General features: G+C 40.2%; 97 protein-coding genes (1 of these 97 running past the window's edge). 61 read left to right on the top strand and 36 right to left on the bottom strand.

The window, feature by feature from the left end:
- Nucleotides 1-144, top strand: partial view of an AraC family transcriptional regulator gene (locus tag ABJF11_RS12440; RefSeq protein WP_348120191.1) — the 3' end only. The gene continues 1,056 nt to the left of window position 1, outside the view; the window shows 144 of its 1,200 coding nt (coding positions 1,057-1,200); its start codon lies beyond the left edge, outside the window; its stop codon occupies nucleotides 142-144.
- Nucleotides 145-147: 3 nt separating this feature from the next.
- Here the strand turns inward: ABJF11_RS12440 and ABJF11_RS12435 are convergent, their stop codons facing one another.
- Nucleotides 148-2,601 (bottom strand): caspase family protein, encoded by a 2,454-nt coding sequence (locus ABJF11_RS12435; protein ID WP_348120190.1) that lies wholly within the window; start codon nucleotides 2,599-2,601, stop codon nucleotides 148-150.
- Nucleotides 2,602-2,780: 179 nt separating this feature from the next.
- Between ABJF11_RS12435 and ABJF11_RS12430 the strand changes: the two genes are divergently transcribed.
- The 3 genes from ABJF11_RS12430 (at nucleotide 2,781) to ABJF11_RS12420 (ending at nucleotide 8,019) form a co-directional block, all read left to right on the top strand.
- A complete protein-coding gene (locus tag ABJF11_RS12430) occupies nucleotides 2,781-5,147 on the top strand; it encodes an ABC transporter permease (protein ID WP_348120189.1) in 2,367 nt (788 codons plus the stop codon).
- Between the two features lie 193 nt (nucleotides 5,148-5,340).
- Nucleotides 5,341-6,465: a PAS domain S-box protein gene (locus tag ABJF11_RS12425; protein WP_348120188.1), complete on the top strand. Its 1,125-nt coding sequence runs from the start codon at nucleotides 5,341-5,343 to the stop codon at nucleotides 6,463-6,465.
- Between the two features lie 30 nt (nucleotides 6,466-6,495).
- The gene (locus ABJF11_RS12420) at nucleotides 6,496-8,019 is read left to right on the top strand and encodes a HAMP domain-containing sensor histidine kinase (protein ID WP_348120187.1); all 1,524 of its coding nucleotides are present in this window, start codon (nucleotides 6,496-6,498) and stop codon (nucleotides 8,017-8,019) included.
- On the opposite strand, the gene ABJF11_RS12415 is transcribed toward ABJF11_RS12420, so the two are convergent.
- Nucleotides 8,016-8,594, bottom strand: a complete 579-nt coding sequence (locus ABJF11_RS12415) for a hypothetical protein (protein ID WP_348120186.1) — start codon at nucleotides 8,592-8,594, stop codon at nucleotides 8,016-8,018. The two genes, ABJF11_RS12420 and ABJF11_RS12415, sit on opposite strands and share 4 nt — an antisense overlap.
- A 201-nt stretch (nucleotides 8,595-8,795) precedes the next feature.
- Between ABJF11_RS12415 and ABJF11_RS12410 the strand changes: the two genes are divergently transcribed.
- The 4 genes from ABJF11_RS12410 (at nucleotide 8,796) to ABJF11_RS12395 (ending at nucleotide 14,579) form a co-directional block, all read left to right on the top strand.
- Nucleotides 8,796-10,718 carry an OmpA family protein gene (locus tag ABJF11_RS12410; protein WP_348120185.1) on the top strand — a complete coding sequence of 641 codons (1,923 nt, stop codon included), beginning with the start codon at nucleotides 8,796-8,798 and terminating at the stop codon, nucleotides 10,716-10,718.
- A 119-nt stretch (nucleotides 10,719-10,837) separates the two neighbouring features.
- The gene (locus tag ABJF11_RS12405; protein ID WP_348120184.1) at nucleotides 10,838-13,885 is read left to right on the top strand and encodes a two-component regulator propeller domain-containing protein; all 3,048 of its coding nucleotides are present in this window, start codon (nucleotides 10,838-10,840) and stop codon (nucleotides 13,883-13,885) included.
- Nucleotides 13,886-14,120: 235 nt separating this feature from the next.
- Nucleotides 14,121-14,336 carry a cold-shock protein gene (locus tag ABJF11_RS12400; protein ID WP_348120183.1) on the top strand — a complete coding sequence of 72 codons (216 nt, stop codon included), beginning with the start codon at nucleotides 14,121-14,123 and terminating at the stop codon, nucleotides 14,334-14,336.
- Between the two features lie 51 nt (nucleotides 14,337-14,387).
- Complete coding sequence (locus tag ABJF11_RS12395) at nucleotides 14,388-14,579, top strand: cold shock domain-containing protein (RefSeq protein ID WP_084370440.1); 192 nt, start codon at nucleotides 14,388-14,390, stop codon at nucleotides 14,577-14,579.
- Between the two features lie 182 nt (nucleotides 14,580-14,761).
- Here ABJF11_RS12395 and ABJF11_RS12390 read toward each other — a convergent pair whose 3' ends face one another.
- From ABJF11_RS12390 to ABJF11_RS12380, 3 genes are all read right to left on the bottom strand, one after another.
- Complete coding sequence (locus ABJF11_RS12390) at nucleotides 14,762-15,157, bottom strand: response regulator (protein ID WP_348120181.1); 396 nt, start codon at nucleotides 15,155-15,157, stop codon at nucleotides 14,762-14,764.
- Nucleotides 15,154-16,842: a CHASE domain-containing protein gene (locus ABJF11_RS12385; RefSeq protein WP_348120180.1), complete on the bottom strand. Its 1,689-nt coding sequence runs from the start codon at nucleotides 16,840-16,842 to the stop codon at nucleotides 15,154-15,156. The genes ABJF11_RS12390 and ABJF11_RS12385 overlap by 4 nt, the downstream gene beginning before the upstream one ends.
- Before the next feature lie 367 nt (nucleotides 16,843-17,209).
- Nucleotides 17,210-17,701 (bottom strand): DUF1648 domain-containing protein, encoded by a 492-nt coding sequence (locus tag ABJF11_RS12380; RefSeq protein ID WP_348120179.1) that lies wholly within the window; start codon nucleotides 17,699-17,701, stop codon nucleotides 17,210-17,212.
- A gap of 492 nt (nucleotides 17,702-18,193) precedes the next feature.
- On the opposite strand from ABJF11_RS12380, the gene ABJF11_RS12375 reads away from it, so the two are divergent.
- The gene (locus ABJF11_RS12375) at nucleotides 18,194-18,892 is read left to right on the top strand and encodes a hypothetical protein (RefSeq protein WP_348120178.1); all 699 of its coding nucleotides are present in this window, start codon (nucleotides 18,194-18,196) and stop codon (nucleotides 18,890-18,892) included.
- 216 nt (nucleotides 18,893-19,108) lie between these two features.
- Here ABJF11_RS12375 and ABJF11_RS12370 read toward each other — a convergent pair whose 3' ends face one another.
- The 4 genes from ABJF11_RS12370 to ABJF11_RS12355 all read right to left on the bottom strand — a co-directional run bounded on the left by ABJF11_RS12370 (nucleotide 19,109) and on the right by ABJF11_RS12355 (nucleotide 23,051).
- Nucleotides 19,109-19,516, bottom strand: a complete 408-nt coding sequence (locus ABJF11_RS12370) for a GNAT family N-acetyltransferase (protein ID WP_348120177.1) — start codon at nucleotides 19,514-19,516, stop codon at nucleotides 19,109-19,111.
- Between the two features lie 169 nt (nucleotides 19,517-19,685).
- The gene (locus ABJF11_RS12365; protein ID WP_348120176.1) at nucleotides 19,686-20,975 is read right to left on the bottom strand and encodes a hypothetical protein; all 1,290 of its coding nucleotides are present in this window, start codon (nucleotides 20,973-20,975) and stop codon (nucleotides 19,686-19,688) included.
- A 157-nt stretch (nucleotides 20,976-21,132) separates the two neighbouring features.
- Nucleotides 21,133-22,221 (bottom strand): helix-turn-helix transcriptional regulator, encoded by a 1,089-nt coding sequence (locus tag ABJF11_RS12360; protein ID WP_348120175.1) that lies wholly within the window; start codon nucleotides 22,219-22,221, stop codon nucleotides 21,133-21,135.
- 275 nt (nucleotides 22,222-22,496) lie between these two features.
- Nucleotides 22,497-23,051, bottom strand: a complete 555-nt coding sequence (locus ABJF11_RS12355) for a hypothetical protein (protein WP_348120174.1) — start codon at nucleotides 23,049-23,051, stop codon at nucleotides 22,497-22,499.
- A gap of 285 nt (nucleotides 23,052-23,336) precedes the next feature.
- On the opposite strand from ABJF11_RS12355, the gene ABJF11_RS12350 reads away from it, so the two are divergent.
- The 6 genes from ABJF11_RS12350 (at nucleotide 23,337) to ABJF11_RS12325 (ending at nucleotide 29,310) form a co-directional block, all read left to right on the top strand.
- Nucleotides 23,337-23,702 carry a helix-turn-helix transcriptional regulator gene (locus ABJF11_RS12350; protein ID WP_348120173.1) on the top strand — a complete coding sequence of 122 codons (366 nt, stop codon included), beginning with the start codon at nucleotides 23,337-23,339 and terminating at the stop codon, nucleotides 23,700-23,702.
- Complete coding sequence (locus ABJF11_RS12345) at nucleotides 23,696-25,000, top strand: type II toxin-antitoxin system HipA family toxin (RefSeq protein WP_348120172.1); 1,305 nt, start codon at nucleotides 23,696-23,698, stop codon at nucleotides 24,998-25,000. The genes ABJF11_RS12350 and ABJF11_RS12345 overlap by 7 nt, the downstream gene beginning before the upstream one ends.
- A gap of 72 nt (nucleotides 25,001-25,072) precedes the next feature.
- Nucleotides 25,073-25,789 carry a hypothetical protein gene (locus tag ABJF11_RS12340; RefSeq protein ID WP_348120171.1) on the top strand — a complete coding sequence of 239 codons (717 nt, stop codon included), beginning with the start codon at nucleotides 25,073-25,075 and terminating at the stop codon, nucleotides 25,787-25,789.
- 112 nt (nucleotides 25,790-25,901) lie between these two features.
- On the top strand, nucleotides 25,902-26,129 hold the full coding sequence (locus tag ABJF11_RS12335) for an RNA-binding S4 domain-containing protein (RefSeq protein WP_348120170.1): 228 nt from the start codon (nucleotides 25,902-25,904) through the stop codon (nucleotides 26,127-26,129).
- Nucleotide 26,130: 1 nt separating this feature from the next.
- Nucleotides 26,131-26,445, top strand: a complete 315-nt coding sequence (locus ABJF11_RS12330; protein WP_348120169.1) for a DUF3817 domain-containing protein — start codon at nucleotides 26,131-26,133, stop codon at nucleotides 26,443-26,445.
- Between the two features lie 180 nt (nucleotides 26,446-26,625).
- The gene (locus tag ABJF11_RS12325) at nucleotides 26,626-29,310 is read left to right on the top strand and encodes a Plug domain-containing protein (protein ID WP_348120168.1); all 2,685 of its coding nucleotides are present in this window, start codon (nucleotides 26,626-26,628) and stop codon (nucleotides 29,308-29,310) included.
- Between the two features lie 55 nt (nucleotides 29,311-29,365).
- On the opposite strand, the gene ABJF11_RS12320 is transcribed toward ABJF11_RS12325, so the two are convergent.
- The 5 genes from ABJF11_RS12320 to ABJF11_RS12300 all read right to left on the bottom strand — a co-directional run bounded on the left by ABJF11_RS12320 (nucleotide 29,366) and on the right by ABJF11_RS12300 (nucleotide 34,231).
- Nucleotides 29,366-29,965: a gluconate 2-dehydrogenase subunit 3 family protein gene (locus tag ABJF11_RS12320; protein WP_348120167.1), complete on the bottom strand. Its 600-nt coding sequence runs from the start codon at nucleotides 29,963-29,965 to the stop codon at nucleotides 29,366-29,368.
- An 8-nt stretch (nucleotides 29,966-29,973) separates the two neighbouring features.
- The gene (locus ABJF11_RS12315) at nucleotides 29,974-31,677 is read right to left on the bottom strand and encodes a GMC family oxidoreductase (RefSeq protein WP_348120166.1); all 1,704 of its coding nucleotides are present in this window, start codon (nucleotides 31,675-31,677) and stop codon (nucleotides 29,974-29,976) included.
- A 46-nt stretch (nucleotides 31,678-31,723) separates the two neighbouring features.
- The gene (locus tag ABJF11_RS12310) at nucleotides 31,724-32,665 is read right to left on the bottom strand and encodes a sugar phosphate isomerase/epimerase family protein (protein ID WP_348120165.1); all 942 of its coding nucleotides are present in this window, start codon (nucleotides 32,663-32,665) and stop codon (nucleotides 31,724-31,726) included.
- Between the two features lie 21 nt (nucleotides 32,666-32,686).
- Complete coding sequence (locus ABJF11_RS12305; RefSeq protein WP_348120164.1) at nucleotides 32,687-33,040, bottom strand: c-type cytochrome; 354 nt, start codon at nucleotides 33,038-33,040, stop codon at nucleotides 32,687-32,689.
- A gap of 165 nt (nucleotides 33,041-33,205) precedes the next feature.
- Nucleotides 33,206-34,231 carry an AraC family transcriptional regulator gene (locus ABJF11_RS12300; RefSeq protein WP_348120163.1) on the bottom strand — a complete coding sequence of 342 codons (1,026 nt, stop codon included), beginning with the start codon at nucleotides 34,229-34,231 and terminating at the stop codon, nucleotides 33,206-33,208.
- A gap of 117 nt (nucleotides 34,232-34,348) precedes the next feature.
- On the opposite strand from ABJF11_RS12300, the gene ABJF11_RS12295 reads away from it, so the two are divergent.
- The 6 genes from ABJF11_RS12295 to ABJF11_RS12270 all read left to right on the top strand — a co-directional run bounded on the left by ABJF11_RS12295 (nucleotide 34,349) and on the right by ABJF11_RS12270 (nucleotide 39,652).
- Complete coding sequence (locus tag ABJF11_RS12295) at nucleotides 34,349-35,581, top strand: nucleoside permease (protein ID WP_348120162.1); 1,233 nt, start codon at nucleotides 34,349-34,351, stop codon at nucleotides 35,579-35,581.
- 8 nt (nucleotides 35,582-35,589) lie between these two features.
- Nucleotides 35,590-36,723 (top strand): Gfo/Idh/MocA family oxidoreductase, encoded by a 1,134-nt coding sequence (locus ABJF11_RS12290; protein WP_348120161.1) that lies wholly within the window; start codon nucleotides 35,590-35,592, stop codon nucleotides 36,721-36,723.
- 1 nt (nucleotide 36,724) lies between these two features.
- Nucleotides 36,725-37,786, top strand: coding sequence for a sugar phosphate isomerase/epimerase (locus tag ABJF11_RS12285; protein ID WP_348120159.1), 1,062 nt, complete (start codon nucleotides 36,725-36,727; stop codon nucleotides 37,784-37,786).
- A 75-nt stretch (nucleotides 37,787-37,861) separates the two neighbouring features.
- Nucleotides 37,862-38,641, top strand: a complete 780-nt coding sequence (locus ABJF11_RS12280) for a tRNA pseudouridine(38-40) synthase TruA (protein ID WP_348120158.1) — start codon at nucleotides 37,862-37,864, stop codon at nucleotides 38,639-38,641.
- A 71-nt stretch (nucleotides 38,642-38,712) separates the two neighbouring features.
- Complete coding sequence (locus ABJF11_RS12275) at nucleotides 38,713-39,390, top strand: hypothetical protein (protein ID WP_348120157.1); 678 nt, start codon at nucleotides 38,713-38,715, stop codon at nucleotides 39,388-39,390.
- 19 nt (nucleotides 39,391-39,409) lie between these two features.
- Nucleotides 39,410-39,652, top strand: a complete 243-nt coding sequence (locus ABJF11_RS12270; protein ID WP_348120156.1) for a hypothetical protein — start codon at nucleotides 39,410-39,412, stop codon at nucleotides 39,650-39,652.
- Between the two features lie 49 nt (nucleotides 39,653-39,701).
- Here ABJF11_RS12270 and ABJF11_RS12265 read toward each other — a convergent pair whose 3' ends face one another.
- Nucleotides 39,702-41,630: an ABC-F family ATP-binding cassette domain-containing protein gene (locus tag ABJF11_RS12265; protein ID WP_348120155.1), complete on the bottom strand. Its 1,929-nt coding sequence runs from the start codon at nucleotides 41,628-41,630 to the stop codon at nucleotides 39,702-39,704.
- Nucleotides 41,631-41,731: 101 nt separating this feature from the next.
- Here ABJF11_RS12265 and ABJF11_RS12260 point away from each other — a divergent pair, with 101 nt between their 5' ends.
- From ABJF11_RS12260 to ABJF11_RS12235, 6 genes are all read left to right on the top strand, one after another.
- A complete protein-coding gene (locus ABJF11_RS12260; protein ID WP_348120154.1) occupies nucleotides 41,732-42,910 on the top strand; it encodes a sorbosone dehydrogenase family protein in 1,179 nt (392 codons plus the stop codon).
- On the top strand, nucleotides 42,910-43,551 hold the full coding sequence (locus ABJF11_RS12255) for an alpha/beta hydrolase (protein WP_348120153.1): 642 nt from the start codon (nucleotides 42,910-42,912) through the stop codon (nucleotides 43,549-43,551). Before ABJF11_RS12260 ends, ABJF11_RS12255 begins: the two co-directional genes overlap by 1 nt.
- A gap of 162 nt (nucleotides 43,552-43,713) precedes the next feature.
- Entirely contained in the window at nucleotides 43,714-45,546 is a 1,833-nt protein-coding gene (locus ABJF11_RS12250; protein WP_348120152.1) for a M1 family metallopeptidase, read from the top strand.
- A gap of 31 nt (nucleotides 45,547-45,577) precedes the next feature.
- Entirely contained in the window at nucleotides 45,578-46,792 is a 1,215-nt protein-coding gene (locus ABJF11_RS12245) for a DEAD/DEAH box helicase (protein WP_348120151.1), read from the top strand.
- Nucleotides 46,793-46,928: 136 nt separating this feature from the next.
- The gene (locus ABJF11_RS12240; RefSeq protein ID WP_348120150.1) at nucleotides 46,929-47,210 is read left to right on the top strand and encodes a hypothetical protein; all 282 of its coding nucleotides are present in this window, start codon (nucleotides 46,929-46,931) and stop codon (nucleotides 47,208-47,210) included.
- A 54-nt stretch (nucleotides 47,211-47,264) separates the two neighbouring features.
- Nucleotides 47,265-48,056, top strand: coding sequence for a helix-turn-helix domain-containing protein (locus ABJF11_RS12235; protein WP_348120149.1), 792 nt, complete (start codon nucleotides 47,265-47,267; stop codon nucleotides 48,054-48,056).
- A gap of 53 nt (nucleotides 48,057-48,109) precedes the next feature.
- Here ABJF11_RS12235 and ABJF11_RS12230 read toward each other — a convergent pair whose 3' ends face one another.
- Together ABJF11_RS12230 and ABJF11_RS12225 are read right to left on the bottom strand one after the other, a co-directional pair.
- Nucleotides 48,110-49,297, bottom strand: a complete 1,188-nt coding sequence (locus tag ABJF11_RS12230; RefSeq protein ID WP_348120148.1) for a porin — start codon at nucleotides 49,295-49,297, stop codon at nucleotides 48,110-48,112.
- Between the two features lie 81 nt (nucleotides 49,298-49,378).
- Entirely contained in the window at nucleotides 49,379-50,488 is a 1,110-nt protein-coding gene (locus tag ABJF11_RS12225) for a Na/Pi symporter (RefSeq protein WP_348120147.1), read from the bottom strand.
- Nucleotides 50,489-50,670: 182 nt separating this feature from the next.
- On the opposite strand from ABJF11_RS12225, the gene ABJF11_RS12220 reads away from it, so the two are divergent.
- Complete coding sequence (locus ABJF11_RS12220; protein ID WP_348120146.1) at nucleotides 50,671-52,380, top strand: Na/Pi cotransporter family protein; 1,710 nt, start codon at nucleotides 50,671-50,673, stop codon at nucleotides 52,378-52,380.
- A 97-nt stretch (nucleotides 52,381-52,477) separates the two neighbouring features.
- On the opposite strand, the gene ABJF11_RS12215 is transcribed toward ABJF11_RS12220, so the two are convergent.
- Nucleotides 52,478-53,002: a hypothetical protein gene (locus ABJF11_RS12215; protein ID WP_348120145.1), complete on the bottom strand. Its 525-nt coding sequence runs from the start codon at nucleotides 53,000-53,002 to the stop codon at nucleotides 52,478-52,480.
- Nucleotides 53,003-53,422: 420 nt separating this feature from the next.
- Between ABJF11_RS12215 and ABJF11_RS12210 the strand changes: the two genes are divergently transcribed.
- The 11 genes from ABJF11_RS12210 (at nucleotide 53,423) to moeB (ending at nucleotide 64,556) form a co-directional block, all read left to right on the top strand.
- A complete protein-coding gene (locus ABJF11_RS12210) occupies nucleotides 53,423-56,122 on the top strand; it encodes an ATP-binding protein (RefSeq protein ID WP_348120144.1) in 2,700 nt (899 codons plus the stop codon).
- Nucleotide 56,123: 1 nt separating this feature from the next.
- Complete coding sequence (locus ABJF11_RS12205; RefSeq protein WP_348120142.1) at nucleotides 56,124-57,260, top strand: response regulator; 1,137 nt, start codon at nucleotides 56,124-56,126, stop codon at nucleotides 57,258-57,260.
- A 131-nt stretch (nucleotides 57,261-57,391) separates the two neighbouring features.
- Nucleotides 57,392-58,192: a hypothetical protein gene (locus tag ABJF11_RS12200; protein ID WP_348120141.1), complete on the top strand. Its 801-nt coding sequence runs from the start codon at nucleotides 57,392-57,394 to the stop codon at nucleotides 58,190-58,192.
- Nucleotides 58,193-58,250: 58 nt separating this feature from the next.
- Entirely contained in the window at nucleotides 58,251-58,931 is a 681-nt protein-coding gene (locus ABJF11_RS12195) for an Ig-like domain-containing protein (RefSeq protein ID WP_348120140.1), read from the top strand.
- Between the two features lie 13 nt (nucleotides 58,932-58,944).
- Nucleotides 58,945-59,820 (top strand): hypothetical protein, encoded by an 876-nt coding sequence (locus tag ABJF11_RS12190; protein WP_348120138.1) that lies wholly within the window; start codon nucleotides 58,945-58,947, stop codon nucleotides 59,818-59,820.
- A gap of 1 nt (nucleotide 59,821) precedes the next feature.
- On the top strand, nucleotides 59,822-60,205 hold the full coding sequence (msrB, locus tag ABJF11_RS12185) for a peptide-methionine (R)-S-oxide reductase MsrB (RefSeq protein WP_348120137.1): 384 nt from the start codon (nucleotides 59,822-59,824) through the stop codon (nucleotides 60,203-60,205).
- Between the two features lie 55 nt (nucleotides 60,206-60,260).
- Entirely contained in the window at nucleotides 60,261-61,454 is a 1,194-nt protein-coding gene (lhgO, locus tag ABJF11_RS12180; RefSeq protein ID WP_348120136.1) for an L-2-hydroxyglutarate oxidase, read from the top strand.
- Between the two features lie 314 nt (nucleotides 61,455-61,768).
- Entirely contained in the window at nucleotides 61,769-62,698 is a 930-nt protein-coding gene (locus ABJF11_RS12175; RefSeq protein WP_348120135.1) for a cysteine synthase family protein, read from the top strand.
- Nucleotides 62,698-63,120 (top strand): M67 family metallopeptidase, encoded by a 423-nt coding sequence (locus tag ABJF11_RS12170; protein WP_348120134.1) that lies wholly within the window; start codon nucleotides 62,698-62,700, stop codon nucleotides 63,118-63,120. Before ABJF11_RS12175 ends, ABJF11_RS12170 begins: the two co-directional genes overlap by 1 nt.
- Before the next feature lie 7 nt (nucleotides 63,121-63,127).
- Nucleotides 63,128-63,406 (top strand): MoaD/ThiS family protein, encoded by a 279-nt coding sequence (locus tag ABJF11_RS12165; protein WP_348120133.1) that lies wholly within the window; start codon nucleotides 63,128-63,130, stop codon nucleotides 63,404-63,406.
- A 10-nt stretch (nucleotides 63,407-63,416) separates the two neighbouring features.
- Nucleotides 63,417-64,556: a molybdopterin-synthase adenylyltransferase MoeB gene (gene moeB, locus ABJF11_RS12160; protein ID WP_348120132.1), complete on the top strand. Its 1,140-nt coding sequence runs from the start codon at nucleotides 63,417-63,419 to the stop codon at nucleotides 64,554-64,556.
- A 50-nt stretch (nucleotides 64,557-64,606) separates the two neighbouring features.
- On the opposite strand, the gene hrpB is transcribed toward moeB, so the two are convergent.
- Nucleotides 64,607-67,093 carry an ATP-dependent helicase HrpB gene (hrpB, locus tag ABJF11_RS12155; protein ID WP_348120131.1) on the bottom strand — a complete coding sequence of 829 codons (2,487 nt, stop codon included), beginning with the start codon at nucleotides 67,091-67,093 and terminating at the stop codon, nucleotides 64,607-64,609.
- Between the two features lie 272 nt (nucleotides 67,094-67,365).
- Between hrpB and ABJF11_RS12150 the strand changes: the two genes are divergently transcribed.
- The 6 genes from ABJF11_RS12150 (at nucleotide 67,366) to ABJF11_RS12125 (ending at nucleotide 72,467) form a co-directional block, all read left to right on the top strand.
- Nucleotides 67,366-68,802: a histidine kinase gene (locus tag ABJF11_RS12150; protein WP_348120130.1), complete on the top strand. Its 1,437-nt coding sequence runs from the start codon at nucleotides 67,366-67,368 to the stop codon at nucleotides 68,800-68,802.
- Nucleotides 68,803-68,804: 2 nt separating this feature from the next.
- Complete coding sequence (locus ABJF11_RS12145) at nucleotides 68,805-69,446, top strand: response regulator transcription factor (RefSeq protein ID WP_348120129.1); 642 nt, start codon at nucleotides 68,805-68,807, stop codon at nucleotides 69,444-69,446.
- A 175-nt stretch (nucleotides 69,447-69,621) separates the two neighbouring features.
- Nucleotides 69,622-70,074, top strand: coding sequence for a DUF1987 domain-containing protein (locus tag ABJF11_RS12140; protein WP_348120128.1), 453 nt, complete (start codon nucleotides 69,622-69,624; stop codon nucleotides 70,072-70,074).
- Between the two features lie 191 nt (nucleotides 70,075-70,265).
- On the top strand, nucleotides 70,266-70,424 hold the full coding sequence (locus tag ABJF11_RS12135; protein ID WP_348120127.1) for a hypothetical protein: 159 nt from the start codon (nucleotides 70,266-70,268) through the stop codon (nucleotides 70,422-70,424).
- A 76-nt stretch (nucleotides 70,425-70,500) separates the two neighbouring features.
- Complete coding sequence (locus tag ABJF11_RS12130) at nucleotides 70,501-71,817, top strand: tetratricopeptide repeat protein (RefSeq protein ID WP_348120126.1); 1,317 nt, start codon at nucleotides 70,501-70,503, stop codon at nucleotides 71,815-71,817.
- Between the two features lie 122 nt (nucleotides 71,818-71,939).
- Nucleotides 71,940-72,467: a hypothetical protein gene (locus ABJF11_RS12125; RefSeq protein ID WP_348120125.1), complete on the top strand. Its 528-nt coding sequence runs from the start codon at nucleotides 71,940-71,942 to the stop codon at nucleotides 72,465-72,467.
- A gap of 27 nt (nucleotides 72,468-72,494) precedes the next feature.
- Here the strand turns inward: ABJF11_RS12125 and ABJF11_RS12120 are convergent, their stop codons facing one another.
- Entirely contained in the window at nucleotides 72,495-73,013 is a 519-nt protein-coding gene (locus ABJF11_RS12120; RefSeq protein ID WP_348120124.1) for a pathogenesis-related family 1 protein, read from the bottom strand.
- Between the two features lie 272 nt (nucleotides 73,014-73,285).
- Between ABJF11_RS12120 and ABJF11_RS12115 the strand changes: the two genes are divergently transcribed.
- Together ABJF11_RS12115 and ABJF11_RS12110 are read left to right on the top strand one after the other, a co-directional pair.
- Nucleotides 73,286-74,557 carry a hypothetical protein gene (locus ABJF11_RS12115; RefSeq protein ID WP_348120123.1) on the top strand — a complete coding sequence of 424 codons (1,272 nt, stop codon included), beginning with the start codon at nucleotides 73,286-73,288 and terminating at the stop codon, nucleotides 74,555-74,557.
- A 105-nt stretch (nucleotides 74,558-74,662) separates the two neighbouring features.
- A complete protein-coding gene (locus tag ABJF11_RS12110; protein WP_348120122.1) occupies nucleotides 74,663-75,259 on the top strand; it encodes a hypothetical protein in 597 nt (198 codons plus the stop codon).
- 25 nt (nucleotides 75,260-75,284) lie between these two features.
- Here ABJF11_RS12110 and ABJF11_RS12105 read toward each other — a convergent pair whose 3' ends face one another.
- On the bottom strand, nucleotides 75,285-76,127 hold the full coding sequence (locus ABJF11_RS12105; RefSeq protein WP_348120121.1) for a universal stress protein: 843 nt from the start codon (nucleotides 76,125-76,127) through the stop codon (nucleotides 75,285-75,287).
- Nucleotides 76,128-76,543: 416 nt separating this feature from the next.
- Here ABJF11_RS12105 and ABJF11_RS12100 point away from each other — a divergent pair, with 416 nt between their 5' ends.
- Nucleotides 76,544-77,890 (top strand): DEAD/DEAH box helicase, encoded by a 1,347-nt coding sequence (locus ABJF11_RS12100; RefSeq protein WP_348120120.1) that lies wholly within the window; start codon nucleotides 76,544-76,546, stop codon nucleotides 77,888-77,890.
- A 135-nt stretch (nucleotides 77,891-78,025) separates the two neighbouring features.
- Here ABJF11_RS12100 and ABJF11_RS12095 read toward each other — a convergent pair whose 3' ends face one another.
- The 4 genes from ABJF11_RS12095 to ABJF11_RS12080 all read right to left on the bottom strand — a co-directional run bounded on the left by ABJF11_RS12095 (nucleotide 78,026) and on the right by ABJF11_RS12080 (nucleotide 87,293).
- Entirely contained in the window at nucleotides 78,026-80,959 is a 2,934-nt protein-coding gene (locus ABJF11_RS12095; RefSeq protein WP_348120119.1) for a CHAT domain-containing protein, read from the bottom strand.
- A gap of 94 nt (nucleotides 80,960-81,053) precedes the next feature.
- Nucleotides 81,054-82,490: a hypothetical protein gene (locus tag ABJF11_RS12090; RefSeq protein ID WP_348120118.1), complete on the bottom strand. Its 1,437-nt coding sequence runs from the start codon at nucleotides 82,488-82,490 to the stop codon at nucleotides 81,054-81,056.
- A gap of 172 nt (nucleotides 82,491-82,662) precedes the next feature.
- On the bottom strand, nucleotides 82,663-83,016 hold the full coding sequence (locus ABJF11_RS12085; protein WP_348120117.1) for a hypothetical protein: 354 nt from the start codon (nucleotides 83,014-83,016) through the stop codon (nucleotides 82,663-82,665).
- 221 nt (nucleotides 83,017-83,237) lie between these two features.
- Nucleotides 83,238-87,293 (bottom strand): reprolysin-like metallopeptidase, encoded by a 4,056-nt coding sequence (locus ABJF11_RS12080; protein ID WP_348120116.1) that lies wholly within the window; start codon nucleotides 87,291-87,293, stop codon nucleotides 83,238-83,240.
- Nucleotides 87,294-88,004: 711 nt separating this feature from the next.
- On the opposite strand from ABJF11_RS12080, the gene ABJF11_RS12075 reads away from it, so the two are divergent.
- Both ABJF11_RS12075 and ABJF11_RS12070 read left to right on the top strand, forming a co-directional pair.
- Nucleotides 88,005-89,306, top strand: coding sequence for a hypothetical protein (locus ABJF11_RS12075; RefSeq protein ID WP_348120115.1), 1,302 nt, complete (start codon nucleotides 88,005-88,007; stop codon nucleotides 89,304-89,306).
- Nucleotides 89,284-89,793, top strand: a complete 510-nt coding sequence (locus tag ABJF11_RS12070) for a nucleoside deaminase (protein ID WP_348120114.1) — start codon at nucleotides 89,284-89,286, stop codon at nucleotides 89,791-89,793. The genes ABJF11_RS12075 and ABJF11_RS12070 overlap by 23 nt, the downstream gene beginning before the upstream one ends.
- Here the strand turns inward: ABJF11_RS12070 and ABJF11_RS12065 are convergent.
- Nucleotides 89,790-90,236 carry a biopolymer transporter ExbD gene (locus tag ABJF11_RS12065; protein ID WP_348120113.1) on the bottom strand — a complete coding sequence of 149 codons (447 nt, stop codon included), beginning with the start codon at nucleotides 90,234-90,236 and terminating at the stop codon, nucleotides 89,790-89,792. The two genes, ABJF11_RS12070 and ABJF11_RS12065, sit on opposite strands and share 4 nt — an antisense overlap.
- Nucleotides 90,233-90,790: a biopolymer transporter ExbD gene (locus tag ABJF11_RS12060; RefSeq protein ID WP_348120112.1), complete on the bottom strand. Its 558-nt coding sequence runs from the start codon at nucleotides 90,788-90,790 to the stop codon at nucleotides 90,233-90,235. Before ABJF11_RS12060 ends, ABJF11_RS12065 begins: the two co-directional genes overlap by 4 nt.
- Before the next feature lie 363 nt (nucleotides 90,791-91,153).
- On the opposite strand from ABJF11_RS12060, the gene ABJF11_RS12055 reads away from it, so the two are divergent.
- A complete protein-coding gene (locus tag ABJF11_RS12055; RefSeq protein WP_348120111.1) occupies nucleotides 91,154-92,038 on the top strand; it encodes a hypothetical protein in 885 nt (294 codons plus the stop codon).
- A gap of 34 nt (nucleotides 92,039-92,072) precedes the next feature.
- Here the strand turns inward: ABJF11_RS12055 and ABJF11_RS12050 are convergent, their stop codons facing one another.
- The 4 genes from ABJF11_RS12050 to ABJF11_RS12035 all read right to left on the bottom strand — a co-directional run bounded on the left by ABJF11_RS12050 (nucleotide 92,073) and on the right by ABJF11_RS12035 (nucleotide 98,322).
- Entirely contained in the window at nucleotides 92,073-92,762 is a 690-nt protein-coding gene (locus ABJF11_RS12050; protein WP_348120110.1) for a LytTR family DNA-binding domain-containing protein, read from the bottom strand.
- Nucleotides 92,759-93,601 (bottom strand): histidine kinase, encoded by an 843-nt coding sequence (locus ABJF11_RS12045; protein WP_348120109.1) that lies wholly within the window; start codon nucleotides 93,599-93,601, stop codon nucleotides 92,759-92,761. Before ABJF11_RS12045 ends, ABJF11_RS12050 begins: the two co-directional genes overlap by 4 nt.
- 233 nt (nucleotides 93,602-93,834) lie before the next feature.
- The gene (locus tag ABJF11_RS12040) at nucleotides 93,835-97,425 is read right to left on the bottom strand and encodes a M1 family aminopeptidase (protein WP_348120108.1); all 3,591 of its coding nucleotides are present in this window, start codon (nucleotides 97,423-97,425) and stop codon (nucleotides 93,835-93,837) included.
- Between the two features lie 12 nt (nucleotides 97,426-97,437).
- On the bottom strand, nucleotides 97,438-98,322 hold the full coding sequence (locus ABJF11_RS12035; RefSeq protein WP_348120106.1) for an ABC transporter ATP-binding protein: 885 nt from the start codon (nucleotides 98,320-98,322) through the stop codon (nucleotides 97,438-97,440).
- A gap of 258 nt (nucleotides 98,323-98,580) precedes the next feature.
- Between ABJF11_RS12035 and ABJF11_RS12030 the strand changes: the two genes are divergently transcribed.
- The 9 genes from ABJF11_RS12030 to ABJF11_RS11990 all read left to right on the top strand — a co-directional run bounded on the left by ABJF11_RS12030 (nucleotide 98,581) and on the right by ABJF11_RS11990 (nucleotide 105,914).
- Nucleotides 98,581-98,919, top strand: coding sequence for a helix-turn-helix transcriptional regulator (locus ABJF11_RS12030; protein WP_348120105.1), 339 nt, complete (start codon nucleotides 98,581-98,583; stop codon nucleotides 98,917-98,919).
- Nucleotide 98,920: 1 nt separating this feature from the next.
- Nucleotides 98,921-101,524, top strand: a complete 2,604-nt coding sequence (locus ABJF11_RS12025) for an ABC transporter permease (RefSeq protein WP_348120104.1) — start codon at nucleotides 98,921-98,923, stop codon at nucleotides 101,522-101,524.
- Nucleotides 101,525-101,724: 200 nt separating this feature from the next.
- Nucleotides 101,725-102,561 (top strand): ABC transporter ATP-binding protein, encoded by an 837-nt coding sequence (locus tag ABJF11_RS12020; protein WP_348120103.1) that lies wholly within the window; start codon nucleotides 101,725-101,727, stop codon nucleotides 102,559-102,561.
- 88 nt (nucleotides 102,562-102,649) lie between these two features.
- Entirely contained in the window at nucleotides 102,650-103,324 is a 675-nt protein-coding gene (locus ABJF11_RS12015; protein WP_348120102.1) for a hypothetical protein, read from the top strand.
- A gap of 1 nt (nucleotide 103,325) precedes the next feature.
- The gene (locus ABJF11_RS12010; RefSeq protein ID WP_348120101.1) at nucleotides 103,326-103,709 is read left to right on the top strand and encodes a GntR family transcriptional regulator; all 384 of its coding nucleotides are present in this window, start codon (nucleotides 103,326-103,328) and stop codon (nucleotides 103,707-103,709) included.
- Nucleotides 103,710-103,745: 36 nt separating this feature from the next.
- Nucleotides 103,746-104,267 (top strand): hypothetical protein, encoded by a 522-nt coding sequence (locus tag ABJF11_RS12005; RefSeq protein WP_348120100.1) that lies wholly within the window; start codon nucleotides 103,746-103,748, stop codon nucleotides 104,265-104,267.
- 255 nt (nucleotides 104,268-104,522) lie between these two features.
- Nucleotides 104,523-104,708 carry a hypothetical protein gene (locus tag ABJF11_RS12000; RefSeq protein WP_348120099.1) on the top strand — a complete coding sequence of 62 codons (186 nt, stop codon included), beginning with the start codon at nucleotides 104,523-104,525 and terminating at the stop codon, nucleotides 104,706-104,708.
- Nucleotides 104,709-104,721: 13 nt separating this feature from the next.
- Nucleotides 104,722-104,946, top strand: a complete 225-nt coding sequence (locus ABJF11_RS11995; RefSeq protein WP_348120098.1) for a hypothetical protein — start codon at nucleotides 104,722-104,724, stop codon at nucleotides 104,944-104,946.
- A gap of 8 nt (nucleotides 104,947-104,954) precedes the next feature.
- Nucleotides 104,955-105,914, top strand: coding sequence for an NAD(P)-dependent alcohol dehydrogenase (locus ABJF11_RS11990; protein WP_348120097.1), 960 nt, complete (start codon nucleotides 104,955-104,957; stop codon nucleotides 105,912-105,914).
- On the opposite strand, the gene ABJF11_RS11985 is transcribed toward ABJF11_RS11990, so the two are convergent.
- From ABJF11_RS11985 to ABJF11_RS11970, 4 genes are all read right to left on the bottom strand, one after another.
- Nucleotides 105,901-108,288 carry a hypothetical protein gene (locus tag ABJF11_RS11985; RefSeq protein ID WP_348120096.1) on the bottom strand — a complete coding sequence of 796 codons (2,388 nt, stop codon included), beginning with the start codon at nucleotides 108,286-108,288 and terminating at the stop codon, nucleotides 105,901-105,903. The two genes, ABJF11_RS11990 and ABJF11_RS11985, sit on opposite strands and share 14 nt — an antisense overlap.
- Before the next feature lie 79 nt (nucleotides 108,289-108,367).
- Nucleotides 108,368-109,201 (bottom strand): hypothetical protein, encoded by an 834-nt coding sequence (locus ABJF11_RS11980; RefSeq protein WP_348120094.1) that lies wholly within the window; start codon nucleotides 109,199-109,201, stop codon nucleotides 108,368-108,370.
- Complete coding sequence (locus ABJF11_RS11975) at nucleotides 109,198-109,743, bottom strand: hypothetical protein (RefSeq protein WP_348120243.1); 546 nt, start codon at nucleotides 109,741-109,743, stop codon at nucleotides 109,198-109,200. Before ABJF11_RS11975 ends, ABJF11_RS11980 begins: the two co-directional genes overlap by 4 nt.
- A gap of 55 nt (nucleotides 109,744-109,798) precedes the next feature.
- Nucleotides 109,799-110,290, bottom strand: a complete 492-nt coding sequence (locus ABJF11_RS11970) for a nucleoid-structuring protein H-NS (RefSeq protein ID WP_348120093.1) — start codon at nucleotides 110,288-110,290, stop codon at nucleotides 109,799-109,801.
- 293 nt (nucleotides 110,291-110,583) lie between these two features.
- Between ABJF11_RS11970 and ABJF11_RS11965 the strand changes: the two genes are divergently transcribed.
- The gene (locus ABJF11_RS11965; protein WP_348120092.1) at nucleotides 110,584-113,790 is read left to right on the top strand and encodes a two-component regulator propeller domain-containing protein; all 3,207 of its coding nucleotides are present in this window, start codon (nucleotides 110,584-110,586) and stop codon (nucleotides 113,788-113,790) included.
- Between the two features lie 27 nt (nucleotides 113,791-113,817).
- Here the strand turns inward: ABJF11_RS11965 and ABJF11_RS11960 are convergent, their stop codons facing one another.
- Nucleotides 113,818-114,867: a HAMP domain-containing sensor histidine kinase gene (locus ABJF11_RS11960; RefSeq protein ID WP_348120091.1), complete on the bottom strand. Its 1,050-nt coding sequence runs from the start codon at nucleotides 114,865-114,867 to the stop codon at nucleotides 113,818-113,820.
- Nucleotides 114,868-115,343: the final 476 nt, after the last annotated feature.

Below are 115,343 nucleotides of genomic sequence, written 5' to 3'. Positions count from 1 at the left end.
TTTCTACGGACAGAATGCCAGGGAGAGCATATCATTCAATTGGCCTATCGAGCCGGATTCAACAATAAGGTATCGTTTAACAAGGCATTCAAAAAATTTACAGGACAGACACCGCTGTCCTATAAATCTGAAAATGCTTTATAGCGATTATCTCTTTAGGAAGATAAAGTCACCACCTTCGTCACCAGCTCCTTTGATATCTCCGAACTGCGGTACCTGGCCATGACTATTATTCATTACGGCTATTTTGAAGGAACTGAAAAGAATTTCTGCAGGCAAAAGACTACGTTCATTATCTTCTAATCTCTTCGTTAGGTACTCTATGAATACACTCTTGTCTGGCACTGTTTTCATAGCACCACTTGTGATAGCTTTTCTACTTGGTAACTTGGCTAGTTCAAGGGAAGCCATATTTTCTATAAACACATCTCTGGTTTTAAAAATACCACCACTAAAACATGCGTCGGCCACCAATAAAGTATGTTTGGTATGAATACCACCGATGTAGTCACGGATCATGGCATTGGACAACCAGGCAGCTTTAGAAGTTCGTTTAGCATCACTTGGCAACCAAAACCCTTGTTTTAGATCTTCATCCCAAACTCCATGACCTGCATAGAAAATGAAAAGGTTGTCGTCCTCATCTATTTTGCTCTGTAGCTCATCAAATGTCTCAATAATTTCAGTTCTTGTAGGGTTTTGAAGAAAGGTAATATTCTCCTCTTCGAAGGTGTAATTTCTAGTCAACACATCCTTCAATTTACGAGCATCGCTGATGGGTCCGTCTAGTTGAGTTATTGACGGGTCTTTATAATTATTTACACCGATAAGCAATGCATGATAGGTTTTGGTGCTAAAGTAGTCAACGATTCTGGAGTCCATCTCTGAGATACCTGCCGGCTTCGAAGGAGCGGAGTTTGCAGGTGCTGAAGCCACAGGCGCAGCTACAGGAGCGACTCTTGTCAGGTTGTTCAGCAACACATCCGCTTTACTAGACGATACAAACAACGCCTGCTTCTGCTTACCAAATTCATAAACATCCTTGCGATCTGTTACGATCTTGTAGTTAAACTTATCCATAGTCACTGCATCATCCAACAGCTGACTATTTCCTACTACCTTAAAGAAAGGAGAATTTTCCTTAAATGCTCGAGCCTTCTCAAAAGGTACATTTACATTGTACGTCATCCCATCAATCGTAATTGGAAACTCTTCTGTATCTGCATTGTATGTGCCTAGCTCTGTGATTCGAGTGTAGTACTCAGTATACGATCCTTCGATTTTATCTCGGTATAGAGATGCCCTTCTTTCGCTATCTCTTTTTTCTCTTTCAGCAAGAATTTTAAGTCTGGCCTTTTCCAATTCCTTGGCTACTTCAGCCTCTCTATTAGCCAGATTTCTGTAATAATCAAAAATGCCTTCCTTATACGTCTCTGCTTGCTCTAGTCTGGACTCATAATCTGCAGTACGTTCGAACTCACCGCGAGGTCTGAATAGCTCAGCTCGGAGATTCATTTCCTTATCTATCTCTGCCTTATATTTTCTATATACATCATCGCTGCTACTGATGGTTGCAATTGCTGATGCTGGGGCTGAAGATCGGGTCTGAGTAGAAGCCGTCATTGCCTGGGGTGCGCCATTGCTCCATACTTCTATATTATTATCGGAAATCTGAAGCATGATGGTTGCTTTGTCCGGGCTCACAGCTACCTTATCAATTTTCAATCCTGTGGATGAAATTAAGGCCACTTCATCATGTGGGTTGGATACGTCTCTGATTTTTACACCTTCGTCACCATGGATCAAAAGTTTGTTGTCTTCGTTAAGTACCCAGGCGCCATAGATTTTATCAAAATCTTCGGGAGTAGGGACCACTTTCCATTTCATCAGATAGCTCTTGCCAGATGCCACTTTCCAGAACCTTATCGTATAACGGTCTGTACTGGTCATCCAACCCGGCTTGGCAGGGTTTACATCCATGGATTCGATGCGTGCGTCGTGGTCTTTGAATTTTTTCTCGATGATGTCAAGATTGATGTCTTTGATCCAAATCTCTTCACTTCGGCCAATGTACATGTACTTTCCATCTTGCGTAGTTTTGAAAGTTTCCACTGCACTCGAATTGGTTTGAAAAACTTCAAACTTTCTACTATCCAATTCTATTTTGTAGATTTTCTGCACGGGGTCAACCTCACCTCTAGAGGCAAGGATGTACAAATGCTTAGTTGAGTTATTTAAATCCACCCACTTAATTTTATCGAAAATCGAAATTTTACTCAGCTGAGAGCCATTGGAGGCGTCAGAGAATACAATGTCAGAATCAGTGAAGGTGAGAATTTGATTGGCTTCTGAGTAAAACCTGATAAAGTTAATCTTGTCACGATGTGCCCGAACTTTATAGTTTTCAGTTTTACTAGCAAAATCGAAAACAGAAAGAATTCCAATCTTGTTGCCTATGGCAATGTATTTATTATTTTCATCTATTTGAAAATCGGTGATTTCACCTGAATTATCTGCTAACTCAGCTTCTTTTTTTGCCTGGCCTGTGGCGCAATAGCAAAACATACTGACTGCTAAAAGAGTTAGTGAAAAATGCTTCATGATTCCTGAGGTTTTTTTGATGAGCCAAATCTAAGAAAATATCTGGTATTTCTTACTTAAAGGGCCAAACAGAATGATTATGAGGACATCTATTCGATCAGATTAAAAAATCTATCGATAAATGCAACTATTTAACTATTAGAATTATCCTTAGAAAGTCAACTATTCTCAAACATACCATGTTAAGAAACTTTCTCAAAATCGCATTTAGGAATCTTCTCAAGAACAAATTATACTCTACAATCAATATTATGGGGCTATCCATTGGTATTGTTTGTAGCCTTTTGATCTGGTTATGGGTTTCCGACGAATTGTCATTTGATAAATTCCTTCCTAAGTACAAAAATCTTCATCAAGTGTGGGTGCATGCCGAATTCGATGGTAAAATAAATACCTGGCGATCTATACCGCTGCCCTCATACGAAGCAATGAAGACAGCACATAGCAGTGTGGTCAACTCAGTGGTGACGGGATGGGGAGGAGATAGATTACTGACCGTGGAAGAAACCAGAATTCTTAAAAAAGGATATTACGTAAGTGAAGAATTCTTGGAAATGTTTGAATATCCGCTTATCACTGGCGACCCTGCCGTAGTACTCGATGACCCTTATTCCATAGTAATCAGCCAATCTCTTGCACAAACTCTGTTTAATAATGAGGATCCTTTGGGAAAAATCATTCGATTCGAAGACAAAGTCAATCTAAATGTAACAGGAATTCTTGAAGATGTTCCAGGCAATTCATCGTTTGAATTTGAGTTTTTGGTTCCTTGGAAGCAGCGAGAGCTTATTAGCGAGTGGGTTGTACGGAATAAAACCAATTGGGGAAATTATTCATTTCAGGTATTCGTAGAATTATCGTCAGAGGATGCACAAAAAGATGTGGATGAGTCTATTGCTACGATGTTGGCTGACAACGGTCAGGACGACATGCCACGGACGTTGTTTTTGCATCCATTGGAACGATGGCGCTTGCATTCCAACTTTATCAATGGAGAGACTAAGGAAGGAAGAAATGATCATGTAAAATTGTTTTCAATTATTGCTATTTTCATTTTGGCAATTGCCTGTATCAACTTTATGAACCTGGCAACAGCACGCTCCGAACGACGAGCGAGGGAAGTAGGAATTCGGAAGAGCCTGGGGTCTACCAGGAGTTATTTAATTCTTCAGTTCATGGGAGAATCCATGATCATATCAGTGGTTTCTTTTGTTCTGGCTATTCTACTAGCAGAACTTGTATTACCAGTATATAATCAGCTAATAGACAAGGAGTTATTTATTAATTATCAGTCTTTGGATTTCTGGAATATTGGTATTGGTATCATTCTGATCACAGGTGTACTATCTGGGAGTTATCCAGCCTTTTATCTTTCCTCTTTTCGACCGGTAGAAACGTTAAAGGGTACAATCAAGGTAGGCAAAGGTGCTACCTCTCCACGTAAGGTTTTGGTAGTCATGCAGTTTGGATTTGCTATACTTTTGTTGGTGAGTACCATCGTGATTTTTAGACAGATTGAATTGGTGAAGGATCGTGACCTTGGATATGATCAGGCCAACCTTATTTCTGTGGACTACAGCGACGAATTGGCCGAAAACTATAACGTGTTAAAAACCCAGCTTCTACAGTCTGGAGCAGTCGAAGCTGTCACACGCTCAAATAGCAGAATTACCTCTATCAATTCAAATAATTTTTTGAGCTGGCCAGGTAAGCCAGACAATCTAAAAGTAATTTTCACCACGATTGCCACTGAATATGACTACTGCAAAACCATGGGAATCGAAATGCTCGAGGGCAGAGATTTTTCAAAAGATTTCACCACTGATACTGCCTCCATCGTCATTAACAAAGCGGCTCTTGATCTAATGGGACTAGAAGATCCAATTGGTACTACACTTGACCTCTGGGGGCAAGATCGACAGCTAATAGGAGTGGCGGATAATGTCATCATGGGATCTCCTTATCGCGAGGTCAAACCTATGTTTATGATAATAGATCCTGACTGGATCAATGCGATAACCGTTCGATTGCAAAACAATGGAAACATCAACGAAAACCTGAAAACAGTAGAAGCTATTTTTAATAGATACAATCCCGCTTATCCATTTGATTATCAGTTTGCTGATGTTGAATTTCAACGCAAATTTGATACAATAAATATGACTCAGAATCTTGCAACTGTATTCTCAGTATTAGCAATTTTCATCACGGGACTTGGATTGTTTGGTCTGGCTTCATTTACGGCAGAGCAACGCACCAAAGAAATAGGTATTCGTAAGGTGCTGGGTGCTAGTATTCTAGGCCTAATTGCGCTGATGTCAAAAGATTTTTCAAAACTCGTGCTTATCGGATTTTTAATCTCGACGCCGATCACCTGGTATTTGTTGGATCAGTACCTGGAGCGTTATCCGATTAGAATAGATGTACATTGGTGGATTTTTCCTTTGGTGGGTGTTATTGCCTTGCTCTTTTCATTGTTGATAGTGGGTAATCAGGCAGGACGTGTGGCGAAAGCCAATCCGGCAAGATCGCTCCGAGACGAGTAGTATGCAATTGAGGTTGCTACAAAAAAAAAACTGACATTAACCCTATAAATTATTTTTAGCCATCGGGTGACCTAAAAATAGAATATCATTATCTTGCGCGTCTATTATAGTTAGTCTATTTTAGAACCTCCCCTTTATCCCACAGTATCACCTGCTGAGGCAGGGGTATGCATTATCGGTGAACAGCAATTTAATGGTAAGGACAAAAGCAAAGCATAAAACTTTACTGCAACTTTCTAGATCAGATTATTTACACAATGGACGGTTCAAGGAACTGGTGCAGGAAGTGCTTACGGCCCTTACTTTTGAGCTTGATGTGGAGCGAGCTGGATTTTGGATTTTTAGTCAAGAAGGCAAAGGATTAAAAAATATCTGCCTCTACGACCGTATTGAAGATTCAATGTCCAAAGGCGAGCAGTTTGACGTCGCCAGTTCTCCGAGATTTTATGAGACACTAAAGACTAAGCTAATCATCAAAGTCGATGACGTAGCCAATAGTAAGGTAACAGAGGAGTTGCGTCAGGGCTATGTAAAAGATCATGCGGTGAAATCCTTGCTTGGTATCCAAGTATGGTACAAAGAAGTTACGCTGGGAGTGATCCTGGTAGAGAAAAATCAAGAAGCTATACGCTGGACTACCCACGATAAAATATACCTCACAACGGCAGCGTCCTACCTTTCTCAATCTTACAGTTCTCAACTTAGAATCAAAGAAAAGGGATTGCGACAGCTCACAGAAGCCAATTATCACTCAGTATTTAATGATAGTCCTGTACCCATGCTCATTTATGACCCCAACTCGTGGGAAATACTAGATGCAAACAATGGTGCAATTTTTCTGTATGGGTATAGTCTGGACGAATTCAAAAAGCTGACCATGAAGGATCTGAAGTCAGATGCTGGATTGGCTTCCAACTCGTCTGATCTGGACTATGAGCAAAAACTAAATGCCAAATGGAAAGCTTCGGAATGGCAACATAATAAAAAGGATGGAACACCCTTTACTGTGGAAATATCTGGCCATTCCACTACCTACAGAGAGAAGAATGCCAGAATTGCCGTGACCATAGATATCACAAGAGATAAGAAGCAGCGTGAGGAAAAGGAAGCAGTCATAGCCAAGTTGGAAGACTATGCATTTTATGCTTCACATAATATTCGTAGGCCTATCTCATCGATACTAGGTATTTTGGATCTTGTAAAAATGACCTGGGACAACCGTGAGAGTTATGAAGAACTCATGGCCAACTTACAAATCGCCACGATGGACCTGGATGAAGTGATCAGGGTGATGAATGCCAAACTAGACCTGGACTAGAAATAAAGAAAGAAAGAATAAAAAATTAAGATGAAAAATAAAGTAAGAGATACCATACTAAAGCGAAGTAGCTTTATTATTCTCATGTTACTGATGCTCAGTGCTGTTGCACTTTTGAGAATGCTTTTTACTCATCAGGATATCGACGATGTAGCACGTATAGACCTTCCTTTGGTTGAGATCCTTACTCAAATAGAAACTAATCAGCTGGAACAATCCATAAATTTTGAACGATCGATTAGATACGCTGAAGAATTTGATAAAAATCAATACGCATTGGTAGAATTCCAGCAGTCAGATAGTACGTTTAGATACCTTGCTAAATTGGTGGATGAAGACCTCATTTCTGCCGAAGAACAAGTAAAGCAGGCGCTGACCTACACTTCTAGTAGTAGTCAACTTTCGAAGCTTAGAACCTTGGAGGTAGCCTTGAAAAAACTGGAATCAGAACATACAAGTTATGAAAACCATGCGCTGGAAGTACTTGAGCTCCTGGAGCAAGGGGATATTCATACTGCTATGATCAAATCGGAAAGGGTAGAACAGGAAGAAAACGAATTCAATGGTCAGATCGAAGGTGTGCTTATGAGACTCGAAATGTTTACGGAGTCACAAGTGGAATCTGTCGAACAGGAAGAAGAATTATCCATGCAATGGATAGTAGTATTGACCATATTTTTTACCACATTATCGTTGGTGGCTGTTTATACTTTTAGTTATAAAATATGGGTGCCCTTGGAGCAGATTCGACAAGGCGCAGAGCGTTTAGGTGCTGGCAATTTGGATACCAGAATTCAGTTGAAACCTGAGAGTATTACTGAAGACCTTGTAGACGCTTTTAATAATATGGCCGATAGGCTACAAACAGCTCAAGAAGAAATTGAGCGCTTTACGCACTTTTCTTATAGCACTGCGCATGATTTGAAAGCACCAGTCAATAACATGAAGTCGCTCATCGAGATGTTGGAAAATACCAAAATGGGAGACAACAGTTATGACACGGTTCTCAAGAATGTAAAAAGAAGTGCAGATCAGTTGTCCACCACAGTCAATGCGCTCAATGATGTAAATCACCTTCGTGCGTCTCTGAGCCAAGATCCTCAGCTAGTCTCGTTTGACAAAATATTGGCTGAGGTAGCACAAGGGATGCTTCAGGATATTAAAGATTCAAATGCTACGTTCAGGAAGGATTTTACGGCTTGTAAGCAAATCAACTACCCACCGTTACATTTGAAAAGCATTATGCAAAACTTACTCACGAATGCTGTCAAATATAAAAACCCAGAGCAGCCCTTAGTTATCGAACTGAAGACAGAAATAAACAAAGGCAGAGTAAGCTTGACGGTAAAAGATACCGGACTAGGATTTGATGCGGTTAAATACAAAGAAGAAATAATGAAACCATTTGTTCGCCTTCATTCACATGTGAATGGTAGCGGACTAGGGATGTATATCATTAATACAATCCTGAGTTATCATCATGGAGAATTGCATGTAGAAAGTCGTCCTAAACAAGGAGCTAAATTTACTGTTCACTTAAACGAAATGGATTAAAATCCAGAATCATCACTTTCATCAATTACTGGATCCAGCGTCTCAGAATCTAATTCTTTGAGGTGGTGAATATGCTCGTCTACTAAGTCAACACGTTCGGTGACAGCATCAATATACTGAGTCAGTTCTTCTTCCAGTGCATCGATGTCCTTGTCAAAACCGCCACTGTCCTTCTTGGCGAGATTCTTTTCTATATGAATGACTTTTTTGCATTCTTCTTTTAGAAAAGCTACAAAATTTGGAGTCGTATATTTTGTCTCGAGGGTCAAAATATCATCCAATGTTTCTTTAGCTGCAGCATCTTCATTGGTGTCATATTTATCTGTGACAGTAAAATACAGCGTAGTGTCGTAGTGATGAATCTTACGTAGTAGTTGTGAAATCCCTCTTCGATAGGGGTTGGAATGGCAATATTCTTTCATGCCAGTGTACGACTCCATTTTCAAAGCTTCTATGTCCCACTTCGTACGCAACTCGTCAATGATAGAAATTATATCCTTCTGTGAGTCCTCTTGGGCGACTAGTGGAGTATTGAAGAGAAGGGTTGAAAAGAAAAAAAAGTATATGTATTTCATAGGCACTGGAAATAAAGAGTCAATCAAGCAAAACAAAAATATAGGTTATCATGCAAACAAAAAGCGTCAATTGATAAATATACCCTAAGTGTCAGTAATAATCCATGTCTATTAGAACACATTACGAAATAGCTTGTTCGAGAATATTCAGTATTTGACAAAGATTCCCTATTTTACTAATTATATCAACCATTTATAATTATGAGAATATTATATGTAATTATTTTAAGTATGTCCTTTGCATTGCTTGATAGCGAGGTATTGGCTCAGAGTTATTCTGAGGCCTTTAAGGATGGAGGTACTTATTACAAACATGCTCGATTCGAGGAGGCCATTGCCAAATTTAACGAAGCTTTAAAATACAATAACCGATCGGACAAGGCCTGGTTTTATTTGGCTATGTCGTTCAAAAGAAATAATCAACCAAAGCAAGCGGCCATCGCTTTTGAAAAGCTAAGAGGTGTGAACCCTAATTATAATCCTGCCTTTTATTTTGAAGGAGGAGAGGTATTTATTGAAATCAACAGTTTGTCTAGAGCCAAAAGGTATTTTGAAACCTTTCTTGAGCGATACCCGGATAAACCCAAGAATACAATGAAACGACATGAGGCCAAAAATAGATTGGAGTATGTCGTCAGCAGTGCTATTATTAGAAAACAGCCCAATACTACTTCAGATCCTGTTCAGGTTGCCCAACTCAATAGTACCGCAAATGATTACGCTCCGCAGGTAAATCCAGTAGGAACCAGACTCTATTTCACTAGCGTAAGACAAGGAGGTTTTGATAATGTTCAAGACAGCTCACGTGCTAATCACTATGGGGAAGATATATATGTCTCAAATCTTTTGGACAATTCATGGAGTCCACCAATTATGCTTCCCGAACCAATAAATTCGATCAATGATGATTTTGGTTCAGCATTTACGGGTGATGGGCAGACGATGGTCTACGTCAGATGTGGCGGTGATGAAAGCGTCGGTAATTGTGATCTATATATTACTACGTTGGATGGCACCAGATGGTCAGAGCCTGTAAATATGGGCAATGTAGTCAATAGTGAGGATTGGGAATCGCAGCCAACCATTAGCTCAGATGGTACTCGTATAATTTTCACTTCGTCCAGAGACGGAGGGTATGGTGGAGCAGATCTGTACATGACCGAAATCAATCACCTCGGTGATTGGGGGATCCCACAAAATCTGGGAGGAATCATCAATACACCACTAAGTGATAATAGTCCATTTTTAGCAGCTGATGGCAAGACCCTTTACTATGCCACCAGTGGTCATCCTGGATATGGTGGTGCAGATATTTTTTATAGCGTATTTGAAAATGGGAAATGGTCTAGACCGATTAATCTTGGAGCGCCTATAAATTCTTCTGGAGAAGACAAAAATTTCAGTATATCAGGATCAGGAAAAGCATATTTCTCATCATCCAGAAACAGCGACAGCTACAATATATATGAGACTGAGCTTCCAGACTACCTGAAGCCAAAGCCTACAGCAGTCATAGCCGGCATCGTCTCAAACGCCAATTCAGGTGCACCTCTTGGAGCACTAGTATTGATCGAAGATATAGACACTGGAGAGCTGATTGCTATCAATAAAAGTAATTCTGAAAGTGGTGAGTATTTGGTTGTGCTTCCTGCCGGCAGAAACTACAGTGTATCGGCCAGTAAGGATGGATATTTCTTCTACTCCCAAAGTTTTGATTTGCCTAAGGATACAACCTACCAGGAAATCACGAAGGACATCAATCTGGAACCTATAGAAAAAGGAACCAAGGTGGTGTTGAACAATATTTTCTTCGAGTCAGGAAGAGCTGAGCTCAAGCCGATAAGCTATGTAGAATTAAATAAGGCAGCCGAACTACTACAAAACAATGGTTCTATGGTGATAGAAGTAGGAGGTCATACTGACAATTTGGGATCAGAAGAAGCCAATCTCAGACTGTCTCAATCTAGAGCTAATGCTGTGGTCGATTATTTGAAGTTAGCAGGTATAGAAGAGACTAGATTACAAGCAAAGGGATATGGAGAATCTACACCTATAGCTGACAATAGTACCAACGAAGGAAGAAAAGCAAACCGTCGAACAGAATTTGTGATAGTAGAGTTTTAGTTATTACTCGAAAATTATTTATTCCAACTAAAAATGCTGGCACTTTCATATCAATTGATTTTGACCTATCTTTTGTGAAAGTAGAACCAGTTTTTTTAGTTGGTGAATAATTAATCTCTATGAGAATATTGTTTGGTGTTTTGTGTCTGGGGTTTTTCCTGATAAATGATTCTTATTCTCAAGATGATAGCTATGATCCAAAAAAGGACATTCAAAATATAAGTCTTTCACAATGGACCACAGATGACGGTTTATCTTCTAATAATGTTACCAGCGTTTTTCAAGATTCCAGAGGGTTGCTTTGGATAACCTCCTTCAATGGAATAATGATTTTTGACGGAGAGCGTATCGAGATTTTTGATATTAATAACCTATCAATTCTGGAAACAGATGGTTTTTATACCACAGTAGAAACCAAGCAAGGTGTAATCTATATTGGATCACAAGGTAGCGGATTGGTAAGGTACCAAAACGGCGAATTTGAGTTGGTAGGTGTGAATCAGCCCAATCTCCCAAAATCTTTTCCTTCCCTTTGTGTGGGTTCCAACGGTATACTCTACGCCGGAAGTGACAATCAAGGGCTTTTCAAACTTGAAAATGACGAGGTTAAAAAAATCAACGTCCAAGGCTTGAACAAAAGCACCATCACTCGAATCATAGAAGATGAAGAAGGAAAAATATGGGTTGCCACAGAAGGGCAGGGCTTATTCTGCTTGGTCGACGAAAAGCTGGAAAAGCAATTTACTGTAGAAGATGGCTTGCTCGATAATTATATTGAAGGCCTTGCTTGCTCTATTGATGGTCTGATGATCGCAAGTACAAATGGATTGCAGTATATCGACACAGAAGGATCACTCCAAACCGTTGATGAACTAAGAAATATATATATCAATAGTTTGCTTGTAGATGAGTGGAATTCGGTATGGGTCGGTACTGAAATTGGACTGGCCAGATGGAATAAGGCTCAGGATAGGACAGATTGGCTATTAGAGAAGGGAGGAGTAGACTTAGTTCGTATTAGCTCATTGATCAAAGACAAGGAAAATAGTCTATGGCTCTCATCCAGTCGGACAGGGCTAATCAGGCTCAAAGAAAGTATGATGAAAAATCTGTCTGAGCCCAATCTCTCAAGTGATCGTGTCAACATCGTACATCAGTCATGGGATGGAAGTTTCTATATTGGAACCGACCAAAATAATATTGATGTGTGGAATGGACAAACGCTATCCAAACTACCACTGAGTACAAATTTGAGAGGGAATGGAATTAGAGACATATATCATGATTCCGATGGTTCTTTTTGGCTTGCCACTTATATAGGTATGATTTATAAGAAAGGTAAAGAAGAGAAAGTCTATTCTACAGAAAATGGCATGCCAGCCAACAACTTTAGAACTGTTCTAAAAGATCGCGAAGGTGTTTTTTGGTTTGGTTCAAGATCAGGCGGGCTAATCAAATTCAAGGATGGATCTATACAGGAAGTCCTAAATAAAGATAATAAACTTCAATCCGACTTCGTGTTTAGCGTAACCGAATCAGCCGAAGGAAGGATGTATATAGGTACGCATAGCGGTGGGCTGACAGTGATAGAGACGGATGGTAGAGCTACTACCTACAATTTGAAAGATGACGATTCTGGTATACTTCTATTCAATATTGATATGCTTACTGATCGAACCGCCTTGATTACCGCCAATATCGGTCTTATTTATTTTGATGGAGAAAAATTGACGTTAGTGGATTTGGTTTCAGATAGAAGAAGTAAGACGTATTTCGACCTGGTTGACGACAAAAAGGGTAGCCTTTGGGTAACCTCAAATTTGGGAATCCTTCAAATTTCTAAATCAAATTGGCGTAAGTATTTAAATAGAGAAATAGAGCAGCTGCCTTATCAATTGTTGGATGAAAACAATGGGATGAATAATAGAGAATGTACTGGGGCTACGAGATCTCTAGGCTCCGACGAAGGTGAGATTCTGGTTCCAACTCTCGGCGGTGTTTGTATAATTAACCCTGAGAAAGTACGAGAGAATGGTATTATCCCGGAGGTTAGAATTAGGAATGTGGTCGTCGATAATCAATCTTTCAATCCAGAGGCTCCTGAAGCCATTATAGAAGCAGGCGCTTTACGCTACATATTTGATTTTGCTGTCATGAGCTATACCGCCCCAGAACGAAATCAATTTAGATATAAACTTGAAGGATTTGACAAAGATTGGAGTGAGTCGGACTACATAGGTAGTGTGGAATATACCAATTTAAGGCCGGGGAAGTACACTTTTAAAGTAATCGGTGCAAACGAAAGCAATATTTGGAATACCGAAGGCACCAGTTTTGCATTTATAGTCAAGCCATTTTTTTACCAGACGTTTTGGTTTTACCTATTAATATTGGTCTGTATTGTAGTTGTTTTCATTATTATATATCAATGGAGAATCTCTTTTATCAATCGTCAAAATGTCGAACTCAAGAAGGTGAATGCGGAGCTTGATCGATTCGTCTATAGTGCCTCCCATGAAATCAGATCCCCGCTATCATCCATATTAGGACTTATCAACCTTGCTCGAATGGGAGATGCGGAAAAACGAATGGACTACTTTGATCATATTGAGAAAAGTGTAAATAGGCTTGATGAATTTATTCATGATATCGTTGACTATTCTAGAAATGCTCGCCTCGGTATAGAAGTAGATAAGATTGATTTTGAATCAATGGTCAGTGATATTATTGATGATATAAGTCACACACAAAACTTTAGTAAAATTGAACATTCTCTCAACTACGACTATACTAAAGCGTTTTATAGTGACCCAAAACGATTGAAAATTGTTCTCAGCAACATTATTACCAATGCATTCAAACATCATAGACCAGATAAAGTAGATCAAGCCATTGTCAATTTGAGTATAACCGACCACGCCACAGGCGTAAAAGTAGTAGTGAAAGACAATGGGCCAGGCATTGATAAAAAACATGGCAAAAAAGTGTTCAACATGTTTTATCGCGGCACCAGTTCAACCGAAGGGTCGGGTCTTGGGCTTTATATAGTAGAGGAGACTCTGGACAAAATACAGGGAGGTATAGATGTACAGACGGTCGTTGGAGAAGGCAGTGTTTTTACTATTATTCTCAAAAACCTTGAGGTGATGTACAAAAAGTTGGACTAAGTATTCGGACAGCTTGTTCTTCACGCAGCTCTAGCCGGTGAACTGTTATTAGTAATTATTTCGATAAATCGTGATACAGGATGTAATTTTAAATTAAAGAACTACCTTTGTATCTGGAATTCAGTAAGATTCATTCCGCATTTGTCCATTCACTTATTAATTGACAATTATGTATTGATTTTATTTCTTCCAAAAGCAAGTGATGTTCATTTGTTTTTCATGATAAATACAAGATATGTCCAAATCCCAGAATAGCTTCATCAAAAACCAGAAGGCCAAGAAAAAGTTACTTAAGAAGAAAGAAAAAGAGGAGCGACGAAAGGAAAGACAAGAAAACAACAATAAGGGAGGTGAATTGTCAGATATGATGGCATACGTAGACGAGTTCGGGAATATATTATCTGAGCCGCCTGAACCAAAACCCGAAAAAAAGGAAGATAAAAAAGATTAGATTCCAACGACTAAGAATAACAAAAGAAATTTTTTAATAATTTAATAAACAATGCAAGGAACAGTAAAATTTTTCAATGACGCCAAAGGATTTGGTTTCATTAAGCCATCAGATGGAGGAGACGATATTTTTGTACACACTTCAGGTCTAGTGGATGAAATCAGAGAAAACGACGAAGTTGAATTTGACACCGAAAGAGGTAAAAAAGGTATTAATGCAGTAAACGTAAAAGTTCTGGGTTAATCCTACTTTTGATATCAGACAATATTGTCAAGGCAAGTTTTAATCGACTTGCCTTTTTTTGTGCCTTTTCTACAGCATTCTGGTTTGGCCTCTGAATAGCATCTTATTTATTGACTCACTGCAGACTGTTTCAACAGCTTGATTTAGATAGTAGACATTGAGATCTTGTTTTTGGAAACGTATTAGTGGTCAAATACCTCTTTGATTTTCTCAAAATTTAATGGTTTTGGTAGAAAATCTGTTACGAATGGATTCGCCCTGGCATTGCGAACATCATCCTCATTCTGTGTAGAGCTTAATACATACACCTTCACTTCTTCATGAATCCGTTGGTCCAACTTGGAGAATTTATCAAGGAATTCCCATCCATTCATTTCTGGCATATTGATATCTAATAAAATAGCATGTGGCAATTCTTCATTCACCTCTAGACATTTTATGAGAAAATTAAGACCCTCAGAACCGGTAATAACAGCTTTGGAGTCCAACGAAACTTCCGATTTTTTAATGATGGTTTGATTTACAAAATTAGTGATCTGATCGTCGTCAATTAGTAAGATATAGCTGGTTGCAATCATTCAGTTAGGTTTAGCGTGAAGTAAAATGTACTGCCTCTTCCAGGTTGAGACTCAACCCAGATTTTGCCCTTATGGAGTTCAACAATCTTTTTACAGTTAGCTAATCCGAAGCCTGAACCAGGGTAAATCGATCTGGAGTGCAGTGTTTTAAATATACTAAAAATACGCTTGCTGTTGACTTGAGAAAAGCCAATTCCATTGTCCGAGATCGTAAACTCCCACTCTTCATTTTTTATTTGATTAGCAGATACTTTGATAACGGGCTTGTTACCCACCTTTTGAAACTTCAGCCCGTTAGATATCAAATGAAATAGCAACTGATAGATACTAGAAGGGTAGACCATCAAGACTGGTAAAGTTCCAACGATAAGTACCTCGGCATTTCTGTTGTCGATTTCGTCATGCAAATCCTTGATTACGTTTTCCAATACTGTACGACAGTCTGTCCACATGACTGGCCCTAGCTGCCCAATACGGCTATATTGATGTAGACTGGCAATTAGTTGACTCATTCGCTGTGAGGCCTCATCTATGAGTACCAGGTATTTATTGCCCATGGCATCAAGTCGGCCTCCATATTCATCATTTACAAGCCTGACCAGGCTTTGTATTATATGTAATGGTTCTTGTAGATCATGTGAAGCCGCATAAGTATATTGTTCGAGGTCATGTTTATTGCTTCTTAGCTCAAGTACATTTTTTTCCAATTCTTTTCGATTGTCGGTCAATGCATCGTAAACAATCTTTACAATTAATGTTGTAAAAACAAGTGAGGCAAAGAGAATCCAAATTGGACTAATTAGTTGGGATACAATGTTGCCGTCGTACTCCAACCGAAGCTGCCATTTGCGGTCTGCAAACTGTAGCAATCCTTCCCGCACGTTGGAATCCTCGATTCCCAACAAGTGACTCCCAAATAGCTCTTGATTTTCTGACTCCGCCGTGATGACCAGATTTGCTTCTTTTGGCAAGTCAATATCAGCAAGAGCTGATTCTATAAGATGATTCATGAGATAGACACCTTCAATTAACCCATCCAATTCAATGTTATTCTTGTTGAAGATTGGAACGAATACAAGTATCGCTTTATGGGGAGTAGTTTTTTGAATTATTGTTATCACGTCGGAGCCGGACGCATTTTTAGTACTGATAGCCTTTTGAATAGTGTGTTGACGGGTAGGACTTGAGTTTCCGGGATCGAAACCGAATGCTGCCTCATTTCCTTCAAGCGGCTCAATGTAGTAAACTGGATAATAAACGGGTCTGACTTCTGCCCTTTGGGCTTTTCCATCAACTCTTGTGAAAATTTCAAAATTTGGATATCCGTTCTTTCGAGTGGTAGTTTCAAAAGAGTCTCTTTCATGTGCACTCACAGCTGGTACCCATTCTATCGCTTGAATACTTCGAATATGGCTTGTGTAATACCTCGCATTATTGGTAAACTCCGCACGTGTCCAGCCCTGATAAGTTTGATAGCTAGCGCGCAGGGCATATAGAGAATTTAAATTTCGGTCGATCTCACTTTGAATGTTACTTTGTATGCTGGAATAAAGATTTCCGAGTATTCCGTCGCGTTTTTGATGAATAGACTGGTTCAATGAATAATAGAGTCCAAAGGAGAAAATTACTCCGGATAGCAAAATCAGCACACATATAGTGTGAATCTTGGGGGACGAGGTTGGCATGTTTAAATATAATCACTGAAGAATTAGGAACTAATTTCAGCGTGATAAAATGTTGTTTAATAATTAAAAATATTTCTTAGACTATCCAGGTTGAACGATATTTGGAGTTCCGAATGAAACGTAAAGAAAGGTTGCTGCTAAATGTTTGAATTTCGGTGTATAGGTATTCATTTAGTCAATTATGAAAGCTAACGTCTTGATATATAATGTTGGGAATGAAGAGCGCCTTGCTTTTCTTATCTAAGAAACCAGGACTAGGCGTCCCCACCAATTTCTGAATTTAAATTATATTCTTGGCGGACTTTCCAGAATCCTATCGGCTTTGGATTGCAGATCAGCCCTATGGTTATTTGTCTTTTGTTAGCGATTATTTCTTCAATGCTTGGTACATATATATTCCAATTGTTCCGAAAATAGTAAGGAGAAAGATGGGTAAGAAAAATATTCCTAGGCCATCTTGTTCATTCAGAGCAGTTTGAATAGTTCTTATGCTTATATAGAAAAAACTTGCGGAAATTAGCATATTTAATGTTCGAATAAGTTTTGTTGCGATTCGGTATTGGCGTTCAGCATTTTCTTCAGTTATTTCTTTTGGGTAGTTAAAAATATGGGGGAATTTATTTAAAATGAACATTGAAATATAACTGAATAACCCCAGTGCGGGCATCGACCAGATAGTGTTTTTTTGACTGAATCTATCCGGTTCCCCAGCTGCGTTAAAATGTCTTGGAATTGCATCTGGAAGCTCATTGAAAAAGTAAAGAGGCCATCCAATCATCAGGATAATAAAAACTGCTCCAATAATTTCTATTATGTAGTCTGAAAAATCTAGTTTAATGTTAATCTTCGGTCTTTCCATTTTGTAGTTGATTATAGCTAACATCTAGGTAAGCTCAGTGAGCATATCTCTTCAAATTGATTCTAAAATTACTGTTTTACAATGAAATTTATTCATAGCTCTGTTGGCTCATTGAACTTAATGTTTGTTATGAGTATTAAGTCTTTTTGTAGCCTTTCCTAAAAATGTAACCTGACCCTTTTTCGGACAGTACTAAATTCAAATTTTTGTACAATTTATCTGTATTATTTTGCCTTTTAAATTCATTTTGGGATAGTCTTCCCAGAGGTTTATGAGGATGATTTTCATTGTAATCAAGCCTAAATTCTCCTTGATCAATCATTTGTCGTTTTTTTAACTGGCCTATTTTTAGGGAAATCTATGGGAAGTGAGAGAGAAGCGAATAATCTACTGCGACATGTGTTACATACTTAAATAATGATTTTTCTTATTTCATAATATTCCCTCTTAATCATATATATTACTAGAGTAACTCACTTAATATCAACTAATATGAAAAATTTAAACATTGCCTTAGTTCTTATTCTCGTTTCAAATTCACTTTTGGCTCAAAGCTTTATGCCTGAATTTGGACAGCAATGGAATAAGAGAGGATATGTGATCAAAAATGATAATTCTAGAATGGAAGGCAAAGTAACTGCAGGAATGGTGGGAATGAATGGACTGGTTTGGATCGTGCTCAAGGATACCGTGACAGACGTCAAAACCAAATTCAAGATTGCTGATATGAAAGAAGTAGGTATTGATGCTCGAACCGGAACGAAAGCGGCGGCTTTAATGAGTGCTGTTGAGAATACTAAGTCTATAAAACAGATGGCAAATACTGATTATAAAAGCATACTCAATGCAGATTATTATATCTATCGAAGGGTTGTTGATAAAAAAGGAAAGCCAAGAATTTTACAGCTGATCAACCCAGGATTTGAAAATAAAATGCAGGTATATATTGATCCCAAGGCCAAAGAAACCGGAGGAGCCAAGCTCACAGGTGGCTTGACTGGCGGTGCAGAAAAATCATTCTATGTGACAAAGAGCAGTTCTTATGGTATTTACCTGAAAAAATCGAAGTACGGCAAGGCCATTAGCTCCGTATTCGATGATTGTCCGTCTGTTTTAGAATTTGCTGGGAAAAATCCTAAATTTTCGGACCTTGCCAAGCATGTTCATTATTATGATAACAACTGCGAATAATATCGGTCCTTTCGATCATGAGTCAATCAGACTTTTGGTAAGGATTCTTTAAGCTGCGATGTCTCTGGATAAGTCGATTTGTCGAAATCCAGAAGTCATTCTGATAGCTCCAGATCCTCTTTGTTGTGCAACGTACAGAGTATTATCATCTGCGGAGGCTATTATAATCGGTCTGTGAAACCTGGTAACGCGTACTGGTATGTGCTGGACAGTTTATTAGACGATTTTTTCCATGACCACGTAGTCAACACCGCCTTTTGAGAAGGTGTTCTGAGTTGTGGTTAACCCAAAGCGTTTATAAAAGTTCGTTTTGTCTACTCTGGCATTGCACCAGATTCTTTTTAGGTTCTGAAGTTCAAGTTCGGTCATCAAATAAGTTAGGAGAGTTGTTCCGTGACCTTTACCTTGAAATTCATTTAATGTTGCGAATTTTCGGAATTGAGCTTCATTTGAAGTTATAAATGTCGAAACGATTGAAACTAGTTCTTCCCCCACAAACAACCCAAAATGTTGGCCTTGTTCGTCGTCTGGAAGTTTGACGTAATCTACCTTCTTGTTGGGCCACATTACCGAATGCCTTATATCCCATGTAGACTGGAAGGGTATGGTTTTTACTTCAGTCATGCTTCCGACTTACGCCGCTGTATCAAGCGTAGTATTTTGGTTTAGTTGAAATTTCAGTGGCAAGTTAGCCAAATCTGTAACGTGCGCTATTACAATATTCAAATCAGCTAGAATAGATCCGTGAATCTGCTGGATTTGACTAAACGGCAAAGTACCTGGATACTCAATCTTATCTAAATCCTGTAAGCATTCTTATAGCCCCAGATCCTCCTTGTTGTGCTACATATAGGGTGTTGCCATCTTCGGAGGCTATTATACCAATGGGTCTGTCAAACCGGGCTTGATTTCCGTCTCCATCGGTAGTTCCGGATACTCCCGCTTTTCCGGCTATTGTTTTAGCATTACCATCGCTATCTATCATGAAAATGACATTGTCTGCTATGGCAGTTGCATAAAAATTACCATCAGAATAAATGATAAATCCGATACCTCCCGAGTTGAGGGATAAATTCGTGAATTCGCTTAGCTCGTTGGTCTTTGCATCTATTTTTGTAATTTTCCCTGAGTTATAATCCGATACATAAATGTTGCCTTCTTCATCTAGTGTCAAGCTACTATTGTTGAATATATCAACGCTAATGGCTGTTTTATTGCCGTCCGCATCTATTTTGGTTACAGCGCTATTGACATTGTTGTTGGTATACAAATTTCCTTCTGAATCAAAATCTAATGCAATAGGGGCTAGAACGGCACTTGCAAACACGTCAACAGTACTACCATCTGTAGATACTTTTACTATTTGATTGTTATTATATGTTGCCAGGTACAAACCGCCTTGGTCGTCAACCGCCATTCCGGCAGCACCCGGTTGATTAGTCAGGTACGTGCTTACTACTTTCTCCTTGTCTATTTTATAAACACTCGACAGACCATAGTTAGCCGCAAATAGATTTCCGGAGGCATCCATCACAAGTCCATCGGCACCTTTCACCACTGCATAGGTGGTGACTACTACGTCGGATGGAATAACAGGAGGTACCGAAATACTTTCTTGATCGTCTTCTGCACTCACGTTGTTGTTGGGAGTGGAGTCAGGGTCTTCGTTATCCGATGCAATTACTTCTGCCACAATCAAATATTCACCGGATTGATTTACGGTTGCTTCTATAGCTAAATCTGCGGATGAACCATTGTCAAGAGAAGGTATTGTCCATGTGCCTGTAGATTCTGAATAAGATGTGGAGGATTCAGCGTCATCACCTATGTAGGTGTATCCCGACGGAAGGGGAATAGATACCTCTATGCCGGTGGCAGTATTTGGTCCGGCATTAGATACGCTTAGGTTTATATTGATGGGATCATCAATAGCTGGTTCGCTATTGTCCACCACTAGTGACATACTAACATCTGAGGTAAGGGTTGGATCCATGTCGTTGGAGTCAGAACTACAACCCGAAACGAAAATGAAAAAGATGAGTATTACTATCCCTGCAAGCCTAGAATTATAAATTTTTATCATGCCTTTTGTTTTCAAACAAAGGAAATAGATAAAGAAATTGAAGGGGTACTGATTTATGATTCAGGACTAATATTTGCCAACACTTAGGTGAATGGCTCATAGACGACATTTTGAAATGGTGATTTCAATTCTGAAGAATTTTTTGTAATTCAAAAAGTCAACCGCCCGATTTGTAATCGGAAGGAGTTGTTTTTACGCGTTTTTTGAATGCGTCATTAAAAACAGATTTCGAGTTGAATCCTACTTTATAATAAATTTCCTTAATACTCATTTCTGACGCTGACAATAATTCTTTGGCGTCATCGATACGGAAATCATTCGTCCAGTCATTAAAATTCTTGTTGAACTCGGAATTGATCAGTTGGGAGGCCTTGTTCTTATTTATTGATAATAGCTCGGACAACACTTGTAGATCAAAAGCTGGATCTAAATAGGGTTTATCTTTGGACATGAGCGTGTCAAGATTATCTAATAAGGTATCCCTTTCATCCTTGTTTATGACATTAGCTTTTTTGCTATGCGTTGTCATTTTGTAAAAATCAGGATTCTTCATTGCAAAATACCCTAAAATATAGGTGGTGAATGCCAGGATCAACCATACCATTCTATATCCAATCACACTTAGCAAATTGTAGTTTCCCGTAACCCAGGAGAGGTAAGAAAACAACCAGATCAAGAGCGTGAGTGCAGTTAATATAAATATCGCTTTCAGATAGGAGGGATGCTGTTTGAATGAGAAGTTATTGTCAGAAATTTTGACATAGGCTAATGCCATATTTCTGTTTAAAATAAAGTAAAAGACGTTGTGGCCGATCGCCAGACCTTCTATTAAAATGAACCTGATTCTAGTCTCTTCACGCCATAAAATCTTCATCCAGTGATTGTCATCAAATAGTAAGGGTATCTCCGACAGGATAAATATAATAGCTGGTACAAAGTGAAGGAAAACGCTCTTTGTTTTCAAAGATTCCTGTACCAACAGTTTTCGAAAGTAGAGAAACATGAGTGGGCCGTATAAGAAGATAATGGCGTCTGGTAGTGCAAGAAAATTTGGGAAGGCGCTTATAATCTTAGTCTCAGATAGCAATCGACCTACCATGGTCAGTGATATCAGCAGAATAAATAGTGCTAACAACCGATTGGATTTGACGCTTCTGTTTTTGATTCTGATTAGTATCAGAGTTAGAAGAAATCCATGGATCACGCCCATGAGCAGTATTGTATTAAATAGGTTAAGATTACTCATCTCTGTTTTGTGATTGGGTAGAATGGTCTAAACAATAGTGCAAGTTGTTCACCGTTTATTTCTGATATTGTGACTTATGATGTACAACACTACCGCTGGTGTTGTGTTAATTCGTGAAGATAAAGTATCAAATTCTAAATAGCCAAATCTGAGATTTGCGCTACCTCTTTTCAAATCTATAGCTAACCTGAGATATGGTGGAGTTTGAAGAATGCAGAGAGCTCTTTTCTGCAGCTGAGCCACCATGATTTGATTACAGAATTTTGTGCTTCGTTTTATTTTTGAAGTGCTAGTAATTTAGAAACTACAATTGACCGGTCGTTATCATTACCTAAAACGCCAATAGTTTCTATTTCAATTCTGTGCAAGTGATCGTTGAGCTGAGAGCTATCGGGATTTTCTATCAGTAATTGAAAAGTACTTAAAACATAATCTTCATATTCATCTCGCGCATCTTCTGGCTCGATTCCTTTTACTCCAATTGGATCCCAATCATTCCAAAGGATTTCGTCAATAGAGTTGTATAGTTCAATTAGATGTTCAGCGTTCGTATTATTAAGGATTGATTCAATAATTGCCTTTAGTTCTGAGAATGATTCTGTAAACGGAATTCTAGATTTATTATAGTTGTCTAAGTTCCAATTTACCTTTTGTTCCAATTGAGGTAAGTCGTCAATTCCGTTAAACAAATATTGAAATAATGGATTAAGCGCATCATTATCGGAAGAGTGCTCACTATATAAATCGTTAAGCATTTTTATATGATCGACCTGTTCGGTTGATGGTTCAGTCAACAGACTTTTCAGCTTAAAAATTAGTCTGATATTCATGGTTACTTAATGAAGCATAACAATCCAGTAAGTATACAAAATCTCACTTATATGACATATGGGATTATCGGAATTATAGGGTTAGGTTATTGCTCTGTTCATATTTGTAAAAAGGGGAAGCTGAGCTTTTGCTGTATTGATTGTACCTTCTTTAACTTTGAAAATTTGTTGGTAATTTCTAACAATAACTGTATAAATGCGTATAATTGATGGGATTTACTTACATTTATGAATAACTTCATATTTGATGGTAAATACCATCATTAAACCATAAAATTAAGCTTTATGACTGGATATACCAACACAAACTGGCATGCCATGGATGATTTGTCCATCATACGAGCCATAGGGCATTTTATAAAGACCAAAAGGCTTGAGCTCAACAAGACTCAGGCACAATTGGCCAAAGAGGCAGGACTCAATCGATGGACGCTTAGCCAGATAGAAAATGGTGGTGCGGTCACGCTGCTTACGTTGATTCAGCTGCTGAGGTCATTGGATGCTTTGTACGTGCTAGAGACTTTTATTGTAGAAGAGAAGGTTAGCCCGGTAGCTTATGCCAAGATGCGCAAGCAGCAAAGGAAAAAAGCAAGTGGAGGACATAGCACCGAAGGAAACGAGGTTGCAGAGCCAGATAATTTAGGATGGTAGATGTAGCAGAAGTCAAAATATGGGGACAGGCGGTAGGTGCTGTTCGCTGGGATGCTGCCAGACAGCTGGCTAGCTTCCAGTATGAGAGCCAGTTTCTGCGTACGGGCTGGGAGCTGTCACCAATCAAAATACCGCTGAGTGGAGCGACTCGAATCTATGAGTTCCCCGAATTGATAAAAGCTAAAACTGATTCGGTGGACACTTTCAAAGGACTACCAGGCCTCTTGTCCGACGCCTTGCCAGACAGATATGGAAATCAGCTGATCAACATCTGGTTAGCAAAAAATGGCCGCACGACTAACAGTATGAATCCTGTAGAGCAGCTCTGTTTTATCGGCCGCCGTGGCATGGGTGCGCTGGAGTTTGAACCGGCACAGCTTCCAGTCAGTAAGACCGCCGCTACCATAGAGATAGACAGCCTGGTAGAGGTAGCCAGTCGCATGCTCACCAGTAAGGAGGCCTTTCATACCAACTTGAAAAAGGAGGAGGAAAAAGCCATGAAAGAAATCCTGAAAATAGGTACCTCTGCAGGGGGAGCAAGACCGAAAGCCGTAATTGCTTATCATCGATCGACTGGCGAAGTAAAGTCCGGTCAGAGCCACGTGCCTAGCGGGTTCGAGCATTGGCTGATCAAGCTGGACGGAGTGAGCGACGCGCAGTTTGGTGATAGTCGAGGATGGGGCAGAGTAGAATACGCATACCACCTCATGGCCAAAGCCTGCGACATAGAGATGACAGAGTGCCGACTGCTTGAAGAAGGAGATCGAGCTCATTTTATGACTAAAAGATTTGACCGAGAGGATAATGGCGCAAAGCACCATATCCAAACGCTGTGCGGTATACAACACTATGACTACAATCACCTCAATGCTTATAGCTACGAGCAGCTATATCAAACCATGAGATTATTGAAATTGACTTACCCGGAGGCTGAGCAGATGTTCAAAAGGATGGTGTTCAATGTGCTTGCGACTAACTGTGATGATCACACCAAAAACTTCTCTTTTAGAATGAAAAAAGGGGAGCGATGGGAACTGGCACCTGCCTACGATGTCTGCTACTCCTACGATCCATCCAATATATGGGTGAATCAGCAGACCCTGAGTGTCAATGGCAAACATAGAGAGATCACCAAGGCTGATTTGATGTCGATTGCGAAAACGAACAATATAAAAAAGGCAGAGCAGACCATCGATGAAATCAATAGAGTAGTCATGGACTGGCAGACTTTTGCAGATCAGGCCAAGGTAGGGAAGCGACTGAAAATGACCATTCAGGAGAACTTGCATACTCTATGACATAGGGTTCGTAAAGTAGAGATTTGGATGCCATAAAGTTTTATCTTAGCTACTTACCTCAGATCTATTCCAATGAAAAAAGTCATTCTAGTATTATTCATTCTACTCAGTAGTCAGCTGCAAGCGCAAGAAGCCGGTCAGCTGTACAAAGTCACCCTGCTCAGAGCCAAACCCGGAAGTTTGCTAGAGTTGATTACTCAAATCAAAAGCGATTTGGACAAGTACAAAAAAGAGCAATCTTATTTGCTGAGGCATAGTCAAGGCGATCATTGGGATCTGATGGTTATTTATACAATAGAAAGCATGGAGGTCTATTTTTCTTCTAGCCAATCTGAGCAACGTCAGCAGTCTGTCACGCTGGAGCAGCCATATGGAGATGACTTTTTTGATCTGGTTTCCTTTCAGGAGGAGGCAATAGTCGAAGGGCCAGACAAAGATACTTTTGATGCTGCGATGCAAGGATATGACCTATTTCACATCGAGATATTTACCGCGCTTGCTGGCAAGCAGAAGGAGCTACTTCAACAGCGGAAGGCTGAAAACGATTTTTATGCCGGGATCGACCACCGTCCCAACTTCATTTTCACCCGAGTGTTTGGTCCCTCCTGGGATATATTTACTATCGGATGGTACAAGGATCTGCATGACTTCGCCGGCCCTGCCGTACCCTTCGAAGAAGAAGATAAGGCGGCCAAGGCAGCTGGTTTTGAAGGTGTGAATTTCATCGGCAGTTATTTGCGATCTCTACTACTAGAGCACCATGATACCTTTGCCGGAAAGGTGAAATAAGTTTGATTTAATAATAAGTTGGCTCTGGTGAGAATCTAACTTGGCAAATGGTTCTATCCGACCACAGAATTGTTAATCTTTGCACTTACATATCAATAGCGATTAATCCAGCATGGCGACCAGTAAAATTGAAACATTTAAGTTGAAAGCAGACGAGGAGTACATAGAACTCAACAACCTGCTAAAATCGCTAGGCTGGGTAGCCACAGGCGGAGAGGCCAAAATCAGGATAGATCAACAGGAGGTGAAGGTCAACGGCGAAATAGAACTACGTAGGAGAAAAAAAATGCGCGCCGGAGACACCGTTAGCTTCGATGGACAGGAAGGTAAAGTAGAATAACATGAATTTTCAAACTCCATTAGGCCGATTGAGATTTTTGGCCATATTAGAAGGGATCAGCTATCTATTGTTTGCCATCACCATGCCACTCAAGTATTTGATGGAAATCTATCAACCCAATTTTTATGTAGGCATGGCGCATGGTTGGCTTTTTGTCGCCTATGTCTTGATTGCTTTTCATAATATATACATCCATAAGTGGAACCTGACGCAGTCTTTTCTGGTATTGATGGCCTCATTAGTCCCGCTTGGTACATTTGTACTGGATCACAAAATGCTGAAGCCGATACAGCAACGCAGTAAGCCTGTGCAGTAAACTGGGCCATCTGGCCTGCTGGTTAGCAAAACCAACATGACCGCTAAATTCGATATATTTATCCTATCAAGTAAGGTCGATTTTGAATCCATTTGGAAATCAGTATCATTGATCAAAATTTGATGAACGGTATAAGGTAAATGGAACACTGTTCTGTTTATTAGTTACAATCGCCCGCTTATGAAATACAGTTTACAAATACTCATCACTTTCGTGATATTAGGTTTTACTATGCTCGAAGAAGAGCTCGATGTGAAGCAACATATCAAGGGGCTGCTCAATGGATACAATCAATCGATGGTAAAAGAGAGGCTCTTTGTTCATATCGATAACAACATGGTAGAACCGGGCCAGAACATTTGGATGAAGGCCTATGTAGTTGAGCAAAATTCAAATCAACCATCAAAACTGAGCCAAGTACTCTATACTGATATTCTTACCTATAAGGGAAACAAGGTGCTGAGCTACAAGTTCTTGCTGGACGAGGGTATGACCTCTGGCGCCATCAGCATACCAGATACGCTAAAATTCGAAAATTATATTCTAAGCGCCTATACCATGGAAATGAAAGACCATGAAGAGGTATTCACCCAAGTGATAGAAATACGTGGATACAAATCATTGTTTAAGAAATGCGAGCTGGTTTTTGACAAAAAAATATATGATGTAGGCGATCCGATAGAGATTGATCTGCGGACCATGGATATCAATAAGGAAGTCATAGGGAAGGTAAAATATAATTATCGACTTTATAATCAAGGGGTAGTGATTGCTGAGGGAGCTGGTCGTACGGATAAGCTGGGCGTTGCTCAACACAAACTATCCCTGGATCAGAATGCGTATATTCATAGACCGATCATCCAGGTCACTACTAATTTTGATGGCAATGAGAGTAATTTTTATTACGATATTCCTGTTGTTGAGAAGAAGGAGTTGGCCGTGTCGTTCTACCCAGAGAGTGAATCCATGCTTGCAGGAGTCAAAAACAGAATCGGTATCAGAGCCACAGATATGGAAGGGATTCCTATCAATTTTCGAGGTAAGATATATGATGAAAATGATGAGTTGATCACCGAAGTAATCATACAAAACAACGGTATTGGGTCGACCCAATTTATACCTGAGGCCAATACTGACTATTATCTTAAAATTCCGGGATTAACGAAGAAGTTCACTTTACCAAAATCGAATGAGGAAGGGTATGCTGTAGAACTCACCAAGGATACGATGGACGAACTGGTATTCAAGGTATTCGGATCCAAGGAAGTAGATACACTCGTACATGCCGCGCTCATTGGTCATGGAAAAGTAAAATACTTCTCCAGATTGGATTTGGACGGAGCAGAAGAGGTCGTCATTCCGATTAAGGATATGGAAATGGGAGTTGCAGAATTCTGTTTGTTCGATCGGTTTGGAAAGCGACTGATCCATAGACCGGTGTTTGTAAATAACCAAAGGAGAGTCAAGTTTGAAATGAATTTTTCTGCAGCCTATGAGGAAATCGGAAATTCTGTAGAGCTGACGATCGATGCCAAGGATGGCTACGGTCGCCCGGTGCAGGGAGATTTTTCGCTCTCGATCACAGAGGATTTTTCTGTGTTTCACAAGACATTCAAGCAGACGGATATTGTGTCCAGTCTATTGCTGGAAAGTGCAGTCACTAGTCGCTTTCTCAACAAAGAAAGTTTTCTATCAGGCAATATTTTTGGTGGAGATAATATCAACGACGTCTTACTGGTGCTGAACTATAAAAGAGGAAACTGGAATCGACCGCTAGCTACATCTGCCAATACAGCTCAGCCAGACGATCAGGAATACCTGCAAGGCATAGTGATTGATAAAAACAATGTGCCGCAAGGAGGGGTGGATTTGGTAGCAATCGTCAAAGGCTCGTGGAATCGGAGCATCATTACCAGTGATAAGTTTGGCTTTTTCACCCTGCCGATCTCTCTATTGTCCAACGAGCACCGAGGATTTGTCATAGGCCTGGCAGATGATGACAATGCAAAAAACCTAAAGATTAGAATCAAAGATGTGGACTATGTGCCTATTGCAGTACAGGGACTGTCCTTCCCCTTATTGATGGCTGAGCAAGAGACCTATAATGGGACTGAAGGCTTTCAAAATGCCAGGATTTTGCCCGATCTGATTGTCGAAGATGAAATTTATGTGCAGGAGTTTTTATCTAAGAAAGTACAGAATTATGGAAGTTTTACGTCGACAATCAAACAGGGTGAGAATTTGCGGCAAACGCAAGATTTTCTTGGTGTCCTGAGACAGGTGACCAGCATCGCTCATGTGGATAAACCGGCTCGAGGAAATATAGTATTTAGAGGCACACCTAAGACTGCCGGCTCCACATTTGGCGGAGGCGGATATCCTGCGCTTTTTGTGCTGGATGGCGTACCTCTTGGTCACGATTATCATGACTTAGATTTTCTACGGGTAGAGCATATCCAATCGGTCAATGTCATTAGAAGTTCGGTCGCAGTGATCAACTATGGCGCACGAGCAGTAGGAGGGGTGATTGCCATCAAAACGGGAATGTCTTCTGACATCAAGAAGCAGCAACTGTTGACACAAAAAGAGTTGGAGCAAAATCTATTGAAGGATGTTAATCGTGCCGTTTCTGTAGATTTTTTCGAACCGGAGAAAACGTTTGTGGCCAATTCGGATTCGACTGAGGTAGCCATGCTGAAGACTACTTTATATTGGAATCCTAAAATGACTTTTGATGAAAACGGACAGGCCAAAGTGATCTACAAAAACCAAGACCTTCCTGCTAAAATCGCTATCAGAATCAACGGCATTTCTGAAGACGGACTGATGGGGTATGGCGAAAAGATTTACTTTTCGAATTTCTAATTTCCGTATGCTTAAACCTGGATTATGCATTAGATTATCTAGTGCATATTTCAGGTTAAACCTTTCTTAGTGCGCCTCTGGATGAAGGTTTGTTGTACATGGGCTTGATTTGGTCTGTGACTTCTACACAGGACTCATATTTTCCCGGTACAGGGAGGTAGTTGAAATTGCTCTTAGCTACTATTTCAGAAGAGAGATACGCCCATATGGACAACTGCTTGATCATGATATATCCGGGGCGTGTTTCAAAAGATTCTCCCGATTCATCAACAAAAGCCGCTTTTGGATATGCGTTGGCCCTGGCTTCCTCGGAAAGTAAATGTTTCTCTTTGTCGATGGCAGATAACTCTGTAAACTTCATGGCTTGATAGCCTCTAAGCGAGGCTAGCAGTACCTCTTGCTCGGCTTGCGAGTAAAAATCGGTGACTATTCTATTGATGAATGGCCCCACTTGAGCGTCCTTCGCTCCTGGAGAATTATCCGTATGTGGAAGGGTAGTTTCGGCAATATCTTCCAGCAAACTGATCTGCTTGAGCGCCAAAAGGCCAGATTTTTTCTCTTCGAAGGTACATCCCGCCAAAAAAGCGTCGGCACCCACCACAGCTCCTCCCACCAGGAGGCCTACAGATTTTAGTACTTCTCGTCTATTCATCATAGCTCTGATTATAAGTTTCCTTTTTTCAATTCATCTATTGCATAATTAGCCGCTCTGGCTGTGATGGCCATATAGGTAAGTGATGGATTTTGGCAAGCAGAAGAAGTCATACAAGCGCCATCAGTTACAAATACATTTTTGGCATTGTGAACCTGATTATATTTGTTCAAAATGGAGTCCTTTGGACTATGTCCCATCCGTGCTGTGCCCATCTCATGAATCCCAAGACCGACTTTCCAATCTGATCGGATCTCTGTTCTAATATCTTTTACACCCATCGCCTCCAACATCTCTCGGGCAGTGGAGAGCGCATTGTCGAGCATCTCATCTTCGTTGGTCTTAAAATCCGCATCTACTTCTACCAGTGGCACTCCCCATTCGTCTTTCTGAGTATCGTTAAGTTTCATATAATTTTCGAAGTAGGGCAATTGCTCTCCCATCGGGGTCATATGCAAGCCCCAGCCGCCTAATTCATGCAGTTTATCCTTGAATCCCACGCCTAGTTTTGGGTCTTCTGGTTTTAGATTTCCAGCTCCCCTTCCTGTACTGAGTTGATAGGCATATCCCCTTAAGAATTTACTTTGTTTGTCCTTGTCAAAATTCCTGAACCTGGGGATGTAGCAACTGCTCGGGCGGTGGCCACTATAGTAAGCATCAAGATATCCATCTATTTGACCGCTTACTCGGCCACGAAAATCGTGATCCATGAGATAATGCCCGAGTACATTGTTTTCATTGCCCAGGCCTTCCTGAAATCTATCCGACTTTGAGTTGAGCATGATGGCTGTGGTATTGATCGTGCCAGCATTGAGGAAGATTACCCGACTGTAATATTCTGTGATCTCTTTGGTGTTGGCGTCGATCACTCGTACGCCTGTGGCTTTTCCCTTGGCATCATCATAGATGACGGAGTGCACTACAGCATGTGGCCTCAAAGTCATAAATCCGGTTTTCTTAGCCGCTGGTAGAGTAGAACTATTGGAACTGAAGTATCCAGCAAAAGGGCATCCACGTGCGCATCTATTTCGATACATACAAGGGCCTCGTTCGTTGTGTCTTTTTGTGATGTTTGCTGATCTTGCCGAAATCAAATTTCTTCCGGGAAAGCTATCTTCCAATGATTTTTTGAGATCCAGCTCAACACAATTCATTTCGAATGGAGGCAAAAACTCACCATCAGGAATTTGATCCAAACCATCTCGATTCCCGCTGATACCAGCAAATTTTTCCACATAGCTATACCACGGTGCCAAGTCCTGATATCTAATCGGCCAGTCCGTACCATTGCCATCCATAGCATTAGCCTTGAAATCTAGCTCGCCCCATCGTTGGACTTGCCGTGCCCACATCAGAGACTTGCCGCCCACCTGATATCCACGAATCCAGTCAAATGGTTTGATCTGAATGTAAGGGTGTTCCTTATCCTTTACAAAATGATGTTCATGCTCTTTGGTAAAGGCATAACATTTGCTCAGTACAGGGTTTTCAGCAATGACCTGAGGGTCCATAGCCATGCCGTGATCATCGGTCCAGGGCTCCATAGTAGCAGTAGGATAGTCTCCATGCTCAATGTTTCGTCCTCTTTCAAGCACTAAAGTATTGAAGCCTTTTTCTGTAAATTCTTTGGCCGCCCAACCGCCACTCATGCCGGAGCCTACTACGATGACATCGAATTGATTGGATTGGTTGGAGTTGATGTTGAATGTTGTCATTTTCAGGAAGTTGTTTTTAGGATACTATTATGTATGTGCCTGAAGATCAAAGGCTAGCGATCGTTTTCTCTAGCAGTGCTTTTGTAGCTCTTATGCCTTCGTACTCGCTCAAAGTCTTGCCTTCATATTCCACACCTATATAGCCGGTGAAGCCTGAGTCTTTTACTATGCTGAGCATTTTAGTGAAATCAGTATTGATTTCATTTCCATTTTCATCAAAATCATGTGATTTGGCACTCACTCCCTTAGCATAGGGCATTAGTTCTTTCATACCCTGATAGCGATCATAATTCTTTTCACAGCTACCATCAACCCCTTTGGCAATACAGAAATTTCCAAAATCAGGGAGGGTGCCACAGTTGGGCATGTTCACCGATGATATCACCTGACTCAGCCACTTTCCACTAGAAGAATAGCCACCGTGATTCTCTACGATGATATTGATGTCGAAATCCTTGGCAAATGTGCTCAGTCTGGCCAAGCCATCGATGGCGTTTTGCTGCACTTCTTCCTCTGTACCCTCACCTGCAGCATTGACCCGGATAGAATGGCAGTCAAGTGCTTTGGCGGCTTCTACCCATTGGTAATGGTTTTCTACCGCTTGAATTCTTTGTGATTCATTGCCATCTCCCAGGTATCCTTCGCCGTCGATCATTATCAATAGACTTTTTACTCCTTCATCCGCTGCGATCTGCTTCATTTGGTTGATGTAGCCTTTGTCCCTGGCTTTGTCTTTGAAAAACTGATTGACATATTCTACTGCAGAGATGCCGAAATCCTGCTTGGCAACTTTGGCGAAATTAAGTGGGTCAATTGCTCCCGCAAAAATGGCCTGATGTAGCGACCACTGTGCTAGCGAAAGCTTAAAATCAGATGACGTAAGTGCTTGGGTACAGGCTGATAGGAGCGGGGAAGAAGCCACGGCTGCAGCTCCGGACAGTACCCCGGTTTGCTTAATGAAATTTCGTCTTGTTATGTTAGTTTTCATAGATGCTCAGGTTTTTAAGGCTCAATTCAAAGAATTTATCCATTGGGCGATTTCAATTAGTTCTTTCTCTGGTATATGAGGCAATGCCATCATAGGCGGATAATCCGGCCAGTTGGCAGGCTCCGGTTTGTATATGAGAGCCACAATACGCTCGTTGTTATAGTTTTTTGTTGCTATCTCTTTGAATGAAGGGCCGATCAATTTCTTTTCTGTTTGATGACAAGCCAGACAGGTATTGCTTTGAAGAAGTGATTGGATTTTTTCCTTATCTACTTGATTGGTGTCGACTTTAGATTTTCCTCCACAACTGGTGATACATAATATAAGACTCACTATCACTAAAGATCTCGTGAAACGGGCGTAATAGGTATTCATTCAAAAATGCTTTTATATAATCTACTTCTGTACAAAATCTGTCAGTGTGTCAATGTCACTCACGAGTAACGCGCAAAAGTTTACCTAAATTAAGGTATATACATAAATGGCATGTCTAAAATATTTCAATGAATAAAATTATACATTGAGACTCATCTTAAGGAGTCAATCTTTGAGTACTAGTTGGCTATTGCGAAACTCCTGAGGAGAGCATTTTTCATGTTTTTTAAATACTGTAGAAAAGTATTGGCTGGTGGCAAATCCACATTTATAGGCAATTTGTGTGGCGCTTAATTCTGGCGAATTGATCAACAGGCTTTTAGACCAGTCTACACGCTTATGAGTCAGCAACTGCATTGGAGTGAGATTGGTAAGCTGCTTGCAATGGTGAGTAAATCGTGTGGCTCCCAAACCAGAGGAAGCGGCCATTTCTTCGATGGTCCATGGGTGAGCCAGATTGTTGGATAGCTCTTCTATAAACTGTTTAGCAGATCGCATACTATCGGTCAGTGATTCGTTGAGGATCATTTTGCCCTGATCAAACATGTCAAGTAAATGAATGAGCAATTCATTGATATGAATTCTAAGTTTGGAAGCCGAAGAACCATTGATGTCCTTGTGGATAGTTTGATTGATTTGTTTAAAGCAAGCTTTGATTTCTGGAGTGGCCTTCCATACAGGTTGCTCGTTTTGTCGGATTAGTAAATTGAGCCTTTGGAGATCATCATCTGACAGTACGATCCAATCAGGCCATACCCATGATTGATGGGGTCTACGCACGCCCACGTCTATGATCACCCAATAAAACTTGCCAATACCCACATGTGGATTTCCTACTTTATGCTGCTGCCAGGGTCGGGTGATGGTAAAGTCTCCGGGAAATAACTCCGTTTCGGTGCTCTCTATCGCATAAGGCATATGACCAGATTCCAGAAAATGAAACTCTACACCCTCATTTCGATGCCAGTCCAATCCCCAATCCTGTTCCTCATTGGCACTCCAGTAGCCAATCGTGTTCAGCCCACGCGTGTCGGCCGTCAACCGATCCCCAGGATACGTGTGACGTGCCAGCGCCTTAAACTCTACCTTCTTTCTTTCAACCGCGTCTACTAATGGCAGGCAAGTATCAGCGTGAAAGACAGCGCCATTTTCGTTTTTAAATGGTACAATACCTTGTTTAATATTATTCATTGAAATATTTTAAACACTAAAATCTCATTGTATGGCTATTTTGCCTAGTATATCTTCTGCAAGAGAGGAAGTCTATTATAGTGAACTAATTTATACAAAGTTATTTAAATCTAATAAATGAAAAAATCAACACAGATCCAGTTGTCTGTCATGATGTTTCTCGAATTTTTCATCTGGGGTGGATGGTTTGTTACCCTGGGGACTTTTCTAGGAAATAATCTTGGCGCTACGGGTGCGGAAACTGGCATGGCTTACTCCACGCAATCATGGGGCGCTATTGTGGCTCCGTTTATCATTGGGTTGATCGCTGATCGTTTTTTCAATGCCGAGCGCATACTTGGCGTGCTTCATATTATCGGCGCGCTACTGATGTATCAAATGTCTCAGGCTACAGAATTTCAAACTTTCTACCCTTACGTCTTAGGATATATGATGGCCTACATGCCAACCTTGGCTTTGGTCAATGCAGTTGCATTTAATCAGATGAAAGATCCAGCAAAGGAATTTTCATTTATTCGAGTTTGGGGAACTGTAGGTTGGATAGTAGCAGGACTGACCATTAGTTACGTTTTCCAATGGGATTCCAGAGATGGGGTTCAAAACGGCTGGCTTCAAAATACTTTTCTGATGACTGCGCTTGCTTCGGCAGCACTAGGAGTCTACAGTTTTGTACTGCCAAAAACCCCTCCTCATAAAGACAGAGGTGAGAAGGTAAGCTTGGCTTCTATTTTGGGGTTGGATGCGTTGAAGCTGCTCAAAGACAGAAATTTCTTAATGTTTTTCATTTCCTCGATATTGATCTGTATACCATTGGCCTTCTACTATCAAAATGCCAACCCGTTTCTTACAGAAATAGGAGTGACCAACCCTACAGGCAAAATGACCATCGGGCAAGTCTCCGAAGTGCTATTTATGTTGCTATTACCGATATTTTTTAAACGATATGGGTTCAAGAAAACTATCATGCTTGGCATGTTGGCCTGGGCTATCCGTTATGTACTTTTTGCTTTTGGCAATGCCGACGACTTGAGTGTTATGCTTTTGCTTGGGATCGCACTACACGGTATATGCTACGATTTCTTTTTTGTGTCTGGACAGATTTACACGGATTCGAAGGCTGGAGAGCAATTTAAAAGTGCTGCGCAGGGCATGATCACTCTCGCTACTTATGGGCTCGGAATGCTGGTTGGTTTTTGGGTGGCAGGTCAGGTTTCTGATGCCTTCATCCTGGAGGGAGGGTTGCATACATGGAAGGAGATTTGGCTGTTTCCTGCAGGCTTTGCTTTGATTGTATTAGTCCTATTTCTCTTCGGGTTTAAAAATGAAAAAATAGCTTACAAAGATTCATAATAGAACAAATGGCAACAGGAAGAATCAAACTAGGTATGTTGGGCGGGGGCGAAGGAGCCTTTATAGGTATTGCTCATAGAATAGCCGCTTATATGGGAGAAAAATACGAGTTGGTCGGTGGTGCCTTTGATGTTGATTACCAGAGAGGAATGGCTTTTGCCGAGACTCTGGAACTTAATCAATCTCGTGTTTATCCAGATGTGCAATCGCTGATAGAAAAGGAAAATGAGCTACCTGCTGATCAGCGGATGGAAGTGGTCTCAATCGTTACACCCAATTTTCTGCATTTCCCCATGGCTAAAAGCCTGCTGGAAGGAGGGTTTCATGTCATTTGCGAAAAGCCTATGACAATGACAGTCGCTGAGGCAGAAGAATTAGACCATCTGGTAAGTCAGACAGGAAAACAGTTTTGTCTGACTCATACCTATACTGGGTATCCCATGGTAAGACAAATGAAATCCATGATAGCCTCTGGGCAAATTGGTGAAATCCAGCGTGTAGATGTACAGTACTATCAGGGGTGGATCAATCCTGTGATTCATGACACCGAAAAACGAAAATCAGTTTGGCGACTGGACCCGGCAAAATCCGGAATCTCCTGCTGCATGGGAGACATTGGACTGCATGCGTTCAACCTGGCGGAGTATGTCACTGGATCGGAAATTGATCAAGTGCTGGCAGATCTCAATTATTTATATGATGACAATACTTTGGATGTAGACGGCACCGTACTCATCCGAATGGGACAGGCGAAGGGAGTCATCAGGTCGAGTCAGATAGCTACCGGAGAAGAAAATAACCTTACCATACAGGTGTATGGAAAGACTGGAGCACTCAAGTGGCAACAAGAGCAGCCGACAGTGCTCACCTGGCTCACCGAAGATCAGCCAGCTCAAATCCTAAAACCAGGAAATAGCTACAACTCTAAATTAGCCATGGATAGTACAAAAATGGCGCCTGGACATCCAGAAGGAATATTTGATGCCATGGGAAATCTCTATCTAGGCCTTGCTAAGGCCATTAGAAATCTACCTGTCCAAAGTGGTGAATACCCTACGGTGACGGATGGACTGAGAGGGATGAAATTTATCGAGAAAGTGGTGCTTTCGCATCGCGAAGACAACATCTGGATTACCATATGATATGCGAACAATAAAAGGACCTGCTATCTTTCTGGCTCAGTTTTTAGGAGATGATGAGCCGTTTAACAACCTGAAAAACATTTGTGAATGGGCTCAGGGATTGGGCTACAAGGCGGTGCAAATTCCGGCTTGGGACAAGCGGGTAATTGACATAGAGAGAGCCGGTGAAAGCAAAGATTATTGTGATGAGATTAAAGGTATTGTAAGTGAGGCTGGGTTAGAAATATCAGAAATATCAACTCATCTACTGGGTCAGCTTGTGGCCTCTCATCCGGCTTATGATGCGATGTTTGATGCATTCGCACCTGAGTACTTGCATGGCCATCCACGCGAAAGATCACTTTGGGCCATTGAGCAGTTGAAAGCTGCAGCCAATGCAAGTCACTTTTTGGGATTAGATGTAATGGGTTCTTTCTCAGGATCTCTACTCTTTCACACCATGTATCCATGGCCTCAGCGGCCTATAGGCCTGGTCGAGGCTGGATTTAGTGAGTTGGCCAGGCGGTGGCTACCAATTTTGGATCATTGTAAGGAAAAAGGAGTAGAGATTTGTTATGAGTTACACCCAGGGGAAGATTTACATGACGGAGTCACCTTCGAGCGATTTTTGAAAGCCAGTGGTAACCATTCTTCTGTCAAAATTCTGTATGACCCAAGTCATTTTGTGCTTCAGCAAATGGACTATATTCAGTTCATTGATTACTATCATGAGCACATCCGCATGTTTCATGTAAAAGATGCTGAGTTTCGTCCTAGTGGCAAATCTGGAGTCTATGGTGGATATCAGGACTGGGTGGATAGGCCGGGTAGATTCCGATCTCTGGGAGATGGGCAAATCGACTTCAAGCAAATATTCTCAAAGCTGACTCAATATGGATATGACGGATGGGCTGTGCTGGAGTGGGAGTGTTCCATCAAATCTCCAGAGCAAGGCGCAAGGGAAGGAGCGCCTTTCATCAGTGACCATTTGATAGAGGTCACTTCAAAAACATTCGATGACTTTGCAAAAACGAGCCAGAACCCAAATGAACTCAGAAAAATGCTGGGTCTCGATTCAGACTAATTCAGTATAAAACTTATAGGTGGCAGAGGCATTTTGACTAGTTTTGCAGGCCAAATCCGATTCTTATTCGTTTGCATGCAGAAAAACTATTTTTATCTAATTGAATTGCAATATCTAGGTTTTCGCTATCATGGATGGCAGCGACAGCCAGGAGTCAAAACCATTCAGGAAATGGTAGAGAGGACTCTAAAATTTATTCTGCAGGAAAAGCCCTTCAAGATTCTTGGAGCGAGTCGTACAGATGCCATGGTTTCGGCCTCGCAAGCAGCCTTTGAGCTGTTTCTACAGGAAGCCGAGGATCCAGATCAGCTATTGGCTACGCTCAATGAAAACCTGCCCTCGGATATTCGTGCAGAAAGGATCGAAGCGGTAGATAAAAGCTTTAATGTCATTCAACACGCCAAGCTCAAAGAGTATTTGTATCTATTTTCCTTCGGTGCCAAAAACCACCCATTTGCTGCTCCATTTATTACCTACATCCAACAGGATTTGGATATTGAACTAATGAAAGAGGGAGCGATTCTTTTTCAAGGAAAACACAATTTTCGTGAGTATTGCTACAAACCGAATGAAGGTACTCAATTTGAAAGAGAAATAATGACCAGTGAAATCAGTGAAAATGATGTATTGACGGCTAACTTTTTCCCAGATCAGAGTTTCGTTTATCGCGTATCAGGCACTGGTTTCATGAGAAATCAGATTAGACTTTTTATGGGTCGATTATTTAGATTGGGAAAGCATGAAATCGGATTACAAGAAATTAGGGATTCATTGGAAAGTCCCTCAACATCACCAGAATATTTTATTGCTCCAGCCTCTGGCCTGACGCTGAATAAAATGGTATTCAAAAAATAGGATTTGTTAACTTGTCTATATTTCGTAATATTGAACGGTGGCATTATACGCATTACAATTAATTCAACTCAATGAGCCTCGAACAACTAATCAATGAGCGCAACGAAGCCATACTCAAAGTAGACGAGTATGGATTGCTCTGTATGACGACCCCTTATTTGCCTCCTGAGGTCAAAGATGATCCTGCCTCACAGATTTTGTACACTTCAAAGCAGTCATACATGTGGGTTCCCATTCTGACTTACATTGTTGAGAAAGTGGATATTTCGGACGAGGACACTAAGATTTTTTTGGAAATGTCACTGGATTCTCTGACCACGCATCACCGTACCCGATGGAGCAACAGGGCAGAGGCCTTAGAAGGGATGCTCGAAATGCTCAATTCCATGTTGTTTTATACCACTCGTAAAAAATTTGAAGATCCTATATTTGAGTATGCTTCACTTTTTGGTGGTTCTATAGAGGATATTCTAGACCGGTTGGAAGGGCTCGGTTTGGTGGAAGAGCATTATGTAGAACCTATGTCCAACAAGCAAATCGCCATGATGGGCTTCGTACCTCATGGGTTCACAAAACGTACCAGATTGGGAGAAGAGTTATTCGCCAAACTGAATAGCCTCATGCTATTCTACGCAAATAAGAATTTGGTAGAAGATTCTGACTTCAAGATTCATTATCGTTTTTATCGCACCTGGGAAATGTTAAAGTCTATCATATTTAAGATGGACAAACCGCTAGAGAAGAAGTAGCTCCAAGTTTCTGCTTGACATGTTAAAAAAGACGATTATCATTCTTGCCAATCTTATAGCGGTTGGCTTGCTTCTTAGCAGGTCACTCAGTGTAGGTGGAGACAAAGGTCACATAATCGTTATGTTTTACTTTCCTATTTTGGCTATAGCCAATTATTGGATAGGCAGATATCATCCTAATGAGAAGAAGACTTTCAAATGGATGATGGTACTAATGGCTATCCTTTATGTGCCAGCTATATTGTACGTTGCGAATTATTGAATTCATCAATCAATTGCGAAAGTATATTACACTAAAAATGATGAGTCTGTTACCCTTCTATTTGTTCAATTTTCTCTACAAGCTGCTCCCAATTTTGATCACTGGTTTTTAAGGATTTGGCATTGGCTTCATAAGACTGATTGATTTCCTTCAATTTTTCAGCATCACTAAAGTTGTCAGGATTAGCCAGTTCGGCTTCTAGTTTAGTCTTGTCAGCCTCAAGTTGCTCTAATTCTGATTCTACCTTGGTCAGTTCTTTTTTAAGTCTTGAAAGCTCCTTTTGATCCCCATCAGAAGACTTTTGCTTCTTTTCTTTTTTTGTCTTTTCCTGTCCGTCCTTGGTCTCCTTTTTAGCGGGAGCAGGTTTGAAGGTGTCCTTAGGCTTGTTGTGCTTATCACACCACCAGGTATATTCCTCGTAGGTTCCGGGGTATTCTTTCAGTTCCTGATCCTCTATCCACCATATTTTGTTGGCGACCTGGGTTACAAAATATCTATCGTGAGATACTAAAATAAAGGAGCCTTGATACTGCTGGAGTGCCTGAATCAAAATATTGACAGATTGGATATCCAGGTGGTTGGTCGGTTCATCGAGAAGTAGGAAGTTGGCTTCAGAAATTAATGTCTTTGCCAAAGCTACCCGAGACTTCTCTCCACCGGATAGTACCTTGATTTTCTTAAATACATCCTCATCTGAGAACAGAAAACACCCCAGTACACCTCGTAGTTCTTGCTCAGATTTTCCTGATCCAAACTGTTTTAACTCCTCGAGAAGATCGTTCTCGACATTCAAAGACTCAAGTTGATGCTGGGCATAGAAAGACGGGTTTACATTAAATCCCATCTGAGCCTTGCCTTCTACCTGTTCACCATCGATTATTCTGAGCAAGGTGGATTTCCCCTTACCGTTAGCCCCGATTAATGCAATCTTGTCACCTCGCTCAATCAGTCCACTAGCATTTTTCAATATATCTATACCCGGATATGACTTGGAGACATTGTCCAGCGTGGCTACATGTCGACCGGACTGCTTGCTAAAATTAAACTTGAAGTTGACCGCCGCATTTTCTTCGAGTACGTCTTCCACTCGATCCATTCGTTCTAAAGCTTTCACTCTGGACTGTACCTGTCTCGCTTTTGTCGCTTTAGCCCTAAATCGCTCTACAAATCTTTCTGTCTGACGAATTTTTGATTGCTGATTTTCAAAAGCATTTTTTTGCAACTCATTTCTTAAAGTTTTCTCTTCGAGATAGTTGTCGTAGTTGCCAGGATAGGAGGTAAGCACTTGAGCGCTTACTTCTACTATCTTGTTGATTGTATTATTTAGAAACTGACGATCGTGAGAAACTACAATCACAGCACCCTCGTAGGATTTTAAATAATTCTCTATCCACTGGATGGAAGGCAAGTCAAGGTGGTTGGTGGGCTCATCCAGCATGAGCATAGAAGGCTTTTCCAGTAGCAGTTTAGCAAGAATCACTCTCATTCTCCATCCACCGGAAAACTCCTTGAGCGGCCGCTGCAGATCCTCTGTCTTGAATCCAATCCCTTCCAATACTTCTTCAGCCTTGCTTTGTAGTACATAGCCATCTTTAGCTTCAAATTCCTCTTGTAATCTAGCAAGCTTTTCTACCAACTTATCCTCATAGTTGGTCTCCATTTTTGCTAATATCTTGTCTATCTTATGTTGCAAATCGATGACTTCAGAGAAGGCCTCCATTGCCACGGATAAAATAGACTCCTCGGATTGGAAAGAGAGCAAGTCCTGATTCAGAAAGCCTATCGAGCATTCTTTCGCCATACTGATTTCACCACCGTCCTTTTGGAGCTGCCCCATGATAATCTTCAACAAGGTAGATTTACCTGTACCATTGAGTCCGATCAGGCCTATCTTGTCCTTAGGCTTGATGTGCAAGGATGCATTTTCAAAGAGGGCTCGGCTGCCCAAATAGTAAGATAAATTGTTGATAGAAATCATGCCGCAAATATGCAAAGGATCGTAAGGAATTAAAACTATCAGATCATTTGATATTCGGAGGCATCCCTAGTATTTTTATGAAATGATCTTATCCTAACATCATGCGCTACATAAAAATAATACTTACCCTAATTGTGGGTTCGCTCACATTTTTTCAATGCGATCCCATCACCAAAAATCAAGTACAATCCTTAGCATCCGAGGCTACTCCAGAAGAACAGGACGAAAAGTTGAGCGAAGCTTTGAAGAGAATTAAGCTGCCAGATGGATTTTCAATAAGCCTATTTTCAGACAATGTACCAAACGCCCGCTCCATGACAATGAGTCCGTCTGGTATTCTTTATATTGGCACAAGGCAAGACGATAAGGTATATGCGCTAGAAGATACTAATCAGGATGGTATAGCGGATAAAAAATATATAATAGCCGAAGGCATGAATACTCCAAATGGCGTTGCCTTTCGCGATGGAGATCTTTATGTAGCAGAGATCAATAAGATTTGGAAATTTGTAAATATAGAAGCTGACCTGAATCAAGTAAAAAAGCCTGTGCTCATCTCAGATGAATTTCCTAGCGACAAACATCATGGCTGGAAATACATCGCTTTTGGCCCTGATGGAAAACTATATATCCCGGTGGGAGCACCTTGCAACATTTGCGAAAGCAGAAAGAAAATCTACGCTACCATTACTCGGATGAATAAGGATGGGTCTGGCCTCGAGATTTTCGCTCACGGAGTAAGAAATACAGTTGGTTTCACCTGGCATCCAGAGACCAACGAGATGTGGTTTACAGATAATGGGCGAGACATGCTAGGCGACAATATACCTCCCTGTGAGCTCAATCACGCACCTTCCAGTAGCATGCATTTCGGATATCCCTATTGCCATGGCGGTGATATTGCAGACCCTACCCATGGCAGTGAATATAGCTGTACAGATTTTGTGGCACCAGCACAAAAACTTGGCCCTCACGTGGCTCCACTCGGGCTTAAATTTTATACTGGTGATATGTTTCCTGAAGAATACAAAGGTGACATCTACATCGCCGAACACGGATCATGGAATCGGAGTAAAAAAATAGGCTACAGGGTCATGCGTATCAAGATGGAAAACGGCAAGGCTTCAGGATACGAACCTTTTGCTTTTGGGTGGCTCGATAAGTCAGAGCAAGAAGCGTTCGGTCGCCCGGTGGATGTTTATATCGCACCAGACGGTGCCATGCTGGTATCTGATGATCGAGCTGGAGTCATCTATCGAATCACCTATGCAGCAAACTAATGGAGCAACATACTAGCTTTAATTTTTCAGCTCCTTATTATACACTTAATGAATTGACATCTAAGACGACAGATGTATGGATATCCTGCCCAGGATATGGACAGCTGGCTAAGTATTTTATTAGAAGATTTGATGTTTTCGACCCTGAGAAACACTTTGTGATTGCGCTACAAGGGCTTTCTAAATTCTACCTGCCAGATCAAAAGAATGTAGGAGCCAGCTGGATGACGAAAGAGGGACGAGAGACAGACATGCACAATCAAAAAGCCTACTTTGATTCGGTAATACAAGAAGCTTTTAAAGAACAAAGTTTTGAATCATACAAAGTTCACTTGATGGGTTTTTCACAAGGAGTATCGATGATCAGTAGAATGGCAGCTCATTTCAAAATTGATTTTGAGACCATGATACTGTGGGCAGGCGGGTTTCCTCCTGAGTTGAACAGAGACGATTTTAGTCACTTGGGCAATGATGCTAAACTAAAGGTTGTATTGGGGCTAAACGACGAATTTTATGCACTTGATAAAAATTACCAACCCGAAGTGGATAGAATGGAAGATGCCATAGGTATCAAACCTGAGATCATAAGTTTCGAAGGAAAACACGAAGTGCTTAGAGAAGTGCTACATCAACTGATTTAACTACAAAGAGCATATTCTTAAACTAAATGATGACCCAGGGAAAAGATTTATTCTCACTCAATAACCGTCGGGCACTTCATATATCTGTCCATCACAATTTTGCATACTTACTATAGAATTGTGTTTATTTTGCCGCAATTATTTACAAACCAAATTATCAATATGATCTCAAGATGGATTATTGCATGTGTTCTGATTTTTCTCACTATACAGTCTCAGGCACAGTCAGACAGATGGCAACAGAGAGTTGAATACAAAATGGACATTGATATGGATGCCGAAACCAATCAATTTTCAGGAAAGCAGCAACTCACTTATTATAATAATTCACCAGATACACTCACTACAGTTTATTATCATCTTTATTTCAATGCATTTCAGCCGGGTAGCATGATGGACGTTAGAAGTCGTTCTCTGCCGGACCCGGACAAAAGAGTTGGAGATCGTATTTATAATCTTAAGGAGGATGAAATCGGGTTCCATAAGGTCAAATCCTTGACCCAAAATGGTAAAAAGATAAAGTTTACAATCGAAGGTACAGTGATGAAAGTCGCTTTGAACCAGCCGATAATGCCCCAGTCGAAAGTTAAATTCAACATGGAATTTGAAAGCCAGGTCCCACTGCAAGTGAGACGAAGTGGAAGAGACAATATAGAAGGTATCAGGTTGTCAATGGCGCAATGGTATCCCAAAATAGCCGAGTATGATTATTCTGGTTGGCACGCCTATGATTATGTGGCCAGGGAATTTTACAGCCCATGGGGAGACTTTGATGTATCTATCAGCATAGATAATGACTATGTAGTAGCTGCCACGGGAATACTACTGGAGTCTAGTAAGAAAAACAAAAAGACCACCCATCGATATACTGCCCAAAACGTGCATGATTTCGTTTGGGCTGCAGACCCAGATTATGTTCGAAGAGTTTTTAACGTTCGAGAAGGGCTTGACTTCCACTTTTACTATCAGCCAGATACGTTGGAGCACCAGTGGATTGAGCTAGAAGACTATATCAAAAAGGCTGTGCCTTTTATAGAACAAAAATGTGGGGTTTATCCATATCCAGTTTATAAAGTGATACAAGCAGGTGATGGAGGGATGGAGTACCCGATGGCCACTTTGCTCACAGGGCACCGTCCTATGAAAGCTCTCGTAGGAGTGACCGTTCATGAATTTCTTCATAGCTGGTATCAGATGGTATTAGGGACTAACGAAAGCCTTGTCTATTGGATGGACGAAGGATTCAATACCTACTACGATGACATGACCATGGATTATTTGTACAATGAAGACTTCCCTTCTTCGGATTTTATGCGATCGGCCTATCGCTATTATAAATATGTAGTAGAGAAAGGAATAGAAGAACCATTGACCACTCACGCAGATCATTTTGAAACCAATCTGGCCTATGGTATGGCTTCTTATCGGAAAGGTGGGCTTACACTCTTGAATCTGGAATATATCATGGGCAAAGATGCTTTTGACCGTGCTATGTTGAGATATTATAACACCTGGAAGTTTAAGCACCCAAATGCAATAGACTTCGAGGTGATTATGGAGAAAGAAAGTGGGTTGGAATTGTCATGGTTTTTTGATTATTGGATCAAAACCACCAAGACCATCGACTATGCAATTGGCACAGTGAGTAGTGAAGAGAATCGCACCAAGATAAGTATGGAAAGGGTAGGGCTAATGCCAATGCCCTTAGATGTAGAGATCACGACCAAATCGGGAGACGTCCACAAGTACCATATTCCTTTGGGCATGACCCGAGGAACACGATCTTTAGAAGATGAGACGCTGATGACTCCTTGGCGGTGGGTGAACCCATATTATTCGTTTGAGATTGAGCTTAATAAAGATGAAATAGAATCGATTATTATTGATCCAACAAGACGTATGTCAGATATCAATCTTGAGAACAATAGCTATCCAAATCAAGACTCTCAATTAGAAATTAAGGGTATCCCAATGAATATGGAGAATAACCATTAGATTTGGGTATTATCAATAACAATAAGATACATTGAAATTTAAAGAAGTTGGTATTCACCCTCCGGTTTTGGACGGAGTGGATGCTATGGGTTTTGAAAATACCACTCCCATTCAAGAGAAAGCTATTCCGATTGTTTTACAAAACAAAGACCTCATTGCATGTGCGCAAACTGGTACGGGTAAGACCGCCGCGTTTCTACTGCCCACCATGCAGCAAATCAACGACCAAACGGATCATGGTAATATCGATGCCTTGGTGGTAGTTCCCACTAGAGAGTTATCTGTCCAAATAGATCAACAGATACAGGGACTGGGGTATTTTGTAGAGACAAGCTCCCTGGCAGTATATGGAGGAGGAGATGGTGCCAATTGGGACGTGCAGAAGAAAGCACTGATCAAGGGTGCAAATATTATCATTGCTACACCAGGTAGATTGATTGCCCATATCAATCAGGAATACGTTGACTTATCCAAAGTAAAACACTTCATTCTTGATGAGGCAGATCGAATGCTTGATATGGGATTCTATGATGATCTGATGAAGATCATAAAGCACATACCGAAGGATTGCCAGCGACTCATGTTCTCAGCCACAATGCCTCCTAAAATCAGGAAGCTAGCCAAAGAAATACTAAAGGACCCAGAAGAAATAAATATTGCAATCTCGAAGCCCTCAGAGAATATTCTGCAAGGTGCATTCATGATCTATGATGGTCAGAAACCAGATTTGATAAAGCATATATTCTCAGCGAAGAAAATGGACAGTGTCATTGTATTCCTTTCAAGAAAAAGCGAAGTTGATAAAATAGCACGAGAAATTAGTAGTCTGGGAATCAATGCGGCACCTATCCACTCCGGACTAGAGCAAGCCAAGAGAGAGTCTGTACTACAGGATTTTATCAATAAAAAAATCAATGTACTTGTGGCCACTGACGTGATGAGTAGAGGTATCGATATCAAAGAAATTGATATGGTTATCAATTATAATGTACCTGGAGATCCTGCTGACTATGTGCATCGTATCGGGCGGACCGGAAGAGCAGACGCCAATGGAGTCGCTTTTACATTTGTAAATCAGGAAGATATGTACAACTTCTCCAATATTGAGACACTTATTGGAAAAGAGGTGCAGAAGATCAAGTTACCAGAGCATATAGGTGAAGGCCCAGCCTATGATCCTAAGAAAACATATAAGCCCAGTCGTGGAGGTGGGGGTCGAAACAGTCGTAGATTCGGAAAGAAATAGGTTTAATAAATTAAATACTAAAAAAATTAGCATTTAATTTGGTGACCTTGATTTAAAATACTAATTTTATTGTCATTAGCGCTAATTAATTGATCAGATCAATGGTTTAATTAATTTAATGATAAAATTATTAGTAATGAAAACATATACGGTAGGCGGTGAGTACAAATTGAAACTCACATCAAAAAAGCTCAAATCAGGTAAATGTCAAGTTAAATTTCACGCATCTGTACAGAAGACAAAGAAGATGTATGGATATATTCTGGCAGATTCTGGTGAGACCTTGAAGCATGTGGTTGAAAAGATTTTGAAAAGACTCGACCAGGTTAAAAATCGCGAAAATTTCCATCATATTAATCTTTATTCTATAGGCAAACATGCCCAAAGTGACACCGGTATGGTACTATTCGATGCATGATTATAGTATAAATCATACGGTTCTGTTAAGTTTGTTATCAATACAAAATTGAATATGGAAATAGCTAAGGTTAACAATAATATTAAATTTCTGAGAAAAAAATTCGGCTACACACAGGAGACCTTTGCAGAAGCCATAGGCATCAAAAGATCTCTGGTTGGGGCGTATGAAGAAGGTAGAGCTGACCCAAGGCTGAATAACCTGCTCAGAATGTCAGAAGTGTTCAATGTAAGTGTGGATACTTTGATTAGTAAAACGGTAAGCGATCTATCTGAAGATGAGTTATATACCTCGCAAGATGGAGGAGCCAGAGTTTTGGCTATTACCGTAGATCAAAACGAAAATGAGAATATTGAACTCATACCTCAAAAAGCATCAGCTGGTTATATGAATGGATATGCCGATCCATCATATATCGAGAATATGCCAAGATTTCAGTTGCCTATGCTGCCAAAAAATGCTACATACCGGGCATTTGAGATTTCTGGAGATTCAATGTTGCCTCTGCAGCCAGGCACCGTAATTATTGGAGAGTATATTGAAAATATTTCTCACATCAAGAATGGCAAAACTTATGTATTGCTGAGTCGAGAAGAAGGAATTGTTTACAAAAGAGTATTTAACTATGTGGAGGAGAATGGAAAGTTATTTCTTGTATCTGACAACAAAGCCTATTCCCCATATCAAATAGATGCATCAGATATAATAGAAGTTTGGGAGTCAAAAGCATTTATAAGTATTGACTTTCCAGATGCTACGGGAAAAGAGGACCTTACAATCGAAGAGCTTTCCGGAATTGTGAAAAACCTTCAAAACGAAATAGTTAAACTTAAAGATTCAAACTAAAAAAGGCCACGCTACATGCATGGCCTTTCCCTAGAGGATTGCGTCTAAATTTTCTAGAACCCAATTTCCATCTGCATTAAAAATTGCATTTCATCATCTGCATCGTTGATTGTTTCATAATCAACATAGCTGACCGTAGATTGTATTTTGACTGTGTGCCCTGCGATGTATTTTGAAAATCCAATTGAATACCTATTGCTATTGAAATCAGTACCGAGTGCCTTTACAGTATTCTCTGGCTGTACCATAGTAAATCTACCAGCTACTTCATAATTGCTCTTGAATAAATAGCCTGCTTGTACGTTTAAGGCATTGCCTGTATAGAATGGTAGTTCGCTGCCATCAGAGGTGGTTCCGGATGTTGCATCACCACTTTCGACCCATTTGTCATCATATTCTCCCATAAATGAGAAACCTTTGTACTTAAACATGGCGTCGATTACTATGTTGCCCAGTGTACTTTCTGTATCCTCAAGTGCTTGGCCGATTTGTCCGCCTGTATTTTTAGTGTCCTGGTTATAATCGAAAGTTACACCAATAGATAGTTTGGGGGAAGATTCCCTTGCCAGATCCGAACCGAAATAATCACCCTTGTTGGTAAATTTACCAAAGGGTAAAATTTCTCCTCTAAAGGTATAATCATACCCGCCAGTGTTATTGTTGATGTTATTCCTGCCATCTCCCATAGTGACCGCACCAATTTCCCTTAGTACTATATTACCTAAAGAGTGCTCATGTCTGATTTGAATTCCCTTGGCACGATCAATTGTAAATTGTTTATTGAGATAACTTCGGTCCACGAATTGAAGATTGCCCGAAGAAATGACTCGTTCTCTGTTTCCAGGCAATTTGGTCTGGCCCACCCAAAGCTGCCAGTTGGGATGAAATCTATACTTAACCACGGCGTCAAGCACAATATTAGATCCATCTTCAGGGTTAGCATTTTTTTGATCTCGATTAGACATCGCCAATTCTATCTTATATTGTAGTTTTGGATTTACCAGATATCCTTTGAATTTTAATCTGAATCTACGAATCAAAAACTTATCGTTGTATTCTTCTGAATCAAGATTGTATTTGCCTTCATAAAGATTTTGAAATCGAGTATTCCACTGAATACTAAAGGATGAATCCTTGGGCATAAATCGAATTCCTTTTCCGATTTTACTGCCTTCCATAGATTGGGCATTGGCTATGAAAGCACATGCCATGAATGCTAAAGTAAAGTAAGTAAGTTTCATTTTTCTGAATATAAACTCCAATGTAATTATTTATCTAAATATTTTTCAAACTGTTTTGCTATATATGTTAGTTAGGTCATTCTACAATTTGTAGATGAAAATTAAGGCAAGAGGAAGGATGAAAAAAACAAATAGAATGTAGAAGAAACCAATCATTCGATACTGACTTGTCATGAGTCCAAATTGCCTTGCATATCTAATCGGTACTTTATTGAGATATGGTATGAGGAGGAAAATAATTGTTCCAATTAAATTAAATAGAAAATGTACCAATGCAATACTGAGTGCAGCTTCTGACTTGTTGAATGCAGCTATGAGTGCTGTAATGGTAGTACCAATGTTTGCTCCCACGATATATGGGAATATTTTATCCGGATGAATTTTGCCTGTTGCACCAAGTGGAACAATGATTGAGGTTGTAATCGAACTTGACTGAATTCCAGCAGTTAATACAGTTCCGAGGCCGAATGATTTAAGCCTGTTTTTAAAAAACACATCTTGAAATCGCTCTTTAGATGCGCCTATCATTCTGTTGGAAATTATCTTTGAGATGATCTTTATTGAAGCAAACAAACTTATGCATGCTACGATCACTAATAAAATTTTGTAATCTACAAAATCGATTAAAAAAGTGTTGATTGATTCAAATAGACTGCTTCCTGATTTTGACTTCACAAGATCAGTTGATGGAGAAAGATTAAAAACAGAAGCTACTGAAATGGAAAGCCTTGAAAGAATGTTATAATAGTATTCAAGGGGAAACAAAATGATAACTGTAAGAATGTTGAAAAAATCATGCATCACACCAGTAGCAATTGCGTTCTTAAATTCTCTGTTATCCGTAATGTAACTAAGCGATACAATCGTACTGGTCAGTGTGGTACCAATGTTTGCGCCCATGATCATAGGTACTGCATTCTCAAGCGATAATCCTCCAGAAGCCACAATGGCTACAATGAGCGAGGTACTGGTAGAACTACTTTGTATTACCGCAGTAATAAACAATCCTATGAAAAGACTGATGAAGGGATTTGAGGTAATTGACAAAACTTTTATAACAGTCTCATTACCAATGACCTGAAACGAGCTGGTCATCAAATCTAGGGACCACAAAAACACTATTAGCGCTAATGAAATGCTCAGAATGAATTGTATTACACTAAGTTGTTTTTGATTTGTACTACCTCCCATAATTCAAGCTGCAAAATTAGACTACTTTAGAATGCGATATATTATGTAATTGTTAACAAATTGGAGGTTTGGTGCTACAATTTGGGATTAGGCTTAACATTTAATTAAAATTGAGCCTGACTAATTATTACTAGTTTTGCACGTATTTAAAATCAATTCAGGAAAATTAAAATAACGATCTCGTGGAATACGGAATTTATGACATTTTAAAACTAATAGGAGCGCTTGGATTTTTCATTTATGGAATGAAAGTGATGAGTGAATCTATTCAAAAGGTAGCGGGCGATTCATTGAGATCCGTTATGAGCATCATTACTTCGAACCGAATCAGTGGTGTTTTTACTGGTTTTCTAACAACAGCGATTATTCAATCATCCTCAGCTACTACCGTGATGGTAGTGAGTTTTGTGAATGCTGGACTTTTGAAACTAAGACAGGCCATAGGAGTGATTATGGGTGCCAATATTGGAACTACGATTACTGCAGTACTCATACTGGTATTTGGCTTTTCCAAGTTCAGTATCTCTCATTATACCTTGCCTATTATTGCTGTAGGCTTTCCCATGCTTTTTGCTAAGAAAGCAGAAATAAAATATTGGGGTGAATTCTTAATTGGCTTTGCACTATTATTTATGGGGCTGAGCGCATTGAAAGGAGCCGTTCCTGATTTGAAACACAACCCAGAGATTCTAGCCTGGATTACAGATTTAAATAATCTCGGATTCTTATCAGTTGTAATCGCAGTATTGATTGGAACTATACTTACTGTAGTTGTACAGTCATCAAGCGCAGCCATGGCGATCACCCTGATTATGTGTGATAATGGTTGGATACCGTATGATATGGCTGCCGGAATAGTACTTGGAGAGAATATTGGTACAACTATCACAGCTAATCTAGCTGCTCTTGTTGGTAATGTGCATGCAAAACGTGCAGCACTGGCGCATTTCATGTTCAATGTCTTTGGGGTGGTCTGGATGCTGCTCATATTCCATTTTTATATTAATGGAATCGATTCTATAATGACAAGTACAGGAAATGGTTCGCCATTGACTGAGACTGCAGCCATTAAATGGGGTTTGACTTATTTCCATATAAGTTTCAATATTTTGAACACATTGATCATGATATGGTTCGTGCCGCAGATTGAAAGTTTAGTTACAAAAATGATATCATCTAAGGATGACGAAGACGAAGAATTTCATTTGGAATTTATTGGTACTCAATTAATGAGAACAGCAGAATTGTCATTGATGGAGGCTAGAAAAGAAGTTGCTAAATTCAGTAAGCATGTGGTGAAAATGAGCAAGTTCGTTCAGGAGCTGATAGAATCAAATGATAGTAAACGCATTGATTATTTAACCGAGAAGATTTCCAAATATGAAAACAGGACCGATGAGTTGGAAATGGAGATCGATAACTACTTGGTGAAGGTTTCTGAAGGAAGACTCAGCACAGCAGCCTCAGAAGAAATACGAGCGATCATGAGTGTTACAAGCGACTTAGAAAGAGTAGCAGATATTTTCATGAGAATGTCTCGTGAAATTGGCAGAAAAAATAAGTATGACCTATCATTCACTGAAGATCAAATTAAAAATATTCAGAAGGTATTTGACCTGGTCGATTTGTCATTGACTGAAATGCATAAGAATTTAAAATCTGATTATTCAGAAGTCGTAATCGATGCTGCCCGAGATAAGGAAAACGCAATCAATAAGTTGAAAAAGGAATTGAGCAAGAAGCATTGGAAGAGTGTTGAAGAAAATCACTACGATGTGCAGACAGGCATAGTTTATCGAGACATCATCTTTGGGTGTGAAAGGATAGGAGATCATGTGATCAACGTGACTGAAAGTATTGTTGGAATTGAGGAACACGTATCTGTATCCTAGTTATTTAGGCTTAAAATAAACAAAGGCCCGATATCGCATGATATCGGGCCTTTGCTTTTTATAGATCGGGAGCTATTGTCCAAGGATTGAAATCCTTCTAGTTCTCCTCAAGATGGTGTACATGTTCATCGATCAAGTCTATCCTTTCAGTGATGACCAATATATATTTACCAGCTTCCTTTTCCAGGGCCTGGGTCTCCTTGATATACTTGTTACCACCCTTTTGCCCATAGTTCTTTTCAACGTCATTAAATTTGTTGCATTCCTTATGTAGGAAATCCAAAAAACTTTTTGTTGTGTACTTGATTTCTACATGTTCGATATCATCCAATGTGGCTTTGGCCTCAGGGTCACTTCCCGTATCGAATTTGGCCTTTACGGTTTGATACAAAACCGTATCGTAATGATGGATTTTATTGAGCAATCGCACCATTTCTACTCGGTACGTTCTGTTTTTGCAATAATTGGACAACCCTTCGTACTTCTGCAGGTTTACAGCTTCAGTATCCCACTTTATGGTCAATTCATCAATGACCTTGTAAATATCCTCGGATTCATCCTGAGCTCTGGATACTTGGTAACATCCAACTAACATCAAGATTAGTAGTAATTTAGTTTTCATAAGTATAAGTAGTTAAGAAGAATAAACTTAACGGGAAAATCCAACAAATCAAAAACACCCCAATTCGATGTCATTAGGAGTATCAATGTCCTATTAGCTTAAAGCAAATGATTTCAGACTATATCAAAATAGTTTTAGGGTATCTGATCAATTCTTATTAGAATAATACAAGTTAATATCATTAAGTATATATTTAAAGAATTACTATATTTAGAAGTTCATTCAAATTCATAGAAGTATTCATAGAATTGGTCGAATAATGGCTAGATATTATCTATTATTTTTTTGAAATCTGAATAAAAAGATCATAATTGTAAGGTCAATTTAGATCGAATGAATATTAGAAAATTGATATTTAGATCAGTTTGAATTGGTATCCTAAAGATTGTCTCAGGAATGGGACACGGAAGCAAAAAAGTTATGAGAAATTCAGCAGCCCTAATATTGATGCTCTTCTTGTGTGTGAGTATTACAGTGCAAGCACAACAGGCAAGCTACACTGAGGCTAAATCTCTTCTTGAAAAAACAAAATATAACCAGAAACGGGGTAACCTCGAAGGAGCAATTGGGCATGCTCTCCTGGGACTAGATCAGGCCGAGACACTTGGTAATCAAGAACTTATCATTGAATTTAAGGAAGTTATAGGCAATATTTATTTGTCTAAAAGAGATTACAAGAAGGCTGTCAATTCATATCTTGGTATCATCTTGGCTGCAGAACGGCAGAATGATCAGGATAATCTAGGAAAAGGAAATCTGGCTCTTGCCAAGACCTATTCGAGTATGGGAGCTTATGAAAAAGCTACCGATTATTACCAAAGGGCCATTAAGAACTTTGACGATCTTGGAAAAAAACGAGAAAAGGCTAGCGCCATACAAGAGTTAGGCTATAACTATAGTCGCTCAAATCAATTCGACAAATCCATTTCTACTTTTGAAACATTACTTAAGCTCGCAATTTCAGAAAGTTTATATTCCTATATAAGTACAGCACAGAAGCAGTTGTTTCTTGATAACATCAAAACTAATAATGCAGCTCAATCCACTAAATATGGCCTGGCTTATTATGATAGGATAAAAGACAAAGGTGATAATGCAAACCTTTCGAATATCACAAGAAATTTGGCGCTTCAGTTTATCAAAATCGGAGACAATAAAAATGCCATTAAGTATGCAAATATTTCTGTAAGCAAGGATGCACAAAGCACTATGTCATTAGAAGCTTTAGGTAAAGCGTATGCGTCTAGTGAAGAGTACAGCAAAGCCATGCAAAACTTTGAGAATGCATTGGCATCTAATGAAAGAAAAAGGAATCCAGAAGGTATGGCTCGCAACTATAATCAGATGGCAGAGTTGGCTATTGAAAGAGGAGATTTACGCGGGGCAGCCAATAACCTGGAGAAGGCAGAAAAAATAGGCATTGAGCGAAATACAAGAATAACATTGCTTGATACCTATAAGATGCTCACACTTGTGAATCAAGAGAAAGGTAATGAGACGCAAGAGATAAAATATAAGTCACTTTATGAAGCTGTAAAGCTGCAGATAGGAGACCCCGATAGAATCAGACCAAAGTTGTCAGTAGCCAAAGAGAATCTTGCAGAAAGCTATGAGCAAGAAGCCAGAGCAAGAATTTCCACAGTAGAAAATAGAAAGCTAGCTCAGGATAGAGAGAGACTCAAGGCTCAGCAAAAATTGAAAGACATTGAAATTATTGAACAACAGGCCAGGCTACAGGCTCAGGAGTTACAGAAAAAGAAACTAGAAGCTGAAAGAGCAAAGCAAGAACTACTCATTACAGAAAAGACAAATGAAGCTAGTTCTAGAGAAGCAGAACTTGAAAGACTTCAGATTGATGCAGAATTACAAAAGCTGAGTGAAGCCGAAAGGTCTAAAGAACTTGAACTTCTCGAAAAGGAAAGAAAAATCCTGAGGCAACAGACTGAACTTCAATCGGAAAAACTTGAGAGTGACAGGCAAGCCAAAATGCTCTATTTCATTGCGATCGGGGCTACAATTCTTATTCTAGCCATACTTGGTATAGCCTTTTATCGAACTTATAATAATAGTAAGACCATTCGCGAACAGAATCAAAATCTGGCTGAACAGCAGAAGACGATTCTCAATAGAAATATCCAATTGAAAAAGAGTTCAGAAGCCATGCTGGCCATGAACAATAAATTGAAGAAGGCTCATGTTAATCTAAAGGTGTTGTTGAAGAAAGAGCAAGCCATCAAGGAGCAATTAGAAAAAACTAATCTGGATTTAAAAAACACTCAGGTGCACTTGGTGCAGGCAGAAAAAATGTCCTCTCTTGGTTTACTTACCGCAGGTATCGCACACGAAATCAACAATCCAATCAACTTTGTATCGAGTGGGGTTCAATCGTTGACTAAAAACTTTGGTGAAATTGAAAGCTTCCTAGGCAATTATCAGAAAGTGTTAGCGCTGGATTCATTTGATGAAATAAAAAAATATGCCGAAGTATTAAAAGAAGACGAGGATTTCTTAAGTGAAATAGAAGACTCTAGTAAAGAACTGCTTGAAGACGTAAGGTATGGCATTCTAAGAATCACTGAAATAGTCAATGGACTTAGGAGTTTCTCTCGACACGATGAAGCAGAGGTGAAAGAAACCGATATCAATGAGAGTTTCGATTCGGCACTATTGATCCTGAAAAACAAATACAAGAACAAAACTGAAATAGTGAAAGATATGGACGAGACAATGCCACAAGTGCAATGTTTTCCAGGCCAACTCAATCAGGTATTTGTAAATCTTATTAACAATGCAATAGACGCCATTGATGATGAAGGTGTGATCACCATCAAAACTATCAATCTGGATGATCAGTCTATAGAAATTAGAATTTCTGACAACGGTTCTGGAATGCCAGATGATGTCAAGGATAAAATATTTGACCCGTTTTTTACCACAAAAGAAATTGGTAAAGGAACGGGATTGGGATTGTCAATTTCTCATGGTATTATTGAGAAACATAATGGAAAAATTAGAGTTGAAAGCAAAATGGGTGTGGGAACCACTTTTATTATCAACCTTCCTAAAAAGTTAGAAGTTGACGATAAAATTTTGGAAGAAGAAAACTTGAAATTAGGTTAGTATGGAATTAGTATTACAGCGTCCACAAAGAAAAGAAAGTGTCAAGAAATACAGCATTTTATATGTGGACGATGAGCCAGTAAATCTTAGAATATTTCAGCATGCGTTCAAAAGAGATTACAATGTATTCACTGCGTTGAATGGATTTGATGCTTTAGAAATCCTCAATGACAAGAAGGTAGATTTGATAATTACAGATCAACAAATGCCTAGGATGTCAGGAGTGGACTTACTAGCCAAGATAGTTCCTAAGCACCCAAGTATTGTTCGAATGATCATGACTGGATTTAGTGACATTGGAGCTATTATTAGAGCTGTCAACGAATTCGGACTTGACAAGTATCTGGTCAAGCCATGGGATCGGGATCAACTAAAAGTAGAGTTTGATAAGGCTCTGGAAAAGAAACATCTCGAGGATAAATTCAAATCAAGTAAAGAAGGAATGGATCCTGCCGATCTGGTATTCTCATTTCTTCCTGAGGAAACTGACCTCAAAAAAGTATTTACTGATGGCTTTCTCATCTTTGATAAGAATAAGACCAATCGCCACGGCTATTGGTTTGGAAATGCCGGTGATAAGTCGATTGTAGCGTTTTACAATGGACAGAATTGCAAACTAAATACGGTGGCACTGAATTCATTTATCAATATGAGTCTCACTGAGATCGTATATAAAGAAGGCGTGACCAAAAGCACAGAGATTATTAGTCAACTTACAAATAGCATAAAAAGCAGGTTTAATGAACAGGCTGACATCGGATCATTCGATATTGCCGTCGTGATTATTGACAACAAATCCAAGAAGGTTTCGTTTTCTGGTGCCAATCAAGACATCTATTGTGCCAGCAGTGATGGCGAACTGAAGTCAGTGAAAGGTTCTGGTGAGGACATAAATTTGAACGAATCCAAAGGAAGCCCAGAGCAAAAAACATTCGAAAATGTATCCACCATTTATTTGGTGTCTAAGGACATGATAGGACAGATTATCCCATCAGAAGACCCTAAAGTTGAAGGAAAAAATTTCCTTCAGATGTTAAAAGGTTACTCCACGCTGGCTCTGAAAGAGCAATCGGAAAAAATCAATGAGAAACTCAGCGGAGACAATTCTAAATGTATGCTTGCGATTAAGCTTGACTAACGGCAATAAATACCCTTTGGAGAATGTCCAGAGGCGGCAATCCTAATGTTAGTTCTTAGTCTTAGTACGTACATCCCAATGAAATCTTTTGTATCATTGTTGCATAATTATTGAAATAGATTTTACATACAATGATCAGCAAATTGTATTCTCATTCTATTTTCATGGTGTTTTTTTTGCTTAGCATCAGCGCTCAATCCCAGAGCCAATACGAAGAGCTAGGTGAGTCCATGGAAACTTATATTCATGAAAACCATTTGGAGAAGGTAGAGGAAATTGTTCACAAGCTGGCATCCTCAAAGGAGTTTTTGAAACAGTTCTTAGAAAAGGAGCGGCATATTCTCGCGGACTCCATAGATTTAAAGAAAGGTGACATTAGAATTGGCGGAGATGTAGATATATACGTGAAACATTTCACAGAGCATCAAAACTTTACAATGATATTAGTACCTATCAGTATCTATAACCTGGCAGTATATGATACTATTTTATTTTCGGTTCTTGAAGTAAGTGATAGATGGTTGGAAAGACAATTTCCATACGATGATTTCAAGAATGACTCCATTAAATCTTCCTTGTTATCCATAAAAAATCACGAACTTTTGGCCTCTCACATCTATGACCAGGCTCTTAGTATTTCTAATACGACAATGGGTGAGGTACAACTCGTTTTGAACGAAACTTTTATCTCCACTAATACTATTCATGAAGGAATAGGTGGATTAGGTAAAAAGGAGAAAGAAATAATGAAAAGTCATTGGGGTTTGCTTAAAAAAGCTTTTACGCACAATGTAGATCTCAATGTTGAGATGAATGTCTATGTATTTGGCTTTGATGACCTTGAGGTGAGTTGTAAGCACCTTAGAGGAACTACCACGTTTAAAGTAACTCCTACAAATATTTTTAAGCGGCATCACTTTGAAGAAGAATAATCTTAGTAGAATCTCATCATGTGGGAACTATTTAATTGATTATTTGTTTTGAAGTGCTATGAACAGAATAGTAAATATCCTCACAATTTTCATCATTCTGCAAGGTTGCGTTGGAACCGATGTCATTGATGATATCATTGAAGAAAAAATTGAAATTACTACTCCAATAGCCAGCCTCAAAGTAGGCGAATCCTACAGCCTAATGCATAGGTATTTGAATAATACAGGAATGGAAGAAGATGCTGAAGTAGATTGGTTCTCAACAGACCAAAGTGTCTTAGAAGTCACAGAAGATGGAGAACTTACTGCACTTATGAGCGGACAATCTGAAATTACGGTTGTGCTAAGAGAAAACAATCAGATAATGGACAAAATCTTGATTGAAGCAGCAGAAGAGACTGTTGTATTAAGTACGAACAGCAAATCCGGTACAATCAATACAACCAGTAGTTATGAACTTACTGGAGATTTTGAAATCACAAATACAGACACCGGTGTTAGAATTACAATTTCAGATAACTATATAGCCTCGTCTGCACTTCCAGGACTTTATGTTTATTTGTCAAACAACCCATCTACCACGACTGGCGCATTAGAGATACAAGCGGTCTCCGTGTTCTCAGGAGAGCATGCTTATGAAGTGGATGCCGATGAGCTGACTGTAGATACCTACGTATATCTTCTTTATTTTTGCAAGCCGTTCAACGTCAAAGTTGGGCATGGTGAAATTCTGGATTAAACTACGAATGATAATGAAAATTTCAGTATTTATTATAGGCATGTTATGTGCTATTTTATCCACAACACAATCATATGCTGGTGGCGGCTGGGTCCATGCCAAAGGTAAAGGGTATTTCAAAATTGGACAGTGGTGGGTAATCGCAGATAAACACTATATAGATGATGGAAGTACTGATCCAAATACTACAATTGGTACCTTTAATACAAGCTTTTATGGGGAGTATGGACTCTCCGATAAATGGGATGTAAACCTTTACTTTCCTTTTTTTAGCAGATCATTCAATAATGAAGAAGTTTCTCTTGCGACAGGACAAGTGGATAGAGAAGGTCGTGCGGTCAACTCTATAGGTGATATGGATATTGGTATTAAGTATGGCTTGATTCAGAATAAACCGATCGTACTAAGTGCTCATCTTTGGTTGGGACTTCCAACAGGTAAAAGTGATGTTGATCTCGACGACAATTCTAAGGTCCCACTTCTTACCGGAGATGGTGAATTCAATCAGCGAGTGGGTCTGACAGCAAGTACTGCTAGATCCTTTGGGAAGTTCAATACATTTGTGAGCCTCGGATTAGAATTCAACAATAGAACGAATGGTTTTTCAGATGAAACAAGAGTTAATTTTGAATTAGGGGCAGTGATTAATGAGAAACTAATATTGGCATATAAATTACAATGGCTCAATTCACTAAATAATGGAAATGCCAGTATCGAAAATGGAGCTAGTATATTTTCAAACAATGCAGAATATGTCGGCTATACCTATGAGATTGCTTACAATTTGACTGATAGAGTAGGTCTGACCGCAAACTATAGCTCAGTCTATTCGGCTAAACTAATATTGGCAAGTCCAGCCTATTCATTTGGTGTATACTTTAATCTTTAAGATGGAAAAATCAGAAAAGGAATGGAAAGAAGAGCTTACTGAGGAGCAATACTACATCTTGCGTCAAAAAGGTACTGAACGACCATTTACCGGTCAGTACAATAACCATAATGAGGACGGGAAATATTTATGTGGTGGATGCCAAAATGAAGTTTTTGCTTCGCAAGCAAAATTTGATTCAGGTTGTGGATGGCCCAGCTTCGACTCAGCTGTGGATAAAAGCGCGGTCAAAGAAACATTTGATAAATCACACGGGATGTTTCGAACCGAAATCACTTGTGCTAAATGCGGGGGACACCTTGGCCATGTATTTAATGACGGACCTACTGCTACTGGCCAGAGATACTGTATCAATTCTGCCGCACTGAAATTCACCAAAAAATAAGGGCTTAGTCTACATTCTCTCATTCATTTGCTATTTTCGCACAAATTAGCAGCGTATGAAGGATGTTATTGTCATAGGAGGGGGAATAGTAGGACTGGCCACTGCCTGGCAGATCAAGCAAAAATCACCTCACCTTTCTATAACCATTTTGGAAAAAGAGTCAGGTCCAGCTCATCATCAGACTGGCAACAATAGTGGCGTTATTCACTCAGGATTGTATTATAAACCTGGTAGCCTGAAGGCCATAAATTGTATTTCTGGTTATCACCTGTTGCTTGACTTTTGCAGAAAAGAAGAAATAGAATATGATTTATGTGGTAAAATAGTAGTTGCTACCGAAGAAAAAGAAATCCCATATCTAGAAACTCTGTACGCCAGAGGTGAGCAAAATGGTCTGACCAAAATGCAATGGTTGAGCGCTGAAGAGATAAAAGATCATGAACCCTATGTGAAAGGCGTAAAAGGAATCTTTGTGCCACAAACTGGTATAATTGATTACAAACAAGTCTGTCTCAAGTTGGTTGAGAAGCTGTTGGGAGAAGGAGTATCCATATTCTACAACCAGCGTGTGATAAAAATCAGTCACAAGGGTTCATCTACAGAAGTAATCACCAAGACCAATGATTACCACGGTAAACTTGTGGTGAATTGTGCTGGCCTGTATTCAGATAAAGTGTCACGGATGACGCCTTTAAAACCAGATCTGAAAATTGTGCCCTTTAGGGGCGAATACTATCAACTAAAGACATCCAGTCAACATTTAGTTAAAAATTTGATTTATCCTGTACCTGATCCAAATTTCCCATTTTTGGGAGTGCATTTCACAAGAATGATAGACGGAGGTGTCGAAGCTGGACCAAATGCGGTGTTGGCTTTTGCAAGAGAAGGATATACTAAATCAAATATTGATCTTGCAGAATTATTCGAAACTTTAGCATGGCCAGGTTTTCAAAAGGTAGCCATGAAATATTGGAAAACAGGTTTTGGTGAAATGTATAGATCTTTTTCAAAAGCCGCTTTTACAAAAGCCCTCCAAAAGCTAATTCCGGATATAAGAGAGTCTGATTTAGAAACGGGAGGAGCAGGTGTTAGAGCACAGGCTTGTGACCGATCGGGAGGACTTCTTGATGATTTTCATATATTAGAAAATGAGCACTTTGTGAATGTATGTAATGCTCCTTCGCCAGCGGCTACCTCTTCATTGGCCATTGGACAGGAAATAGCGGGCCGTGTGATTCAAAGATTTTGAATTCGTTAGTTTTTTATGTCCAAAAGTATGAATGTGTTAAAAAATTAAACTTTATCGATTTTATTTTCTGATTAATTATGAATTTATAAACAAATCTGAGAAACTTGCGTTCAAGAATTCAGAATTAAAATATGAAGACACAAAGTACCATAAACACAATTCAAAACGCGATGATGGCATGTTGTTGCTGTTGTGCACTTAATTGGTGTTTGTGGGAAAGTTATAGTTTATAGAATATCATTCGATAGTAATATAAAAAAGGGCCTTTCTCAACATGAGAAAGGCCTTTTTTGTTTAAATAATTAACATTTACAATGGTTATCAGTCAGGAATCAGAAATAATCGAAAGTGTACTCGCATTGGGCAGTCACATTGGCAACACCCCGCTCTACGAGTTGCAGCATATCTCACCAAAAAAATCGGTTCGCATCTTTGCGAAACTTGAATGGATGCAATTCGGTGGAAGTGTAAAGGCCAGACCTGCTTACAACATAATAAAACAAGCAGTATTGAATGGAGACTTAGGTAATGGTAAAGCCTTGTTAGATGCATCCAGCGGCAATACGGCTATTGCTTATGCAACAATCGGTGCTCGATTAGGGATACCAGTTACCATATGCTTGCCTGAAAACGCTTCATGGGAACGCAAAATGTTGCTGAAGGGATTAGGAGTAAACATAGTGTATACGTCTAAGTTTGGTTCAACCGATGAAGCACAAGAAAAAGCGCTTGAACTATACAATCAGGACCCAGACAAATACTTCCTGGCTGATCAATATGGAAATGTAAATAACTGGAAATCTCATTACGAAACTACAGGCAGGGAGATTATTTCGAAGGTGAATGGGAATCTGACACACTTCATTACTGGATTGGGTACTACCGGCTCATTTACTGGAATCAGTAAAGCACTCAAAGAAGAAAATCCAAATGTGACCGCAATAGCTCTTCAACCGGATGGGGCATTGCACGGGTTGGAGGGCTGGAAGGATATGGAGACTGCAAAAGTCCCTACTATATATGAGCCATCTTTGGTAGATCGCTTTATGTGCGTGGATACTTTCGATGCCTATGAAACCCTGAAATTGGCAGCCAAAAAAGAAGGATTGATGATCAGTCCATCAGCTGCAGCTAATTTAAAAGGCGCAATTCAACTTGCGGAAGAGATTGACGAGGGAGTAATTGTCACTCTATTCCCAGATAATGCAGAAAAATATAGCGAAGTCATCAAGTCCTTGTTCTGATGAAAAGAATACAACTGGCGTCAGAAATAATGAATGAAATGCATAGGCATGCACTGGCAGATTTCCCAAACGAATGCGTAGGGTTTTTCTATGGGCATTCCAATGAATCCACGAAAACTGTTGTTGAATACGAACCGTTAGAAAACAGCAAGGAAGGAGATCAAAGAAGAAGGTTTGAGATTAATCCAATTGATTATATGAAGGCCGAAAAGTACGCTTTGGCAAAAGGAATCGAACTCTTGGGAATTTTTCATTCTCATCCGCTTCATCCAGCCGTTCCTTCTGAACATGACTTGAAGCAGGCAGTGCCGTTTTTTTCTTATATTATATCCTCAGTAAATGCAACACATGTAGAGAAAACCACTTCCTGGCAATTGAATGAAGAAAATGAATTTGAAGAAGAACAATTAACTAGCAAATAAAAGAATCATGGCAAATATTATAATTCCAACACCACTGAGAAAATTTACGGCAAATCAAGCATCTGTAGAAACAGTTGGTGGTACAGTTCAAGAATCAGTAGAATCTCTTGCTAAGCAATTTCCCGATCTCAACAAGCACATTTTTGATGCAGAAGGTAAAATCAGACAATTCATCAGAATCTATGTAGGTGATGAAGATATCAATGCACTAAACCAGGAAAATACGAAGGTTGAGAATAGCACAGTGATCAGTATTATTCCCGCCATCGCGGGAGGAGCCCAATAACCAAATAAACATGGCACAAGTAAATTTTTCTAAGCAAGAGCTCGAACGGTATAGTCGACATTTGATTATTCCAGAATTCAACATTGAAGGCCAACGGAAACTAAAGAAAGCAAAGGTTCTTGTGGTAGGTACTGGCGGGCTGGGTAGTCCATTGTTACTCTATTTGGCAGCTGCTGGTGTTGGCAATATTGGAATTCTGGATTTTGATGTGGTTGATGATAGTAACCTTCAGCGACAGGTACTCTTTACAGTAGATGATGTAGGCAAACCGAAATCAGAGGCAGCAAAAGCAAGACTTCAAAAACTTAATCCGCATGTAAATTTTACAGTTCATAATACAATGCTTACATCAGAGAATGCCTTGAATATCATCAAGGATTATGATCTGGTAGCAGATGGAACTGACAATTTCCCTACGAGATATCTTGTAAACGATGCATGTGTAATTTTAGATAAAGTCAACGTTTATGCATCGATTTTTAGGTTCGAAGGTCAGGTTTCTGTCTTTAATTATAAAAATGTAGACGGGGTAAATGGCCCACATTATCGAGATCTCTTTCCGACACCTCCTCCTCCGGGATTGGTGCCCAGCTGTGCGGAAGGTGGGGTCATAGGCGTTTTACCAGGAATTATTGGTTCTTTGCAGGCCAATGAGGTACTCAAGGTGATCAGTGGTGTGGGAGATCCCTTAGCTGGAAGACTCTTCTTGTTTGATGCATTGACATTTGAAACAAGAACAATGAAAGTGCATAAAAACAAAGACACACCTGCAATCACTCAATTGATAGACTATGAAATATTCTGTGGATTAGGAGAGAAAGAAAATGACCAAGAGGTTAAGGAAATAACTGTCGAAGAATTGAGTAGTTGGAAAGTCACCAAGAAAGACTTTCAGCTAGTTGATGTACGAGAAGGATATGAGTATGAAATTGCCAATTTAGGAGGGCAGCTCATTCCTTTGGGTGAAATCTCGTCACATGTCAACGATATCCGGTCTGATGTTGATGTCGTGGTTCATTGCAGGAGTGGTAAGCGAAGTGCTGATGCCATACTGCAACTGGAGAAACTGGGATTTAAGAATCTGTATAATCTTAAAGGCGGAATTCTTGCCTGGGCTGACCAGCTTGATCCCGAAATGGCTAAATATTGAGGTAGTATTGAATATGACAAGTAATATCCCTGAAGAAAATTTCTTCAGGGTTATTTTTTTTTCGGAACGCCGCGGATGGCCTTAGCCTTCATCGGATCTTCTGGCCAGGCGTGCTTTGGGTATCTTCTTTTCAGTTCCTTACGCACTTCAAAATAGGTGTTGCTCCAAAAACTAGCCAAATCGGACGTGACCTGTACTGGTTTATGTCCAGGTGAAAGAAGGTGTAATAATAGTGGTTGATTTCCTGAATTTATTGTCGGTGTTTTCATCCAGCCAAAGACCTCCTGCAGACGGACAGCCAGGACCGGTGGCGCACCATCTTCAAAATACTGAATCCTGATTTTGGAACCACTAGGAACTTCAATACTCTGAGGGGCCAGTTCTTTCAATTTCTTCTGCTCATCAAAATCCAACTGATGTTGAAGTACCTCTTTTAGGTTTATCTTCTTTAGATCTTGGGGTGATTTTACCTGCCCAAGGTAAGGTTTTAACCAAGACTCATTCGAGGACAACAATGTTGGAATACTCACGTCTGGCCAATTGTCCTGAGGGTTCCATTTTTTGAGACTCAGCAACCGGTTTTGCCATTGCACCACTTCTTCATTCCAGTCCAGCAGATTCAGCCCCTCAGATTTGATAGCATCGCATATGGCCTGCTCTAAATGTGCCGCATCTGGATCAGGTAGTGGAGATGATTGCAATACAATGCTACCGATGCGGAGCTCCTTATTCGCAGACAGTCCGCCATTCTTGGTGTCCCACTTGATGACCTCCAGACTCTTGACCATAGGGGCTAGATCCTTTGGGTTCAAAGGTGAGGCCATAAAAATCTTGCCCATACCATCTCGGGCATCCATATGAGCTATGGCTAACCAAGGCTCATGCGCTAAATCATCTCGATGTCCAGCCATGGCGATTTTGCCATTGGATAACTTGAATTGAGCATTATTTCCCGGTCTGGCAAACGCAATTCGTTCGGGATAGGCCTGAGCTAATAGAAGCCCTGTCTCATAAGGGTCTACTATTGAATTTTCTATTTCTTCAGTATTAAAAAGTCGTCTGTACGAAGAGGCAATCTTCTCAATTCTACTAAATTTTCTTCCAAGTCGGTCTTCGCCTCTTTGACGACGCATGACACTAATTCTTTCATTGATATCAATCCCTGCTTCTGGGCCTAATGGGTCTCGTTCTTCAATAAGTGCAGCAATATCAGTGGCAAGAGCCAAAAGCCCTTGATCTTCGGCCTCTAGCAGCATGTGAGCAATTCTAGGGTGACAAGGGAGCGCATGCATCACCTCACCATGTGGAGTAATACGACCCTTGTCCAGTGCATTTAATTCATGTAATGAAGTAATAGCCCTACTGATGGTGCCAGCAGGTGGGGGAGTCAGCCATGTCAGTTGATTTGGGTTCATAATACCCCACTTGGCAAGATCCAATGCTAGTGTAGAGAGATCAACCTCAAGGATTTCGGGAGTGCTATGAGCATCCAATCTGTCTTGTGTAGCCTTAGACCACATTCGATAGCACGCACCCGGGCTTAGTCGCCCGGCTCTTCCAGCTCGTTGGTCTGCAGAGTCTTTGGATATTTGTATGGTGTGTAATCTTGAGAGGCCAGATTTCTGATCGAATTTAGATGTTCTTCCGTATCCAGTATCGACTACAGTCTTGATACCCTCTATTGTTAAACTGGTCTCAGCAATAGAAGTGGCCAATACGATCTTACGTTTGCCATTTCGATCTGGAAGTATGGCCGCCATCTGTTTGCCATGCGGCAACTGACCATATAATGGGTGAATTGCAAATCCTTTTAACCGAGTCCTCAAATTCTCTTCGCATTTTCGGATTTCACCCTGACCAGGGAAAAAAACGAGAGTATCGCCATCATTTTCTTTGACGGCCTGAATGATCACTCTTGCTGCTAACTCAGGTAATAGTTTGATATCTGTATCCCCCGTATATTTAATATCCACAGGGTATTGCCTGCCTTCACTCTTGACCACAGAACAGTTGAGAAGTTTGGTCAACTGTGGCATATTTAGAGTGGCCGACATGATCAATATTTTTAAATCGGGCCGTAGTATTTGTTGAGCTTCTCTACAAAGGGCCAGCGCCACATCGGCATGAATACTCCTCTCATGAAATTCATCAAAGATGACCAGCCCTACCTCCTCCAAAGTATTGTCACTATGAAGCATTCGTGTAAGAATACCTTCGGTCAGTACTTCTATTTTTGTTTGGGCTGAGACCTTATTTTCAAATCGAATTCTAAATCCTACCGTCTGACCAGTTTTTTCATCTAATAATTCGGCCATTCTATTGGCCACAGTCCTGGCAGCCAGCCTTCTTGGTTCAAGCATCACTATTTTTTTACCGTTTAGCCAGGGTTGATTTAGGAATGCTAATGGTAAGAGTGTGCTTTTTCCAGCACCGGGAGGTGCATTTACAATTTGTGTGTTGTGATTAATAAAATTGTTTTGCACCTCTGCGATTGAGGCTACAATGGGAAGGTCTATTTTATTATAATCGAAAGACAATTTCAGTTACATTGATGGTGCAGTGCGAAACTATATCAATCAGTCATTAGGATTAAGTTTTTCAACTGAAATGAAGTTTTTATTTACGACAAATTGTAAATAATTCGTTCGAACATTGAAATAATGTAATGGATTTTACTAATTTCTGCTTCAATTCAAAATAGATTGTTTGAATAAAATGACCAGCTTTATACCTCCTCGCCAATACCGTTACTACGGGTATTTTGATGAATCTTATTGGGTTTATTCTAGTATTGATTAATGTACATCTTGTGAGCGGAAGTATTCATCTGATATATGACAAGACTTTGAAGATTATTATGGACGTGCTCCACATTGAGAGTGCGGCTATTCTACGAGTAGATGAATCCCAAATTTTTCTTGAACGCCTACTCAATCATGGAAAAATGGACAAAAGCAGTCAGGTTATCCAGGGTAAAAATAATTTGCTAGATGAAATCATAAAATTGAAGGAGCCCGCATTAATATCGTCAAGTATTTTCGAAGACACTCAGATAGTGGGTGTTATGAATGAACCAAGTTATTATGCATTTCCATGTTTGGATAGTCATATGACTGTGATTGCGCTCATCCTGATACCTGTTGCTGATATTGAATCCTTTAATATTGAAAATTACGCCTTGGTCAATGTGGTCGGACAGCGACTATCTGTTGAATTGGAAAAGAGTAGAGTAATCAAAGAAAGAGAGAGTCTAAGCGAGTTTAATGCTTCGATACTTGAGTCCTTAGATGAAGTAACTTGGGATTATTCTTTGATTAAGGATAGAATTTTATGGTTTGGAGCTATTAACAAGGTATTTGGCCGACCCAAACAAGAAATGGGGTATGAGCTGGAAAGATTTCTTGATAGGGTTCATGCCTCGGACAGGGCGGTGATCGAAGAACAAATTATTAGAAATCAGAATGCTGGAGAGAAGTTTAGCTTCGATTTTCAATTTAAAAATCAAGATGAAGTCTACAGTTGGCTTCGAATAGAGGGTGTAATGTTATGTGATCAGAATAATAACCCAGAAAGGGTCATTGGAGTGATCAAAAATGTACACAAAGAAAAAATGGCCGAAATATTTAGAATCAGAGCAATGATTAAAGCCAAGGATGGTGAGCGAAAACGTATAGCCTCAGAGATCCACGATAGCCTAGGTCAGACATTGTCAGTAGCGCGCCTGGAGCTTGATACTCTGTTAGGTCAATATGAAGACGAAGATTTTAAGCAGAAGGTCGAAAGCGTTTCTAATCTCATCTCGGGAGCGATCAATGAAAGCAGAGCCATTTCACATGATCTCATGCCGCCGGCACTGGTAGACTATGGTCTTATACCGGCGGTCGAAACAATGGTAAATCAAGTCAATAGATCCTCAGATGTGGAATTTAGTTTTTTTCACAATAACATTAAGGAACGTTTTGAAGAAGAATTCGAAACCAACATATATAGAATATGCCAGGAGGGTGTGAATAACATCCTAAAGCATGCAAAAGCAACCCAGGCAACCGTTCAAATTATCCGACATCCTAATTCAGTATATGTCAGTATTGAAGACAATGGAGTCGGGTTTAATTCTGAAGGTAAGTCAAGGGAAAGCGCTGGACTAGGCTTGAAAAATATGGCTAATAGAGCAGCATACCTCGGAGGAAAAATTGACTTTGACTCAAATAACGGATCAATCATAACCATAGAAATCTTAATCTAACCATGAGTGTAAGAATATTATTAGTCGATGATCACAAGATCATGAGAGATGGCATTAAAGCCATAATTACTGAATCAACTGAGTATGAAGTAGTCGCTGAAGCGTCTGATGGAGTAGAGGCATTAGAGTATCTGGATTCAAATAAAGTTGATATCGTAGTAGTGGATATCAATATGCCCAATCTTGATGGTGTGGAATGCACCAAGGCTATCAAGAATAAGGATTATGACACTAAGGTGCTCGCTATGAGCATGTATGTCGACGAGCAGCATATTGTAAATATGCTGAAGGCAGGGGCCAATGGGTATATTTCAAAGGACGCCGGGAGGCTGGTCTTACTTGAGGCACTTGACACGATTAGGAAAGGTGAAGCCTATCACGGAGCCGAAATCACCAAAGTGATCATGTCTGAGTTTTCAAAATCTAAGGAAGAGAAAATTAGGGCTAATCCAATTGGGTTTCTTACCAGTAGAGAACTCGATGTTCTTAAACTGATTGTTGAGGAGAAATCTAACTATGAAATAGCTGATGAGCTTCACATCAGTATCAGAACGGTTGACGCACATCGAAGAAACCTCCTTCAAAAAACCGGAGTTAAAAATGCTGTTGGACTCACCAAATTTGCTATTAAGCACGGTATCTAGTTTAACAGCTTCCTTTCAGAACAGATATCTAAGTATTTTGCCTAGATAAAATTTTGGTACCAATACCTATTGTCCACATAGCTGTTGATTTCTAGTTTTGGAACATAACAAATTAAAGATTTTGTTATGCCAAACTAATGATGATGTAATAAACATAAACGTAATCAACTCAGCTATGGACGGTATTATTGCAATTCCCAGAAATGAAGGCCTTAGCGCCTCAATGAATCATAAAAAGTTTCGAAACTATGTGATTAAGGGAACTTCACTGACCCCTTTCGTTGCTCTGGAGATGGTAAACCGTACTTTGTTGATTAAAGGTACATCGTGCCCTGAGAACCCAAATGACTTCTATTCCAAAGTGGACAAGCTTCTAGCGTACTATATCGCAGAAGGAAGAAACTCATTGTCAGTCAACTTTAGTTTTGACTACTTCAATACGGGTTCTGCGCGATGCCTGTATCAGTTGATGTCTCAGCTGAAAGAATATCAAGAAGAGGGGATGACAATAAATGTTAGTTGGTATTACAAAATCGATGATGAGGATATGTTACTGTCAGGAAAAAACTTTAGTAGTTATACGCAGTTGGAGTTGAAATTAGTACCTACCTCGCCAATAAAATATTAAAAACTTATAATATGTGAAAAGCCAGAGTCACTTGTAGTATTAAAAGAAGAAATTCAAGGTAAGCCGACCTAACCATTTTTACCCAACCTGACCCGGCAGGATTTTTTCAACCATTTTTTAATATACCAAGCATGACTTTGGTCATCACTTCAACCAAAGAAATTTAATCAGTTATACTAAACACTAAAATCATGAAAAAGCTAGGTTCACTTTTATTAGCAGTAATTTTTGCAAGTACAGTATTTACAAGTTGTGTTGATGCACAAGCAGATGAAATTTATGACAACATAGTACCAGAAAAAACTCACGACGGAGATGGTTCAACTCACCAAACTTCTGGCCCCGGTTGATTGAAGTTATTATTTTAAAAATCGACAAGAGACAACCCCTAAATCAGTATAACCCTAACTATCTTTAAGCCTGAAAATGAAAATATTTGTATATTTCATATTGGCATCCATCTTAGTTTCATGTGGTGATTTTGCAGATTTTGATGCAAAGTCCAACTATGAAGAAGCTCTTGGTCTATATAGAGATCAAGAGTACGAAAGAGCATTGATTAAACTAGAGCCCGTTTTTGGTCAAAACTCTGATGAAATATCATCTGAGTTATTGGCCAAATCGCTCTATTTGCGAGGTTTTATTTATTATCTCCGGAATAACGCGAAAGAAGCTTTTTCTGACTACTTGAGAGCGATGGAAATCGCCGATGACCTAGGAGATGGTAAGATGACGTCCAGATTAAATAATGAGATTGGCCAGATCTTTTTTGAAAAAGAGCTATTCGAGCAAAGTCTATCCCATTTTAAGCTTGCTCTAAGTCAAGCAGATGAAGCCACCACACAGGATAGAGCATATTACAATTTTGGTGTTGGCAAAAGTCTATTAAAGTTGAATAGATTTGAAGAGGCGATGGATTATTTTTTAGTGGCTGTTGATATTAACGAACAGCTAAGAAATAATGACGCACTAGCAGGTGACCATATGGAGCTAGGCGTATTGATGAGAAAGGTTGGTAACTATGATCAGGCCATTGAACATTATGAAAAAGTCATCAAAATTGCACCGCTTACATTCAAGTCAGATTTATACCTCTGGCTAGGCAATAATAATTTAGGTAACGTTTATCTTTCTAAACAAAACTTTGATAAGGCAGAAGAGTATCTTCAGAAGTCATTGTTGTATAAAAATACTGAGAATCAACTGTGGGTGACATACAACAATCTAGGTAAGGTGTATAATGCGAAAGGCGAATATGAGAAAGCGTGGAATTGCTTCAAAAAGAGCCTCGCTTATAATAGTCAGAAGGTCGAGATGAATGAACTAATCGTTACCAACAATGCATTGAAGAAAACATTCCTCAAATTGAACCAGCCGGATAGTCTATTACATTATACCATGCTGATCAATGATATGGCGTTACCAGCCGTGCAAACAAATCGTTGGCTTAAAGACGAGGAAGAAAAAATAGCTTTACTAACCAAATTTCAAGATTATCAGAAAGAAAAGGCAGAAAGGGATCAATATGCCAAAACATCTTGGCTCCTTGCTTTTATTGTGGCCTTTATTTTCTTCTCAGGAGTGCTAGCCATAAGACTTTGGAAAATATATAATTATAAATCCCCTCAAAAGGCTCATGCCTTAATCAAAAATTCGTCCGAAATGGTGTATCTATTAGATATGTTTAAAAGAGAGAAAGATGAAATAAAAAAGATGATGGATCAGAAATTCGGTGGAAGCTAAGTATTCAAGGATCGTTTTGCTGATAGGTCGGAATAATATTCCGTAAAAATGGAATTATTCCACTTAAAGTTTTGTTTGATGCTCATAATAGTCTCTTTGAGTATCATAACAAAACCCAAATTATGATGAAACTGATCCCCATCTCTCTACTCGCGCTAGGCATTTTTTTTGCGTCATGTTCTGATGACAACCCAGCACCTCAAACCTCTAATGCCAATCAGGATTTTTTAAGTACAATCACTCCACATGAGGAAACAGTCATAGAATTGACTCAGGCAGAAGCACTCGAGGCCTGGTCGAATCGAGAAGCAAGGCTGCTCTCCGTGATTAAACCCGAAACAGCTATTCGACGCTGGTGGAAAGCATTTACCATCAAACTAGAGGCAGACGGAGAGTATATCTACTCTACGATAGAAGACGATATCATCCCTGCGAATGGCACTTGGGCCTTTGCTCAGCCAACTGGCACCGATATCATTCTCTTCAATATAGATGAAGATGAAGGCGAATACTTTGAAAGATTTGCTGAGGTAACTTTCAAAACCACGGAGACTGGAGCCACGCGATTCGAACTCAAAATCAATGTGGGCGAATCTACTCGCTACTCCAGCACACTCATTGGAGAATGGATTTATATTTTTCAACTCTAGCGAAATTCTGAGAGGAAAGGGTAGGAGTTAATAAGGCTTCTGACCGACGAAATTGCCAGGCGGATTGTACTGACACACCCAGATGTCTAGCCCGTCGCATGTAGCCACACCACAACCGACTTCCGTGGTATTTTCCCAGACAATCTGGGTATAATGTCCACAAACTTCACCGTCCGTGCATGAGTTGTTGTCATAATCGTAATTGGCAATTTCACTTCCCCAGCTTTCCACTACTTGCGTGGGTTCGAAGGCGCCGGAAGTTCCTAGCCAAATATTTTCTCCAAATTCACTCCCTGAGTGCTGAAAATCGCAGTTGCTAGCCAGCTCATCTGCCCAGGCCTGAGCAGAGGTTTCCAATTCAGTCGACCAGGTGAGGTTAGCAATGCCTACGTCAGACCGATACTTGTTGTGATTGTCGAGTAGCTCCGTGACCACCGAGGGCTCAAGGCCTGCAGTCTCATCCGTGCCGTCATCATTATCATCTGATCCACAGGATGCGCCAATCACTAGACCGATTAAAGTCATTAAAAGAAATTGCTTTTTCATAGGGAGGGGTTTCATGCGCTAAACATATATAACAAGGTTCAATTTTTATTCACTTACCGAACAAAGCAAAAAAGGAGATTTACAAAATACTAAACCATAAATATCAACAGGAGAGTAAAGCTGAATGATTTCATAAGTAGTACCCTTCAATGAACATTTTACCTTTTAGTTAAGAAGATATTGGCCTAAATTTGCAATCGAAGGTCCCACCACTTACAATTTTGGAATTCTATTAACCTGTGAAGTCAAATTTTCTAATTTTATTGTTTTTGTTGCTGTTGATCAAGGGGACATACGCCCAAACTTTCGATGTTAAAATCTTTGAAGGCAGCAAGGGGGGGAAGCTCAGTGAAGTAGATAAAAATGTAAAGGAGTACAAAAAGGCTACTAAAGGGAACAAAGCTTTTCTCAAGTCACAGCGCAAGAAGTACAAGGCTCATAGAGACAGCATCAAAGCGGCGAGAGGGAAAAAGTCAAAAAAAGACAATCTGTCTCGTATTCAACGGATGCAAAGGCAGTATTTCATATATACCAATGAATGGCATGACGAAAGCGAAATTGCATCTTGGGATAGTACCAAACAACATTCTCAAAAGGAGCTGCTAGAATATTCCAAAAACAAACTCGAAGGCAATCACTACTATGATAAGTACATAGGAATGAATAACAAGATTGGCAACTATCACAAGGAACTCAAAGACTATAGTGACAGCCTCAAGACCACTGAAGACGACAAAGAGAAACGTGAGTATATGGTCGAGCTCAAAAAGAAAGAACTTTCCGAACGCTACGGAAGCGATCTGGAGCAGCGAGCTGCTGAAGAAGCCGAATCACAAGCAAATATCAATTTTCCGGGAAACAATCCTGAGCTGCAGCAAGTACTGCAATACAAGGATATGGCAGAGCAGGCCACACAAGTCAATCAATCCAAAGCTAAAGGAGTCAACTATTTTGAAGGCAAAGAGGAGCTGCTGGCAAAGGCCATGAGTCAAAGCAGTGAACTCAAACAGAAATACTCGAAAGTGGTCAATTCTAACGACCTGTCTACAGCCACCAAAAGAAGCTCTCTGGAAGGCACTAGTTTTTGGGGGCGCTTGGTCTTTGGCGGTACCTTTCAGATCCATATAGACAATCAATCATCCATTGACCTAAATCCCGAAATAGCCTATAGAATAAATAAAAAATGGGACGTAGGAATCGGTGGCAACTATCGCGTAAATGCCGCGGTAGAGGACCTGCTCGGTGCGATTCAGGATCAGAAGATTTATGGATATAGGATATTTACCGAGTACCAACTTTACAAGTCCTTCTATGGTCATGTGGAGTTTGAGTCGCTTGCCGCAAAACCCGTGGATGCAGCTGATGGCACTTCTGCTGTATGGAACAATAGCCTGCTGGCCGGGATAGAGCGTCGATTTAGTCTGGGTGATCGAGTAGAAGCGCAGATCTCTCTGCTATATAACTTCATGCACAAGAAAAATCCTCTGTACAATAGTCCCTTTAATGTGCGATTTGGTTTTAACTTTAAGGGCAAAGAAAAATAGTACACTGCATGAATTGCATAATCTATCCAGCCTAACCTTGACGAGCCCTCTGGCGCTCTTGTTTTAACAAATAGGAATTTAGACCAATAAACTGTAGATTATCTGATGCTTTCTTCTACACTTACTCAAAAATTTACTCATCTATTTAAGATTCTTGATTTTGATCATGATGGACTGCTACTGAAGCAAGACTTTGACAGCCTCGGTGAGAATGTGGCCATTTTCCGATGTCTAATGCCTCCATCAGAGATCGAAGATTTCATCACCAAACGGGGACAAGATTTTTGGGAACGCCTACAGCAGTTTCTGAGCAAGCAACAACCCAACAGATGTAATCTGGACAACTGGCTCAAGTACATGGAGGCTGTGGCGGTCACAGAAGAATTTGGGCCCTTTGAGGAAATAGCCCGACAGGCTGCCGAAGATATTTTCTATATCTACGACAAGGACAAAAACAATCTACTCTCTAAGCAGGAGTATATGTGCTTTTTTGTCTCGCTTCGTGTTGAGATCAAGTTTATAGATATTTGCTTCAAGCGACTGGACCGCAACGGTGATATGCAGTTGAGCAAAGAAGAACTAAGCGAAGCCATTCAGGAATTCTTTCAAAGTGTAGAAACTAAGAAACCCGGCAATCTCCTTTTTGGCAATCCGGAAAACTACCAGTTCGATACGCGTAAAAGCCTCTATACTAACGTCTAAGAGTACAGAGGCTAATCTTCAGTACCTACTCGTGAATAGTAAGTAGAGGTACTTTGATTTTCATCGCCACTTTTTTAGTTACACTGCTGTGTAATAGACCATCCCAGAACCCGTGATGCCTTGGAAACATGGCCAGCATGTCTAGTTTATGACTCTCCACAAAATCAAGAATGCCCTGTAGAGGTTTGGAACTATTGATCCACGCATAGGAGTGATCGATTCCTTTGAGTGACTCTACAAGTGCCATGCGTTCGCGAGCTTTGTCAATAATGTTTTGCTCGTCTGTATCAGACGAAATATTGAAAATCTTGATTTGAGCACCAGTCATTTTGGCAAAGAAGGCAAGAACTTCCAGCTTATTCATTTCTTCTATTTTGTTGAGGTCGGCGGCAAATCCAATCAATTTTACATCGAAGGATTCTACATTTTCTGGAATCATCAGAACTGGTACTTTGGCAAACCGGATCACATCTGAACTCATGCTGCCGATCAATTTTTCTATAGAATCATGACTGCCTTTGGTACCCATGACGATCAAACCTATATCATCTTTTTCCACACAGGTGTAAATGGCATCTTTGGTCGCAGAAACAAACTTTCGAGTGGTAAAATCCACACTTTTCAATCCAGGCACCTTTTCCTGCAGTTCATCGAATTGATCTTGTATTTGTTCTTCATACTCAGCCAGGATTGGCTGGATGATGGTGTCTGCGGCTACCACGTCAGCATGAGGGTAGGCCGGCATATGAAAAGCATTTACTACTTCGATACTTGCACGACAGGTTTTGGCAATACCAACCGCCATTTTTAATGCATTGATCGAGCAATTGGAAAAATCTACGGGTACTAATATTTTGTTGATTCGCATAACAGCTGGATTTGTTTATACTCAAACTTAGGATTCTCATGCAATAGTTTTATTGATGAATGGGAGCCGAAAAACTGATTTTTGTCATTTATTCCTAAATGCATTCTCCATTACCCTATGCCCCAGACTCTCTGGTATTGTGTGCTAACTGATCTCTTGCAATCCTTACAATTTGCGGGCTTATGTGCTATGATGCAGAGGCCAAGCTGACTCGATTGGACTTGTAACAACAACTTATAAAGCGAAGATCGAAATCGAGCATATTTGAGATTTCGAAAGTTGGGCATCCAACTAAAAGAGCTTTCATTAATCCAAACAAAACTTTTTTTGCAGTACCGCTTGAGTGTGGGCTCGATCATTGGCCTATTGTCTTCAATATCTGCTAGTTTTGCTGAAATTATAAGCAACTACAAATAATGCAAACTTTTGACTCGCTAGAACTAAAAAGGCCTCTATTAAATGCTATTGAGGAGCTGGGATTTGAAAGTCCCACTGAGATTCAGACAGGAGCATTTCCGGTAATACTTTCGGGCGAAGATGTAGTTGGGATTTCACAGACAGGTACTGGCAAGACTCTGGCTTACATGTTGCCGCTCTTACATCAAATTAAGTTTTCGAAGCAGCTTAATCCTCGCATTCTAATACTTGTACCTACCAGAGAACTGGTCGTGCAGGTGGTAGAGCAAATCCAATCTTATGCGACATACATAAGTTTACGGGTCCTGGGTGTATTCGGAGAGTCAAATATCAAATCCCAGAAGGCCGCTCTTTTAGAAGGCCAAGATGTTGTGGTTGCCACTCCAGGTCGATTATATGATCTTTTGGTCAATCGAGCTTTGCAACCGAGAGAACTTAACAAATTAGTCATCGATGAGGTCGATGTCATGCTAGATTTGGGTTTTAGACCCCAATTGATTAATATTTTCGAACTACTGCCTGAGCGAAGACAGAATATCATGTTTTCTGCGACGATGACAGATGAAGTCGATGCGATGATAGATGACTTCTTTACTAATCCCAGAAAAATAGCTGTGGCACTGAGTGGAACTCCTTTGGATAATATTCATCAAAGTGCTTATTCGGTTAAGAACTTCCTTACCAAAGTTCGCCTTTTAGTTCATTTGCTGATAAACAAAGATGAATATCGTAAAGTCCTTGTGTTTATTTCTAACAAGAAATTGGCGGATAGGCTTTTCGACGCGTTGGAAGATGAATTGGGGAGCGAAGTGTGCATTATCCATTCTAATAAGTCTCAAAACTTTCGATTGAGAGCTGTTGAGGAGTTTGACCAAGGTCAAAAGAGAATTTTGGTGGCGACAGATGTTATTGCTAGAGGGCTAGACTTAGACAAGGTTTCTCATGTGATCAACTTTGATGTGCCTGATTATCCTGAAAACTATATGCATCGTATTGGTCGTACTGGTAGGGCAGAGGAAATAGGCAAGACCATGTTGTTTTTTACTGAAAAGGAAGAGCCTAAAAAAGAGGCTATCGAGGAGCTAATGAATATGAAAGTTCCACTACTTGAGTTTCCAGTAGAGGTAGAAATTACTAATGAATTGATACCGGAAGAACGCATCAGAATCAAGGAGAGCAACTACAACAGAAATACGAAACTCAAGCCAATCAAAACTGAAAACGCTGAAAAGAAAGAGAAGAATACTAAAGTAAACCTTGGTGGATCCTATAAAAGAAAACTTGCGTCAAAGCACAAAAAACCTAAGACCAGAGGAGATAAGAATCAAAATCGAAAGAAAAAATAGTCGTTTTCCATTTCGATATTTGATAGTTGAAAATGATTGATCACAGTTTGGTTGAGGCAGTCTTTTGTGATTCTTTAAACGGAAGGCTCTGACTCATCATATTTCTTTATAACAATCACTTGAGAGGGAAATATGTTAGTTCAATAATACGAATGCACCCCAGTAATAAGGTTCGGTAAACTCTTGTCTGAGTTTCTTCTGTGCTGAGATAAAGGCTGCATTTTTGCTCTTGCCGCTGGCCCACTCACTATAGAAATAAGTCATCAGGCTTTTTGTAGCTTCATCACTGACTTTCCAGAGACTCATAATTACTGATTGTGCTCCGGCTACCTGAAAAGCTCTCTGCAATCCATATACACCTTCACCTGACTTGATTTCACCCAATCCAGTTTCGCAAGCGCTGAGTACCACCAAGTCGGTATCTTTTAAATCAAGTGTGAGCACCTCATAAGCGGTAAGTATTCCATTGTCTGCCGATTTGATTTCGGTAGTGCTTTCATACCCTGAGGAAGACATTGCCTGTTCAGCATTTGACAGCATTAGTCCCGATCTAAGAAGAGGGTTGGATTTGGCTTGGTTTACGTCGATCCCTAGCACAGTCTCTTGATTAGCATGACTCTCTTGTAAGAAAAAGCCATGCGTGGCTACGTGCAACAGAGTAGGTGAAGCAATTCTTTTAAAATTGGTCTCTGTAGCCATTGTAGAGGTATAAGTTTTCACTGCAAACCCATTGGATTTTGTGATCTGACTGACAGCATCTATTTCAGCTTTAGTACCAGGCAAAGGGCTCAAAAGACCTTTGTTTCCATAGTCAGGAAAACCAAAAAAGTCAGCTTTTTTCACTGCAGAGAGCTTTTGCTTTTTAATCACCAAATCTCGTGTGCTGGTATATAAATGAAAGTCCATTCCATCAGATATATAGCTGTTGTCTGATTTGAGTAAAGCACTAATGTTGACCTGAAAATATACACCATCTAATGAGAGGTGCACGTTTTTGACACCGCCCAATTTCCTATCTACCTTTTCCCAGAATTTTTCATACAAGATAGGATTGTTTACTTTGAGCCTTACCATATTTTGGTATCCCTTGGCATATTTTCCGTCCAGATCGTTTCCATTTTCAATGAGTGCAAGTGATGGATGTTGAGCATTGGGATCTGCGACCAAAAAAGCATACATTTTTTCCTCAGTAAAACTATTTTGAAATTTTGGAAAACCGATAATTTCGATAGCGACATCGGTCTGAGGTAGCACTGCCTTTACTTCATCCAATGTGGTTGTGGGTAGTTGACTGGCAGCTGCAAAATCTGTGGACTGTCTGCTGAGCTCCTTTTCCAACTGATTGGCTTTTGCCTCCTCAGTGTTTAGGTCAATCCCAAGATCAGAGCGTTGGCTTTTTGAATAGGTGTAGTAGAGCAGTAAATCTTCTTTCGCTTGTTTCCACTCCAGATACAGTGACTTGAGGGATTCATTATCACTATTCAGTATTTGCTCTCTAATTTTCGATGAGGCACTAAATAGTATTCCTTTAGTCTTTAGCTGTATGTTGTACATAGCTGTGAGCAGGGAGGGGTCCTCTTGATGGCGGCTTGTAGCATAGTTGTAAAATTTCAAAATGGAAGGCCTGATTTTTGCCCAATACTGACCTTTTTCATGCTCACTCATGGCGGCGAAATTATTCTCAACGAGCTCCATATTGCTGGCGATTACTTTCTCAAATTTGGCATTTGCCTGATCGTATTCACCCACTTTCCAGTGGATAACCGCGAGATCTTCCAGGGATTGTAGATAATCCGGATGATACGCCCCAAAATCCTGTAAGTAAGAGTCGTTTACCTCCTGAATGATAGTTTGGGCTATTTGAAAATCGCCACGGTAGATATGGTATTTGCCGAGGTTATGTTTCGTTTTAATATAGGCTGGATGACTCTTGTTATACTTTTTCTCAAATATACGAAGCGCATCATCCAAGAGCGACTGCACTTGATTGACCTCACCAGTTTCCATAAGCACACTAGCCAGATAATTTTCCACATTGGCATAATCTGTTTGATTCCGAGCCATACGTTTTCTTTTGAGCTCAAGTACTTCGTTGAACAGTTCGCTGGCTTGCTGGTATTCACTGCTACTATAGAGAATCAGCCCTTGATTGATTTTAAAACTTATGTTGTCTCTCCCTTTAGCTCTGAGCTCGTCGCCTGCCATGGTCATTGCCTTGCCTATATATGATTGTGCTTTCTCATTTTGTCCTACCTCATTATAGAATAGCGAGAGGTTGCTGGTCAGGATGGCATGTGAGAGCGAATTTTCTTTGTCCTGAGAGATTAGCAGAGATTGAGCTTTTGAAAAGTAGTCTTCCGCCTCTGTATATTTTCCTTGCGATTGCGAGATCACCGCGAGGTTATTATAGAGAGAGGCCAGCGCACCAGATGCTTCACCTATTTCTTCTTTAAAGTATTCAATGGTTTCCAGAATCAGCCCTTCAGACAAATTGTACTTTCCTTCGGCATGCACCATGATGGAAATATTAGCCATTGTCTTGCCTACTGCATATTTTTCTTCGATGCTAAGTGTGTCCATGTCCAAGGCTTCACTAATGTGAAAACCGTCACCTAGTGTTAGCTTGCTAAAACTGTTGTCGTTGGTAAATAGCGCCACAGCCTCCATAAAGCTGAAGGTGGCTATTTCTGGATTGATGTAAATGGAGAACTCCGCCTTGCGATTCAGCTCAAATATTTGCTCATATATTTCAAATTCTAGAGGCTCATCGGACTCGTTGTCATAGTCTGCTCCCAAAGTATATAGGAAACTTTCCTGACTGTCTCGGTTGGCAAAAAAAGAGGCTCGATTCCCTTGCGAGAATATATAGTTATAAAATGAAGTGTCTTTTTGCAGTTGTTCGGCTCGTAGTTTTTGAACCTGATTCTCTGTACCCAACAAATCTTTGGCTGCTTCGAGGCGATCTTTGTCTACCAGATCGTTGAGCTTTAATTTGCCAAGTTTGAATTGTGCCTGAATGGTGGTTGATAATAGAACGGATAGGAGGATACTGGCTACTGCTGACTTCATGGGGTAAGAATATTTAACGTTGAAGTTAAGCACTTTTTACTTTTTGTCTATAATGAATACTTTAAATCCCCTTCATATGATCGAAGAAGGAATATTATTCAGTATCTGATCTAGGTGAAGTTTTCTTAGAGAGTTTGCTTTCATAGCTACTACGACTCAATACCTGATTCATCATCTTTATCACTTCATCGATTTCTATGGAAGTATTATTGATATGCTTTAGCATTTCAGGAAGTTCCTTTTCGTCAAATAGTCTTTTGTTGAGTAAAAGACTGGTTAACCCTAGAAGTCTTGACAAGGGGCCACGAAGTTCATGAGAAGTCTGAAAAGCATATTCTTCCAGGTCTTGCAGGAGTAATTTACGCTCCTGATCCTGCTTGCTTTTTTCAGTGATATCAAGTTTGTTGAGCCAAATCCAGCTGATGCGGTTGTCTTCAATATGAGAAGTGATTTGGTTTATAAACCAGTATTCGCTACCTAGAATTGATTCCTTAAGCACCTTGCCACTTAGGCTGTAATTGCGATCCAAGTAGGCTTCAAGCAACATTCGAGTAGAGTTGTCATCATCCATGATGAAGGCAAGGGTATTCCCAATAAGAGATTCTGGAACATTATTTAGATACAATTGGCCAAAGACATGATTGCATTCTACTAGTTTCAGATTTTCAAACAGATGGGTCATTTGTTTTTCTTTAGCCCAAGTAGCATTCATTGGAGGCTTTAGACTAAATCGTGCTATACCTTCAAAGCTATTAGTGAAAAGCATTCGATATTTCTCTTCACTTTCCCTCAGTTTATGAGCTATGCCCATCAGCTCGTTCTGTTTTTGTCTTAAATCTGCTGTACGCTCAAATACGACTTCTTCCAAATTTACAGTGAGTTTATCCAGTTGAATGTTGTTGTTGGCCAGCTGAGCATTAGACTTTTCGTATATATAGATCAGATAACCAATGATAAGGTTGAAGATGGCCCAGTAGTATATGGAGGTCAAATAGGTGTATTGATTTTGAAGAAAAACCTCAGATAATTCCTTGTTAGAATCAAAATAAAGTAGATAGGGCTGCTGGTAGAAAATAGCGACTAGACTAAAAAGCATCAGTGAGGTAAATGCCACGGCTTCCTTTTTATAGGAGAAAAGAATTTGTGATACAATTGAGAAACCGATAATGCTAAGGTCAAAATGAAAATAGTAGTCTGTTGAAGTACCTTGTATAACAGGATCGAGTACCAGCCAGAATGCAGCCCAGGACAATAGATATAACCATCTACTCAAATAAAATAGTCCAACTCTGTTTATCAAATAACATGTGATAGAAGCAGCGGCAAACATCAAACGTGTGAACTGATCAAAGTTCAATTCATTTATTGGTTTCAAATATTCTTTGTAATCCAACAGATAGGATAGTAATATGATGGCAGGGACTACAAGAAAGATTACATTGGCCAGAATGATTCTTTCTTTGGAGGTAGAATCTTTTTTCTGACCAAGTCCAGCCATAAAAAGGGTCTCAATGAGTCGATAGTCGGCCAATTAAAGGTTGATTAGAGCGTTTGATTGCTATTTTATATTTGATGCTTAAACTTGATGCTATCAGGTTATAGGCCCAAAAATCTTGTTACAAAAGTATGAAAATACTTTAGAAAAATAATAATAATATGACTCACTTCAAATGACCCTTATGGATAAGAGCCTGAATATTGAATCAAAATTCATTTTTCAGTCTTATTAGACAATTCAGCAAGGGCAAGAGTTTTGCATGAGGAGCTTCATCATCAAACTGGTGCCTGAAGGATTTCTGATCTGTATTAATGATAAGCTCAGAATGCCTGGCGCCGTCGTACGTGCGCTTATTTGTCGGTGATTGCAGTATAGGCACCGAATCCAATACGATAGACGACAAGTCTGAAATCACTGACTTCCATTGCCTTCTAGATGATTTTAAACTAGATGTTATCTCTGTTTCTCCGCGTTGTTTTTTTTCGAATATCAGACTATCAGCATTGATCATTATTTTTTCGAAATACCCTCTGGAAAGCGTTTGAAATTCAATGCTCAAGATTTCTTTGTTTTGGGCAGATGTTGAATTACACGACAAAAAAATTATTAAGAGAATAAAACCATATTTCATAAGGCAAAAACTATTGTTGGTATCCGATTCTTTTAAGTCAGTAATCTAATTAAAAACTAAAATAGCACCGAGTGAAAACCCGGTGCTATCTGATTAATTAACCTTAAATTTTTACTAAAATCAGAATTTTTGATAAGCTTAAAATCGCTCTATTTTTTTATAAACCTTGAGTTTAGAGTAGTCTTTTCAGTAAGAATAGAAAGGATGTACACCCCTGTATTCAAAGATGAGACATCCAGAGCTCCATCTGTCAACACAGTTTCGCCTACCTGTAAACCGCTCACAGTAAGGATTCTAATAGAAATAAGATCCGCCGGAGCATTTACGTATAACATTTGGCTGGTCGGATTTGGAAATACTCTAGGTTCACTAGAAGGAACAAACCGCTCAACGGCAGATGCATTTCTGGCAGATGATCCATTGATACAGAAGTTAGTAGCTTCAGTACTGTTGAAATCACCACCTGAAGCTAATAAGTTGCTATTGGCGTCTTCCAAGGTATACGAACCATTGCCGTACGAGCAGCAGATACCGTCACCATAGGTGTCATTGATGGTGAAAGTATAGCAACCATCTGAAAGACAACTGGTGTCAATTTTCGTAACATTTGCATCACTATTTGCATCGTATGAACCACCTGACATCACAGTGCTACCAAGATCGTTTGTGACTGACCAGCTGGTCTCTGCTGGATAATCATCTAGGGTCAAAGTCAAGGTGACATCTGTACATCCACCAGTGGTGCCAGATGATATGTTCAACTTGTCTATGGCCATATCGCTTCTATAGCTGGTACTGGTAGTCGCTACGAATCTAAGGGATACCGTGCCTCCGGTATAAGACACAAGATCGATATTAGCTGCAGACCATGTATTACCCTGGTTACCAGATAGTGACCATAGTGAGTTCCACGTACTGCCATCTATACTAGCTTGAAGATCCAAAGTACCCATGGATGATCCATACATATGATAGGAAAATGAGAAAGTTGAGGTAGTCTCTGAAGTCAAATCAATACATGGACTGGTAATGATGCCGACCTTGTTAGGAAAGCCCGTTCCATTTCCGGAGGACTCTATATATAGATAGTTAGACCCTTCGGTAGCGGATGAAGGTCCTGTACTACTGGAAGGCGTACCACCTGCATCTACAGTCCAATCTATGTCGTCAGCCGAGCTTTGTGACCAGGCGCCAATTCCACTTTCAAATCCCTCTGCATATGGGAATGAAGAGATACCGCCTACGCAACCACTTGGAGGATCAAGAGTGGTTACACTAGTACTTCCTTGGGCAGATTCATTTCCAGCATCATCTGATGCACTGACTCCGACGCTGTAATTTGTGCTCGCTGTTAGACCTGTAAACGAGTACGAGGTGCCAGAGACGGTGCCTTGAAGATTTCCATCCAAGTAAACATCGTATCCAGCAACACCTACATTGTCCGTAGAGGCTCCCCAGGATAGATCAAAGGAAGTCTCTGCAATGTTGGATGCAGACAAGCTCGATGGTACGCTTGGTGCCTCTGTATCAAGTACAGCACTTTGAATATTGACAGTATAATCCTCAACTTCGCCGTAGTCAAAAGATTCACAGCTGGTAGGAATACCGTTATATTTCATAGATACGCGCATGCGTGTGTTGCCTGTAGCAGCTGAGGCAGGTACTGTAAATCCACCACTCACAGGAGTAGTTTGGGATGCAGCTAGACTCCATACTTGCTCATCTGAGTCCCCAAAATCTCCATCCTGATTATAATCTATCCAAACTGAATAGCCTTCATTATATACTGTACCTGTCCAGGTGGGAGTGATGGTAATCGACTGCACATCACCTTTAGTAATGGTAGTGGATATCGCCGTATGATCGCTGTATCCTCCAGATCCTGCATTAGTGCTATTGTCTATGCTACCTAATTGAACACGACCGATGTATTCATCACTCGTATTGTTGCCATTGGAAGCACAATAGTTGAGTTGAACCTCCGTCGTAGTAAATACCACAGAGCTACTATAAGAGGAGTTGGTAGAAGTACACTCACTTCTAACCTGTGCCTCGTATTCGGTCAGTGCGGTTAGACCAGACAACGACGAATTGTTGCTTGCTGCCGAAGCAGTAGTCCAGGTCGCAGTACCTGTTGCTCTATACCTCATTCCATATGATGCACCAGCTACAGCTGTCCATGCAAGATCAGCAGTCGTAGAGCCTATATTGCTAGCCGCCAGTCCTGATGGAGTAGTTGCATTACATGCTATTGCTCCCTCGATAGAGAAATTAGTATTAGAAATATCGTAGAAGATATTATCTGCGGCTTCTACCATTACACGGCAGTTGCTTGATACATTATTTGGAACAGTCACATTGGCAGAACCGTCATTTGCAGTATTCGAAAGTAATGTAATCGGATACGTGAATCCTCCGTCTGTAGACAACAGAATATTGACATTCGAACAATTGATTGGGGATGAATTGGTAGAACCAACATTCCAGGTAACTGTTTCTGTTTGACCCACATTCCATGTGACAGCTGTATTAGGGGCTGACATGGTGAAGGGGGTTACGTTTACCACGGTGACAGACATCAAATCGTCATCGGTTTGTCCTCCACCAGCTTTATTGTCTCTGACGGTAAGAGCAAACTCCATGCTTCTGGCAACAGAGGGAACGACTTCCCATGTAGGAGTGAGGTTGCCGCTTACCACGTCTGAAATTTGTGGCATATATCTGTCAGGAGAAGTAGTGCCTTCTTTAGATCTAAACATAGGCCCGGAGGTTCTGGTAGAAGACGGTGCTGAGTTTGAATTAGGGTTTTCCGGATCATTTTGTTCCCAGGTATAGGTAAGGGCATCACCATCAGGATCAGATCCTTGTCCTCTCAAAACAAAGGCGGTTGATTTAGGGATTGAGTAGTTAGAACCAGCATTGGCTGATGGTGGATTGTTGGATAGATTTACCACCTGAGCACATGAAGAGCTCGTTCCGGTTTGAACATTTGAGGAGATGTCCCTGATATTCACGTAGTTGAAGTATGCGTCACTATTGTTTTGCACGTTGGCAGAACAAATTCCCGCATAACCCATGATAGAGCTACCGCTACCTGGCTCCACTTCAGTGGCACCGCTTCCGCTTCTGCAGCTCGAGTTGCTTTGCACATGGTATCCACCAAATTGATGACCAATCTCGTGTGCTACATAATCGATGTCAAATGCATCGCCGGTAGGATCTGACCGGCCAGTGTATCCGCTTCCTTTGCTGCCGCTGGTACATACACAACCAATACATCCCGCATTTCCACCACCAGTTGTGTTGAAATTGTGGCCAATGTCATAATTGCCATCTCCAATAGCTGCGTCGATTACTTGCTGAGTTTTGTTGTTGTACTCATTGGTCCAGGGATCAGCATTCGTACTACCATAGTAGATAATCGCATCATTGGTAGGTACTAGCTCCATGGTAATTGCGAGATCTCTCTCGTAGACACCATTGACTCGAGTCATTGTAATATTCATCTGAGCCAAAATATTCGCTTTCTTTTGAGCATCTGTGCCACTGCCAGCGAATATGTTTCCGTATTCTGCGGTACAAGACATAGCCAATCGGTATTTTCTCAGCTTCTTGTCATCGGTTCTTTGAGCGCTGCTTCGTCCGTCACTCATCAGGGATGGCAGATCCACTTCCTGATCCGTCATGCATTGAAACTCCGAAACCATATTGTCGATATTCTTTCTAGCGTAGACTTTATAAGTCTTTAGATCTTCTGTATATGGGTCGATGTAGCTTAGTCCTTGTGTGCCAGATAGAATCATACCATGAAATCCCTTCTGATCCGACAAGCTAAATCTAATGGTGGCACTTGGGTCATCGACTCCTTGTCCAGCGTACGATTTGATATCTGGATATTTGGCAGCCAGATCAGGATGCATTACAGAAGCCTCAGTTACACGAAACGACTCAATACGGCCGTTGGCGGTAGGAAAACTAATGATATGGTTGGTACGACCATTGGAGGCATCCCTGCTTTGAACCTGTAATAAGTTTTGCTTCAAAGAGTGGATATCCAGATCGTAAACTTCAGATTCCTGGGTAATTACCCTGGAATTGAGCGTGGGGCCTCCAGGACTACTGGCGGTCCAGCTGTTGTTTTTAGTTTGGGCATAGCCCAGGCTAAAAACCAGTGGAAGAAATAGCGTTAGTAAAGCTTTTTTCATCTTAATTGGGTTTAGATAAATTAGAATATTTAGTTAGTATGTTGTTGTGAGTAAAGAAGCAATCAGGCCCTGTTGGACTCAAGTTTTCTAACCACTAACCAGACGTTTTCTGGTCAGCACAATTGTTTGAATTGAGTATAAGTATCAGATACCTTTGAATCAGCATGGACGCATGTGTCCTGTGATTTAGTTTTCCCTGATCAGGGAGAAACAACAATAAAATGTGTGAGTTGAGGGTCTAAACGACCCATTCTTGGCTACAATAAATTTCTAATTGATAGTTCTGAAGTGGATCGCTGAATAAAATTGGGTTGAGTTGCGTAGTCATCTTTTTCTCAATGTTGCTCGGTGATAAATGACCTATTCCATAGAATATTTCATTTAGGTAGGTTAAGTAGGGTAAATGCACGGCCGGTTAGGTTGTTTAAAGAATAATATTTGGGTTTACGAAACCCCGAATATATAATGGATATTTTTATTAACCAAAACGCATGCGAAATAAAGGACGATCAATAAAATACCAGTGTAGGTATAAATTATACTTATTTATGGATGGGCATAAGAATGTGAGGCAATGCTCAATACTTAATGAAGTATTTTATTATCTTTTTAAAAACATCTGTTAATCAGTATTTTATGCATAGCAAAAGTGTTAATTGGGGGAGCAGATGTTCAAATAATTGGATTCAACCTTGATGTAACTATTTTAATATGAATTTATTTATCAAAATGTTTTTTTTGGCTCTTTGTATTTCTGGATTCCAAGGATTTTGTCAGGTCAACCGGAGTCAGGCAAGCAACTATCAGGGACAAAAAACTTCGTTTCACAACTATGCCTCTAACTACCAGAAAGGATTTGTACAACTACTAGATGGTACTCGACTTGAAGGAGAAATATCAATTATAGGAAATTCTTATGAATACCTATATGGGGTGAATATTAAGATGCAGGATGGGACCAAATATAAGTTTCCACTCCGGAGTCTTATCGAATTTGGGCTTTCAGAAAATCTGATTAATGATACTCCGGGAGAGTTCTCGTGGTACACAGTTGACAAAGTGAAATTAGGATCCAATACGGGAGCACCTCCCAAGCCTAGCAATACCAGAAAAGGAAGTACTGATTTTGGGTATGTCGTGACTAAAGAAGGGAAGACTTATCAAGGGAAGATTAACATCAAAGAGGTAAGAAAGAAAATCATTCAAATTGATGTGAAAACGCCAAGCAAGGAGAAATTTAAATTTGAAGCTAGTCAGCTATCCAATTTTGGTGTTGGCTTGAGAAATAATGATAGAGTAGCCGATGTCGATGTCTCAAAGAGGTCTAATAATAAGGTTCCATATTATGATGATAATATGTTAAATACCAGTTGGTTAAATGATAATGTAAATGGATATGTGATTGATGCTGATGCACGAAAAATTATGGGAAAGATTGGGATATCCACCTCTCCGAATCTATGGTTTATTAGACACATTACACTTACAGAACCCAACGGCGAGACCTCATATTTCAGTCCGTCTGATATGCTTAAAAAAATCGTGAAAGTGAACGATGGCGTATCCAAAGAATATATCTACTTCGAAGGCGAATATGTGGAAGTCCTTCATCGAGACGGATGGTTGGTGCATTTTCGAAACCCTCATCCGAAGACGTTAAGTGTTGGGGGGGATTTGGCCAATGTAGTGACAGGTGCTGCAATGGAGAGTGCAGATCAGGATTTGAGAGCTGCTGGGGGAAGTATTACAAAGAATGACAGGCCAAATAAAGATGTAGACTGGACGTCTGAGGAAGTTATAAAATTGTATGCTCAGGAATTTTTGCTGCTGAATGAACTCACAGGTAAATATGCCATGTATATTCCGGGTAGAAAATATTGGCAGATCGAAGGAGACTTGATGGGTAGCTTGCACTACTTGAAACTTCCTAAGGAAGGCCAGGATGCTCTTAGAAAAATGGAGAAACCATCAAGGACGATGTACTACCTTAATGAAAAAATTTACAGCCGATAATCTGATTTGTATGACACCAGAAGACAAGGCATTCATGCAAGCAGCCATTAAAATGTCCGAAGACAATGTCATTTCGGGAAATGGTGGCCCATTTGGAGCGGTAGTGGTGAAAAATGGAAAGATAATAGGACGAGGGTTCAATCGGGTGACTGCTACCAACGATCCTACAGCCCATGCCGAAATAATGGCTATAAGAGAAGCCTGTGCTCATCTCAAAAATTTCCAACTAGAAAACTGCGAGATCTATACAAGCTGCGAACCCTGTCCGATGTGCCTGGGTGCAATCTATTGGGCTAGACCAGCGAAAATATTCTATGCTAACTCCAAAGAGGATGCCGCTGATATCAATTTTGATGATCAGTTTATTTACGAAGAATTAGAGCGACCTATAGAGAAGCGCCGTCTATTCACCCAACAAATGATGCGTGATGAGGCATTGCAGGCTTTCAAACTGTGGGCAGATAGTACCAAAAAGATTGATTATTAGTGTTCCAGTGTTCTGTACAGTATTTTTCTAGCGTTGTGTTTTCGCAGTTCCGCCTGTATGTCACCGATCATACCCATGCTTACCTTCTCATCGGCGCGTAGCATTACAATCATTTGATCCTTGTAGTTTTCTCCTAGATCAGATTTTTGTTCTTGTACCCATCGTCCAATCTGAGGGATCGAGATGAGTTTGTTATCTGCTGAAATCCGCGGAGATGAGCCTAGTTTTGTGTCTTTAGGAAAGCCTACGAAGAGTTCTTTGATTAGAAATTTTTTCTCTACTGAGGTGATCGCCTGAGCTTTTGGAATCTTGATATCTAGATTGTCTTGTTGTATTTTGATAGTAGCTGTGACCATGAAGAAGAAGAGTAGTAGAAATACAATGTCAGGCATGGAGGCTGTAGAAATTTCTGATGTCACGAGCGATTTTTTCCGTATTTTCATAGATTTTTGATTTTGTCTGGTTCAGCTATTGATATATTCATTGGGAGGTTTTGCCTTGCTTTTTCGTAGAGTAATCTGTCCTTCTTTTTATTCCGGTTTAGCGCCCTAAATTCGCTTGAGGTCAGTCCAACCTGCTCTCCGTACATCTGATAGTACGATTCTTTGATTCTGTCCAGGACGGTAATAAATGTTGCATATTCTGCTCCACGCTGGGTTTTTATTGATATGATAGCTTTTTGTGGGTTTTCAGCCAGATTGGGATCTGAATTGGGATTCACTACGAAATTTTTGATTTCATCTTCCAATCCATTAAGATCAGATCTTACTTCTCCTTCAATCAAATATTGATTGTGCGAGTTGATTAACACCTTGAATAAATTTCTCTTTCTGACCGGCGCATCCAAAGGTTCTAAGTCAGGAGGCAGCTGCATCATAAGCCCTTTTTCTTGTAACAAACTTGTGCTGACCAGAAAAAAAATAAGCAATAGAAAAGCGATGTCGGCCATGGACCCTGCGGATACTTTTGGTTCTAATTTGGGCTTTTTTAGTTTCATGTTTTTTAGTTGTTAAATCCAGATTGTATGAAAAGTCACAATTAAACCTGAATTATGCATTAGGAATCGTGATGAAAGCTATAAAGCGTAAAGAAAGAGTCACTTATATTGAAGAGGCATAGCACCGCAATGGTGATTCAATAAATATATGTTAAGAGTCTATTTCAAAGTGCTTTATGATTGGAATAGATTTTCTAACGCATATTTCAGGTTAAAACACCAAAATATTTTGCATCAAATGGCCGACTGTGGCATATAATCAAGAATTCAGAGAAAAGTCAGGAAAAAAATTCTATCCAAATCTTATGAATGTTTAGCTTGATGGGATCATGAAATTATCTTTGAACTTTAACATCCCCATTCATGAAAAAAATAATGCTGGTATTAATTGCAACAATGGTTTTCGGCGCCTGCTCCGACGAAAAGGAAGAGAATACTACGGCTACCAAATGGCGAGGAAGCTGGACTCCCCGCTATCCCAATTTATATCATGACGGGGAACCGGTAGAGGGCGAAAATTTTATAGTGTATAGTGATAAGTCCAGTCAAACGTGGCGTAAAGAAGTAGCTGTAAAGGCTGAAGAGTCACTGTCAGATATAATGACCAGGTTTGATTTAAAATCCTCTGATTTTGACTTTGTTCCTCTTCAGGACGAAAGGAAAATTCATATCCTGACTAACTATGATCAATGGAATATTGCTTTAGCCTATCGTGATGGCATTATTATTCGATCAAAGGATGGCCCTAATTTTTTCGGTGATCATCAAACCTGGCAATATGTATTCCAACATGAAATCACTCATGTGATTGAGTTTTTGCTCATAGGCACTCCTAGTCATAGCAATTCTAGTTCTGTGTGGATGAGGGAAGGCTTCGGGAACTATGGCGCCAGAAATCATCGCATTCAGTCTGTAGAAGAATTGGAGGCTTGGCGTGAAAAAATGAAAGATGTCGAAGGCGAAGGAAATCCTATTTCCATCGTGGGATGGTCCGATTTTCCGGAATCAGTAGTGAGCGGTGGGACGACTGGAGAATATTACGGGTTCTTTGAACTTGGGGTCCGTTATATTTTAGATGAAGAAAAAGGGAATGGCACTAATATCGATAACCTGAAAGCATACTTCGAAGACATTGGAGATGGCGTATCCTATAAGGCGGCTTTTCTAAAGCACTTCAACATGGATGCAGATGAATTTCGGGACAACTATTGGACAATCATGAAGGAGTATTTAGAGCAGCCTGAATAATCAACAACATACTTTGGCGAAGATTTGCCGCTAGCTAAGAATTATACGAATCTACTTTTTTCATAAAACTGGTGCGATAGGAGGCGCTTATCGCAATTTTCTGATCAGCGATATAGACTCTGTTGTCTTCAATCTTATCAATTTGACGAATGTTGACTAGATAGGAGCGATGTACCTGCACGAACTTAGCAGTTGGCAATAGGTTTAGCGCCTCCTTTATGGAAGATCGCACCATAAGCTTTCCATGCCGGGTGAAATAGCTCACATAGTTGCCATCCGCCTGCACATAGTACAAATCATCGAAAACCAGTCGCTGCTTCTGTGTACCAGTGTTGACAAATACAAAGTCCTGATCGCCAGCAGTAGTAGCTTTTAGTTTCTCCTGTACCTTACTGATAGCTAGTGCAAACCTTGGGAAATCGAAAGGTTTGAGCAAGTAGTCCACAGCCTTCACTTCATAGCTTTGCATAGCATATTCACTGTGTGCTGTAGTAAAGATCACATGCGGTTTATTGTCAATGGCATTAAGTAGATCCAGGCCGCTCAGATTGGGCATATTGATATCTAGAAAAACCAGGTCTATCGTATTTTCATTGAGATAAGAAATAGCCTTGAACGGATCAGTAAACGACTGCTTCAGGATAACAGAATCGATTTTGGAAATATGGCTTTTGATAATTTCCAAGGCCTTTGGCTCGTCGTCGATGGCTATGCAGCGGATCATGTGTCTAGATTTATTTCAAGTTTTACTGAAAAAGTATCCGGGTGATGTGAGATCTCTAAATGATACCTTTCAGCATAAAGGAGCTCCAGTCGGTTTTTGACATTTTCAAGGCCAATTCCGGTATTATCATCTGGTGATGCCACTTGTGAAATGCTATTTTTCACGATGAGTAGCAGGCTTGATTTATCAAACTTCATTGCAATATCTACAAAGTTGGGCTCAATAGGACTGTGGCTATACTTAAAGGCATTTTCAATGAAGGGAATAAGCAATACAGGGGCAATTTCGATGCCGTCCGTAGATCCTTCCACTTCAAAATTAATAGTGGTCTGCTTGGTGGCTCTCAAGCGCTGCAAATCCAGATACTTTTCAATGTAGTTTACTTCTTTGCTCATCGGAATGAGCGTGGCCTGAGAGTCGTGAAGATTGTATCGCATCAGGGTACTGAGTTTGACAATGCCATCGGCCGTTTTTTCGCTTTTTTCTTCCAGTGCCAGCGCATATAAACTATTGAGGGTATTAAACAAGAAATGTGGATCCACTTGAGACTTGAGAAATGCCAGTTCCATGGCCAGACGCTCAGCTTTCAAGCGATCTATTTCTCCGATGTTCAATATCCAATCTTTGGTGAATTTATACCCAAAGGAGAGCAGCAGGGCTAATGAGCAATAGGAGTAGAGCGACCGATCAGCAAATGGATTCAATGAAAAAGTCTGGGAGAAGCCAAAGAGTATATTATCGTGTTCGAAATAGGCGATGACCAGGGCTCTGATAAATTCTATCAGGACGAGGAGAACAACCAATCGTATGAAGTAACCAAGCCATTTCTTTTTTCTCAAATAAGTTGGAATTAACCATAGGGAATTGATATAAAATACGATTGGTAAGGATAGAAAAAAAAGCCTTAGATAGTGCTTTGGAAAACGGTCCCAAAATGTACCCAATCCGAATTCAGACCAAAAGAGGTAAAGACTCAAAAAAAATAGGTGAATTGCGGTCTCTCTATGCCGCCATAAATTAGATCTAAGTGTCTGCCAAGTCATTTTACAAAATAGCCATTTTGGTTAACTAATTATAGCGATTTAAAATTATCCTTGAGATTTGCGTCTAGCAACAAATGCTCCGGATCGATGGCCACTCGACTCGGCCGTTGGCTCAATGTCAAGGTGAGTTTATTTTCGGTTTCTGAAATCTTGTATTTCTTGCGATGAATAATTTTTAGATTTCCATTTTCCTCAGAACTATAGGCAACAATCTCGATATAATCGGCCAAAGGAAGTGTCATCACCTCGTCGGCTACTTTAGGTGCTGCGGTGGTCTGATAGGTACGAATACCCTGAGCTCCACTGTTATATTTGCTCACCTTGAAATCAACTGTTGCTTCGAATGTACCATCATCTAGTGCAGTGACTTTGACCTCTTCAATACTATTGTCGTATAAAACGACCTCTTCAAATAAGTCCGAGACCAAATATTGAAGACTATCCGGTATTTCATTTTTCAAGACCTTTAGAAAATCAATGGAAGTGGTGTAGGGAGCTGACTTGAACCTTACTTGATGCAAGTATTTTCGTAGGATCTGATTGAAGTGATTCTCACCCAAATACTCACTCAGCGCATACAGTGCAAGAGAACCTTTCTGGTAGGGAACATGAGCTTCATCCTGCCCATTGTTGTAGATCAGCGGACTTTCTTTACCATTTACCTTTGCCCTTTGTTTCAGGTATGTCCTGAGCGATTGCTCGGTATACGCCTCTAGCATAGATAAGCCATATTCATGTTTTGTCACCTGCAGTGCTACGTATTCAGACATGCTTTCGGTGATCAAAGCATATCCTCTGGTGCCGGCTGGTATAGCCTGATGGCCCCACCACTGATGAGCTATCTCATGAGCGATTCCGCCATACAGTTTGTCAATATTTCCAACTTGATCAGTGTGCACATCTGCAACAAAACTCACTTCCGATAAGGGTAGAGTATTGGCGTACGACTGACCATAGTTGCCCAGTGATCTTGCGAATTCTACTATTCTAGCTTGTTTGTGCTGGTAAGGGGCAAAGTATTTGGAATTGTACTCCAGACCAGCTTTCAATCCGCGCATCATTCGATCGAGATTGTAAGTATGGCTGGGATGGTGGTATATTTCAAGCGCTACGCTGTCCTTGCCATGCAGCCATGTCTCCTTTGCAACGGCATATGTGCCAGAGTTGAATACATAGTCGTTGGTAACTGGCGAAGTAGATTGATAGTGAAAATATCTCCTGCCATCCTTAATCCAATCCTTCTGCAAATACCCTGGTGCGATTGCGATTTGATCCGCAGATGTGCTTACAATCGTCTCGAAGTTGATGAAGTCTGCGTCTTGTGATCTATACATATTCTGTCTGGCCAGACTATCAGTCGGATGAGGCATGTCGAGATCATCGGATTTGTATCCAATGCCTGGGGCAAACATGTGTGAGGTCAAAAATGTGCCATTCTGCTCAATGGGTGAATTTTTCTTGAATAGTGTGTTACTTACATTCTTCACTTCAAACTCGAAAATCATACTATCGCCCGGTTGAAGAGGTGTAGCCAATCGAAACAATTCCATGTTCTTAGTCTCATCCAGAGTCATCAGGACGGTAGATTGATCTACACAAGTAGTGTTTACATCAGATCGATAATTTATAATCAGCGTATCAATGGAAATATTAGACAAGTTGACCAACGTGTATTTTCCAACCACCTTAAAACTTCTTTTTTCAGGGTAAATATGCATATCAAGATATACGTCTGTAACACGTGGCTGAGTAAGAGAGGCATATTTTTCAAAGGAATCATTGCTTGCAGTCCTGGTCAGGCTGAGGTCGGTTTCACCACTTTCTTGTCCTGCGTGAATTATATATCCCATGCTTATGAATGCCGCAGCTAGTAGTGCAAATACTAAACTCGAGTTTCTATTAAACCGATTGTAAGCAATTGAAAGCCTTGCCAAAAAATTTCCGGGAAATCCTCTAATCCATAGTGTCCAGGCACCAAATATCAAGAGCAAACCACAAAGAGTCCAATATGTTTTGTACAGGAGATAGGGTACCAGTCCAGCTCCATAACCGCTCATATCCGAATAAGAAAGAATAAAGCCAGGGTCTGGGTTTTGATTGAACTTGAGTAAATCAGTCTCAATCCCCAATAAGTGGAGTTCTCCAAATCCAGCGGCAGCTAAGATCAGAAGAAATAAGCCTATATACATATTGGTGACCAAGGTCTGAATGAAAATGGCAAGGAAGGCCCAAATCACGCAAGCCGTCAAGTTGATTACAAAAAGGTGAAAGAGATAAAGGCCTAGATTATATTCAAAAAATCCGTTGATGGTCTGGATCAGCACACCAGCTATCATGATCAATGAGAGCAGCACGATTTGCATTTTGATGATGGCCAGCACTTTGGAAATCAGTAGCACCCAATTGGGAGTTGCTGTGACATCCACCAACTGATTCATCTTGCTGTTTCGGGCGCGTTGGATTAGAATTCCGGCATAGAGGAAGGTAAGCAAGTGGACTACCATCAAAAAGAAGAAGGTAGGGAATAGCAACATCAACCAACTGACAGGCAGCAGTTTGGTGGCATACTGTGGGTTCATTTGCGCCAGCGTGAATAGCACCAGGAGGAATCCAACAACCAGTACGGTCATAAAGGTGCCGTTCTTAATGATATACAAAAAATCGATCTGCGATAGCTTCCAGCAAGATTTTAAATGATCAATAAAGGAGAACTGATAATTGGCCCTTGGAAGTGCAATCTTTGAGATACTACCAAAAGTTGATTTTCTTGATTTAGAGCGAGGACTTTTTCTCCATGAAAATATTGACCCAGAGTGACTAAACTGAAACCGACTATAGCCGAAATAGAAGATTGAGGCAGATAGCATTAACCAGAATATTCTATTGTAGATAATTAAACTTCTGAGTGGTAGACTTGAGGTGTTTTGCTCAACTACCGTCCACAAATGAGTATAGTATTGCACAGCCATTTGCCCAAAAGGGTCGAAAAGAGCGAGGAGATCTAATAGATTTAAACTGACGAATATTCTAGTGGAAATTTGCTCCAAGGCCACTAACACAAATACAGCAACAAATCCCGAATAGACACTTCTGGTCAGAATAACAACTGCAAAAATGATGGCTCCGAATCCTAACACATTGGGGATCAGATATACCAGATATTCATGCAAATAGACTGATAGTAGCGTGGGGCCGATCAGGCCAGGATTTACACTTGGTAGTATACTACCGATCATGCACCCCAAACCAATCATACTTGTAAGGAGGATCACTATAGTTGTCGAGCTTAGCCATTTGGCAAATAAGTAACTTGCTTTTGAAAAAGGGTAAGTATAAAGGACACTGTGCATCTCGCTTTTGAAATCCCGATAAACAGAGTGGCCAATGATCACAGGCAGTAAAAAAAGGATGAGTTCCTTGAATAAGCCAAAAATCTTATGGATGTTGATGGGTGAATTGGCCCATTTTAGCGGCCCGTTGGCGGTGGATATCTCATCAAAAGATCCAGCAAAACCAGTCATTAACCCAGTGGCCAAGGCTAGAAAAATAAAGGCATAGATATAAGTAGTCGGCTGCTTGAGCCAATATTTCAATTCATAGAAGTAGATGACACTCAACATAGTATTTGAATCTTAGTTGTGGGTATTATTTACATTTTGTAAGGCGATGAAGTACACGTCGTCCAACTGGGGAGTGGTCGGTTCGAATCCTTCTGATGGCTCAGAGGCATGTACCCTAAGATTGATGGAGTGATCTGTGTTGTAGTTGGACGATAATACATTGTATGTCGCCTCTGATTCTTCTAGCTCTGCTCTTGAAATCTGTTTGAGCCAAATCAGTCCTTTTATCTCATCTAAGCAATTGGTAGGGGTGTCATGCTTGAGAACCTGTCCACCGTTGATGATCGCCATATCGTTGCAAATCTCCTTCACGTCGTCTACGATATGAGTGGAGAAAATGACGGTATTCTCTGTACCTATCTCTCTTAGAATATTTAGAAAACGAGTACGTTCGGCAGGATCAAGCCCCGAAGTAGGTTCGTCTACAATGATTAGTTTGGGGTCGTTGAGCAGCATTTGAGCAATTCCAAAACGCTGTTTCATTCCACCGGAATAGCCACTTACGTGCTTTTTTCGAACGTCAGTCAGATTGGTTAATTCCAGTACTTTCTCGATCAGTATTCTTCGTTCTTTGCTGGAAGACACTCCTTTGAGAATTGCGAAGTAGTCTAGTAGATTGTTGGCGGATTCTTTAGGATATACTCCAAACTCCTGAGGAAGATATCCAAGAACTTTCCTCAGCTTCATCGGATCACTGAGGACATCTATGTCATTGAAACTGATCTCGCCGGTATCGGGAAGCTGAAGCGTAGCAATCGTTCTCATCAGTGATGACTTGCCAGCACCGTTGGGCCCTAGCAATGCAAACATGCCAGCGCCCATGTCCAGATTTAATTGATCTATGGCATGCACACCGTTAGCATAGGTTTTTGAAAGATTTGAAATACTAAGAGACATATCAGAATGATTTAATGTTTCAACAAGCTTAGTATCCAATGGTTAATCTCTAAAATCAATGTGATGAAATGCCATAATCATGATGTGTATGACAGCAATACTGGGATAAAATGATGGCTGGTATTTGTGTGTAGGTTTTGAGATGTAAATATGATCTCTACGAACACAGATACTGTTTTGAATGGAATATTATTTTACTGGCAAAAGTAAATTTAATATATAATTATTATATTACAGGCAAATGTAAATTTAATAATAATGGAAAGATTGCATCTGGGAGAGTTTGAAGAGTTGGTATTATTGACGGTAGGGGTATTGTATGAAGATGCCTATGCTGTTGCCATCACCAAGGAAATATCTCATCAGTCCAAACGCTCTGTCAATGTAAGCGCGGTACACAAATCTCTGTACCGATTGGAGGAAAAGGGCATGTTGAAATCTCACCTCGGAGAAGCGGAAGCAAAACGAGGGGGCAAAAGAAAACGGCTGTTCTCGATTACACCGGTTGGTAAAAAAGCACTGGATGATTCGATGGAGCTGAGAACCAAATTGCGCAACCAAATTCCTGACATGGCCTTCAATTGGAAAATCAGCTGATATGGAGCCATCCAAACAAATACCTAAGCTTGCCCACAAGTTCTTCAAGTGGTATTGCCGTGGCGATAGATACGAAGAGCTGCATGGAGATATAGAAGAATTTTTCTATGATAGAATAGAAGAAAAAGGACTTAGAAAAGCCCAATGGCTCTACTTAATGGATGTATTGCGAGGATGCCAGTCATACGCATGGAAAAATAATAACGGTCAATTTCACTCAAAATTTAATCATTTAATCATGTTAAAAAACTATTTCAAAACATCGCTGAGAAGCATGATGAGGAACCCACTCAGTTCGTTCATCAATATTTTCGGATTGTCAATGTCTATCGGAATCTGTCTGGTAGTTTACGCTTTTATGGATTATCAATATAGTATTGATCAACATCATGAGCATAAGAATGAGGTCTATCTGGTTACCTTTTATGTAGATAAAGAAGGTGAGACGCTACAATACGGCAAGAGCCCGGTGATGCTTGCGGAAACTTTGAAACTGGATTACCCACAAATTAGCAAAACTTCCAGAGTTGAAGATCGAAACGTAGTTGTAAAATATAAAAACAAGGTTTTTCATGAAGAAGTACGATATGTAGATCCTGAATTTTTAGAAATGTTCACTTTTCCACTCAAGTGGGGAGAACCTTCCTCACTTCAAGGGTTGAACAATATTATCATCAGTGCGGAGATGTCAGAGAAGTATTTTGCGGATGTCAATCCCATTGGCTATGACTTGATGCTCAAGTTTGGAGATGATATAAAGAAGACGTTTACAATCACAGGTGTGGCCGAACCATTTCCTGACGCACATCAGATTTCGTTCGACTTTCTGATTAACTTTTCAAATTTTGGATACACGCACCCAGAAATCGACTTCAAAGACTGGTACAAGCTGGTAGATGCGACTTTTGTACAGATAGAAAATCCAACTGATGTGGCTCTGATCCATGCAGGTATGGATAAATATCGAGATCTGGTGAATAGTACAAATAACGATTGGGAAATGTTGTCCTTCCAATTCGAACAGCTGGCAACGCTGTTTGATCGGTCACAATACATCTCTGAATCTATCACTTATAACTATGATGAGGCGGGGCGGATTACACTTCCCATTTTGGGCTTGTTTATGTTGGTGCTTGGCTGTTTCAACTACATCAACATTGCTATTGTTTCTGCTTCCAAGCGGCTAAAGGAAATAGGGGTAAGAAAGTCTATAGGCGCAAGTAAAATGGCAACTGTCATTCAGTTTTTGAGCGAGAATATATTAGTAACCAGTTTTGCACTGTTGGTAGGGATCTTTCTTGCTGTCTCTCTTTTTCTTCCATGGTTCATCGGTATTTCTCAAATGAGACTGAGCCTTAACTTTGGGGACGAAAACCTTTGGCTCTTCGTGATTGCACTTACGCTAATTACTGGTGTGATATCAGGTCTTTATCCAGCATTTTATATATCCAAATTCCAAACCGTTCATATTTTCAAAGGAGTAGTCAAATTTGGTCAAAAGAACCTGTTGACCAAAGTCTTCTTATGTGTTCAACTGATGCTGGCTTCTATTCTCATAATCTCGGCAGTTACCTTTACTCAGAATACGGATTTTCAAACCACGCGAGATTGGGGGTATGATCAGCACAACGTGCTCTATCTAAAGCTACCTGATGTCAGCGCCTTCCCGGAATTTAAAGATCTCTTGGCTCAAAACCCGAATATATTGTCGCTCGCGGGTTCTGCACATCACTTGGGACACCAAGTCGATTATGATATCATTCAAACTCCCGAGAGAAGGTATGAGGTGCGGCTTATGTCTGTAGAGCCTGAATATTTTGAGACCATGAAACTCCGTCTATTGGAGGGTACAACGTTTAACGCTCATTATGAGAGTGATAAGCGAATGGTACTGGTAAACGAATCTTTTATAAATAATCTGAACATTACAGATGCCGTGGGACACACATTCAAGGTAGACAGTATCAAATATGAAATCACTGGTGTCATTCAGGACTTTCATATTTATAGCTTCTATGATAAAATTCGCCCAACCTATTTTACCCTGGCCGATACAGACAAGCTCAGCTATATATCTATGCGTGTGAAGCCTGGATCTTCGTACGATACCTATAATGCACTTCGAGAAGAGTGGGCTACTTTCTTTCCCGAAACACCATTTCTTGGCGGCCATCAGGCGGATGTTTGGGGAGCAGATTATTATGAAATGGAGGCCAATCAGGGTGATTTTGTACGGGCTGTAGCATTGATTGCTGTATTGCTGGCCACCATGGGCTTTTATGGACTGGTCACTCTCAATGTATCAGGACGTGTGCGTGAGTTTAGTATTCGAAAGGTACTCGGCGCAGGATTGAAAAACATAGCTGGTATTATTACCAAACAGTATTTGGCCCTGCTTATGGTGGCAATCTTAATAGGAATTCCTACAGGTTTTTTTCTTGTTGAATCCCTGCTAAACCTGTTGTATGAGTATCCCATGCCCATGAATCATTCTATTTGGCTATTATCCGTAGTCATACTCGTATCGATCCTATTCTTGGTGGTCTTGACTCAGGTCAAAAAATTGGCTAAGTCAAATCCAGTTGAAGGTCTGAAGGTAGAATAACACGAAACTATTATTACCAGGGCCATGCATTTTTTAACTGTGTGGCCTTAATTATGAATAAGCATACTTTTTCATAGCTGATCAAGAATGCTTCAGGCCTTATATGAATGATTGTTGAAAAATAAATTGAGTTTTTGTGAAACATTATTTAGTATTGCGGTGTATTAGTATGGTAGTACACTAATTTAGTTCTATAAATTATGGTTCAAATCGAGAATCTCACATTCAGTTATAGTCAGAAGCAGACCCTGTTTGACGAACTTAGTTTGTCCTTGCCACCAGGAAACATCTATGGTTTGCTTGGAAAGAATGGGGCAGGGAAGTCCAGCCTACTCAAACTGATAGCAGGGTTGATTTTTCCAAAATCTGGAAGCCTACAAGTTGGGGCATTTGTTCCACATGAGAGATATCCTGCCTTTCTTCAAGAAGTCTATCTGGTAACCGAAGAATTTCATGTGCCATCCCTGCGTATGGATAGATACGTGGATTTGTACAGTCGATTTTATCCACGCTTCAATCATGATCTCTTCGCAGAATATCTCAGGGAATTCAATCTGTCTTCTAATCAAAAATTGTCTTCTATGTCATATGGGCAAAAGAAGAAGTTTCTGCTCTCGTTTGGCCTGGCGACAGATTGTAGATTGCTCATTCTGGACGAACCAACCAATGGTCTTGATATTCCGTCAAAAAGCCAGTTTAGAAAAGTAGTGGCGAGTGCCATAGATGAGCATCGCAGTTTTGTAATTTCTACTCATCAGGCGCGAGACATGGAGAATCTCATCGATCCAATCATCATACTGGACGAAGGAGAGATTGTTTTTTTTGAGGCCTACGAAGCTATTGCTAAGAAACTAAAAGTCAGCAAACACTCTGCTTTGCCCACTCATGAAAAGGTGGTTTATACAGAATCCAACTTTGGCGGACACATGGTAGTTGAGGAGAATACTTCCGAAGAGGAATCCAATATGAATCTTGAGATTTTGTTTAATGCTGTTGTAAATAGCAAGGATAAAATTCAGCAAATATTCAAAAATTAAGAATATGGGGTTGCACAATTATTTCCAGATTAATCGATTTATTAACCTTCTGAAACTTGAATTGTTTAGAAGTTTAAGAGGGATATTCATGGCATTCGAAATCACCTTTGGCATGCTCTTTTTCTTCGGGTTGATCTTGACTATTGTATTGGATGATACCCTTGTATTGTTTGAGCATACACAGGCCTATTCATTTACACTTATAGTTGGAGGATTTGTTCTTACTAGCTTGTCATTCAATGACTTAAGTGATTCATTAAAAAGCCAAACTTACCTTTCACTACCAGCTTCTATCTTCGAGAAATTTTTGAGTATGTGGCTAATGACATCCATGGGCTGGATTGTGCTCTATAGCTTCACATACTACCTATATACCCTTGTTGCCAATCCGATTGGGCTTTTTATCGATGGCAACATGAAGTTTGAGAATTTTGATCCGCTCAGCAAACACGCCGTGTCTACAATCAAATACTATTTTGTACTCCAGGGGGTATTTCTTGTTGGGGCTGCCCATTTCAAAGGATATGTTTTTCCAAAAACACTTTTTACAATCATCCTCATCGGATTGATAGTTGGCCTGCTCATGTATTTCTCAATGTATGATCTAATGTTGGAGAGTGATGAATGCTTCTCAGATAGCAGTTCATTTGAAGGAATGGCAATTGATCGTATCTGGAATATGGCTGCTTGGTCTTTTTGGTGGCTGCTTGCACCATTCTGTTGGGTGATGACCTATTTGGGACTAAAAGATAGGGAGGTATAAGATGGAATTTAGAGACGACCAGGCGATATATCTACAAATAGCAGACCTTCTGTGTGAAAATGTAATACTTGAAAAATGGAAACCAGGTGATCGCATTCCGTCAGTACGTGAGATGGCCATCAATATAGAAGTAAACCCTAATACAGTCATGAGAACATTTACATACCTGCAAGAAAAAGGCATCATACATAATAAGCGAGGTATAGGATATTTTGTCACGGCTGACGGGCTAACCAAAACGAAGACCTTGAGAAAGGAAGATTTTATCAATCAGGAGTTGCCTAGATTTTTTAAGACCATGAGTCTGCTCAATTTATCTATGGATGACATGAACAGGTATTATCAAAAATACTTGAAGGACGAAAAGGCCAATGCCCGGAGTTAACTAGCACGAGCCTAATAAAACGAATAGATTATGCAAATGAGTAAAAAAATATTATTGACTGCAGCAGGGGTATTGCTGGCATTATTTGTAAGCAGCCTTATGGTGCTTAGAAAAGATTTGAAGTCGATACATACAGAAAAAGAAGAGCAAAATCGGCTAACCGAGCTTTCAATTGAATCTTTCAAGTATCTGGATGTAAAAGGGAGTTGGAACGTCCGAGTGCGACAAGGCAGAAGTTATCGACTGGAAGTAGCCTTCGATGACCAAAACAGGTACTTGCCTATTGTAGAACAAAGGAATGATACTTTGTATCTCTCGATTAGGGGACTCGATGGTGAGAATACACCAGAGGTACACGCCAAAATTGTAACACCTTTTATCCGTGGAGCCAGAGCTACAGGAGGTGCGGAGTTGTGGCTTAGGAAATTTAAATCAGATACAATTTCGATTGCTCTGGATTCCAGCTTGCTGGTAAGTGATGAGAATGAATTTATCAATTCTTACTATCAGACCACAGGAAACTCCAGAATTGAACAGGTAGATGATCCTTTTAAATAAGAGAGATAATCACGCTGCATAATACATAAACCACTAAACAATTTGAACATGAAGTTACTCTGTACAGGATAGTTATGCCCTGGCTAGGATGTCTATTTGACAAACGATCAAACGGTCATCACTAATATTTTTCGAACCTTTCGCTTTGTTCATTTTGATTGGGTTCGAAAGCTCAGGAGCGGTCAGGCCATGCTCGCATGTACTGATACCGCTCCTTAATTTCAAATATTATAAACCACATAAATACAATACATCATGAAAGACAGTCATAAAAATTTTAGTTCAAGAGGAAGTTGCGTCTATTTCCTGGGATTCATTGGTGCCGCATACTACTTCATATCAACAGCCGCTGGATTCTGGCTAGGAGTAGGAGGTTTTTTCAAAGCTCTCGTATGGCCTGCATTTCTAGTGTATGAGGGCATGACTTATTTAGGCGTTTGATATGGAATCGGTGATGATTAGCAACATATTGGTCTTCAGCACGGATATCACCTATTGTGGCAGAATTAAACGATTCGAATGGATTTTGAACCAGCATCCTGAGATCATAACTTGGAATATGGACTTGCAGGACGTTGATAAAATATTGCGCATCGAAGCCACAGAAAATCTACATGCTGAAGAGGTAATAGACATTATGAAAACGTTCGGCTGTACCTGTGAGGTACTTCCCGATTAATCTTAAACATGAAAGCAATAACTAACTATAGCTACGGTGGGCCTGAGGTACTGACCTATTCTGATATTGAGACACCTATTCCCGTTGGACGTGAAGTTCTGATTGATATACATGCAACAGCAATCAATCCGCTGGATTGGCATGTGATGCGTGGCACGCCGTATTTCATGCGATTGATGACTGGAATCTTAAGACCTAAAAAATTCAATGTTCTTGGGGCTGATATCTCAGGAAAGGTAATTGAAATCGGAAGTGAGGTCACTCAGTTTGAAGTGGGCGATGAAGTGTTTGGTGATATTTTTAACTTTGGCCTTGGCGGACTTGCTGAATATGCTTGTGTGTCAGAAGAAGCACTCGTACATAAACCAGCCAATCTGAGTTTTGAAGCCGCTGCTGCTGTGCCAGTAGCCGCACTTACCGCATGGCATGGCTTGAGGAAATTCGGTACTGAGAAATGGGGCAAAAAAGTACTTATCAATGGAGCCTCGGGAGGCGTGGGTACCTTTGCAGTACAAATTGCAAATTCTTGTCGAGCACATGTCACAGGTGTTTGTAGTACTAGAAATGTCGAATTGGTAAGGTCAATCGGTGCAGACCATGTGATAGATTATACACAGAATGACTTAGCGGAGAATGAGGAAGAGTATGATTTAATATTGGATGCTGTAGGTAATTTATCACTACGAGATTATAAGAATCTACTGGCACCTGGTGGTCATTGTGCAGTCGTTGGCTTTGGTGGTATGGAGCATTTGATTAAAGTGGGGCTTTTCGGTGGCAGACGCATCAAAATGGTCGATTTTAAAGCAAATCAGGAAGACTTGCTGAAAATTAAAGAACTCTTGGAGACTGGGATTATTTCTTCGGTAATTGATAGGACTTACCCATTGGCCGAAGCCAGGGAAGCTATGATCTATCTCGAGACAAGTAGGGCGAGGGGCAAGGTGATCATTACTAATAAAAAGTAATAGTACATTCTGGTACGATCGCCTGGAACTGGTCCACTTTCGCCTGACTGAGTCGTGTATTGTTGCACACAAAAGTTTTGAGATCCTTCATTTGATACAATCTCTCCAACCGCCAGATTCTGGTATTGCTGACATTGAGGCTTCTAAGGCCTGTGAGTTCGTCGAGTCCTCGCAGGTTTTTTATGCCGGTTCCGGCACAATTGAGATGCTTGAGCGATCGGACATGGTAGAGGTCTTTTAGATCCTCTATGGCGGTATTAGATATATTCAAAAATTCCAAATTCACTAACTGACTGATTCCTTCGAGATCCTGTAGTGGACTATTGGTGTAAGTCAATGATTTCAGGTTCTGATTAGTATATAACTCCTTCAAATTCAATACTTTAATTCTGTCAAGCGAGATTTTTTCTAATCGGATAAAAATTCTTAAAGGAGCCAAAGTCGAGATGTTTTGATTGCTTATACTTATGGAATCCCGCTCAATCATTTGATGTAAATCATAGGAGGATGGGCTGGAAAATCCAAGACCCTTTTTCCACGTCTCGTTGAGTTCTTTCCACCAATTATTGAGTGTTTCGGTTTGATAGATAATGACCAGCTCTGGATTAGAGCTCAATACTTTCACAATCTGTGGTTCCTCTACTAAAGTTTGATCTATTACTAAAACCTCTAGTCTGGGCAATGAAGATAGCGTAAGAATTTCCCTAAGTTTTGAGTCGCTCAGATCAACATGTTTCAGTTTGAAGTTTTTTCCCAAGCCTTTGGTGTTATGGATAGGCAAGCCTTGTCCTTTCAATATTTCCAGGTTTGACATTTCAGCCGTGAAATCCAGCTGAGTAAAATCGTTGTGGCTGATATCCAAAGAGCGCAAGCGCTTGAATCTTTGCAAAGGAGCCGAAGTATATAGATTCTTGTTAGCCAGATTCAAAGAATCTAAATTCAAAAGTACAACCAGCTCTTCTTCGATTGTGACGTGACTGGTCAAATATGCTTCCAGGGCAGTTTTCCAATTCTTTGGCAATGTTTTCCACCATTCGAGCAACTCTGCACTATTGGTGATCACCACTACTCTCGAATTATCGGCCATGAAGCCAGAAGCCACCTCTTCGGATACTTTTGACGCATCCGCGTTAATTGTCCTTAGTTGAGGAGAATTAGTCAGTGGATCCAGTTTTTCTACCGCTGTGTGATTGATGTTCAGCTCGGTCAGATTGGGATGGCTATCCAACCCATTCAGGTTGACAATTTTGGTTTCTGCCAGATTTAGAAATCGCACGTTTGGTAGGCTCCGAAATACAAACAGGTGGTCAATAGCAGTTCTGGAAAGATCCACCGTATCGAGTGCCATGCTGGTAGCTAGAATCGTAGGATCATTAAGAGTGGTACCGGATAGATTGATGTTTTTTATATGCTTAAGTGCCCTGATGGGTTCGAAATCTATAATTGAGGTACCTGATAAATTCAGATATGCGATGGCTGTCATTTCCTCTATGCCTTGGAGATCGACGAGTGCAGAATTGGATAAGTCAAGATGGGTGAGCTGCTTTTGAAATTGTATGGGCGAAATTTGCTTGATTCTAGTATTGGATGCTGTTAATTGCTTCAGAGCTCTGATGTTTCTCAGCGGTGATAAATCATCTATTCTGGTATTGCTGATGTCCAAATGTGTCAGTTCTTTGAGTACTGACAAGGGCTCTAGGTTGAAAATGAAAGAGTTACCAGCTATGATGAGGGTATCGATCTCACCTATTTGTAGCAAGATTTCAGTGGAGACCGAATCGGAAACGGCATGCTGCGTAAAGATTTCCTTCCAGGAAATTGACAGGCCATCCCACCATAATCGAAGTTCCTCTTCTCTACTTATTTTGGTACTATAAACGCTGACTATTTTCAGGTCGTTTTTGTCCTGGTCAAGGTTGACCTCAATAAACCGTCTGCCTGCACTGCTGTAGTCTTCATTTGCTACCGTAGTTCCTTGCAATATGGATTCAAAACTAGCAAGGAAGTAGGTATTACCGTTAGGGTGGTCGAGCTGTTCTATCTGAATGTCCTGAAAGCTAAACCGGATGTTTTCGTAGAAGAAATCAACGTCTCTAAGATACGCTGTCACATCCTTGTTGGTGGTCACTCGTCGGTTTGCAAGTAGATCATCTTCGATTTGTACCTGATCATCTTTGAATATCTTGGTATAACTGTCAGAGATTATGATTTGCTTATCTCGGTAGGGTGTAGTACTCGCACCCAGGGTATTCAAAAAATACTCATAGAACTTGACCATGCTGCGCACTTCGTCAAATTGCGCAGAATCAATTTCTGTTTGAGCCTCACCGACATAAAAACAAGTAAGGAGAATGAGAGTTAAATAGTATTTCATCTTATTTGCTGTAAATACCTGGGGTTGATACATGATCTTGTAGAACGTTGCAGACTATTCAAATACTGATGAGATTAAGCTACCCTTTGCCATAGATAAAGTCTTTCATTTGTTGTTTTTCATCCTGATTAGCAAGCTCCACTATACCTGAAATCAGCCAGCCAGAATTATAGCCAGGTCGGTTGAAATAGGAAAGAGCAAAATAATAATCATCAATCGCAAAAAAGTGAAAGCTGACATTTTTAACTGATACAAATTCCAAATGTCCTTGATTCAATTCAAAAAGAAAGATGCTAAGGAAGTCCGTTTCATAGTTTTTAGCAGTAAACTGCTCGGCATGATCATTATCCTTGAGTGCTTTCTTTAGCGGCATAAAACCTAGCTCATGGCTCATAGGATGCATAAATTTCTTATTGGCTGTGGTATCCTTATCAAACCATCTGTTGAAAACTGGAAACGATACATCCTCAATGATCCATTCATATCCTTGCCCTTGCTGCTGCAATCTCATATACAAAGTGCCAGTGATACGTTTGCCGTTATAGTCGAAGGTGGTTTGCACTTCGGCAAACCAATCATCATGGTGAAAATCAAGATACTCTGGTGACCGCTTATCTGTAACAGTTTTTATGAACGACTTGACAGTCTCCGGGTCCTTGCGTGCGATTTGGGCATCAAAAAGTACCGGTGTATACTTTCTTCTCAGTGCAGGGTCACGATAGCGTTTGTCGCCTTCATAATAGCGTTTCCCTTTTTCATCCTCCTCACCATTGAATCTTCGAAAAAATTGATTGATCTGTTTGGTAGAAGCTTCGAGCTGGCTCTCAGTTTCTCGCATCTCATCCCTGCGACTTTGCGCAAAGGCGGATTGCAAACTGAGTATGGTTAAAATTGCAATTAGTGTAGCTCTCATGAAGAAGTTTCGGTCACTCGAATATCTCCCAGCATTACATCCCAGAATTCAATAATTCTACCAGCAATTTGAGTCTCTTTTTTCTTTACATAAATTGTTATGTCTTTTTTGGTGGTGTCTTTGTAGTTCAAAGAACCATCATTTGAGCTGCCTTCAAATCTTTGGTAGATGGTAATCACTCCAACGAAGGTTCCGTCTGGCTGTTGCTCCAGGTCGCTTACATAGTGGATATCGTACCATTCTATTTTTACCTTGTCATAGTTTAGCGCCATCAGTCTTTCGAAGTACTCTCTAACTTTGTAATAGGTGACTTCTTCTTTGCTGAGTGACGATACACCCATTTCACTATCCGTAGCAAATAGCTCTTCTGCTCGATCCATGACACGCTGAGCCTCAGAAAACTGAGTTTCTTTGTCGCCAATGATACTGATATACTTGCTGAGATCTCTGACCTTTTCCAAGGCAAGTGAGTCTATAGCTTGTTTTCTTTTTGGGTCTACTTTTGTTTGTGCTGTTGCGCTGATCGACCACAATAGGGTCATAGTCAGCATCATATATTTGATGAATTGCATATCTCTTGTTGCTTTCTGATGAGTGTTATTTCTTTAGTACTAATTCCTTGATTTTACCATTGCTGTCATAGACAACTTCTTCGACCGTAGCGGGCTTGCTTTTAGTATCCTTCAAATAATCAAGGTATTTAGCGATCGTAGTAGGTTCGTCATAATCCGGGGAGGCCCCATCATTATATATCATGATCAATACTGGCGCCTCAGCATTGGAAAACATGGTCATGGCTTCGTTGATATTGGAATTGGCGGCGGCAGTAGATGAAGATGAAGCTATACTTGACATATACTTGTATAGCCGCTCTTCTTTGGATGGTATTTTCTCTGGTACTCTTGGCACGACTTCAGGTATCTCTTCCACCTCTTCAGTAATGCTCTCAACTACTTCTGGTTCTACTTCTTCCACAGGGGAGCTGATTTGACTTAAGTTTTTACGACTCTTGCACGAGCTGGCAGCAACTAGTAGTGTAATGATGAACAAAAAAGAGGTTGCTGAGCCAATTAATCGACTTTGTTTCATTGGGGAGATCATTTACAAGTGTTCTTTAATTGATGATAATATTTTTTTTGATTCGGACCTACAAATAGCGTTCCAGTTCAGACTAACGACAAGAAAATCGTTTTATTTAATTGCAACCAAATTGATTAGTAATAGATAATAACCTCTATAAACCAGTGCTATCTCATTTTTTGATCATTTATGGCACAGCTGTTCCGTAGGTCTATAAATAGCGAAACAGGTAAATCACATAAACTCTGGTTGACCATCTTATCATTTTTGGTTATATTAAAGTTAGTTCACAAGAGTACATAATGTCCAAATGCATCAAATCGGTATTTATATTTTTGATTGTCTTCTCAGCATGTGAAAAGAAGTCGAATCAATCACAGCAGAGCCGATCTACAAAATCATCTAACATTGTCAAACTAAACGATGAGGGATTGTTGCGAAATCCTGATGCAACGATCATCAATAAGGATTCACTAAAAACAACGAAGGCAAAAGGAAGGGTAGTTAGCGTTGATCAATCCAAACCAAAGAGTAACAGACTGCTGAAGGTGAAAGCCAAGCGACCAACATATACACGGTTTGATTCCGCCTCGGCTAAAGAGATAGTACCAGGTCAAGCCAACGTCCCAAAACCCAGATCCATGATCATTCCGCCATCCGGCTATCAGGTGCAATTTGGTGATACCATATACGCGCCACAGGTAACTCTATCCTCGTGGCCAGAACCCAAGCCAGCACAGGCCATGCGATTTAGGGATGCTGCTCTCTATGATATTCAGTTTTTGGATGTGGAGCAAGGCTTACCATCCTCCTATGTTGATGCTATCTATGAAGATGACCTTGGTAATATGTGGTTTGGTACCTATGGAGGAGGAGTCACACGATATAACGGAAGTACGTTTACGACCTTCACTGAGCGGCATGGCCTTCCCGTCAATATCATCGTCACTATTCTCAAAGATAAAAAAGGCAACCTTTGGTTTGGGACTGATGGAGCAGGGGTCAGCAAGTATGACGGTCAGACCTTTACTAATTATAGTTTGGCTCAGGGTTTCGGTGGAATCTATCTTGAGACTATCATTGAAGATTTGGAAGGAAATATTTGGTTTGGAACGAACGGCGGTGGATTGACTAAATATTCTCGAGGAGTAGAGGATTCATTTACCAATTATTCTACCAATCATGGGCTGGCCGGAAATAACGTATGGGCTACAGTACAAGACAAAAAGGGATTTCTATGGTTTGGCACCAGGGACGGTCTTAGCCGATTCGATGGCAAAAGTTTTAAAAATTTTGATACTAGTTGTGGGCTGCTGGACAACGATGTGAAATCATTATTTCTGGATGATAATGGAAATCTTTGGATTGGAACTGAAGGAGGACTAAGCATTTTTGATGGTGAAAAATTTATCAACTATAGCAAACAGCAAGGGCTGATAAATAATCGAATTTGGCATATCGAACAGGATATCAATGGTGACATGTGGCTGGGAACTGATGGTGGTGGAGTTTGTAAAATGAGTTATAAACCAGATTTTGACCCCGATGGGACCTCATTTACCTTTTACTCACAAGGTGAAGGATTAAGCTATGATTTTATTAGGTCGATCTATGCCGACATAAATGGAAACATGTGGTTTGGTATAGATGGGGGAGGTGTAACCAAGTTTAGAACTAATTCATTTACCACTTTTACTGATCAGAAGCACTTGAGTTCAAACTCTGTATGGTCAGTATTTCAGGACGGAAATGGTAGCATGTGGTTTGGCTCCGATCTTTGGGGTATTTATAAATATGAGCAAGGTAGCTTTAGTAATTATATGGATAAAGAAGGTCTTTTGGAGTATTCAGTCATGGATATGCTGGAGGATCAGTCGGGCGACATGTGGTTTGCCACGTATGGAGCGGGTGTCTTTAAGTTTGATGGGAAAACGTTCGTCGGATTTGATGAACAGGATGGATTTCCACATCGCGATGTTTATACCATGCTCGAAGATAGAAATGGCCATTTATGGTTCGGTACACAAGGTGCTGGTTTAGTAGAGTATGATGGAGAAAATTTCATCGAATACAGCAAGAAAGACGGCCTTGCCAATGATCGTATTTGGAATATACACGAGTCTCAGGATGGTAAAATATGGGTAGGCACGTTTGGTGGCGGGCTAAGTATTTTTGATGGCCAGTCGTTTACCAATTATTCAGAGCAGCAGGGCTTGCTAAATAATAGTATCAATGCTATATATCAGGATACTAATGGTCAAATGTGGATTGGTACAGATGAAGGAATCAATGCATTGAGGTACGACGAATCGGCTCAGCAATTTCGGTTGTACTCATTTACCGACACCGATGGGTTGGTCAATCCCATCACATTATCACTAATTGAAGATAGAAACCAAACCATGTGGATTGGTACAGAAGGTGGTATCACCAGTTTGAGCCCTGAGGCAGGCTCTACTGAAAGTTACAAGATCAACACCTATATTCAGTCTGACGGTCTCAAAGGACTGGATGTAGTGATTAATTCTGTATGCCTGGATGATCAAAATCGAATATGGTGGGGTACAGGTAAAGGACTGACCATGTTGGATATAGACAATATTAAGCCAAATAACTCGGCGCCAGTATTGCAACTCAATAGCCTTTCCATCGGTCAGACGTTTGTCGATTTCAGAAACCTGAACGATGAGTCATATAGAGCCACTTTGCCATTCGGAGATCGAATCGCGGACTCGTTTGATGATGTCATGCCTTACCAGAATTATCCGATAAATCTGGAGCTTCATCAGAGCCTCAATCATTTGACTTTCAACTTTTCCGCTATAGATTGGCATGCTCCACATAAGGTCAAGTATCAATACAAGTTGGTAGGACTGGATGAAAATTGGAGTAACCTGAGTAGCAATATTTTGGCAGAATATCGGAATTTGAGTTATGGGAAATATGTATTCCAGGTGAAAGCTATAGGTACTGCAGGCATATGGAGTGATACACTGACTTATCCTTTTGTTATTGTTAGGCCCTGGTGGCATCAATGGTGGGCCAGAGTTATCTATCTGATACTTGCGCTGATAGGAGTATTGAGTTTTGACAGATGGCGCACGGTGAGAATTTTGACCAAACAGAAAGAGTTACAAGAGAATATCGAAGATAGAAACAGGCAATTGGAAAAACTAGTACTAGAGCGTACAGCAGAGATCAAGAGACAGCAACAAATCACGGAAGAGGCCAATCTGGCTCTGGAGCAAAAGGTAGAGGACCGTACCATGGAGTTAATTGAGAAAAACAAAAAACTCGCTGATTACGCATTTGTCAATGCTCATAACCTTAGGGTTCCTGTAGCTAATATCAAGGGAATCATTCAACTCTTTGAAACTGTGCAATCGTCTGAAGAAAAGATAGAGCTAATAGAACTGCTAAAAGGTCAATCAAATAGCCTTGATGATGTGCTCTTTGAAATCAAAGATATGCTTGAGAAAGATAATTACTTACAGAACGACGAGGGCTAAATTGACCGAAGTCTTTTGGTTTGCTTATTATTTTGTTGGCATAGACCATGATGGCTTTTTGGGCATCAGTTCTGCATCTATTGGTATCGTGACATCGAAGGATGTGCCTAATCCAAGCTGACTTCTCACCTCTATCTTGCCACCAAGCTGCTTACTTAGGTTTTTGATAATGGATAAGCCAAGCCCATTAGACGGTTCGCCGGCAGTAGGTTGTGCACTGAGCCTGGTAAATGGTTTAAACATTTTGGCCTGATCTTCTTCACTTATTCCCGGACCTTCATCACTGATGATAATTTTGACTTTATCATCTACCGCATTGATTTCAATGTTGACAGTCTTATGTTGGTTTGAGAATTTTATCGCGTTAGACATCAGGTTGTCCAGAATTCGTGACAGCAGACCAGCATCGGTATTCATCTCTACAGATTGATAATCACCTCCCAGCACTAATTTCTGTTTTTTGGATGAGAGCGCATCAGCAAAGCTAATTCGCCAGTTTTCGATAAAGTCGTGAATATTGAACTTTGATAGTGATAATTCACGAACCTGATGTTGATTTTGGCTGATGTCCAACAAATCACGAATCATTTCATTGCCGTGCTTTACTACCAGGCGAATTTTGGAGATGTAGTCTATTTGATCATCTGTAAGATTTCCGTCCATTGAGACCAGTTGAATCAGGCCTTCAATGTTATTCAAAGGGGTACGTAGATCATGCGCTACTATACCAATAATACCATCCTTCTCTCTGTTGACATCTGACAGTTTGGCAAACGAATTGGTGAGATGCTCGAAAGCCTCTTCGATAGCAATGTTCTTTGTTTTGATTTCTTCGTAGGCCTTTTTTAATTCCTCTTTTTGTCTCGAAATTTCGGAGGTTCGTTTATCCACCTTTTTCTCAAGGGCCCTACGCTGTATTTTTAACCTTCTTAGGTACAATCGGATTAGGATATATGACCCTATCACGACGATCAAGGCTATTCCAAGTATAAACCATAGATTCATCTCACCAACGGTCTCCGTTGTTTGAATCACAGGATTTAATACGACTAATAGCTCCTTACTCTGAAAATACATACTCACTTATACACCTTTAGCATAGGTTCAAGCACTGCTAAACATGACTGACAATCCTAGCAAACTATGCCATTAAACGGACTCCAGTCAGGTTAGAGTTGGTCGGTATTTTAAAGTTTAGCCAGTTGGACCTGGTATTGTCTCATTTTTAGCGCAGATGACAATACTATCTTCAAAGTACAACTAAGTCGTCTTTTCTCCAAAAAATTGCGCCAGCAATGTAACTAAACTACTTAAATAGACAGAGCAACATAAGTTGTGCATCGTTTGGGAATTAACAAATGAATACATACTTGCGCGTGTATTCATTTGTTAAACTTATGCATTAGGAATCGTGATGAAAGCTATAAAGCGCAAAGAAAGAGTCACTTATATTGAAGAGGCATAGCACCGCTATGGTGATTCAATAAATATATGTTTAGTGTCTATTTCAAAGTGCTTTATGATTGGAATAGATTATCTAATGCATATTTCAG

The organism is Reichenbachiella sp. (assembly GCF_039941815.1).
GTDB lineage: Bacteria > Bacteroidota > Bacteroidia > Cytophagales > Cyclobacteriaceae > Reichenbachiella.
The sequence above is the reverse complement of the archived record's forward strand: the minus strand, read 5'-3'. Positions and strand labels throughout refer to the sequence as shown.

Bases quoted from the DNA above. Each gene is read 5' to 3' on its own strand.
- ABJF11_RS12435 (WP_348120190.1), bottom strand. From the start codon at position 2,601: ATGAAGCATTTTTCACTAACTCTTTTAGCAGTCAGTATGTTTTGCTAT.
- ABJF11_RS12430 (WP_348120189.1), top strand. From the start codon at position 2,781: ATGTTAAGAAACTTTCTCAAAATCGCATTTAGGAATCTTCTCAAGAAC.
- ABJF11_RS12425 (WP_348120188.1), top strand. From the start codon at position 5,341: ATGGTAAGGACAAAAGCAAAGCATAAAACTTTACTGCAACTTTCTAGA.
- ABJF11_RS12420 (WP_348120187.1), top strand. From the start codon at position 6,496: ATGAAAAATAAAGTAAGAGATACCATACTAAAGCGAAGTAGCTTTATT.
- ABJF11_RS12415 (WP_348120186.1), bottom strand. From the start codon at position 8,594: ATGAAATACATATACTTTTTTTTCTTTTCAACCCTTCTCTTCAATACT.
- ABJF11_RS12410 (WP_348120185.1), top strand. From the start codon at position 8,796: ATGAGAATATTATATGTAATTATTTTAAGTATGTCCTTTGCATTGCTT.
- ABJF11_RS12405 (WP_348120184.1), top strand. From the start codon at position 10,838: ATGAGAATATTGTTTGGTGTTTTGTGTCTGGGGTTTTTCCTGATAAAT.
- ABJF11_RS12400 (WP_348120183.1), top strand. From the start codon at position 14,121: ATGTCCAAATCCCAGAATAGCTTCATCAAAAACCAGAAGGCCAAGAAA.
- ABJF11_RS12395 (WP_084370440.1), top strand. From the start codon at position 14,388: ATGCAAGGAACAGTAAAATTTTTCAATGACGCCAAAGGATTTGGTTTC.
- ABJF11_RS12390 (WP_348120181.1), bottom strand. From the start codon at position 15,157: ATGATTGCAACCAGCTATATCTTACTAATTGACGACGATCAGATCACT.
- ABJF11_RS12385 (WP_348120180.1), bottom strand. From the start codon at position 16,842: ATGCCAACCTCGTCCCCCAAGATTCACACTATATGTGTGCTGATTTTG.
- ABJF11_RS12380 (WP_348120179.1), bottom strand. From the start codon at position 17,701: ATGGAAAGACCGAAGATTAACATTAAACTAGATTTTTCAGACTACATA.
- ABJF11_RS12375 (WP_348120178.1), top strand. From the start codon at position 18,194: ATGAAAAATTTAAACATTGCCTTAGTTCTTATTCTCGTTTCAAATTCA.
- ABJF11_RS12370 (WP_348120177.1), bottom strand. From the start codon at position 19,516: ATGACTGAAGTAAAAACCATACCCTTCCAGTCTACATGGGATATAAGG.
- ABJF11_RS12365 (WP_348120176.1), bottom strand. From the start codon at position 20,975: ATGATAAAAATTTATAATTCTAGGCTTGCAGGGATAGTAATACTCATC.
- ABJF11_RS12360 (WP_348120175.1), bottom strand. From the start codon at position 22,221: ATGAGTAATCTTAACCTATTTAATACAATACTGCTCATGGGCGTGATC.
- ABJF11_RS12355 (WP_348120174.1), bottom strand. From the start codon at position 23,051: ATGAATATCAGACTAATTTTTAAGCTGAAAAGTCTGTTGACTGAACCA.
- ABJF11_RS12350 (WP_348120173.1), top strand. From the start codon at position 23,337: ATGACTGGATATACCAACACAAACTGGCATGCCATGGATGATTTGTCC.
- ABJF11_RS12345 (WP_348120172.1), top strand. From the start codon at position 23,696: ATGGTAGATGTAGCAGAAGTCAAAATATGGGGACAGGCGGTAGGTGCT.
- ABJF11_RS12340 (WP_348120171.1), top strand. From the start codon at position 25,073: ATGAAAAAAGTCATTCTAGTATTATTCATTCTACTCAGTAGTCAGCTG.
- ABJF11_RS12335 (WP_348120170.1), top strand. From the start codon at position 25,902: ATGGCGACCAGTAAAATTGAAACATTTAAGTTGAAAGCAGACGAGGAG.
- ABJF11_RS12330 (WP_348120169.1), top strand. From the start codon at position 26,131: ATGAATTTTCAAACTCCATTAGGCCGATTGAGATTTTTGGCCATATTA.
- ABJF11_RS12325 (WP_348120168.1), top strand. From the start codon at position 26,626: ATGAAATACAGTTTACAAATACTCATCACTTTCGTGATATTAGGTTTT.
- ABJF11_RS12320 (WP_348120167.1), bottom strand. From the start codon at position 29,965: ATGATGAATAGACGAGAAGTACTAAAATCTGTAGGCCTCCTGGTGGGA.
- ABJF11_RS12315 (WP_348120166.1), bottom strand. From the start codon at position 31,677: ATGACAACATTCAACATCAACTCCAACCAATCCAATCAATTCGATGTC.
- ABJF11_RS12310 (WP_348120165.1), bottom strand. From the start codon at position 32,665: ATGAAAACTAACATAACAAGACGAAATTTCATTAAGCAAACCGGGGTA.
- ABJF11_RS12305 (WP_348120164.1), bottom strand. From the start codon at position 33,040: ATGAATACCTATTACGCCCGTTTCACGAGATCTTTAGTGATAGTGAGT.
- ABJF11_RS12300 (WP_348120163.1), bottom strand. From the start codon at position 34,231: ATGAATAATATTAAACAAGGTATTGTACCATTTAAAAACGAAAATGGC.
- ABJF11_RS12295 (WP_348120162.1), top strand. From the start codon at position 34,349: ATGAAAAAATCAACACAGATCCAGTTGTCTGTCATGATGTTTCTCGAA.
- ABJF11_RS12290 (WP_348120161.1), top strand. From the start codon at position 35,590: ATGGCAACAGGAAGAATCAAACTAGGTATGTTGGGCGGGGGCGAAGGA.
- ABJF11_RS12285 (WP_348120159.1), top strand. From the start codon at position 36,725: ATGCGAACAATAAAAGGACCTGCTATCTTTCTGGCTCAGTTTTTAGGA.
- ABJF11_RS12280 (WP_348120158.1), top strand. From the start codon at position 37,862: ATGCAGAAAAACTATTTTTATCTAATTGAATTGCAATATCTAGGTTTT.
- ABJF11_RS12275 (WP_348120157.1), top strand. From the start codon at position 38,713: ATGAGCCTCGAACAACTAATCAATGAGCGCAACGAAGCCATACTCAAA.
- ABJF11_RS12270 (WP_348120156.1), top strand. From the start codon at position 39,410: ATGTTAAAAAAGACGATTATCATTCTTGCCAATCTTATAGCGGTTGGC.
- ABJF11_RS12265 (WP_348120155.1), bottom strand. From the start codon at position 41,630: ATGATTTCTATCAACAATTTATCTTACTATTTGGGCAGCCGAGCCCTC.
- ABJF11_RS12260 (WP_348120154.1), top strand. From the start codon at position 41,732: ATGCGCTACATAAAAATAATACTTACCCTAATTGTGGGTTCGCTCACA.
- ABJF11_RS12255 (WP_348120153.1), top strand. From the start codon at position 42,910: ATGGAGCAACATACTAGCTTTAATTTTTCAGCTCCTTATTATACACTT.
- ABJF11_RS12250 (WP_348120152.1), top strand. From the start codon at position 43,714: ATGATCTCAAGATGGATTATTGCATGTGTTCTGATTTTTCTCACTATA.
- ABJF11_RS12240 (WP_348120150.1), top strand. From the start codon at position 46,929: ATGAAAACATATACGGTAGGCGGTGAGTACAAATTGAAACTCACATCA.
- ABJF11_RS12235 (WP_348120149.1), top strand. From the start codon at position 47,265: ATGGAAATAGCTAAGGTTAACAATAATATTAAATTTCTGAGAAAAAAA.
- ABJF11_RS12230 (WP_348120148.1), bottom strand. From the start codon at position 49,297: ATGAAACTTACTTACTTTACTTTAGCATTCATGGCATGTGCTTTCATA.
- ABJF11_RS12225 (WP_348120147.1), bottom strand. From the start codon at position 50,488: ATGGGAGGTAGTACAAATCAAAAACAACTTAGTGTAATACAATTCATT.
- ABJF11_RS12215 (WP_348120145.1), bottom strand. From the start codon at position 53,002: ATGAAAACTAAATTACTACTAATCTTGATGTTAGTTGGATGTTACCAA.
- ABJF11_RS12210 (WP_348120144.1), top strand. From the start codon at position 53,423: ATGAGAAATTCAGCAGCCCTAATATTGATGCTCTTCTTGTGTGTGAGT.
- ABJF11_RS12205 (WP_348120142.1), top strand. From the start codon at position 56,124: ATGGAATTAGTATTACAGCGTCCACAAAGAAAAGAAAGTGTCAAGAAA.
- ABJF11_RS12200 (WP_348120141.1), top strand. From the start codon at position 57,392: ATGATCAGCAAATTGTATTCTCATTCTATTTTCATGGTGTTTTTTTTG.
- ABJF11_RS12195 (WP_348120140.1), top strand. From the start codon at position 58,251: ATGAACAGAATAGTAAATATCCTCACAATTTTCATCATTCTGCAAGGT.
- ABJF11_RS12190 (WP_348120138.1), top strand. From the start codon at position 58,945: ATGAAAATTTCAGTATTTATTATAGGCATGTTATGTGCTATTTTATCC.
- msrB (WP_348120137.1), top strand. From the start codon at position 59,822: ATGGAAAAATCAGAAAAGGAATGGAAAGAAGAGCTTACTGAGGAGCAA.
- lhgO (WP_348120136.1), top strand. From the start codon at position 60,261: ATGAAGGATGTTATTGTCATAGGAGGGGGAATAGTAGGACTGGCCACT.
- ABJF11_RS12175 (WP_348120135.1), top strand. From the start codon at position 61,769: ATGGTTATCAGTCAGGAATCAGAAATAATCGAAAGTGTACTCGCATTG.
- ABJF11_RS12170 (WP_348120134.1), top strand. From the start codon at position 62,698: ATGAAAAGAATACAACTGGCGTCAGAAATAATGAATGAAATGCATAGG.
- ABJF11_RS12165 (WP_348120133.1), top strand. From the start codon at position 63,128: ATGGCAAATATTATAATTCCAACACCACTGAGAAAATTTACGGCAAAT.
- moeB (WP_348120132.1), top strand. From the start codon at position 63,417: ATGGCACAAGTAAATTTTTCTAAGCAAGAGCTCGAACGGTATAGTCGA.
- ABJF11_RS12145 (WP_348120129.1), top strand. From the start codon at position 68,805: ATGAGTGTAAGAATATTATTAGTCGATGATCACAAGATCATGAGAGAT.
- ABJF11_RS12140 (WP_348120128.1), top strand. From the start codon at position 69,622: ATGGACGGTATTATTGCAATTCCCAGAAATGAAGGCCTTAGCGCCTCA.
- ABJF11_RS12135 (WP_348120127.1), top strand. From the start codon at position 70,266: ATGAAAAAGCTAGGTTCACTTTTATTAGCAGTAATTTTTGCAAGTACA.
- ABJF11_RS12130 (WP_348120126.1), top strand. From the start codon at position 70,501: ATGAAAATATTTGTATATTTCATATTGGCATCCATCTTAGTTTCATGT.
- ABJF11_RS12125 (WP_348120125.1), top strand. From the start codon at position 71,940: ATGATGAAACTGATCCCCATCTCTCTACTCGCGCTAGGCATTTTTTTT.
- ABJF11_RS12120 (WP_348120124.1), bottom strand. From the start codon at position 73,013: ATGAAAAAGCAATTTCTTTTAATGACTTTAATCGGTCTAGTGATTGGC.
- ABJF11_RS12110 (WP_348120122.1), top strand. From the start codon at position 74,663: ATGCTTTCTTCTACACTTACTCAAAAATTTACTCATCTATTTAAGATT.
- ABJF11_RS12105 (WP_348120121.1), bottom strand. From the start codon at position 76,127: ATGCGAATCAACAAAATATTAGTACCCGTAGATTTTTCCAATTGCTCG.
- ABJF11_RS12100 (WP_348120120.1), top strand. From the start codon at position 76,544: ATGCAAACTTTTGACTCGCTAGAACTAAAAAGGCCTCTATTAAATGCT.
- ABJF11_RS12095 (WP_348120119.1), bottom strand. From the start codon at position 80,959: ATGAAGTCAGCAGTAGCCAGTATCCTCCTATCCGTTCTATTATCAACC.
- ABJF11_RS12080 (WP_348120116.1), bottom strand. From the start codon at position 87,293: ATGAAAAAAGCTTTACTAACGCTATTTCTTCCACTGGTTTTTAGCCTG.
- ABJF11_RS12075 (WP_348120115.1), top strand. From the start codon at position 88,005: ATGAATTTATTTATCAAAATGTTTTTTTTGGCTCTTTGTATTTCTGGA.
- ABJF11_RS12070 (WP_348120114.1), top strand. From the start codon at position 89,284: ATGAAAAAATTTACAGCCGATAATCTGATTTGTATGACACCAGAAGAC.
- ABJF11_RS12065 (WP_348120113.1), bottom strand. From the start codon at position 90,236: ATGAAAATACGGAAAAAATCGCTCGTGACATCAGAAATTTCTACAGCC.
- ABJF11_RS12060 (WP_348120112.1), bottom strand. From the start codon at position 90,790: ATGAAACTAAAAAAGCCCAAATTAGAACCAAAAGTATCCGCAGGGTCC.
- ABJF11_RS12055 (WP_348120111.1), top strand. From the start codon at position 91,154: ATGAAAAAAATAATGCTGGTATTAATTGCAACAATGGTTTTCGGCGCC.
- ABJF11_RS12050 (WP_348120110.1), bottom strand. From the start codon at position 92,762: ATGATCCGCTGCATAGCCATCGACGACGAGCCAAAGGCCTTGGAAATT.
- ABJF11_RS12040 (WP_348120108.1), bottom strand. From the start codon at position 97,425: ATGTTGAGTGTCATCTACTTCTATGAATTGAAATATTGGCTCAAGCAG.
- ABJF11_RS12035 (WP_348120106.1), bottom strand. From the start codon at position 98,322: ATGTCTCTTAGTATTTCAAATCTTTCAAAAACCTATGCTAACGGTGTG.
- ABJF11_RS12030 (WP_348120105.1), top strand. From the start codon at position 98,581: ATGGAAAGATTGCATCTGGGAGAGTTTGAAGAGTTGGTATTATTGACG.
- ABJF11_RS12025 (WP_348120104.1), top strand. From the start codon at position 98,921: ATGGAGCCATCCAAACAAATACCTAAGCTTGCCCACAAGTTCTTCAAG.
- ABJF11_RS12020 (WP_348120103.1), top strand. From the start codon at position 101,725: ATGGTTCAAATCGAGAATCTCACATTCAGTTATAGTCAGAAGCAGACC.
- ABJF11_RS12015 (WP_348120102.1), top strand. From the start codon at position 102,650: ATGGCATTCGAAATCACCTTTGGCATGCTCTTTTTCTTCGGGTTGATC.
- ABJF11_RS12010 (WP_348120101.1), top strand. From the start codon at position 103,326: ATGGAATTTAGAGACGACCAGGCGATATATCTACAAATAGCAGACCTT.
- ABJF11_RS12005 (WP_348120100.1), top strand. From the start codon at position 103,746: ATGAGTAAAAAAATATTATTGACTGCAGCAGGGGTATTGCTGGCATTA.
- ABJF11_RS12000 (WP_348120099.1), top strand. From the start codon at position 104,523: ATGAAAGACAGTCATAAAAATTTTAGTTCAAGAGGAAGTTGCGTCTAT.
- ABJF11_RS11995 (WP_348120098.1), top strand. From the start codon at position 104,722: ATGATTAGCAACATATTGGTCTTCAGCACGGATATCACCTATTGTGGC.
- ABJF11_RS11990 (WP_348120097.1), top strand. From the start codon at position 104,955: ATGAAAGCAATAACTAACTATAGCTACGGTGGGCCTGAGGTACTGACC.
- ABJF11_RS11985 (WP_348120096.1), bottom strand. From the start codon at position 108,288: ATGAAATACTATTTAACTCTCATTCTCCTTACTTGTTTTTATGTCGGT.
- ABJF11_RS11980 (WP_348120094.1), bottom strand. From the start codon at position 109,201: ATGAGAGCTACACTAATTGCAATTTTAACCATACTCAGTTTGCAATCC.
- ABJF11_RS11975 (WP_348120243.1), bottom strand. From the start codon at position 109,743: ATGACCCTATTGTGGTCGATCAGCGCAACAGCACAAACAAAAGTAGAC.
- ABJF11_RS11970 (WP_348120093.1), bottom strand. From the start codon at position 110,290: ATGAAACAAAGTCGATTAATTGGCTCAGCAACCTCTTTTTTGTTCATC.
- ABJF11_RS11965 (WP_348120092.1), top strand. From the start codon at position 110,584: ATGTCCAAATGCATCAAATCGGTATTTATATTTTTGATTGTCTTCTCA.
- ABJF11_RS11960 (WP_348120091.1), bottom strand. From the start codon at position 114,867: ATGTATTTTCAGAGTAAGGAGCTATTAGTCGTATTAAATCCTGTGATT.